This is a genomic window from Nocardia cyriacigeorgica, assembly GCF_010858045.1.
GTDB lineage: Bacteria > Actinomycetota > Actinomycetes > Mycobacteriales > Mycobacteriaceae > Nocardia > Nocardia cyriacigeorgica_E.
Genome location: NZ_JAAGVC010000005.1, coordinates 79,088 through 193,584, shown reverse-complemented (window position 1 = coordinate 193,584; position 114,497 = coordinate 79,088). Strand labels below are relative to the sequence as shown.

The 114,497-nt window shown below is 68.7% G+C and carries 112 protein-coding genes (1 of these 112 cut by a window edge); 40 read left to right on the top strand and 72 right to left on the bottom strand.

Annotated elements, in window-relative coordinates; translation table 11 throughout:
• The 8 genes from GV790_RS07330 to rimP all read right to left on the bottom strand — a co-directional run.
• Positions 1-1,318 carry the 5' portion of an MATE family efflux transporter gene (locus GV790_RS07330; protein ID WP_256673108.1) on the bottom strand. It extends 224 nt beyond the left edge of the window, so 1,318 of the gene's 1,542 nt are visible here — the first part of the coding sequence; it begins with the start codon at positions 1,316-1,318; its stop codon lies off the left edge, out of view.
• Positions 1,319-1,415: 97 nt separating this feature from the next.
• Complete coding sequence (locus GV790_RS07325; RefSeq protein WP_163811795.1) at positions 1,416-2,477, bottom strand: DHH family phosphoesterase; 1,062 nt, start codon at positions 2,475-2,477, stop codon at positions 1,416-1,418.
• Positions 2,478-2,546: 69 nt separating this feature from the next.
• Entirely contained in the window at positions 2,547-2,987 is a 441-nt protein-coding gene (rbfA, locus tag GV790_RS07320; protein WP_163811793.1) for a 30S ribosome-binding factor RbfA, read from the bottom strand.
• A gap of 28 nt (positions 2,988-3,015) precedes the next feature.
• Entirely contained in the window at positions 3,016-3,306 is a 291-nt protein-coding gene (locus GV790_RS07315; protein WP_014351998.1) for a DUF503 domain-containing protein, read from the bottom strand.
• Between the two features lie 78 nt (positions 3,307-3,384).
• A complete protein-coding gene (gene infB / locus GV790_RS07310; RefSeq protein ID WP_163811791.1) occupies positions 3,385-6,324 on the bottom strand; it encodes a translation initiation factor IF-2 in 2,940 nt (979 codons plus the stop codon).
• A 111-nt stretch (positions 6,325-6,435) separates the two neighbouring features.
• Positions 6,436-6,804, bottom strand: a complete 369-nt coding sequence (locus tag GV790_RS07305; RefSeq protein ID WP_375139377.1) for a YlxR family protein — start codon at positions 6,802-6,804, stop codon at positions 6,436-6,438.
• A gap of 101 nt (positions 6,805-6,905) precedes the next feature.
• On the bottom strand, positions 6,906-7,934 hold the full coding sequence (gene nusA / locus GV790_RS07300; protein ID WP_014352000.1) for a transcription termination factor NusA: 1,029 nt from the start codon (positions 7,932-7,934) through the stop codon (positions 6,906-6,908).
• Complete coding sequence (rimP, locus tag GV790_RS07295; RefSeq protein ID WP_163811787.1) at positions 7,931-8,611, bottom strand: ribosome maturation factor RimP; 681 nt, start codon at positions 8,609-8,611, stop codon at positions 7,931-7,933. The genes nusA and rimP overlap by 4 nt, the downstream gene beginning before the upstream one ends.
• 218 nt (positions 8,612-8,829) lie before the next feature.
• Here rimP and GV790_RS07290 point away from each other — a divergent pair, with 218 nt between their 5' ends.
• A complete protein-coding gene (locus GV790_RS07290) occupies positions 8,830-9,390 on the top strand; it encodes a hypothetical protein (RefSeq protein ID WP_309138983.1) in 561 nt (186 codons plus the stop codon).
• Between the two features lie 76 nt (positions 9,391-9,466).
• Positions 9,467-9,901: a ferritin-like domain-containing protein gene (locus tag GV790_RS07285; RefSeq protein ID WP_163811785.1), complete on the top strand. Its 435-nt coding sequence runs from the start codon at positions 9,467-9,469 to the stop codon at positions 9,899-9,901.
• Between the two features lie 187 nt (positions 9,902-10,088).
• Here the strand turns inward: GV790_RS07285 and GV790_RS07280 are convergent, their stop codons facing one another.
• The 3 genes from GV790_RS07280 to GV790_RS07270 all read right to left on the bottom strand — a co-directional run bounded on the left by GV790_RS07280 (position 10,089) and on the right by GV790_RS07270 (position 15,357).
• A complete protein-coding gene (locus tag GV790_RS07280; RefSeq protein WP_163811783.1) occupies positions 10,089-11,840 on the bottom strand; it encodes an acyl-CoA dehydrogenase family protein in 1,752 nt (583 codons plus the stop codon).
• A 56-nt stretch (positions 11,841-11,896) separates the two neighbouring features.
• The gene (locus GV790_RS07275) at positions 11,897-13,378 is read right to left on the bottom strand and encodes an FAD-dependent oxidoreductase (protein ID WP_163811781.1); all 1,482 of its coding nucleotides are present in this window, start codon (positions 13,376-13,378) and stop codon (positions 11,897-11,899) included.
• A 221-nt stretch (positions 13,379-13,599) separates the two neighbouring features.
• Complete coding sequence (locus GV790_RS07270) at positions 13,600-15,357, bottom strand: proline--tRNA ligase (protein ID WP_163811779.1); 1,758 nt, start codon at positions 15,355-15,357, stop codon at positions 13,600-13,602.
• A 345-nt stretch (positions 15,358-15,702) separates the two neighbouring features.
• On the opposite strand from GV790_RS07270, the gene ehuB reads away from it, so the two are divergent.
• From ehuB to GV790_RS07240, 6 genes are all read left to right on the top strand, one after another.
• The gene (gene ehuB / locus GV790_RS07265) at positions 15,703-16,569 is read left to right on the top strand and encodes an ectoine/hydroxyectoine ABC transporter substrate-binding protein EhuB (protein WP_163811777.1); all 867 of its coding nucleotides are present in this window, start codon (positions 15,703-15,705) and stop codon (positions 16,567-16,569) included.
• A gap of 16 nt (positions 16,570-16,585) precedes the next feature.
• Complete coding sequence (ehuC, locus tag GV790_RS07260; RefSeq protein WP_163811775.1) at positions 16,586-17,308, top strand: ectoine/hydroxyectoine ABC transporter permease subunit EhuC; 723 nt, start codon at positions 16,586-16,588, stop codon at positions 17,306-17,308.
• A complete protein-coding gene (gene ehuD, locus GV790_RS07255) occupies positions 17,305-17,952 on the top strand; it encodes an ectoine/hydroxyectoine ABC transporter permease subunit EhuD (protein ID WP_163811773.1) in 648 nt (215 codons plus the stop codon). The genes ehuC and ehuD overlap by 4 nt, the downstream gene beginning before the upstream one ends.
• Before the next feature lie 28 nt (positions 17,953-17,980).
• Positions 17,981-18,736: an ectoine/hydroxyectoine ABC transporter ATP-binding protein EhuA gene (ehuA, locus tag GV790_RS07250; protein ID WP_163812013.1), complete on the top strand. Its 756-nt coding sequence runs from the start codon at positions 17,981-17,983 to the stop codon at positions 18,734-18,736.
• Between the two features lie 146 nt (positions 18,737-18,882).
• On the top strand, positions 18,883-19,626 hold the full coding sequence (yaaA, locus tag GV790_RS07245; protein WP_163811771.1) for a peroxide stress protein YaaA: 744 nt from the start codon (positions 18,883-18,885) through the stop codon (positions 19,624-19,626).
• A 47-nt stretch (positions 19,627-19,673) separates the two neighbouring features.
• Positions 19,674-20,090 (top strand): PPOX class F420-dependent oxidoreductase, encoded by a 417-nt coding sequence (locus GV790_RS07240; protein WP_280212440.1) that lies wholly within the window; start codon positions 19,674-19,676, stop codon positions 20,088-20,090.
• 23 nt (positions 20,091-20,113) lie between these two features.
• On the opposite strand, the gene GV790_RS07235 is transcribed toward GV790_RS07240, so the two are convergent.
• The 4 genes from GV790_RS07235 to GV790_RS07220 all read right to left on the bottom strand — a co-directional run bounded on the left by GV790_RS07235 (position 20,114) and on the right by GV790_RS07220 (position 25,496).
• Positions 20,114-21,598 carry an MFS transporter gene (locus GV790_RS07235; protein WP_280212441.1) on the bottom strand — a complete coding sequence of 495 codons (1,485 nt, stop codon included), beginning with the start codon at positions 21,596-21,598 and terminating at the stop codon, positions 20,114-20,116.
• Positions 21,599-21,768: 170 nt separating this feature from the next.
• The gene (gene cobA, locus GV790_RS07230; protein WP_163811769.1) at positions 21,769-23,025 is read right to left on the bottom strand and encodes a uroporphyrinogen-III C-methyltransferase; all 1,257 of its coding nucleotides are present in this window, start codon (positions 23,023-23,025) and stop codon (positions 21,769-21,771) included.
• 204 nt (positions 23,026-23,229) lie between these two features.
• Complete coding sequence (locus tag GV790_RS07225) at positions 23,230-24,357, bottom strand: DUF7064 domain-containing protein (protein WP_256673089.1); 1,128 nt, start codon at positions 24,355-24,357, stop codon at positions 23,230-23,232.
• An 8-nt stretch (positions 24,358-24,365) separates the two neighbouring features.
• A complete protein-coding gene (locus GV790_RS07220; RefSeq protein WP_163811765.1) occupies positions 24,366-25,496 on the bottom strand; it encodes a phosphotransferase family protein in 1,131 nt (376 codons plus the stop codon).
• Between the two features lie 309 nt (positions 25,497-25,805).
• Between GV790_RS07220 and GV790_RS07215 the strand changes: the two genes are divergently transcribed.
• From GV790_RS07215 to GV790_RS07195, 5 genes are all read left to right on the top strand, one after another.
• The gene (locus GV790_RS07215) at positions 25,806-27,170 is read left to right on the top strand and encodes a DoxX family protein (protein ID WP_163811763.1); all 1,365 of its coding nucleotides are present in this window, start codon (positions 25,806-25,808) and stop codon (positions 27,168-27,170) included.
• A 122-nt stretch (positions 27,171-27,292) separates the two neighbouring features.
• Complete coding sequence (locus GV790_RS07210) at positions 27,293-28,672, top strand: DoxX family protein (RefSeq protein ID WP_163811761.1); 1,380 nt, start codon at positions 27,293-27,295, stop codon at positions 28,670-28,672.
• A gap of 150 nt (positions 28,673-28,822) precedes the next feature.
• Complete coding sequence (locus tag GV790_RS07205) at positions 28,823-29,368, top strand: hypothetical protein (RefSeq protein WP_163811759.1); 546 nt, start codon at positions 28,823-28,825, stop codon at positions 29,366-29,368.
• A gap of 366 nt (positions 29,369-29,734) precedes the next feature.
• The gene (locus GV790_RS07200; RefSeq protein ID WP_218586380.1) at positions 29,735-30,082 is read left to right on the top strand and encodes an effector-associated constant component EACC1; all 348 of its coding nucleotides are present in this window, start codon (positions 29,735-29,737) and stop codon (positions 30,080-30,082) included.
• A gap of 1 nt (position 30,083) precedes the next feature.
• Positions 30,084-31,685, top strand: a complete 1,602-nt coding sequence (locus GV790_RS07195; RefSeq protein ID WP_163811757.1) for a caspase, EACC1-associated type — start codon at positions 30,084-30,086, stop codon at positions 31,683-31,685.
• Positions 31,686-31,825: 140 nt separating this feature from the next.
• On the opposite strand, the gene GV790_RS07190 is transcribed toward GV790_RS07195, so the two are convergent.
• The 6 genes from GV790_RS07190 to mqo form a co-directional block, all read right to left on the bottom strand.
• A complete protein-coding gene (locus tag GV790_RS07190; RefSeq protein WP_163811754.1) occupies positions 31,826-32,224 on the bottom strand; it encodes a cobalamin biosynthesis protein in 399 nt (132 codons plus the stop codon).
• Positions 32,211-33,848, bottom strand: coding sequence for a cobyrinate a,c-diamide synthase (locus GV790_RS07185; RefSeq protein WP_163811752.1), 1,638 nt, complete (start codon positions 33,846-33,848; stop codon positions 32,211-32,213). Before GV790_RS07185 ends, GV790_RS07190 begins: the two co-directional genes overlap by 14 nt.
• A 100-nt stretch (positions 33,849-33,948) precedes the next feature.
• Positions 33,949-34,563, bottom strand: a complete 615-nt coding sequence (gene cobO, locus GV790_RS07180) for a cob(I)yrinic acid a,c-diamide adenosyltransferase (RefSeq protein WP_163811750.1) — start codon at positions 34,561-34,563, stop codon at positions 33,949-33,951.
• 265 nt (positions 34,564-34,828) lie between these two features.
• Entirely contained in the window at positions 34,829-36,865 is a 2,037-nt protein-coding gene (locus tag GV790_RS07175; RefSeq protein WP_163812004.1) for a magnesium chelatase subunit D family protein, read from the bottom strand.
• Positions 36,866-37,163: 298 nt separating this feature from the next.
• Complete coding sequence (locus tag GV790_RS07170; protein WP_138447240.1) at positions 37,164-37,613, bottom strand: GNAT family N-acetyltransferase; 450 nt, start codon at positions 37,611-37,613, stop codon at positions 37,164-37,166.
• 18 nt (positions 37,614-37,631) lie between these two features.
• On the bottom strand, positions 37,632-39,155 hold the full coding sequence (gene mqo, locus GV790_RS07165; protein WP_163811747.1) for a malate dehydrogenase (quinone): 1,524 nt from the start codon (positions 39,153-39,155) through the stop codon (positions 37,632-37,634).
• A gap of 286 nt (positions 39,156-39,441) precedes the next feature.
• Here mqo and GV790_RS07160 point away from each other — a divergent pair, with 286 nt between their 5' ends.
• On the top strand, positions 39,442-40,509 hold the full coding sequence (locus tag GV790_RS07160) for an alpha/beta hydrolase (RefSeq protein WP_375139376.1): 1,068 nt from the start codon (positions 39,442-39,444) through the stop codon (positions 40,507-40,509).
• On the opposite strand, the gene GV790_RS07155 is transcribed toward GV790_RS07160, so the two are convergent.
• The 7 genes from GV790_RS07155 to GV790_RS07125 form a co-directional block, all read right to left on the bottom strand.
• Complete coding sequence (locus tag GV790_RS07155) at positions 40,489-41,052, bottom strand: alpha/beta hydrolase (protein ID WP_163811743.1); 564 nt, start codon at positions 41,050-41,052, stop codon at positions 40,489-40,491. The two genes, GV790_RS07160 and GV790_RS07155, sit on opposite strands and share 21 nt — an antisense overlap.
• A gap of 191 nt (positions 41,053-41,243) precedes the next feature.
• A complete protein-coding gene (locus GV790_RS07150) occupies positions 41,244-42,962 on the bottom strand; it encodes a cobyric acid synthase (protein ID WP_163811741.1) in 1,719 nt (572 codons plus the stop codon).
• A gap of 100 nt (positions 42,963-43,062) precedes the next feature.
• Positions 43,063-43,926: a type I methionyl aminopeptidase gene (gene map / locus GV790_RS07145; protein ID WP_163811739.1), complete on the bottom strand. Its 864-nt coding sequence runs from the start codon at positions 43,924-43,926 to the stop codon at positions 43,063-43,065.
• A gap of 81 nt (positions 43,927-44,007) precedes the next feature.
• A complete protein-coding gene (locus GV790_RS07140) occupies positions 44,008-44,496 on the bottom strand; it encodes a hypothetical protein (RefSeq protein WP_163811737.1) in 489 nt (162 codons plus the stop codon).
• Between the two features lie 67 nt (positions 44,497-44,563).
• Positions 44,564-45,457, bottom strand: coding sequence for an alpha/beta hydrolase (locus GV790_RS07135; protein ID WP_163811735.1), 894 nt, complete (start codon positions 45,455-45,457; stop codon positions 44,564-44,566).
• Positions 45,458-45,536: 79 nt separating this feature from the next.
• Entirely contained in the window at positions 45,537-46,145 is a 609-nt protein-coding gene (locus GV790_RS07130) for a TetR/AcrR family transcriptional regulator (RefSeq protein WP_163811732.1), read from the bottom strand.
• 88 nt (positions 46,146-46,233) lie between these two features.
• Entirely contained in the window at positions 46,234-46,995 is a 762-nt protein-coding gene (locus tag GV790_RS07125) for a GntR family transcriptional regulator (protein WP_256673088.1), read from the bottom strand.
• 96 nt (positions 46,996-47,091) lie between these two features.
• Here GV790_RS07125 and GV790_RS07120 point away from each other — a divergent pair, with 96 nt between their 5' ends.
• Genes GV790_RS07120 through GV790_RS07095 form a run of 6 tightly spaced genes read left to right on the top strand, consistent with a single transcriptional unit; the run spans position 47,092 to position 52,969 of the window.
• Positions 47,092-48,219, top strand: coding sequence for a TIGR03364 family FAD-dependent oxidoreductase (locus tag GV790_RS07120; RefSeq protein ID WP_163811730.1), 1,128 nt, complete (start codon positions 47,092-47,094; stop codon positions 48,217-48,219).
• An 8-nt stretch (positions 48,220-48,227) separates the two neighbouring features.
• Positions 48,228-48,908 carry a phosphonatase-like hydrolase gene (locus GV790_RS07115; protein WP_163811728.1) on the top strand — a complete coding sequence of 227 codons (681 nt, stop codon included), beginning with the start codon at positions 48,228-48,230 and terminating at the stop codon, positions 48,906-48,908.
• 56 nt (positions 48,909-48,964) lie between these two features.
• On the top strand, positions 48,965-50,038 hold the full coding sequence (locus GV790_RS07110; RefSeq protein ID WP_163811726.1) for a 2-aminoethylphosphonate ABC transporter substrate-binding protein: 1,074 nt from the start codon (positions 48,965-48,967) through the stop codon (positions 50,036-50,038).
• Between the two features lie 28 nt (positions 50,039-50,066).
• On the top strand, positions 50,067-51,248 hold the full coding sequence (locus GV790_RS07105; protein WP_163811724.1) for an ABC transporter ATP-binding protein: 1,182 nt from the start codon (positions 50,067-50,069) through the stop codon (positions 51,246-51,248).
• Entirely contained in the window at positions 51,245-52,168 is a 924-nt protein-coding gene (locus tag GV790_RS07100; RefSeq protein WP_375139375.1) for a 2-aminoethylphosphonate ABC transporter permease subunit, read from the top strand. Before GV790_RS07105 ends, GV790_RS07100 begins: the two co-directional genes overlap by 4 nt.
• A gap of 3 nt (positions 52,169-52,171) precedes the next feature.
• A complete protein-coding gene (locus tag GV790_RS07095) occupies positions 52,172-52,969 on the top strand; it encodes an ABC transporter permease (protein ID WP_163811722.1) in 798 nt (265 codons plus the stop codon).
• Positions 52,970-53,054: 85 nt separating this feature from the next.
• Here GV790_RS07095 and GV790_RS07090 read toward each other — a convergent pair whose 3' ends face one another.
• Positions 53,055-53,414, bottom strand: coding sequence for a DUF4254 domain-containing protein (locus GV790_RS07090; protein WP_163811998.1), 360 nt, complete (start codon positions 53,412-53,414; stop codon positions 53,055-53,057).
• Between the two features lie 867 nt (positions 53,415-54,281).
• Here GV790_RS07090 and GV790_RS07085 point away from each other — a divergent pair.
• Positions 54,282-55,538, top strand: a complete 1,257-nt coding sequence (locus tag GV790_RS07085; RefSeq protein WP_280212451.1) for a cytochrome P450 — start codon at positions 54,282-54,284, stop codon at positions 55,536-55,538.
• Between the two features lie 74 nt (positions 55,539-55,612).
• Entirely contained in the window at positions 55,613-57,427 is a 1,815-nt protein-coding gene (locus tag GV790_RS07080) for a hypothetical protein (protein WP_163811720.1), read from the top strand.
• 120 nt (positions 57,428-57,547) lie between these two features.
• On the opposite strand, the gene GV790_RS07075 is transcribed toward GV790_RS07080, so the two are convergent.
• On the bottom strand, positions 57,548-58,168 hold the full coding sequence (locus tag GV790_RS07075) for a TIGR03085 family metal-binding protein (RefSeq protein ID WP_163811718.1): 621 nt from the start codon (positions 58,166-58,168) through the stop codon (positions 57,548-57,550).
• 175 nt (positions 58,169-58,343) lie between these two features.
• Here GV790_RS07075 and GV790_RS07070 point away from each other — a divergent pair, with 175 nt between their 5' ends.
• The 3 genes from GV790_RS07070 (at position 58,344) to GV790_RS07060 (ending at position 61,259) form a co-directional block, all read left to right on the top strand.
• Positions 58,344-59,483 carry an LLM class flavin-dependent oxidoreductase gene (locus GV790_RS07070; protein ID WP_163811716.1) on the top strand — a complete coding sequence of 380 codons (1,140 nt, stop codon included), beginning with the start codon at positions 58,344-58,346 and terminating at the stop codon, positions 59,481-59,483.
• A gap of 4 nt (positions 59,484-59,487) precedes the next feature.
• Entirely contained in the window at positions 59,488-60,189 is a 702-nt protein-coding gene (locus GV790_RS07065; protein ID WP_163811714.1) for an FMN reductase, read from the top strand.
• 209 nt (positions 60,190-60,398) lie between these two features.
• Positions 60,399-61,259, top strand: a complete 861-nt coding sequence (locus GV790_RS07060; protein WP_138447223.1) for a helix-turn-helix domain-containing protein — start codon at positions 60,399-60,401, stop codon at positions 61,257-61,259.
• On the opposite strand, the gene GV790_RS07055 is transcribed toward GV790_RS07060, so the two are convergent.
• Together GV790_RS07055 and GV790_RS07050 are read right to left on the bottom strand one after the other, a co-directional pair.
• On the bottom strand, positions 61,256-62,089 hold the full coding sequence (locus GV790_RS07055; RefSeq protein WP_163811712.1) for an ABC transporter permease: 834 nt from the start codon (positions 62,087-62,089) through the stop codon (positions 61,256-61,258). The genes GV790_RS07060 and GV790_RS07055 overlap by 4 nt on opposite strands.
• Positions 62,086-62,901, bottom strand: coding sequence for an ABC transporter permease (locus tag GV790_RS07050; RefSeq protein WP_163811709.1), 816 nt, complete (start codon positions 62,899-62,901; stop codon positions 62,086-62,088). The genes GV790_RS07055 and GV790_RS07050 overlap by 4 nt, the downstream gene beginning before the upstream one ends.
• A gap of 280 nt (positions 62,902-63,181) precedes the next feature.
• On the opposite strand from GV790_RS07050, the gene GV790_RS07045 reads away from it, so the two are divergent.
• Positions 63,182-63,679, top strand: coding sequence for a hypothetical protein (locus GV790_RS07045; protein ID WP_256673087.1), 498 nt, complete (start codon positions 63,182-63,184; stop codon positions 63,677-63,679).
• Positions 63,680-63,692: 13 nt separating this feature from the next.
• Here GV790_RS07045 and GV790_RS07040 read toward each other — a convergent pair whose 3' ends face one another.
• Both GV790_RS07040 and GV790_RS07035 read right to left on the bottom strand, forming a co-directional pair.
• Positions 63,693-64,118, bottom strand: a complete 426-nt coding sequence (locus GV790_RS07040; protein WP_163811707.1) for a DUF4254 domain-containing protein — start codon at positions 64,116-64,118, stop codon at positions 63,693-63,695.
• A 191-nt stretch (positions 64,119-64,309) separates the two neighbouring features.
• Entirely contained in the window at positions 64,310-65,083 is a 774-nt protein-coding gene (locus tag GV790_RS07035; RefSeq protein ID WP_163811705.1) for an SDR family oxidoreductase, read from the bottom strand.
• A 70-nt stretch (positions 65,084-65,153) separates the two neighbouring features.
• Between GV790_RS07035 and GV790_RS07030 the strand changes: the two genes are divergently transcribed.
• On the top strand, positions 65,154-65,507 hold the full coding sequence (locus GV790_RS07030) for a winged helix-turn-helix transcriptional regulator (protein ID WP_256673086.1): 354 nt from the start codon (positions 65,154-65,156) through the stop codon (positions 65,505-65,507).
• A 28-nt stretch (positions 65,508-65,535) separates the two neighbouring features.
• Here GV790_RS07030 and GV790_RS07025 read toward each other — a convergent pair whose 3' ends face one another.
• Positions 65,536-66,879, bottom strand: coding sequence for a TIGR03118 family protein (locus tag GV790_RS07025; protein WP_163811703.1), 1,344 nt, complete (start codon positions 66,877-66,879; stop codon positions 65,536-65,538).
• Between the two features lie 114 nt (positions 66,880-66,993).
• Between GV790_RS07025 and GV790_RS07020 the strand changes: the two genes are divergently transcribed.
• Positions 66,994-67,491, top strand: a complete 498-nt coding sequence (locus GV790_RS07020) for a peroxynitrite isomerase (protein WP_163811700.1) — start codon at positions 66,994-66,996, stop codon at positions 67,489-67,491.
• A gap of 233 nt (positions 67,492-67,724) precedes the next feature.
• Positions 67,725-68,036: a hypothetical protein gene (locus GV790_RS07015; RefSeq protein ID WP_163811698.1), complete on the top strand. Its 312-nt coding sequence runs from the start codon at positions 67,725-67,727 to the stop codon at positions 68,034-68,036.
• Here GV790_RS07015 and GV790_RS07010 read toward each other — a convergent pair.
• The 5 genes from GV790_RS07010 to dxr form a co-directional block, all read right to left on the bottom strand.
• On the bottom strand, positions 67,996-69,783 hold the full coding sequence (locus GV790_RS07010; protein ID WP_175585816.1) for a penicillin-binding transpeptidase domain-containing protein: 1,788 nt from the start codon (positions 69,781-69,783) through the stop codon (positions 67,996-67,998). The two genes, GV790_RS07015 and GV790_RS07010, sit on opposite strands and share 41 nt — an antisense overlap.
• Before the next feature lie 68 nt (positions 69,784-69,851).
• Positions 69,852-70,715 (bottom strand): GNAT family N-acetyltransferase, encoded by an 864-nt coding sequence (locus GV790_RS07005; protein WP_163811696.1) that lies wholly within the window; start codon positions 70,713-70,715, stop codon positions 69,852-69,854.
• Positions 70,716-70,785: 70 nt separating this feature from the next.
• Positions 70,786-71,943 carry a flavodoxin-dependent (E)-4-hydroxy-3-methylbut-2-enyl-diphosphate synthase gene (gene ispG / locus GV790_RS07000; protein ID WP_130917267.1) on the bottom strand — a complete coding sequence of 386 codons (1,158 nt, stop codon included), beginning with the start codon at positions 71,941-71,943 and terminating at the stop codon, positions 70,786-70,788.
• Positions 71,944-72,066: 123 nt separating this feature from the next.
• Positions 72,067-73,269 carry a M50 family metallopeptidase gene (locus GV790_RS06995; protein WP_163811694.1) on the bottom strand — a complete coding sequence of 401 codons (1,203 nt, stop codon included), beginning with the start codon at positions 73,267-73,269 and terminating at the stop codon, positions 72,067-72,069.
• A gap of 194 nt (positions 73,270-73,463) precedes the next feature.
• Positions 73,464-74,603 (bottom strand): 1-deoxy-D-xylulose-5-phosphate reductoisomerase, encoded by a 1,140-nt coding sequence (gene dxr, locus GV790_RS06990; RefSeq protein ID WP_163811692.1) that lies wholly within the window; start codon positions 74,601-74,603, stop codon positions 73,464-73,466.
• Between the two features lie 97 nt (positions 74,604-74,700).
• Between dxr and GV790_RS06985 the strand changes: the two genes are divergently transcribed.
• Positions 74,701-74,985, top strand: coding sequence for a DUF2631 domain-containing protein (locus GV790_RS06985; protein WP_163811690.1), 285 nt, complete (start codon positions 74,701-74,703; stop codon positions 74,983-74,985).
• Positions 74,986-75,078: 93 nt separating this feature from the next.
• On the opposite strand, the gene rlmN is transcribed toward GV790_RS06985, so the two are convergent.
• The gene (gene rlmN, locus GV790_RS06980; RefSeq protein ID WP_163811688.1) at positions 75,079-76,188 is read right to left on the bottom strand and encodes a 23S rRNA (adenine(2503)-C(2))-methyltransferase RlmN; all 1,110 of its coding nucleotides are present in this window, start codon (positions 76,186-76,188) and stop codon (positions 75,079-75,081) included.
• A gap of 133 nt (positions 76,189-76,321) precedes the next feature.
• Between rlmN and GV790_RS06975 the strand changes: the two genes are divergently transcribed.
• Positions 76,322-76,651, top strand: a complete 330-nt coding sequence (locus GV790_RS06975) for a LapA family protein (protein ID WP_163811686.1) — start codon at positions 76,322-76,324, stop codon at positions 76,649-76,651.
• Positions 76,652-76,681: 30 nt separating this feature from the next.
• Here GV790_RS06975 and GV790_RS06970 read toward each other — a convergent pair whose 3' ends face one another.
• The 5 genes from GV790_RS06970 to rpsB form a co-directional block, all read right to left on the bottom strand.
• Positions 76,682-77,578, bottom strand: coding sequence for a phosphatidate cytidylyltransferase (locus GV790_RS06970; protein ID WP_163811987.1), 897 nt, complete (start codon positions 77,576-77,578; stop codon positions 76,682-76,684).
• A 128-nt stretch (positions 77,579-77,706) separates the two neighbouring features.
• Positions 77,707-78,264, bottom strand: a complete 558-nt coding sequence (gene frr / locus GV790_RS06965; RefSeq protein WP_130917271.1) for a ribosome recycling factor — start codon at positions 78,262-78,264, stop codon at positions 77,707-77,709.
• 51 nt (positions 78,265-78,315) lie between these two features.
• Complete coding sequence (gene pyrH / locus GV790_RS06960; protein ID WP_036538330.1) at positions 78,316-79,044, bottom strand: UMP kinase; 729 nt, start codon at positions 79,042-79,044, stop codon at positions 78,316-78,318.
• 197 nt (positions 79,045-79,241) lie between these two features.
• Positions 79,242-80,066 carry a translation elongation factor Ts gene (gene tsf, locus GV790_RS06955; RefSeq protein WP_163811684.1) on the bottom strand — a complete coding sequence of 275 codons (825 nt, stop codon included), beginning with the start codon at positions 80,064-80,066 and terminating at the stop codon, positions 79,242-79,244.
• A gap of 99 nt (positions 80,067-80,165) precedes the next feature.
• Complete coding sequence (gene rpsB, locus GV790_RS06950) at positions 80,166-80,999, bottom strand: 30S ribosomal protein S2 (RefSeq protein WP_163811682.1); 834 nt, start codon at positions 80,997-80,999, stop codon at positions 80,166-80,168.
• A gap of 367 nt (positions 81,000-81,366) precedes the next feature.
• Here rpsB and GV790_RS06945 point away from each other — a divergent pair, with 367 nt between their 5' ends.
• From GV790_RS06945 to GV790_RS06935, 3 genes are all read left to right on the top strand, one after another.
• On the top strand, positions 81,367-82,086 hold the full coding sequence (locus tag GV790_RS06945; RefSeq protein WP_163811680.1) for a hypothetical protein: 720 nt from the start codon (positions 81,367-81,369) through the stop codon (positions 82,084-82,086).
• Positions 82,087-82,521: 435 nt separating this feature from the next.
• On the top strand, positions 82,522-83,040 hold the full coding sequence (locus GV790_RS06940; RefSeq protein WP_163811678.1) for a M23 family metallopeptidase: 519 nt from the start codon (positions 82,522-82,524) through the stop codon (positions 83,038-83,040).
• A 7-nt stretch (positions 83,041-83,047) separates the two neighbouring features.
• A complete protein-coding gene (locus GV790_RS06935; RefSeq protein ID WP_163811677.1) occupies positions 83,048-83,563 on the top strand; it encodes a DUF1990 family protein in 516 nt (171 codons plus the stop codon).
• Between the two features lie 37 nt (positions 83,564-83,600).
• On the opposite strand, the gene GV790_RS06930 is transcribed toward GV790_RS06935, so the two are convergent.
• From GV790_RS06930 to GV790_RS06920, 3 genes are read right to left on the bottom strand one after another with little or no spacing between them, the layout of a single operon-like run.
• The gene (locus tag GV790_RS06930) at positions 83,601-83,909 is read right to left on the bottom strand and encodes a DUF202 domain-containing protein (protein ID WP_163811675.1); all 309 of its coding nucleotides are present in this window, start codon (positions 83,907-83,909) and stop codon (positions 83,601-83,603) included.
• Positions 83,906-84,271: a YidH family protein gene (locus GV790_RS06925; RefSeq protein WP_163811673.1), complete on the bottom strand. Its 366-nt coding sequence runs from the start codon at positions 84,269-84,271 to the stop codon at positions 83,906-83,908. The genes GV790_RS06930 and GV790_RS06925 overlap by 4 nt, the downstream gene beginning before the upstream one ends.
• 10 nt (positions 84,272-84,281) lie before the next feature.
• Positions 84,282-85,205 carry a tyrosine recombinase XerC gene (locus tag GV790_RS06920; protein WP_175585815.1) on the bottom strand — a complete coding sequence of 308 codons (924 nt, stop codon included), beginning with the start codon at positions 85,203-85,205 and terminating at the stop codon, positions 84,282-84,284.
• Positions 85,206-85,395: 190 nt separating this feature from the next.
• On the opposite strand from GV790_RS06920, the gene GV790_RS06915 reads away from it, so the two are divergent.
• Positions 85,396-85,662, top strand: a complete 267-nt coding sequence (locus GV790_RS06915; RefSeq protein ID WP_163811671.1) for a hypothetical protein — start codon at positions 85,396-85,398, stop codon at positions 85,660-85,662.
• 115 nt (positions 85,663-85,777) lie between these two features.
• Here GV790_RS06915 and dprA read toward each other — a convergent pair whose 3' ends face one another.
• The 11 genes from dprA to GV790_RS06860 all read right to left on the bottom strand — a co-directional run bounded on the left by dprA (position 85,778) and on the right by GV790_RS06860 (position 96,376).
• Complete coding sequence (dprA, locus tag GV790_RS06910) at positions 85,778-86,905, bottom strand: DNA-processing protein DprA (RefSeq protein ID WP_163811983.1); 1,128 nt, start codon at positions 86,903-86,905, stop codon at positions 85,778-85,780.
• 98 nt (positions 86,906-87,003) lie between these two features.
• Positions 87,004-88,512 carry a YifB family Mg chelatase-like AAA ATPase gene (locus GV790_RS06905; RefSeq protein ID WP_163811669.1) on the bottom strand — a complete coding sequence of 503 codons (1,509 nt, stop codon included), beginning with the start codon at positions 88,510-88,512 and terminating at the stop codon, positions 87,004-87,006.
• Positions 88,512-88,868, bottom strand: a complete 357-nt coding sequence (locus tag GV790_RS06900) for a YraN family protein (protein ID WP_163811667.1) — start codon at positions 88,866-88,868, stop codon at positions 88,512-88,514. The genes GV790_RS06905 and GV790_RS06900 overlap by 1 nt, the downstream gene beginning before the upstream one ends.
• Positions 88,869-88,967: 99 nt before the next feature.
• Positions 88,968-89,273, bottom strand: a complete 306-nt coding sequence (locus tag GV790_RS06895) for a DUF2469 domain-containing protein (protein WP_011210678.1) — start codon at positions 89,271-89,273, stop codon at positions 88,968-88,970.
• 43 nt (positions 89,274-89,316) lie between these two features.
• A complete protein-coding gene (locus GV790_RS06890) occupies positions 89,317-90,114 on the bottom strand; it encodes a ribonuclease HII (protein WP_163811981.1) in 798 nt (265 codons plus the stop codon).
• A 76-nt stretch (positions 90,115-90,190) separates the two neighbouring features.
• Positions 90,191-90,988: a signal peptidase I gene (gene lepB, locus GV790_RS06885; protein WP_280212463.1), complete on the bottom strand. Its 798-nt coding sequence runs from the start codon at positions 90,986-90,988 to the stop codon at positions 90,191-90,193.
• Between the two features lie 114 nt (positions 90,989-91,102).
• A complete protein-coding gene (rplS, locus tag GV790_RS06880; RefSeq protein ID WP_163811665.1) occupies positions 91,103-91,444 on the bottom strand; it encodes a 50S ribosomal protein L19 in 342 nt (113 codons plus the stop codon).
• 186 nt (positions 91,445-91,630) lie between these two features.
• Complete coding sequence (locus GV790_RS06875) at positions 91,631-92,500, bottom strand: hypothetical protein (RefSeq protein WP_163811663.1); 870 nt, start codon at positions 92,498-92,500, stop codon at positions 91,631-91,633.
• Positions 92,501-92,527: 27 nt separating this feature from the next.
• Positions 92,528-94,924, bottom strand: coding sequence for a Tex family protein (locus tag GV790_RS06870; RefSeq protein WP_163811977.1), 2,397 nt, complete (start codon positions 94,922-94,924; stop codon positions 92,528-92,530).
• A 143-nt stretch (positions 94,925-95,067) separates the two neighbouring features.
• The gene (locus GV790_RS06865; protein WP_036538351.1) at positions 95,068-95,439 is read right to left on the bottom strand and encodes a VOC family protein; all 372 of its coding nucleotides are present in this window, start codon (positions 95,437-95,439) and stop codon (positions 95,068-95,070) included.
• Between the two features lie 79 nt (positions 95,440-95,518).
• Positions 95,519-96,376, bottom strand: coding sequence for a helix-turn-helix transcriptional regulator (locus GV790_RS06860; protein WP_163811659.1), 858 nt, complete (start codon positions 96,374-96,376; stop codon positions 95,519-95,521).
• Positions 96,377-96,473: 97 nt separating this feature from the next.
• On the opposite strand from GV790_RS06860, the gene GV790_RS06855 reads away from it, so the two are divergent.
• Complete coding sequence (locus GV790_RS06855; protein WP_163811657.1) at positions 96,474-98,096, top strand: AMP-binding protein; 1,623 nt, start codon at positions 96,474-96,476, stop codon at positions 98,094-98,096.
• On the top strand, positions 98,096-99,721 hold the full coding sequence (locus GV790_RS06850; RefSeq protein ID WP_163811655.1) for an AMP-binding protein: 1,626 nt from the start codon (positions 98,096-98,098) through the stop codon (positions 99,719-99,721). The genes GV790_RS06855 and GV790_RS06850 overlap by 1 nt, the downstream gene beginning before the upstream one ends.
• A gap of 423 nt (positions 99,722-100,144) precedes the next feature.
• On the opposite strand, the gene trmD is transcribed toward GV790_RS06850, so the two are convergent.
• From trmD to rpsP, 4 genes are all read right to left on the bottom strand, one after another.
• Positions 100,145-100,867: a tRNA (guanosine(37)-N1)-methyltransferase TrmD gene (gene trmD, locus GV790_RS06845; protein ID WP_163811653.1), complete on the bottom strand. Its 723-nt coding sequence runs from the start codon at positions 100,865-100,867 to the stop codon at positions 100,145-100,147.
• A 13-nt stretch (positions 100,868-100,880) separates the two neighbouring features.
• Positions 100,881-101,405: a ribosome maturation factor RimM gene (rimM, locus tag GV790_RS06840; RefSeq protein WP_163811651.1), complete on the bottom strand. Its 525-nt coding sequence runs from the start codon at positions 101,403-101,405 to the stop codon at positions 100,881-100,883.
• Positions 101,405-101,647: an RNA-binding protein gene (locus tag GV790_RS06835; RefSeq protein WP_014352088.1), complete on the bottom strand. Its 243-nt coding sequence runs from the start codon at positions 101,645-101,647 to the stop codon at positions 101,405-101,407. Before GV790_RS06835 ends, rimM begins: the two co-directional genes overlap by 1 nt.
• 82 nt (positions 101,648-101,729) lie before the next feature.
• Positions 101,730-102,167 carry a 30S ribosomal protein S16 gene (rpsP, locus tag GV790_RS06830; RefSeq protein ID WP_036538364.1) on the bottom strand — a complete coding sequence of 146 codons (438 nt, stop codon included), beginning with the start codon at positions 102,165-102,167 and terminating at the stop codon, positions 101,730-101,732.
• Between the two features lie 294 nt (positions 102,168-102,461).
• Here rpsP and GV790_RS06825 point away from each other — a divergent pair, with 294 nt between their 5' ends.
• Positions 102,462-103,109 carry a TetR/AcrR family transcriptional regulator gene (locus GV790_RS06825; RefSeq protein ID WP_163811649.1) on the top strand — a complete coding sequence of 216 codons (648 nt, stop codon included), beginning with the start codon at positions 102,462-102,464 and terminating at the stop codon, positions 103,107-103,109.
• Positions 103,106-103,969 (top strand): SDR family oxidoreductase, encoded by an 864-nt coding sequence (locus GV790_RS06820; protein ID WP_163811647.1) that lies wholly within the window; start codon positions 103,106-103,108, stop codon positions 103,967-103,969. The genes GV790_RS06825 and GV790_RS06820 overlap by 4 nt, the downstream gene beginning before the upstream one ends.
• A gap of 67 nt (positions 103,970-104,036) precedes the next feature.
• Here the strand turns inward: GV790_RS06820 and ffh are convergent, their stop codons facing one another.
• The 6 genes from ffh to ftsY all read right to left on the bottom strand — a co-directional run bounded on the left by ffh (position 104,037) and on the right by ftsY (position 112,271).
• Positions 104,037-105,593: a signal recognition particle protein gene (gene ffh / locus GV790_RS06815; protein WP_163811645.1), complete on the bottom strand. Its 1,557-nt coding sequence runs from the start codon at positions 105,591-105,593 to the stop codon at positions 104,037-104,039.
• A gap of 95 nt (positions 105,594-105,688) precedes the next feature.
• Positions 105,689-106,003, bottom strand: coding sequence for a hypothetical protein (locus tag GV790_RS06810; RefSeq protein WP_138455124.1), 315 nt, complete (start codon positions 106,001-106,003; stop codon positions 105,689-105,691).
• A 158-nt stretch (positions 106,004-106,161) separates the two neighbouring features.
• Positions 106,162-108,576 (bottom strand): [protein-PII] uridylyltransferase, encoded by a 2,415-nt coding sequence (locus tag GV790_RS06805; protein WP_163811975.1) that lies wholly within the window; start codon positions 108,574-108,576, stop codon positions 106,162-106,164.
• 145 nt (positions 108,577-108,721) lie between these two features.
• Positions 108,722-109,060, bottom strand: coding sequence for a P-II family nitrogen regulator (locus GV790_RS06800; RefSeq protein WP_014352094.1), 339 nt, complete (start codon positions 109,058-109,060; stop codon positions 108,722-108,724).
• A gap of 4 nt (positions 109,061-109,064) precedes the next feature.
• The gene (locus tag GV790_RS06795; protein WP_178127650.1) at positions 109,065-110,363 is read right to left on the bottom strand and encodes an ammonium transporter; all 1,299 of its coding nucleotides are present in this window, start codon (positions 110,361-110,363) and stop codon (positions 109,065-109,067) included.
• A 357-nt stretch (positions 110,364-110,720) separates the two neighbouring features.
• Positions 110,721-112,271, bottom strand: a complete 1,551-nt coding sequence (gene ftsY, locus GV790_RS06790) for a signal recognition particle-docking protein FtsY (RefSeq protein ID WP_163811641.1) — start codon at positions 112,269-112,271, stop codon at positions 110,721-110,723.
• Positions 112,272-112,401: 130 nt separating this feature from the next.
• Here ftsY and GV790_RS06785 point away from each other — a divergent pair, with 130 nt between their 5' ends.
• Positions 112,402-112,791, top strand: coding sequence for a DUF2237 family protein (locus GV790_RS06785; RefSeq protein ID WP_036538374.1), 390 nt, complete (start codon positions 112,402-112,404; stop codon positions 112,789-112,791).
• Between the two features lie 71 nt (positions 112,792-112,862).
• Here the strand turns inward: GV790_RS06785 and GV790_RS06780 are convergent, their stop codons facing one another.
• Together GV790_RS06780 and GV790_RS31010 are read right to left on the bottom strand one after the other, a co-directional pair.
• The gene (locus tag GV790_RS06780) at positions 112,863-113,105 is read right to left on the bottom strand and encodes a FitA-like ribbon-helix-helix domain-containing protein (protein ID WP_163811639.1); all 243 of its coding nucleotides are present in this window, start codon (positions 113,103-113,105) and stop codon (positions 112,863-112,865) included.
• Between the two features lie 78 nt (positions 113,106-113,183).
• On the bottom strand, positions 113,184-114,497 hold a 1,314-nt coding region (locus tag GV790_RS31010), incomplete at its 5' end, for an AAA family ATPase (protein WP_256673085.1).

The following is a 114,497-nucleotide window of genomic DNA, read 5'->3' as shown; positions in this document are numbered from 1 at the left end:
GCAGGACGCCGTCGAGCGCGAACACGATGCCCGCCACCGGGATCAACGCGACGAAGAACCACCACACCACGCCGGTGCGGTCGAGCACAGCGGGATCATCGGTGAACAGCGGTGGAATCACCGCGGCCCCCGCGGCGAAGATCGCGGCGAGTCCGAGCGCGAAGATTTCCGACCAGCCGGTGATCCGGCTGGCCAGGCTGCGGGCACCGGAGGCATTGCCCGCGCCGAGCGCCGCGCCGACCAGCGTTTGTGCCGCGATGGCCAGCGAATCCAAGGTCAATGCGAGGAAATTCCACAGCTGCAACACCAGCTGATGCGCGGCGACCGAAGCCGCACCGAACCGTGCCGCGACCGCCGCGGCCGAGACGAAGCAGGCCTGGAAGGCGAGGCTGCGGGCGATCAGATCCCGGCCGAGCACCAGCTGTGCCCGCATCACCGACGGATGCGGCCGCAGCTCGACCCGTTCCCGTATCAGCGCCCACACGAACAGGCCGGCGGTCACCGCCTGACCGGCCACGTTGGCCACCGCCGAACCGGGCAGTTCCATCCGTGGCGCACCCACCAGCCCGTGCACCAGCACCGGGCACAGCACCGCGGACAACGCCAGCCCGGCCACGACGTAGGTGAGCGGGCGCCGCGTCTGCTGCACCCCGCGCATCCACCCGTTGCCGGCCATCGACAGCAGGATCAACGGCACACCGAACAGCGCGATGCGTACCCAGTCCAGTGCCTCGTCCGCGATATCGCCGCCCCCGGAGATCGCCCCGACGATGGGCACGGCGAACAGCTGCACCACCGCGACGATCACCAGTCCGATGCCTGCCGCCAGCCAACTGGCCTGCACCCCTTCGGCCACCGCGCCGCGTTCGTCACCGGCACCGTGGCGTCGAGCCGCCCGCGCTGTCGTGCCGTAGGCGAGGAAGGTGAGCTGCGAACTCACCTGGGCCAGAATCAATCCGCCGACGGCGAGGCCCGCCAAGGCCAGCGCCCCGAGCCGGCCGACCACGGCGAGATCGAAGAGCAAGTAGATGGGCTCGGCGACCAGGACACCGAGCGTCGGCAGGGCCAGCGCGAGAATGCGCCGCGGACCCGCATCGGCAGGATCAGCCGTGGTTCTCTGCGGGCCGGTAGGGGATGGCGCCACGTCCACTGGATCCGAAGCCGTACCCGCGAGCGAGCCGGGCCGGGTGTCGTCGACTTCGGCCGCTACCCGGTGAGCGGCCGGATCGGCGTGCTCGCCTCCCCCGGCGCTCGCGCGCGAGGCATCCGGGCCGGTGCCCCTGGTGCGGCCATGCGGGTTCCGGGCGTCACCGGCCATGCTCACCACGCCATCCGTCGGTGGGTCTCCGGGGGCACCGAGCCGGTACGCCCATCGGTTGACCCAGACGCAGGTAAACGCACGGCCGTCGGCGCACTCATCCCAGACCCGCCAGCAGTTCGGCGACGATCTCCTCTGGTGTCCCGTGCGCGGTATACCCCGCGGCGTAACGGTGTCCGCCGCCGCCGAGCGCGGTGGCGACGGCGGAGACATCGAGTCCGTCGTGGCGGTCGGGGCCGCTGTCCTTGGAGCGCAGCGACACCGTCCAGCGCCCGGGCTCCGCCGATTCCTTGAACACGGCGGCCACCCCGGCCTCGGCGGTGGTGCGCACGATATCGACGACGCTTTCGGCTTCCTCCTGCGTCACACCGTCCAAGTCGGCGCGCCGCACGAACGCGTACACCAGACCGACGCCACCGCACACCTGCGGCGCCAAGCGGGCCGAGCCGAGCACCCGGGACAGCATCGGCAGCCAGCCGAAGGGATGGGTGTCGAGCAGCGTTTGCGCGATCTCGGCGCCATCGATGCCCGTGGCGAGCAGCCGTTCGGCCAGTTCATGGGTGCCGGGGCGGACCCACCGGAACGAACCGGTATCGGTCACCAGCCCCGCGTACAGACAGTGCGCGACGGGCCGGTCGATGGGCTCACCCCAGACGTCGAACAGCCGGGTGAGCACACTCGTGGTGGATTCGGCCGAGGGGTCGACGAGATTGATCGTGCCGAATCGGGTGTTGGACCGATGATGGTCGATGACCAGCGTGCTGCGGGCACCGGCGAGCCGGTCGGCCAGCCCGCCCAGCCGGGCGGCACTGCCGCAGTCGACGGCGACGAGCAGGTCCACCTGCTCGGGGACCTCGGCCGGTGGCACCAGATGCTCCGCGCCGGGTAGCGAACTCATCGACACCGGCAGCTGCGCGGGTTCGGCGAACGACACCCGAACGGCAACCCCGCGTCGATGCAGCACCTGCGCCAGGGCCAGCCCGCTGCCGATGGTGTCGGCGTCGGGCTGCACATGGCACAGGATGGTGACCGATGCGGCGGCCGCCAAGGCCCGCGCCGCCGTCGTGAAATCGGCGGTACCGGGCCGCGCGTCATCCGAGCCGTCCGCCGGTTCGGGAGCCGGGCCTGCCGCTCCCGCTCGCTGTCCAGTTGTCGTCATCGCCTACCGCGAGTCCCGGGTCATCCCCGCGGGCGCGCGAAGCGCTGACGACGGCCCGCCCGCGACGGCCTAGTCCTCATCGGAATCGACCTTGTACGGGTCGGGCTCACCGGCATGGGTGGCGTTGGCCGCGACCTTCGCCACCTCGTCGTCGGCGGCCCTGGCCTTGGCCAGCAGGTCCTCCATCTGCCGCGCCGCATCCGGCACGGTGTCGAGGACGAACGCCAGCGTCGGAGTGAATTTCACCCCGGTGCCCGCACCCACCTTCGAGCGCAGCACGCCCTTGGCCTTCTCCAGGCCGGCCGCCGCGGCGGCGTAATCCGGTTCGGCGTCGACGGTTTCGCCCATCACCGTGTAGTACACGGTGGCGTCGCGTAGATCGCCGGTCACCTTCGCATCGGTCACGGTCACGAACCGCAGCCGCGGATCCTTCACCTCGTATTCGATCGCGGTGGCCACGATCGCCGAGATCCGCTTGGCGAGTCGGCGTGCCCTGGCTTGATCCGCCATGGCCGCTCCTTCCTCACTGATTATGAGATCAATCTTCGGGTCCGAAGACCCGGCGGCGTACCGCCAGCAACTGTAACTCCGGACGCGCCGCGACGTGCCGCTCACACTTGTCGAGCACCTCGGTCAGGTGGTCCATTCCGGCACTGACCATGGCTACTCCGAGCAACGAGCGGCGGTAGCGATCATGTTCCCCGCCCTCGGCGGCACTCACCCCGAAGCGCTGCAGCTCGGCCAGAATGGGCCGGATCACCGAGCGCTTCTCTTTCAGCGAATGCACGTCTCCGAGCAGGATGTCGAACTCGAGTGCACCGAGGTACACACAACCTCCAGTTTCGAGCGACGCGACCGGGTGACCGGCGGATCATCGAATCCGCCGGTCACCCGATGTTCGTCACGATCAGTCGCGCGGCTTCTCGCGCAACTCGTAGGCCTCGATGACGTCGCCTTCCTTGATATCGGAGTAGGTGAGCGTCATACCGCATTCGAAGCCCTCGCGGACCTCGGTGGCGTCGTCCTTCTCCCGCTTGAGCGAGGAGATGGTGACGGTCTCGGCGATGACCACGTTGTCGCGCAGCAGGCGCGCCTTGGCATTGCGCTTGACCGAACCCGAGGTGACCATGCAGCCGGCGATGTTGCCGACCTTCGAGGACCGGAAGATCGCCCGGATCTCCGCGCGGCCCAGCTCGACCTCTTCGTAGATCGGCTTGAGCATGCCCTTGAGGGCCTTCTCGATCTCGTCGATGGCCTGGTAGATCACCGAGTAGTACCGGATGTCGACACCCTCGCGGTTGGCCAGCTCGGTGGCCTTGCCCTCGGCCCGGACGTTGAACCCGATGATGATCGCGTTCGACGCCGAGGCCAGGTTGACGTTGGTCTCGGTGACGCCACCGACACCGCGGTCGATGACCCGCAGGCGCACCTCGTCGTCGACCTCGATACCGAGCAGCGCCTCTTCGAGGGCCTCGACGGTACCGGAGTTGTCGCCCTTGAGGATCAGGTTCAGCTCCGAAGTCTCCTTCAGCGCGGCATCCAGATCTTCCAGGCTGATCCGCTTGCGGCTGCGTGCGGCGAGCGCGTTGCGCTTGCGTGCGTTGCGCCGGTCGGCGATCTGACGGGCGATGCGGTCCTCGTCGACGACGAGCAGGTTGTCACCGGCGCCGGGCACCGAGGTGAAACCGACGACCTGAACCGGCCGCGACGGCAGCGCCGCCTCGACGTCCTCGCCGTGCTCGTCGACCATGCGGCGCACGCGACCGTAGGCGTCGCCTGCCACGATCGAATCGCCGACGCGCAGCGTGCCGCGCTGGATCAGCACCGTGGCGACCGGGCCGCGGCCGCGGTCCAGATGCGCCTCGATGGCGACACCCTGGGCGTCCATATCCGGGTTGGCCCGCAGGTCCAGCGCCGCGTCCGCGGTGAGCAGCACCGCTTCCAGCAGAGCGTCGATATTGGTGCCCTGCTTGGCGGAGATGTCGACGAACATGGTGTCGCCGCCGTACTCCTCGGCCACCAGGTTGTACTCGGTCAGCTGCTGCCGGATCTTCTCCGGGTTCGCGCCTTCCTTGTCGATCTTGTTGACCGCGACCACGATCGGCACGTCGGCCGCCTGGGCGTGGTTGATCGCCTCCACCGTCTGCGGCATGACGCCGTCGTCGGCGGCGACCACAAGGATCGCGATGTCGGTGGCCTTGGCGCCACGGGCACGCATGGCGGTGAACGCCTCGTGGCCCGGGGTGTCGATGAAGGTGATCAGGCGATCGTCCTCACCGAGGTGGGTCATCACCTGGTAGGCGCCGATGTGCTGGGTGATACCGCCGGCCTCGCCCTCACGGACGTTGGCCTTACGGATGGTGTCCAGCAGTCGGGTCTTACCGTGGTCGACGTGACCCATGACGGTCACCACCGGCGGACGCTGCTCGAGGTCTTCTTCGCCGCCTTCGTCCTCGCCGTAGCTGAGGTCGAACGATTCCAGCAGCTCGCGGTCCTCGTCCTCGGGGCTGACCACGTGCACGACGTAGTTCATCTCGCTGCCGAGCAGCTCGAGGGTCTCGTCGTTCACCGACTGGGTCGCGGTGACCATCTCACCGAGGTTGAACAGGGCCTGCACCAGCGAGGCCGGGTTCGCGTCGATCTTCTCGGCGAAGTCCGACAGCGAGGCGCCACGGGCGAGCCGGATGATCTCGCCGTTGCCGCGCGGCAGCCGCACGCCGCCGACGGCGGGCGCCTGCATGTTCTCGTATTCGGCGCGCTTCGCCCGCTTCGACTTGCGGCCACGACGCGGAGCGCCACCGGGACGACCGAACGCACCGGCCGCACCACCGCGACCGCCGGGTCCACCCGGGCGACCGCCGCCGCCACCGGGACGACCACGGAAACCACCGGCCGCGGGAGCACCGGCACCGGCGCCGGGGGCACCGCCACCGCCACCGCGGTAGCCGCCACCGCCGCCGCCACCGGGACGACCGGCGCCGCCACCGGCACCGGGGCGACCGGGACGGCCGCCACCGGCCGGGCCGGGCCGCGCGGACCGCGCGGGCATGGCACCGGGGCTGGGACGCGGGGGCATCGAGCCGGGGCTCGGACGCGGACCGCCGGGACGCGGGCCACCGCCCTGCGCGGCGGCCGGGCGCGGACCACCCTGCGCCGGACCCGGACGAGGACCGCCCTGGGCCGGGCCGGGACGCGGTCCACCCTGACCGGGCACCGGACGTCCACCGGCCTGGCCGGGGCCGGGACGGGGAGCCGGACGCTCACGCTCGGGCGCGGACGAATACGGGTTGTTGCCCACACGCGGGGTCTTCGGACCGGGCTTGGGACCGGCCGGACGCGGCGCGGCCTGCGCGGGAGCGCCGGGACGCTGCTGCTGCTGGCCGGGGCGCGGCGCACCCGGCGTGGGCCGAGTACCGGGCTGGGCCTGCGGGGCGGCCTTGGCGGCCGGGGCCGGGCTGGGCGCCTGCGCTGCCGCTTCCTTGGCGGGAGCGGGCGCGGGGCCGGGCTTCACCGCCGGGCCGGGACGCGGAGCCGGGGTCGCGGGCGCCTCGGGAGCGGCGGCCTGCGCCGGAGCCGGGGTGCGCGGACCCGGACGCGGACCACCCGCGGCGGGCTTGGCGGCCGGACGGGCCGCGGTCGACGGACCGGGCTTCGCCCCGGCCTTGGCACCGTTCGCCGGTGCGGACTTGGATGCGAACGATTCACGCAGACGGCGCGCGACGGGTGCTTCCACCGTCGACGACGCCGACTTCACGAACTCGCCTTGCTCCTTGAGCGTTGCGAGTAGTTCCTTGCTCGTGACACCGAGTTCTTTGGCCAACTCGTGCACGCGGGCCTTGCCTGCCACTGCTCTCCTCACTGAGAGGTCGAGCAGCGCCACCGTTGTTCAGGGGACGGCGGCCCGCACGACCTCGGGTTATCTCCGATGGACGTTCATCGTTGGTACTTCACGGTGTGCTCATGAGTGCTCGTGCCTGTTCTCGAGGTAATGCTCCAGGGCTGAGATATCCAGATGTCCGGACACTCGTAGTGCTCTGCCGATCGCTCGGCGCCGAACCGCAAGGCTCAGACAAGCCGAAAGGGGGTGCAACCAGGCACCCCGTCCGGGAAGTCTGCGCCGCGGGTCGGGCACGATCTCGACAACGTCGCCGCTGCCGTTCCGGGCCACGATCCGCAACAGATCGGCGGCCAGCTCGCGCCTACGGCATCCGATACACGTTCGCACCGGAGCTGCCGGGCGCTGGGGCGCCTGGGGATGCTCGGTGGTGCGTTCGGGCGGGGAAACCGGCGGCTCGTGCTGAACCTTGGACCACTCTACCGCTGCCACGGTCCGATCACCGAACCCCGCCCCTGCCGAAGTTACCAACATGTCATCCCGGCCGGTTGTTCCCCGCGGCGCCGCGCCGGGCCGCGCACGTCGCGAGTGGGTCAACTGTGCTGGGCTTCCGTGCGCACGCCACCACCGGTGTCGGGGGCGGCGTCGCTGCGGATATCGATGCGCCAGCCGGTCAGCCGGGCGGCCAGGCGAGCGTTCTGGCCCTCTTTGCCGATGGCCAGCGAGAGCTGGAAATCCGGGACGACGACGCGCGCGGCCCGCGCATCCGGATCCACGATTGTGACCGACACCACTTTCGACGGCGAGAGTGCATTACCGACGAAGGTCGCCGGATCGTCGGCGTAATCGATGATGTCGATCTTCTCCCCGGCCAGTTCGCTCATCACATTGCGCACGCGCTGACCCATCGGGCCGATGCACGCGCCCTTGGCGTTGACCCCGGCGACGGTGGAGCGGACCGCGATCTTGGATCGGTGCCCCGCCTCCCTGGCGACGGCGACGATCTCCACCGACCCATCGGCGATCTCGGGCACCTCCAGCGCGAACAGCCGCCGCACCAGATTCGGGTGCGTCCGCGACAGCGTGATCTGCGGACCACGCGGCCCGCGCGAGACGCCGACGACGTAACACTTGATCCGGTCGCCGTGCTCGTAGCTCTCGCCCGGCACCTGCTCGGCAGGCGGGATCAGGCCCTCGGCGCCGTGCAGTTCGCTGCCGATGCGCACCACGACCGTGCCGCGGGCGTTCGCGCGGGCATCGCGCTGCACGACACCGCCGACGATATCGCCCTCATGGGTGGAGAATTCGCCGAAGGACTTCTCGTTCTCGGCGTCGCGCAGCCGCTGCAACACCACCTGGCGGGCGGTGGTTGCGGCGATGCGGCCGAATCCCTCCGGGGTGTCGTCCCATTCGGAGATGACGTTGCCGTCGGCGTCGAGTTCGCGCGCCATCACCCGGACCACGCCGGTCTTCTGGTTGATGTCGATGCGCGCGTTGGGCTGGTGGCCCTCGGTATGCCGGTAGGCGGTCAGCAGCGCGGACTCGATCGCGGAGATCACGGTCTCGATCGAGATCCCCTTGTCGGCGACGATCGCGCGCAAGGCTTCGATTTCGATGTTCATTCCACGGTCCCTTCGATCGAATCGGACGCTGCAACAGACTGGGGCGACGCCCCGCTGGTTCCTCTGGTGTCCGCGGCGTCCTCTCCCGCGGGAACAGTTGTGCCCGGCTCGCTGCCGGGGATCGGCCTGCCCGGCGCGACGCCGCCGGCGAGTTCGAGCTCGCGGGGGCTCGGCGGGGAGAACTCCACTTGGACGACGGCGCCGGCGATATCGGCCAGCGGGACGTTGACCCGGTGCGGCTTGGCCTTGCCGCCGAGCACGAGCGCGATGGTGTCGCCGGCGAGCTTGCCCACCCGGGCGTCGAAGGTCGCCTTGCCACCAGGATCGGGCGGTTCGGCGCCGGGGCGCAGCGTCACTCGCACCTTGCGGCCCTGGGCGCGCCGCCAATGCCGGTCGGTGCTCAGCGGGCGGTCGATGCCCGGAGTGGAGACTTCGAGCAGATAGGGCGATTCGCCGAAGTCGCCTGCGTCGTCGAGCTGGGCCGAGAGTTCGTTGCTGAGTTCGGCGATGGCGTCGAGGTCGGCCGGGTCGTCGCTGTCCACGATCACCCGAACCCGAGCCTGGGCATCGGCATGCCGTCCGGCCGTCGAGATCTCGACGCCCTCGAGATCGAATCCCCGGCGTTCGACGGGGCCAGCAACGAGCTGGCTCACCCTTTCCTCGGTCGGCATGGGCATGTGGGGCGGCTCCTGGTTCAGTTGTGGCGCGAGCGGAAATTTCTGTACCGAAGGTCTAGCGTAACGCGCCCGGAGAGTGTAAAGGACGATCGGCTACAAGCAAGTTTCCCCAGCACGTGACGTCCCCACCGGGGCACGCAGCGGCGGAAGGCATGACGGCGACGGACCGGGCTCCGTCCGTGCGCGGTCGCCGGCCGCGCGTCTGGCACGATAGTGCGGTGCCCAACCGCCTTCCCATCCGGTCCGAGGCCGGGTGTATTTCCGGCATACCGATCGATCGGCACGATTCCCGCTTCCGCCCGGTGAACCGGCGCACCGCGCTCCGGCTGGCCGGCGCCGGTGCGGCCGGTGCCCTCGCGCTCGCCGCGGCCACCGGGTGCACGCAGGAATCGGAGCTCGAACCCGATCCGCTTCTCACCCAAGAACTTCTGGCGCGCACCGACGCCGCGGCCGCCACCGCGGCCATCGCGCTCGATCCACAGCGTCACGGCGCGCTGACACTGGTGGCCGCCGAACGCACCGCGCACGCGGAGGCGCTGCGCACCGAGATCGACCGTCTCGTCGGCGTCTACGGCGACGGCACCACCCCGAGCCGGCGCCAACCCGAGGTGACCGTCGCCCCCGCGGCGCCGGTCGACGTCGCTACACTGCGCGATCAGCTCACAGGTTCCCAGCGTTCGGCCGCCGAGCTGGCCGCGACCCTCTCCGATTACCGGGCCGGGCTACTCGCCTCGATCAGCGCTGCCTGCGCGGTGCACGCCGGGGTGCTGCTGGCGTGAGTGAGCCGCACCCCTTCGCCTCGCCGGTGACCGCCGGGATGCCGGAACCCCTCGCACCTGCCCACAAGGACGCCGCATGACCGAGTCCGAGCGCCGCGCCCTGCTCGACGCACTGAGCGCCGAGCACGCGGCCGTGTACGCCTACGGCCTGATCGCCGCCTATGCCTCCCCCGAGCGCGACCGGCTGGTCGCCGAGCACACCGCCGCCCACCGGGCCCGCCGCGACACCACCGTCGACGCGGTCGAGGCCGCAGGCATCACCGTGCCGCCGCCGGACGCGGCCTACACCATGCCGTTCCCGGTGACCGACCCGGTCGCCGCGGCCAGGCTCGCCGCCACCGTCGAATCCGATACCGCGGTCGCCTGGCGCTCGGTGGTGGAGCAGGGCGAATCCGAGCCCACCCGCCGCATGGGTGTGGAGGCGCTCACCGAATGCGCGCTGCGCCTTGCGGTCTGGCAGTCGATCCTCGGCGTCGCGCCGCCGACGACACCCTTCCCCGGGCAGCCGTAGCCGACATCGCCACGCCGAGCCCGTGGACCGTGAACGGGCACCAGGACCTTCCGCCACGGACCGTATCCGTGGCCTCGGTCCCGCCGAGCGCACCCGGCGGGACCATCGGTCGAGCAGGACGGCTCCCCGGCCGTCGGATCCGATCCGGCCTCGTCGACAGTTTCGAACGAACGACCGGCTGCGCGAATCAGGCGGGCATCTCGTAGGCACCGTCGTAGGAGGCGACCTCGGCCCAGACCCGGTCGAAGCGGGCACGGTCGGCGGCGGGGGTGCGCAGCGCGTCCCTTGCCCACTGCTGCTGGGCCTCGGTAGCCGAGGGCTTGCCGTAGAGGGTGGTGGCGTAGGTGTTGAAGTCGCGGATCTGGAAGTCGAAGATCTGGGCGAGCAGGTCCGGGTTCAGGCCGGTGATGGCGGCCTGCTCCAGGATCAGCTGACCGTAGACCACCAGGGAGAACAGGTGGCCGATGGTGAGCATGAAGTCCAGGTCGCGCTGCTGGTCGGCATCCGGTGCGGCGGTGCCGAGCAGGGTGCGCAGCGCTTGGGCCTGCTCGTAGAAGCGGGCGACGTTGGGGATGTCGGTGTGCTTGTCGTAGACCTGGGTCCAGTCGGCGAACTGCACCTTGCCCGCACCGCGCGCGGGGCCCTGGTGCCAGAAGAATTCGTCGTCGGCGGCGTCGAGGCGGGTGCCGATCTCCGGGTATTCCTTCGGGTTGAACAGGTAGTTCGGCATGAACTTCAGGATCTGGCCGACGTTGACGTGCACCGTGCCCTCGAGCCGGGGCAGGGTGTTGATCAACCGGGCGACCTGCGCGAAGTAGGTGTTCTTCTCGAAACCCTTGGCCGCGAGCACATCCAGCAGCAGGGTCATCACGACCTCGCCCTCGGAGGTGACCTTCGACTTGGTCATCGGGTTGAACAGCAGGTAGCGGCGGTCGTCGAGGCTCGCGCTGCGGAAGTAGTCGACGGCGCGGTCGCTGAACAGCTTCATCGCCACGATCCGGGCGTAGGCGTCGACGAAGTTGGTGCGCACATGCGGGAAGTCGGTGACCGGGTTGCCGTAGAGGATGCGGTTGTTGGCGTGGGTGATGGCCTCGTAGAACGAATGCTCGACCATGCCGATGCCGCCGTGGCAGAGGTTGAACTTGCCGACGTTGACGGTGTTGAGCGCGGCGCTGAAGGCCTCGGGACCGGTGTGCAGGATGTCCTCGGCGCGCACCGGGTAGTTCTCCAGGCGGAAGGTGCTCACATACATCTGCTGGCGTACCACATTGCCGAGCAGGTGGTAGTTCTCGTGCCTGCTGTCGGCGGCGAACCAGACGTAGCCGTCGGCACCCTCGATGTCGGCGCGGCGGGAGAACACCGACACCATGCTCGCGACATTGCCGTTGCCGATGTAGTACTTCTCGCCGTTGGCGCGGAACAGAATGCCCGCCTCGGCGTCGGCGCTGCCCGGCTCGGTCGGGGTGAGCACCAGATCGGTGTTGTAGATGTCGGCGCCGTGCGCACGCTCGGACAGCCCGAACGCCATCACCTCACCGGCGTCCAGATCACGGGCCGCGCGCTGCTTGGCGGCCTCGTTGTCGCTCTGCCAGATCGGGCCGAGCCCGAGGATGGTGACCTGCTCGGCGTACCAGTAGGCCAGCCCATAGAAGCCGAAAATCTCCGACAGGGCCGCGTTGCGCGCCGCGTCCCAGCGGCGGTTCGGGTCGCCGTCGGCGTAGGCGGACGGGGTCAGGAAGGTCGCGAACAGCTTCTCCTGCTTGACGAACTCCAGGAAGTCGGCGGTGAACACCGCGTCATCGTCATCGGCGAGCAGCTGCTTCTTGCCGCGCTGCTCGAACCAGTCGATGGTCGCCCGCAACAGCCGCCGCGTCTCGGCATCGAAATGCTGCGGATCGTAGGTGGCCGGATTGAACAGCACCGCTTCAGAGCTCGTCATGGCCGTCAACCTACCAGTGGGTAGCCCCGTTTCATCGGCCTGACCAGCCCATTCCCCTACGTAACCGTAGGTTCACCGCTGAGTGCGAGCGGCGTCGACGCGCGCGGCGCGACCGCGCGATCGGCGGCCTCCCGGCCCGCGACCCGGCCGAAGGCCAGGGCATCCGCGATATGGAAACCGCCGTCCTTGGCCCAGCTGTAGGTCGAGCTCACCTCACCCGCGGCATACAGACCGTCGATCGCCGCGCCGGACACGTCGAGCACCCGGGAGCGGCCGTCACGGCGCGGTCCGCCATTGCTCCAGCCGAGCAGTGGCGCGACGTCCAGAACGTAGAAGGGCGGTTCGGATACGGGTGCGAGGGTCTTCGGGTCCCGGCCGAAGCTGTCGTCGCGGCCGTATTCGCAGGCCTTGTTGTAGCGGGCGACGGTGCGTTCCAGCGTTGCCGGGTCGACGCCGATGAGGCCGGCGAGCTCGGCGATGGAATCCGCGCGCCGGATCAGGCCGCGGTCGATCTCGACACTGTTGTCGACGCTCCAGCTGAAATCCTCCATCAGCAGTTTCCAGCCGACGGGCAGCACCTCGCGGCTCGGACTCAGCGGTCCCGCCTTCCGCATCCGCTCGTCGAAGATCAGGTGGAACGGGCGCAGCGGGAACAGTTCCAGCGCGCCGTTGCGGTAGATGTGGCCGTGCCGGTTCTCGGCGGTTTCGTCGACGAACCGCAGGCCGTCCGGGCCGACGAACAGATAGTGGTGGGCGGCCCACAGCGCGAGGAAGGCACCGGGCCCGTCATCGACGCGCACCCCGGTGATCGTCATCATGTTGCCCATATGCCACAGGTCCGCGCCCAAGCGCTGGACCATGCGATGGCCGTCGCCGGTGCAGTGCGGCGACCCCCAGATCGGTGCGTCGCTCAGGCGCAGATAGTCGCGGACCATGCCAGGGTTCGCGGCGAAACCGCCCGTGGCCAGGACGACCCCGCCGAGGGCACGGACCCGGCGGCCGTCGGCCGTTCGCACCCCCGCCACCGCCCCGGACTCGGTGAGCAGTTCCACGGCGGGAGTGGAGAACCGCACGTCGATATCGCGCTCGGTGAGCGCGCCGAGCAGGAAGTCGTAGAGCAGGAAGTTGCCCATCTGCGCGCCGACGGTGTCCATGCCCGCGTAGCAGTCACTGCCGTCGAGGGTGAGATATTCGGGCTCGGTGTGGTACTGCGCGCTCGCGCCGACCTCGGCGCCGAGCGCGCGCAACCACTCGGAATTGAGCGCGGTTTCCCGCGCCCAGGTGGCGATGACGTCCTCGGCGACCGGGTAGGGCCCGCACAGCGAACGGAGGAAGACCTCCGCGCGTCGCGGGTCGCGATTGATGAACCAGCCGGCCCCGGAGACCCTGGTGTTACCGCCCGCCGTCGCCGGATCCGCCTTCTCCAGCACCACGACCCGCGCGCCGGCCGCGTGCGCGCTCAGCGCCGCGGCGGCGCCGGCCGCCCCGACCCCGAGGACCACCACGTCGAATTCCTCGTCGAACCGCACGGCACCCATAGCGAAATCCTTTCCACAGCCGGTGGTCTCATCCCGGAGTCCACGGGCCATGGTGCTCGGCATCGCGGTTGTCCGCGCCCGGCGCATCCCTCTCAGCGGGAGCCGAGTCTTCGGGTACCGCACCACGAGGCGGCGGGCGCGGACCACCCGCCGACCGACGCCAGGAAACGCCTACGCCCCCGGTCCGATTCGGAGCCGGGGGCGTAGACCGTGCGTCACAGTCAGCCGCGGATCTTGGCGAGCACCGCGTCGACGGCGGAATCGGCGGCGATGTCTTCGGATTCGCCGGTGAACCGGTTGCGCAGTTCGACCTTGCCGTCGGCCCAACCACGGCCGATGACGAGCACCCACGGCATGCCGAGCAGTTCGGCGTCCTTGAACTTGACGCCGGGCGAGGCGGTGCGATCGTCGAAGAGGACATCAAGGCCCTGAGCGTCGAGTCCGGCGACCACGGCTTCGGCGCCTTCGCGGGCGGCGGCGTCCTTGTTGGCGATCACGACGTGGATGTCGAACGGAGCGGCCGACGCCGGCCAGCGCAGGCCCTTGTCGTCGTGCTGCTGTTCGGCGATCACCGCGACCATCCGGGAGACGCCGATGCCGTAGGAGCCCATGACCAGGCGGACCGGCTTGCCGTTCTCGCCGAGCACATCGACCTCGAAGGCGTCGGTGTACTTGTAGCCGAGCTGGAAGATGTGGCCGATCTCGATGCCGCGCGCCGAGACCAGGGTGCCGCGTCCGTCGGGCGAGGGGTCACCGTCGCGTACCTCGGCGGCTTCGATGGTGCCGTCGGGGGTGAAATCGCGACCGGCGACCAGGCCGACGACATGCTTGCCCGGTTCGTCGGCCCCGGTGATCCACGAGGACCCCGTCACCACGCGCGGATCGACGAGATAGCGGATACCGTTGGCCTGCAGCGCCTTCGGGCCGATGTAGCCCTTGACCAGGAAGGGGTTGGCGGCGAAGTCGGCGTCGGTGAGCAGCTCGACCTCGGCCGGTTCCACCGAGGCGCCGAGGCGCTTGTCGTCGACCTCACGATCGCCGGGGATGCCGACGCCGACGATCTCGGTCTTGCCGTCCGGGTGCCGCAGCTTGACCATGACGTTCTTCAGGGTGTCGGCCGCGGTGACCGCCCGTCCATAGCGTTCGGCGAGACCGGCGCCGTTGGCCCAGTCCACCAGGGTCGCGATGGTGGGGGTGCCCGGGGTGTCGTGGACGACGGCCGCGGGCTGTCCCTCGATCGGCAGCGGTTCGGGAGCGGGGGTGACCACGGCCTCCACATTGGCGGCGTATCCGGACTCGGGACAGCGCACGTAGGTGTCCTCACCGACGGGGCTGTCGGCGAGAAACTCCTCGGACGCGCTGCCGCCCATGGCGCCGGATGTCGCGGCGACGATGACGTACTTGACGCCGAGCCGGCCGAAGATGCGCTGGTAGGCCTCACGGTGGGCGTTGTAGCTTGCCTTCAGGCCGTCTTCGTCGAGGTCGAAGGAGTAGGAGTCCTTCATGACGAACTCGCGCCCACGCAGGATGCCCGCGCGCGGACGTTCCTCATCGCGGTACTTGTCCTGGATCTGGTAGAGCGTGACCGGCAGATCCTTGTAGGAGTTGTATTCCCCCTTGACGGTGAGCGCGAACAGCTCCTCGTGGGTGGGCCCGAGCAGATAGTCCGCGCCCTTGCGGTCTTTCAGCCGGAACAGCGCGTCGCCGTATTCGGTCCACCGGTTCGTGGTCTCGTAGGCATCGCGCGGCAGCAAGGCGGGCAGCGAGATCTCCTGGGCGCCGATGGCGTCCATCTCTTCGCGCACCACCTGCTCCACCTTGCGCAGCACCCGCAGGCCCAGCGGCAGCCACGAATAGATGCCGGGGGCGACGCGGCGCACGTATCCGGCGCGCACCAATAGCTTGTGGCTCGGCACCTCGGCGTCGGCGGGATCGTCTCGCAGGGTGCGCAGGAACAGGCGGGAGAGGCGGGTGATCACGGATGCACAGGGTAGTCGCCGGTCCACGGCCGATGACACCGGATTAGCGGTTCGCGACCGCGGGGCGCGCGCAGAGGGTCCGAAAACGATCATGACGCACGAACAGGAAAGTGAATTACCCATTAATGGAGGCCGCCAAACTTTGGATCACAAAAATATCACTTTCGCCATGTAAAGAATGCTAACCAAATACTGTTGGAGTGCCGAAATACCGGCGCACACAACCACATAAAGGGCCGCTGACCTGCGGGGGTGTCGATAATTCTGGTCGCCCGATCATCTCCGCGAAATGATGGCCAGCCACCCCTGTCGAAAGGTGAGGCAGTGGTCGACACACACCGGAGAATGGTTCGTTGGGCCGCGGCGTTGGCCGCGGCATCGCTATCGGCGGCCATGCTGGCCGGCTGCACCAAGACCGATACCGCCGCCGAGGGCGAACTGCTGCGAACGTTGCAGGACAGCGGCACCATCACCGTCGGGTTCGCCGGCGAGGCCCCGTACTCCTTCGAGCAGGACGGGCAGTTGACCGGCGCGACCGTCGCCCTGCACCGGGAGATCTTCAAGAATCTGGGCATCGACACCGTCGACGGCGTGCAGACCGAGTTCGGTGCGCTCATCCCCGGTTTACAGGCCCAGCGCTTCGACGCGGTGAGCGCAGGCATGTCGATCCTGCCCAAACGCTGTGAGCAGGCCGCGTTCAGCGAACCGGAATTCATGTACACGACCGCGCTGATGGTGAAGTCCGGCAATCCGCTGAACCTGACGGATATGCACTCGGTCAAGGACAGCGGCGCGCGCATGGCGGCCATGACCGGCGCCATCGAATCCGACTACGCCGCGGCCCTCGGCATCGACGCCATGCTGGTCGGCAGCCCGCAAGACGGCCTGGACGCGGTCACCTCCGGCCGCGCGGATGTGTTCGCGTTGACCGCGATCTCGCTGAACTGGTTGAAGAGCCATTCCCCCGGCGCCGAGGTCGAGGTGACGCCGTCGTTCGTGGCGGTCATCGACGGCAAACCGCAGATCGGGGCGGGCGGCACCGTCTTCCGCACCGGCGACAAGGACCTGCTGGACGCCTATAACGCCGAGTTGAAGAAGATCACCTCCGACAAAGAGCGCTACCTGGCCATCGTCGGTCCGTTCGGTTTCACCGAGCGGGAGCTGCCGGATCCGGGTCTGACCACTGAACAGCTGTGCAAGGGCGAAGTCTGATCGAGCGGTTCGCGCCATGAGCGATATGGACGCGTTGCGCGAGGCGCTTCCCGGGATCTGGGACGGCATTCTCGTCACGTTGCAACTCACGCTCGGCGGGGCCGCGCTGGCCTTTGTGATCGCCTTGCTGCTCGGGACCGTGGTGCGGGTGCGCAATCTCGCGCTGCGCGGAACCTCGCGGGTGTTGATCGAGTTCTTCCGCGGCACCTCACTGCTGGTGCAGATCTTCTGGCTGTTCTACGTGCTGCCGCTGTTCGGCTATCAGCTCGAGCCGGTGTTCTGCGGAATCCTGGCGCTCGGCCTCAATTACGGCGCCTACGGGGCCGAAGTGGTGCGCGGTGCGTTGAACGCGGTACCGCGCACGCAGTGGGAGGCGGCGGTCGCGCTGAATTTCAGCCCGTGGCAGCGGTTGCGCAAGGTGTTGTTCCCGCAGGCCTGGGCGCTGATGGTGCCGCCGCTGACGAACCTGCTGATCCACCTGCTCAAAGGCACCGCGGTGGCCTCCTACATCACGTTGCAGGACTTGACCTTCGAGATCGGGAAGCTGCGCCAATCCACCGGTGACACCCTGTTCGCCTTCGGTGTCGGTCTGCTGATCTATTTCGCGCTGGCCTATGTACTGACGGTGCTGATGAACCTGGTGGAAACCCGCGCCAAGGCGAAGCTCGGCCGTGGGCCGACCCTCAGGGAGATGCTTCGGCTCGCCCCGGACGAGCCGGTCGAGGCGGTGGCGCGGTGACCGTCGAATGGAGTTGGGAGCGCGCCAGGGAATCGCTGCCGGTGCTGTGGGACGGTTTCCAGATCACCTTGCTGGCCACCGTCGTCGGTTTCGCGATCGCGGCGGTGATCGGGCTGGCCATCGCGATCGTGCGCCGGTCGTTCCCGCGCTGGATCGCGGCCCCGGTGCATGCGGTGGCCGAGTTCGTCCGGCTCACGCCGCTGGTGGTGCAGTTGCTGTTCGCCTACAACCTGCTGCCGCAGTTCTCCGCATTGCAGATCGGCATCACCGTGCTCGGCATCCACTATTCGAGCTATCTGGCCGAGGTGTACCGGGCCGGGATCGAGTCGGTGCCGACCGGGCAGTGGGAGGCCGCGCGTGCGTTGTCGCTGCCGCCGTACCGCACCTGGCGGGCGGTGGTCTTGCCGCAGGCCATCCGCGCCAGCGTTCCCGCCCTCGGCACCAACGCGGTGTCGATGTTCAAGGACACGCCGTTCCTGTTCGCCATCTCGGTGGTCGAACTCGTCACCGCCGCCCAGCAGTTCGGGGCCCGCAACTTCCAATATCTGGAGCCGCTGACCCTGGCCGGCGTGTTCTTCCTCATCGCGAGCTACCCGACGTCTGTACTGATCAGAAGACTGGAGAAGCGTCTTGCCTACTACTGACGACACGGTCGGCCGCGACCAGGACGCGATGATCCGCTTCGACAAGGTGGGCAAGCGGTTCGGCAAGCTGGTGGTGCTCGACGACCTCGATTTCACCGTCGGCCGCGGCGAGAAGGTCACCCTGATCGGCCCCTCCGGATCGGGTAAGACCACGATCCTGCGGCTGCTGATGACGCTGGAGCAGGTCAGCGACGGCGTCATCTGGGTGGACGGACAACCACTCACGCACGAGCAGCGCGGTGCGAAGCTGGTGCCCGCCAAGGAGAAACACCTGCGTACGGTGCGCAAGAAGATCGGTATGGTGTTCCAGCAGTTCAACCTGTTCCCGAATATGACGGTGCTGGAGAACATCACCGAGGCGCCGGTGCATGTGCTCGGGCGGTCCAAGGGCCAGGCCCGCGCGCGGGCGACGGAGCTGCTGGAGATGATCGGGCTCGCCGAGAAGGCGCACGCCCATCCCGCGCAGCTGTCCGGCGGTCAGCAGCAGCGCGTCGCGATCGCGCGCTGCCTGGCAATGGACCCGAAGGTGATGCTGCTCGACGAGGTGACCTCGGCGCTGGATCCGGAACTTGTGGGCGATGTGCTCGACCTGCTGCGCGATATCGCCGAGAGCACCGATATCACCATGCTCATCGTCACCCATGAGATGCGCTTCGCCCGCGATGTGTCCGATCGGGTGATGATGTTCGACGGCGGCCGCGTGGTGGAGCAGGGCCCGCCGCGGCAGCTGTTCGAGGACCCGCACAACGAGCGGACCCGGGCCTTCCTACGCGCGGTGCGCTGACGACGGCCGCCCATCACGCCGCCGGCTCACACCATCCCCGCGGCACCGCTGGGCTGTGGCCAACGGTCGGTCGGCGCCGAAGTACCCGGGGCCGCGTCCCGGGGTGCTGCCGGCCGGCCGGCGGGCGCCGATTACCGTTGTCGCTCGTGCTGGTGCTGCTACCTCCTTCCGAAACCAAGTCCGACGGCGGAACCGGCGCGCCGCTGGAGCTCGGCGAGCTGGCGATGCCGCAGCTGACCGCGGTGCGGGAGAAATTGCTGGCGGAGGTGGTACGGCTGGCCGGCGATCCGGAGGCCTCGCGCGCCGCGCTCGGCCTCGGCAAGGGCGCGGAGACGGAGATCGCCCGCAACGCGGCGTTGCGCACCTCCCCCACCCGGCCCGCGCTCGAGCGCTACACCGGTGTGCTCTACGACGCGCTCGATGCCCGTTCGTTCACCAAGGTGCAGCGGGCCAAGGCCTACGCCCGTCTCGGGATCGGTTCGGCGCTGTTCGGCGCGGTGCGGGCCGGCGATCCGATCCCGGCGTATCGGCTCTCCGGCGGGTCGAAACTGCCCGGCCTGCCCACCTTGTCGGCGGTGTGGCGCGAACAGCTGCCCGATGCCCTGCGCGCCGAGGCCGGCGACGATCTGGTGATCGACCTGCGTTCGGGCACCTATCAGCAGCTCGGCCGCGTCCCCGGCGCCATCACCGCGAACGTGCTCACCGAGCATCCCGATGGTTCCCGCACCGTCGTCTCGCATTTCAACAAGCATCACAAGGGCCTGCTCGCCCGCGCGCTGGTGCTCACCCGCGCCGAGCCGGCCGATATCCGCGCCGTCGCCCGGATCGCCACCAAGGCCGGGCTGCGAACCGAGATCGCCTCCCCCACCGAACTTCTCATCATCACCTGAGATCCGCGGCTGGAATGCGCCGGGAGACCCGGGTGTTGGCGAGTGTTGTGAGCACTACTACAGCCGTACTGTCCGATGACCTGAAGAAGTATCTGGACGAAGAGCGCGTCTACGCCACAGTCGCCACCGTCGGCAAGGACGGGCATCCGCATCTGACCGTCGTCTGGCTCGAGCGCGACGGCGAGGATCTGATCTTCTCCACCACCGTCGGCCGGGTGCAGGGCCGCAATGTCATGCGCGATCCGCGGGTCACGGTGATGATCAACCCGCCCGACCGGCCCTTCGTCTACGCCGAGATCAAGGGCTCGGCCACCGTGACGCCCGACCCGGAGCGAGCGCTGCCGGACAAGCTGGCGCTGAAGTACACCGGCAAGACCTACCGGGAGTTCAATCCGGCCTCGGTGCACGACGCCGAGCGGATCATCGTGCGGGTCACACCGGACAAGGTCGTCGGCCGACTCTGAACCCGCTGCCGAGTCCGCCGGGTTCAGGCCTGCTGGGCCTCTTCCTGAGCGTGCTGGGCCTGCGCCACTTCCTGCGGGGTGTAGCGCAGGGTCAGCGCGAGCAGCCCGACCAGCAGCGCACCGATGGCCGCGACGAACAGCACCAACGTGTAGCCGCTGCCGAGCGCGACGAGTTCGGCCGCCGTCATATCCGCGGGCTTGCCGGTACGGCCGCCTTCGGACAGCGTGCGTGAGGCCGCCAGCGGTGTCAGCAGGCCGATCGCGATCGGGGTGCCGAGGCTCAGGAACATCTGGCCGATCGCCGACAGCGGGCCGATCTCGTCCTGCGGCACACCGACGAGCACGCACAGCGGGATGAGGACGATGGCCAGGCCCATACCGAAACCGATCACCAGGAACAGCCCGAGCAGGGTCGGCACATAGCTGACGTCACCGTCGAGCGTCGATCCGAAACCCAGCCCGGCCACCAGGACCAGGGCCGCACCGCTGAGCAGCCACCGCGGCGCGACCAGCATCGCCAGCTTCGACGACAGCGCGCCGCCGATACCGATGCCGACGGTGAACGGGATGAACGACAACCCGGCCACCAGCGGGCTGTAGCCGACCACGTTCTGCACGAACAGCCCGGCGAAGTAGGTGGTGGCGCCGAGCACGCCGCTGGCGAGCAGGATGATGACGAAGGTGGCGTTGCGGTCGCGGTGATCGAACAGCGACCACGGCAGCAGCGGGTTGGCCACCGCGCGTTCGGCGAGCACGAACACCACCAGCAGCACCACACCGCCGATCAGCGAACCGATGACGTAGGGGCTGTCCCAGCCGAACTCCGGCCCTTCGGTCGCGCCGAACACGATCAGCGCGCAGGCCAGGGTGCCGAGGATCGCGCCGCGCACGTCGAGGGTGAGCCGGTGATGCGTGGTGTCGCGCAGGGCGATCACGGCGCCGAGGATGATGAGCGCGCCGATGGGCACATTGATCAGGAAAATCCAGCGCCAGCTCACCTCGGTGAGCGCGCCGCCGATCACCAGTCCGCCGACCGAGCCGAGCGCCGCCATCGACCCGAAGATCGCGAAGGCCTGATTGCGCACCGGTCCCGGTGCGAATGTGCTGGCCACCAAGGCGAACGCGGTGGGGGCCGCGAGTGCGGCGCCGGTGCCCTGGAAAGCGCGGGCCGCGATCAGCATGCCTTCGTTCTGGGCCAGTCCACACAGCAGTGATGCCAGCGTGAACAGTGAGACACCGAGCAGGAACATCCGCCGCCGCCCGAAGGAATCGCCGATCCGGCCGCCGAGCAGCATCAGGCCGGCGAAGGGCAGGCCGTAGGCGGTCACCATCCAGGCGCTGCCGGAGCTGGACAGCCCCATTTCTTCCTGCAATCGCGGCAGCGCCAGGATCACCACGGTGCCGTCGAGCACCACCATGAGCTGGAGTCCGCTCAGGACGAGGATCGCGAGCCCGAAGGCCCGCCGCGTCACGGGGTACTGCGTCGTAGCAGCGGCTTTGTCGAGCACAGGGAGTCACTGTAATCGACGGTCACAAGCACACCGTTCGGTACGTCGGGCCGGGGTCGTTCGAGCAGCGCGACCGGAGGGCGACCTGGCCGCGCCCCACCGCGCTACCGAAGGGCGGCGGTACGTTGCTGTCGCGTGCGGGCTGTCACTTGTCGCTCGCCCGCTACGTCTCAGCCGCCCGGCGCGACGTCTGCCGAGAAGCCCGCCGTGGGGCCGATCACGACGATGGCGGGCGGGCGGATGCCTTCGGCACGCACTCGTTCGGCGATCGTCGCCAGGTCGGCGCGCAGCACCCGCTGGGTCCGCAGCGTGCCCTCTTGGATGACGGTGGCCGGGGTATCGGCGGGCCGCCCGCCGGCGAGCAGCACATCGGCGAACTGCTCGATCCGCTCGACGGCCATCATCAGCACCAGGGTGCCACGCAGCCGCGCCAGCGCGGGCCAGTCCACCAGCGAGTCCGGGTGATCCGGCGCCACATGCCCGCTGACCACCACGAACTCATGGGTCACCCCGCGATGGGTGACCGGAATGCCCGCGGCCGAGGGCACCGCGATCGGGCTGGTGATGCCGGGGACCACGGTGACCGGCACACCGGCGGCCACACACGCCTCGACCTCCTCGAAACCGCGGCCGAACACATACGGGTCGCCGCCCTTGAGCCGCACCACGAACTTGCCCGCCTTGGCGCCTTCCACCAGCGTGGTGTTGATCGCCTCCTGCGCCATGGCGCGTCCGTACGGGATCTTCGCGGCATCGACGACCTCGACCTCCGGGCCGAGTTCGGCCAGCAGTTCCGGCGGTGCGAGCCGGTCGGCGACGACGAGATCGGCGCGCGCGAGCAGCCTGCGGCCACGCACGGTGATCAGGTCCGGGTCGCCGGGTCCACCGCCGACCAGCGCGACGCCCGGCGCGACCGGGGTCGAATCATCGGTCACCACACCCGATTGCAGCGCTTCCAGCAGCGCGTTGCGCACCGCCGCCGAACGCTTGTGCCTGCCGCCGGCCAGCACGCCGAGGGTGAGGCCGTCGAAGCGGGCGGTGGCCGGGGTGACGGCGGTGCCGAGCCGGGCGTTGTCGGCGCGTACGCAGAAGATGCGGCGGCGTTCGGCCTCCGCGACCACGGCGGCATTGGTTTCGGGTTCGTCGGTGCAGGCGATCGCGTACCAGGCGCCGTCGAGATCGCCATCGGTGTAGGCGCGCAGCGTGAGCGTCAGCTGACCGGAGGTGGCCATGCCTTCGACCGCCGGGGTGGCCTCACGGCTGATGACGTGCACGTCCGCGCCCGAGGCGATGAGCAGCCCGAGCCTGCGCTGGGCGACGGAACCGCCGCCGACGACGACCACCCTTCGCCCGTTCAGATCGAGCCCGACCAGGTAGTTCGGGTCGCCCGCTGGCTGGTCCTCGGTATCGGCTGACGTGTTCGGCACAAGTGTCGAGATTACGGGGCGTGTCCGGCACCGGCCGCAGGCACCCGGGCGGTCATCACCCGAAGCGCCTCGCATCCCGGCCGCTCGGCGTACGTCAACCCGTTCGGACGGTCACACCACGGGCCGGGTGGTACGCGATGAGCGACGACGAGAGTATGCGCGCCGGCGATCGACCGGCAATCGACCTGGCCCCGCCCAGCGCCGCTAGGGCGCCACCGACAGGAAGTCGGCGAACCCGGTGGGGTCGTGCCGTCCGATGCTCGCGTGCTCGAACAGCCCCCAGCCTTCGGCCTCGCCGCAGCGGGCATGCGCGACATGGTCGATGACGCCGTACGGGATGCGCCCGGCGACGGCCGGATCGGTGAGGTCGTAGCGGTCGCTCGAGGTCCAGTCGCGGCCCTTCCACTGGCCGTGCTGCCAATCGGGATCGCCGCCGTAGCCGCAGCCCACGTGCAGCGGGATATCGGTCACCGTCCGGATTTCCACGTCGAGCGGTTTGCCGTCCGGTGTGGTCAGTTCGATGCGCGCGGCGGTGGGCAACCTGGTGCCGGAGCGGTAGTCGATCGAGATGCGCGGCCAGCCGAGTTGCTCGGCCCGCCCGTCCGGCCAGACCCGGGTGGCGTCGTTGAGGGTGCGCCTGCCGTCGGGTTCCTCCTGCACGATGACGACGATCGCGAAGTCGTCGAACCGCAACGGCATGTACAGCCACCAGAACCCGCCCGAGGGTTCCGCGGCCGCGCGCCCGGGCGGCTCGGTTTCGCCGACCGGCCGGATGCCCCAGGACCGGTCCCTGGTGCCGCCCCAGACCTCGGGATCGACGCTGATCTCCCGGCCGTCGACTCGCAGGGTGCCCGACCAGCTTCCGACCTGGGCGAACCGCGAGGCCTCGATGATCGGGCGGTTGCCGTTGAGGATCAGATGCGGCTGCTCCTGCACCGTGGGGAACGCGCCGGTCCAGGTCAGGTCGGCGGCGAGCTCATCGTGTTCGCACACCAGCCGCAGCCGCTGCAGTGGTTCGAGCACCTCGATCCGGTAGTCACCGACCCGCATATCCAGGCTCCGGTCGCCGAGCGCGTCGGAAAACCGCACCGTGCGCACGGTATCGCCCTCGCGCAGAGCCAGGTAGGCGTCGGTGACCCCCAGGTTCGGATAGACGCCGAACCCGGTCACCAGCATGGTGCCGCCCGCACGATTGTGCGCGTTGAAATAGCTGCGGTCGTAGAAGTTGCGGTCGCTGCTGGCCACCCGTGCCAGCGACAGCGGCGTCTGGTGGATCGGGAATTCGTCCAACGGTGCCGGTGCGGATCCGGGAAGACGGGAGGAATCAGACATAGTGTGGCTCAATCCCATTCGTAGGTTCCGTCGAGCAGGGCCTGCAAGCTCGCCCGGTGCATCACATAGTCGTCGCGGTCATCGGTGTCGGTGTCCTCGCCGAAGTGGATCATCCGGCGCTTGATCCTTGCCATCACGATGGCGTGCCGTAGTGCCGTGTAGACCAGGTAGAAGTCGAGATCACGCACGGTATGGCCGCTGGCCGCTTCGTATTTCGTTACCACCTCGCTGCGGCGCAGGAAGTTCGGCAGGCCGGGCTGGTCGAACCGAACGGCGAGGTCCTGGAAGAACCGGTGCAGGAAGATGATCCAGGCCACGTCGAGTTCCCGCGGGCCGATGGCCGCCATCTCCCAATCGAGCACCGCCGCCGGTTCGAAACCGCGGTAGATGATATTGCCGGGACGGGCATCACCCCAGGTCAGCACGTCGGGGCCGGGGTCGGCGGGCCAGTGGGCCGCCAGCCAATCGAAGCCGCGCTCGATGATCGGGATCCGGTAGCCGTCGTCGGCGAGGGCCCAGCGATACCAGGCGCGCTGGGCGTCGACGTGGCGGCGCAGCGCATCGCCGGGCCCGGCCAGCATCGGGAACCGCCGCACCGGGTCGGGGATGGCGTGCACCTTCGCGATGATCTCGACCGTGGCGTCGGTCAACCGCGCCCGCTCCTCGTCGGTGGCGTCGAAGAGCCAGCCCACGAAGACATAGGGCGGGTTGTCGGTGGGCACCCGGCCCTCCACCCGGTCCATCACGAAGAACGGCGTACCGAGTACACCGGGATCGTTTTCCAGCCAGCGCGCCCTCGGCACCGGGATATCGGTCGCCTCGGCGACACCGGCCATCACCTGGTATTGCGTTGCCAGATCATAGGTTTCGAACACCGGGAAGGCATCGTCCTCCGGCGCCATCCGCGCCACGAACGACCCGCCGCCGCGCTGCCCGCCCGCGAGCCATTCGGCGTCGAACAACACCGTCGAACTCGACATACCGCCCGCCTCCGGCCGGGACAGGCCGGTGATCGAGGGCGGTTCGTCGGCGCCGACGCGTTCGCCCAGCCAGCGGGACAGGTCGGCGGTGAACGAATCCAGATCGCGATCACTGGTGGTCAGCCGACGTCGTTCGGTGGGTGCGGGATCGTCGGCCATCATCGTCCTCCTGATGCCGTACAGCGGTGCGGCTCGGGCGAGGGCGTTGCTGCCGAGCCCGGCTCGGACCGCGGTGACTGCCGGGTCGTGGTGACTGTAACGCGTTTCAGTTTGGCTGTTCGGGAAAGCCGGAAATCGATCCGTGACACCTCTCCGGGAGCGCCGCATCGGCCGCAAGGATGATGCCGGATACGTCCTACGAATGATTCGAAAATAGGGGTTCCACTCCGGGTTTATCCGGTGGTGGGCGGCGCCGCTGGTGGATACGTTCGGCCCAGGCAATCGGATCGGCGCAGTGAGGGGCTGATAGTGGTCGGGGTCGAGGTTCTCCAACAGCAAGACGATGACGCTCCCGTCGAGGTGGCCGAGCCACGCCGGTGGCATCCGCTCACGCGCATCGCGTTCCGGTTCTGTTTCGTCTATTTCGGCCTGTTCTGTCTGCTGTTCGCCCAGATCACCTTCGCGTTCACCGGCATCGCCGGGCAATGGCTGCCCGAGCGGGCGGTCATGTGGCAGATGGAGCTGCTCTCGCCGGCCTACGAGTGGGTCGGGCGGACGGTTTTCGGGGTCGATGCCGTGTTGCACGAGGATTCGGGCAGCGGCGATCAGACCGTCATCTGGGTGATGATCTTCTGCGTCCTTGTCGTCGCCCTGGCGGCAACGCTGATCTGGTCGGTGCTCGACCGGCGCCGCACCGCCTACCCGCGGCTGAGCGCCTGGTTCTTCACCGTCATCCGACTGTGCCTGGCCGGTCAGATGCTGTTCTACGGCATCGCCAAGGCCATCCCGACGCAGATGCCGTCACCACCACTGAACGCACTGCTGCAGCCGTACGGCGAGTTCAGCATCACCTCGGTGCTCTGGTTGCAGGTGGGTTCCTCGCCCGCCTATCAGGTGCTGCTCGGCATCGCCGAGATGCTCGCGGGCCTGCTGCTGTTCTGGCCACGCACCGCGACCGTCGGCGCGATGCTGAGCGTGGTGAGCATGGCGCAGGTGTTCGTGCTGAACATGACCTTCGACGTGCCGGTCAAGATCCTGTCGTTCCATCTGCTGCTGCTGTCGCTACTGCTGCTGGCGCCGCAGGCGCAACGGCTGGCGAATGTGCTGGTACTGGAACGCCCGTCGGATCCGGCGACGCAACCGCGATTGTTCGACAGCGCCAAGGCCAATCGGATCGCCGCCCTGGTCCAGGTGCTGATCGGGGTGTGGATGCTGATCGGCGTGGTGGACACCGGCTGGCGCGCGTGGGACGAGTTCGGTGGCGGCCGCGAGAAATCGCCGCTGTACGGCATCTGGACAGTCAGCGAATTCACCGCGTCCGGGCAGCCGGTTCCTCCCGTGCTGACCGATGAGAACCGCTGGCAGCGCGCTGTTTTCGATGATCCGGGCGCGATGTTCATCCAGGGGATGGACGGTGCGCTGACGCCGTCCGCGGTCGCCATCGACACCGATGCCCGCACCCTCACCCTGACCGCCCCACCGCAATCACCCGATGCCACGCCGGTTCCGATCGCCTCCTTCACCTTCGAACGGCCCGAGCCCGAGCGATTGCGCCTCACGGGCGAGTTGAACGGAACACCCACAACCATCGTGCTCGACCAGATGGACCTCGACGCATTCCCCTTGCGCAGCGGCGGCTTCCGCTGGGTCCAGGATTACCCGGACTTCCGCTGACGCCCCCGGAACCGGTGCAGACAGCACTGGGGGCACAGGTTTTCCCAGCCGCGGCGCACCCCTGATCTGACATACCGTGCCAGAGCAAGGTCAGGTGTGCGGCGGATCGGGAAAGGTGAACAGTGGCAACCCTGGTGGAGTCGGAGGCGCCGGATCGGGAGCAGGGTGAGCCCGTACCTGTCGTGCTGTCACCGTCGTGGCATCCGGCCACGCGTGTGCTGTTCCGGTTCGTATTCGTCTACCTCGGTATCGGTACCGCGGCGCAATGGCTGCTCCTGCAACTGCTGCGGTCGGTCGGCGTCCCGGAGCCGGCGGTGCTCACCCTCGGCCGGTGGTGGGCACTGCCGCCGCTGACCGACTGGTTCGCCGCCCAGCTGTTCGGCATCGAGGAACCGCTCGGGTACGCACCCACCGGCAGCGGAGACACCGTCACCCTCTGGGTGGCGGCGTTCAGCTGGCTGGTGGTCGCGGCCGTGGCCACCGCGATCTGGACCGCTCTGGACCGGCGCCGCACCGACTACCGCGGCCTGGACCGCTGGTTCCGAGCATTGCTGCGCTTCGCGCTGGCCGGTGCGCTGATGCTCTACGGCATGGTCAAGGTGATGCCGTCGCAGATGACGTTCGCCCTGCACCGGCTGATCGAACCGTTCGGCGATATGACGCCGATGGGGGTGCTGTGGTCGCAGACGGCGGCGTCGAAGCCCTATGAGATCGCCCTGGGTTGCGCGGAGATCGGCGCCGGATTGCTGCTGATCCTGCCCGCCACCGTCACCGCGGGAGCAGCGCTGTCGACCGTGGCGATGGCGCAGGTCTTCCTGCTCAATATGACCTTCGACGTGCCGGTGAAGCTGTTCAGCTTCCATATGCTCGCCCTGTCCCTCGCACTGCTCGCCCCGCACGGCCGCCGCCTGGCAACGGTCCTGTTCTCCGGTAAGGCGGTGCCGGCGGCCGAGGGATCCGAACTCTTCACCACCGCACGGTCGAATCGGTTCGCGTTGCTCGGCCAGGTCCTGCTCGGCCTGTGGCTGCTGGCGACCACGGCGCTGGAGGGCTGGGACGCCTGGCACGCCTACGGCGCCGCCCGCCCGCGTTCCCCGCTGTACGGCATCTGGAATGTCGCCGAATACTCCGTCGCCGGCCACCAGGTCCCCCCGCTACTCACCGAGCCGAACCCGTTCACCGACCCGACCTCGGCCCGCCCCCGCCGCCTCGTCTTCGACACCGTCGACGGGATCCACGTGCAAGGCATGGACGACCGGCTGACCTGGATGCCCGCCACCGTAAACCCCGACCTCCACACCCTCACCCTGTTCCGCGATCCCGCCGCCCAATGGAAGCTCGGCAGCTTCACCTACACCCAGCCCACCCCCGACCGCCTGATCCTCGACGGCACCCTCGGCACCCGGCCGGTACACATGGTGCTGGAATCCATCCCGCTCGATCGGTTCGCACTGATCGAGCGTGGATTCCATTGGACCCAGCAGTCTCCGCACCTCGAGTAGGGCGGTGGTAGACAGACCTCGCGGCACGGGCTCAGGCGCTCCGAGGCCCACAACTCACTCGATGGGGTGGAATTGCGATTTCCTGTTCTCCGCGACCGGCCGGACCCTCACCTCGGAGCGAAGGCGTTCCGGCGAAAACGTGTTGTGTCGATGGTGTTCCTCGCCGGCCTCGCGGCGCTGTGCGTGGCGATCGCGGTTCAGATGGCGCGCAGCGACGACCATGTCGCGCACGTCGTCTCCAAGTATGTGGCCCTGTTCGGCGCCATCCTGATCGTGATCGTGGCTCTCGGCGCATACGGGGATGTCGGGCTGATACGACGGCTGCGCGCAGTCGAATTGACCGCCGACGACATCGTCCGTGAGGGCTGGAGTTCCCGAACCCGCCTGCCATGGGCCGGTGTTGCGGGTGTGATGGCCGCATTCGAGCAACAGCCGCTGATTGTCATCACCGGGTCGAATGGCGAGCAGTGGAACCATGAGGTCACGACACCGCATGTACCGCTCGGCCGCGCCCGCCGCCCGATCTGGATGCTGGACCGCCCCGCGCGGAGTGGCAGCATCTGCGTGGAATGCCCGCGACTGGCCGTCGACGAACACCGCGTACTTCGATTCCTTTCCTTCTACGCCGACAACCCCGCTTTCCGCAGCGAACTCGGTACCCAGCTGTCACTGGACCGGTGGACAGCTTTGCGCTGACCAAAGGGCGACCACCCCCGCACAGGCCTGAACACCTCGCATTGGCTATCGCGAGCCGTTTCGCCCATAACCTGTGCGAGGCTGTCACAACCTACGGGACGACGGGCCGGACATGCGGCGGTCACCACGGTGCCGACGACCTGACTGGGATCAGCAGGGACCCTGTCCCGGCCAGTAACGTTGCGGCTTCGGCTCCGCCCGGGATGACGGAGCGGCCCATCACTATCTCCGAACGCGAATGATGCTGCGCTCCAACCTTGTACAACTGACACCGCGCTGGCAACCGCGACGCAGATCGCATTGATGCGGTATGAAGGTCACGTATGGTTTCGTATTCAATTATTGTGGAATGCATGGGAGATGGGGGTGTCCGTGGTGCGGATTCGGCTGGTGGGAGAGCAGGCGCGGGCCGAGTTGGTGGATCTCGCGGCGTGGCTCTCGCGTGAGGACGAGCTGCGCGGCCGGGTGTCGGTCGACACGCCTGTCGTCGCGGAAGGAGAGATGGGGGCGCTCGCGGATGTTGTGAATGTAGCGATGGGCGCCCCTGGCTTGGGTGCCGCGCTGGTGACCTCACTGACGATGTGGATCAGACACCGCCGGCCGTCCGCTGATATCGAAGTGACCAATTCAGCAGGCCGCAGCGTGAAAGTCGTGGTCCGCGACGTGAAAGACGGCGATCTAGCCGAGATGTTACGACAGGCGCTGGACGACTGATATGCGGCTGCCGGACCCCGCTCGGTCCTGGGCGGTGCTGTTAGGCACCAGCACTTTCGACGACACTGCGCTACCGGACATACCCGCGGTGCGCAACAATCTCGCCGATCTGGCCGAAGTATTGACCAGCCCCTGGGCAACAGCGTTGCCCGGCGAGCACTGTGTGACGCTGGCCGACGAGTCCGATCGCGCGGTTATCGGCAGCGCTCTCAATACTGTCGCCGCACAGGCACAAGATCTTCTGTTGGTCTATTACGCCGGGCACGGATTGATCGGCCCGGACGGAAGCCTCTATCTGTCGTTGCCCAATACACGCAGCGACCGGAATATGGTCTCGTGGACCGCTTTGCCTTTCGAGCTGGTCCGTCGCACACTTGCCACGGCCTCAGCCGATAATCGGGTATTGATCCTCGATTGTTGCTTCTCCGGACTTGCAGTCGACTTGATGACCGAGGTCACCGCGGCGGTATCGGGCCAGATAACCGTGGCGGGAACGTGCACCCTGACCTCCTCACCGGCGAATCGCCCGTCAATCGCCCCGGTGAATGCCAGACACACCGCGTACACCGGCGAATTGCTCGCCCTGCTCCAGCGCGGCCCCACCGATCCCGGCACCGAGCTCCTCACCGTCACCGCGCTGCACCAACAGCTGGAGCAAGTATTGCCGGCCAAGGGCTTTCCTCGTCCGGAGCAGCGGAATACCCGAAGCATCGGGCAACTCGCGCTAGCGCGCCGACGAGCGGTGCCCGGCCCGGCATCAGCGCAGCACTCCCCCGTTCGACCGCAACACACCGCACTTCGCGTCGCTTCGGCAGACGCCTCGCCACGGCAGGGTCCGTCGATAAGACGACCGGCCAGACCTCCGGAATTCAATCGGCGAAGAGTGGTCGTCGCCGCAACAGCCTCCCTCGCCCTCGCAGTCGTACTGACGATGGTGGTCAGCGCAGTCCTCGTCCTGCCCGGCCTTGTCGATACCGCCAGAGATTCCGCCGCACAGCCAGAATCGCCGCAACCGACAACTCTCCCGCCCATACAGATCCCAGCTGGGTTCGTGGCCCCGCCTGTGCGTCCGACTCCGTTGCCGGATCCGGTCTATTGCCGGTACAAACCGGACGGCAAAGAACCAACGGTGAAACGTCCGGATGATGGCCCGGTCTCCTCTACGGGAATCGTCCGGGCGACGATCAACACCAGCGCCGGCGCGATCCCGCTACTGCTCGACCGATCACTGGCACCGTGCACGGTGCACAGTTTCCTCAGCCTGGTCGACCAGGGCGCGTTCGAGCAGGTCCGATGCGCCGGAGACGGATCCGATTGGATCACTTGCGGTCGCTCGGACAGCCCCGGTTATGGTCTCGAATCGGAGAGTTTCACCGAGCTGAAGTACCGACGCGGCTATCTGATGATGGAGGCGCTTCCGATCTTCGGCGCCACCTTCGACCTGCTCTTCGCCGACACACACCTGGTGCCGGAGTACACGGTTTTCGGCACCATCTCCTACGAGGGCCTCGAGGTGATCGACAGCCTCATTCCTCCGGACTACGACGGCCGAAGCGAGCAACTGAACAACCTGGTCTTCACCAGCATCGACATCGAGGAATAACCCAGCGAATCCACGCCCCGCCTCCCCGGCACCCAGCCGGCACCGGATCGCCGGAAAGCTGCTTCCCGCACAGGTTCTGAACACCTCGCATAGGCTGTCGGCAGCCTTTTCGCTCACTACCTGTGCGAGGTTGTCGCAGCCTATGGGGTGGCAGGGGCGGCGGCGATCACGACGGGGCCGGTGATCTGTTTGGGGAACAGGAGCGGGTGTGTTCCGGCCAGTAGTGCCGCGGCTTCGGCTACGCCCGGGATTCCGAGGGCGGTCGTCGTGTGGGTCGACGGATTCGGCACCTGGACGGCGGCGAGTTCACTGGTGGTGAAGGAACGCACCGGCACGCCTAGTTCGGCGGCGGCGGAGCGGAGTCCGGGTTCTTCGGCGCGCCGGTCGATGGTGGCGAGGCAGGCGATGGGGTGGGGGCCGAGGGTGGCGCGTACCACGGCGAGTATCTGCTCGGCCGAGGTGCCGGGACGGATGCCGACACCGACGGCCAGCGCGGGGAGGGTTTCGCCGCGGGCGGCGAACGAGTCACTCGGCGGCATCGGTGCAGGCGAAATCTGCGGCCGCAGCGACGAATCGGCGCACCGATTCGGGGTTGCCGGCCGGGTGGGTGTGCAAGTAGGAGGCGTGGACCTGGTGCACCACGGCGCCTTCGCGGAGCCGGGCATCGGCGGTATGCCAGCCCCAGGCCGGATTGTCGGTACCGGTGCCGGTCAGGCGGGTGCGGTGGAATTCGTGGCCGCGTACGCGTTCGCCTGCGCGCCACAGCGGTGAATCGGCCAGGGCGACGGCGTCGCGGTAACCGAGGGTCAGGCGGGGGCCGAATTCCGCTGTGGCGTCGAGGACTCCGGCCATCGCATGGCCGTCCAGTGATCGGGTGAGGTAGAGCAGGCCCGCGCACTCGGCGTGGATCGGCATCCCGCGCCGGGCTCCCGCTCCCACCGCGGCGAGCAGCCGCGTGTTGGCCGCGAGCTCGGCGGCGTGCTCCTCCGGAAACCCGCCGGGCAACACCAGCCCCGCTGTGCCAGAGGGAAGTTCGTCGTGCAGGGGGTCGAACACCACGACCTGCGCTCCTGCCGCGACGAGCAGCTCGCGATGCTCGGCGTATCCGAAGGTGAACGCCGCTCCCCCGGCCATCGCGATCACCGGGGCATCGCCCGGCGTCGTGTCCGCACCGCCGACCTGCCCCGGGTGCACGGCGGACATCCCTGATGGCGACTCGGCCGATACCTCGCGTCGATGGATCGTGTCCGTCACGTCGCCATCGTGCAGCGGGCCGGCGTGCATCGCGGTATCGCGGCTGCCTCCATGCCCGAGCCGGGGATCCGAGCCAGGACCTGCGACATCGGCCTCGGACTCAGCCCTGGCCCGCCCATCGGCTGCGCCCTGGACGGACCAAGCGCCGACCTCGGTCGCCCGACCGTAGAGCGCGCTTTCCGGGCTCCAGGCCGGGCCGGGCGTCGAGGAAGCGGCCAAAGCTGCGATGGCACCCAGATCGACGTGAGCCGCGACGAGATCGGTCATTGCGGCCACCGCGGCGGTGGCGGCCGCCCCGTGTTCGACGGCGGGGATCAACCCGAGGTGACGGGAGGGCACTTCGAGTTCGGCCATGCGTGGCAGCGAACCGAGCACGGGCAGGCCGACGCGGTCGCAGGCCGAGCGCAGCACCTGTTCGTGCCGTTCGCTACCGACCCGGTTGAGGATCACGCCGCCGAGCCGGATCGAGCTGTCGTAGGTGGCGAACCCGTGCAGCAGCGCAGCCAGGCTCTGGCTGTGGCCACGGGCGTCCACGACCAGCACCACTGGGGCGCCGAGCATCGCCGCGACCTGGGCCGTCGAACCCTCGGCGACCGGCCTGGCGTCGCCGGCGTCGATGCGGCCGTCGAACAGGCCCATCACGCCCTCGACCACCGCGAGATCACAGCCGGCCGACCCGTGCCGGTACAGCGGAACCACCCGTTCGGCGCCGCACAGCACCGGATCCAGATTGCGTCCCGGACGCCCGGCCGCCAGCCCGTGATACCCCGGGTCGATGTAATCGGGACCCACCTTGAACGGCGCCACCCGGTGCCCGGCGCGCCGCAACGCACCGACGAGCCCGGTCGCCACGGTCGTCTTCCCGCTACCCGAGGCAGGCGCGGCGATCACGACGGCAGGTGTGCTCATCGTGGGCTCCGGCCGGCTGCGGCTGCGGCGCCATACCGGCGCTCGGTCCGCATCGGCTCGGCCACAGCGGCCCTCGACGCGGCAGGTCTCCGCCCGGCGCTCACCATTCGATCCCGCGTTGGCCCTTGCGCCCGGCGTCCATCGGGTGCTTGATCTTGGTCATCTCGGTGACCAGGTCGGCGGCCTCGATGAGGGCGGTGGGGGCGTCGCGGCCGGTGATGACGACATGCTGGTTTCCGGGACGCTCGACCAGCGTGCGCACCACCTCGTCGACATCGACCCAGCCCCACTTCAGCGGATAGGTGAATTCGTCGAGCACGTAGAAGCGGTGCTGTTCGGCGGCGAGGCGGCGGGCGATCTCCTGCCATCCGGCCAGCGCGGCGGCGGCATGATCTTCCTCGGTGCCGTGCTTACGGGTCCAGGACCAGCCTTCGCCCATCTTGTGCCATTCCACGGCCCCGCCGGCGCCGGTTTCCTCGTGCAGACGGCCGAGGGTGCGGAAGGCGGCTTCTTCGCCGACCTTCCATTTGGCGCTCTTCACGAATTGGAACACGGCGACGTCGAAACCTTGGTTCCAGGCCCGCAGGGCCATCCCGAATGCTGCGGTGGACTTGCCCTTACCGGGTCCTGTGTGCACGGCGAGCACCGGCTGGTTGCGGCGCTGCCGCGTCGTCAGGCCGTCGTCCGGAACGGTTTCCGGCACACCCTTGGGCATCGAATCTCCTCGCTGATCACTGTGTTTCGTTATCGGACGCGGTCGACCGCACGGCATCCGGCCGGAGCCGGCCCCACCTTCCCGCACTCCGACTCGTCGGGTCGGATCGCAGACCCCACGGCGTATGAGCCGACTCGGCCGACAACGGGCCGAACGGTACTGCCACCGCTGCCGTCGCGGGACGTCTCCGTTGCGCCTGGGCTCCACAGGGGCCGGTCGCCTTTCCCGCCCGACCGGTGGCCGAACCGGGTGCAGCACCACACGTTCACGCTGCCCGGCCGGCCCCTGTACTCATCGCCCGCGCCGAGTCCCGTACCGCGCCCGCCACCGCATCACCGGTGAGCTCACCCAATCGCACACATTCACCACGCAATTCGCGAGCCAGTTCGGCGGCGAGGCCGAGCCGGATCATCCCTCGTTCGCAATCGACCACCATGGCCGTGACCGCATCCATGGCGAGCAGCCGAGCCGCGGCGCGGGCACGGATGACGGGGTCGGTGCCGCCGGTGGCGCGACCGTCGGTGAGCAGTACCAGCATCGGGCGGCGGCGCGGGTCACGGACTCGTTCGCGCGCCACGACCTCGCGCGCCTTCAGCAGGCCCGCGGCGAGCGGAGTCTTGCCCCCGGTACGCATGCCGGACAGCCGCCGCACCGCGATATCGACCGATGACGTCGGCGGCAGCACCAGTTCCGCCTCGGCGCCGCGCACGGTGATCACGGCGACCTTGTCCCGCCGCTGATAAGCATCGCGCAGCAGCGCGACCACCGCCCCGGTCACGGCCGAGAGCCGATCGCGCGCCGCCATGGACCCCGAGGCGTCCACCACGAAGACCACCAGATTGCCTTCGCGCCCTTCGCGATACGCGCCGCGCAGATCCTCGGTGGCCAATTTCAGCGGCCCCGCGGTCCGGCCGCGCGCGTGCTGATGCGGTGCGGCGGCGAAAACGGTACCGAGCAGGTGCAACCCACCTGTGGTGTCGGTGTCCGGTCGGACCATGCGGCCCTGCCTGGTCTGGGCGCGCGAGCGGCGGCCGGGAGCGCCTTCGCCGACGCCGGGCACCTCCCAGCGCGGCGGCTTCGCGGGAGCCGTAGTGGGGGTGGCGGTGCGACCTTCCTTCGACTGTCCGCCCTCGCGGCGCTTCGGCGAATCCTGGCCGCCGCCAGGGGGATCCGGCGGGCCATCGGGATCGTCGTCTGGTTCTTCGGGATCGTGCCCGGTATCTGCGGCACGGTCGTCCTCGACCGGCACTGCTTGCCCGCTCTCGGGCTCAGCGTCGGGCTGGGCTCCTGGCTCCGGTTCGGGCGCCCGCTCGGCTTCCTCGCCCGCCTCGCGCATCGCCTCGTCGAGCTGATCCTCGCTGATCCCCGGCTCGTCGAACGGGTCGCGCCGACGCCGATGCGGCAGCGCGAGTTCGGCGGCCACCCGCACATCGTCCTCGGTGACGGTATCGCTGCCCCGCCAGGCGGCATGCGCGGTCGCGGTGCGCGCGACCACCAGGTCCGCCCGCATCCCGTCGACATCGAAGGCGGCGCACAGGGCCGCGATCCGGCGCAGCTCCACATCGTCGAGGGCGACCTCGGACAGTCGGTCGCGGGCGGTGAGAATGCGCTCGGCGACCTCGCGGTCGGCGGCGGCGTAGCGGGCGGCGAATCCGTCGGGATCGGCCTCGTAGTCCAGGCGACGGCGCACTACCGCCATCCGCACGTCGACGTCGCGGGAGGCGGCCACGTCGACGGTCAGCCCGAAGCGGTCCAGCAGCTGCGGGCGCAGTTCGCCCTCTTCCGGATTCATGGTGCCGACCAGCACGAAGCGCGCGGGATGCGAATGCGAGACACCGTCGCGTTCGATGTGCACCCGGCCCATCGCGGCGGCGTCCAGCAGCACGTCCACCAGGTGGTCGTGCAGCAGGTTCACCTCGTCGACGTAGAGCACGCCGTGATGCGCGGCCGCCAGCAGTCCCGGCCGGAAGGCCTGCTCGCCGTCGCGCAGCACCCGTTCCAGATCGAGTGAGCCGACCACGCGGTCCTCGGTGGCGCCGACCGGCAGCTCCACCAGCCGGGCCGGACGCGCGCCGGTCTCGTCCACCACCGGCGGCAGCAGCTGGGCCAGCGCGCGCACCACCGTCGATTTGGCGGTGCCCTTCTCGCCGCGCACCAGCACGCCACCGATGCCGGGGTGCACCGCGCACAGGATCAGCGCCAGTTGCAGCCGTTCCTGTCCGACGACCGCGGAGAACGGGAACCCGGCTTCGTCACGGGCACCGGTCGGCGGGCGCCCCGCACCGTGAGCAGCGGACGACATTGCGGTTTCGGCATGCGACACGGACACACCCCGACTCTATGCGGCGCGGCCAACCCGTCCGACGTCGACCTACGGCAACCGAACGGGCGCGGTAGGCCGATCCGGGGGCGCTGCCAGCCGGCCCCCGCCGCCCACCGAAGCCGGACTGACGAGATCGCGACGCGGGCCATCGGTGGCGGCACCGGGACACACGGCGGCCGGCCCGCGTTCGCATCCGGTGCGCCGGTAGGGTCGCGGCCGTCCACCACGCGGACGATGCGGCCGTGTCAGAGGCGAGCACGTGCCCGGCGAACGTCACCTAACCCTTGCGCATGGGAACGTGCGGGACACCGTCGTCGACGAACTCTTCGCCGTCCACCTCGAACCCGTGCTTGCTGTACAGGTCGATCAGATAGGTCTGGGCGTTGATGCGCACGGTATCCGAACCCACTTCGGCCAGCGCGGCCTGCAACAGGCGGGTGGTGTAACCGTGCCCGCGGGCCGGGACCGCTGTGCACAGCCGCCCGATCCGGAAGGACTTCACGCCGTCGTGGTGCTCTTCGAGCAGCCGAAGCGTCGCGATGACCTCACCTTCGTCGTCGAGCCAGAAATGGCGCGTTTCCGGTAGCAGGTCGAGTCCGTCCAGCTCCGGGTACGCGCATTTCTGTTCTACGACAAAGACTTCGACGCGAAGTTTCAACAGCTGGTACAGGGTGGCGGTATCGAGATCCTGTGCCCATGACCGTTTGAGAGCAACCGTTGACATCATCGCGTCTTGCTATCACACCTACGCCGTCGGCGCGACCCCCACGGTCCTCGGCGTGGCGGCGGAATCGAGCTGGAGGGCCTTGGACGTCCAGTCCCACACCTCCTGGAACAGCGCCTGGTTCTCCGACAGCTTCACCCCGAGGGAGGGCACCATTTCCTTCAGCTTCGGCGTCCAGTCGGCGTACTCGCGCGGGAAGCAGCGCTGCAACACATCGAGCATCGCGGTGACACAGGTGGAGGCGCCCGGCGAGGCCCCGAGCAGACCGGCGATGGTGCCGTCCTGAGCCGCGATGACGGCGGTGCCCAGTTCGAGCACGCCGCCCACGCCCTTGCGGCGGATGATCTGCACACGCTGGCCGGCGGTGATGATCTCCCAGTCCTTGGCCTCGGCGCGGGGGATGAACTCCTCCATGGTGTAGACCTTGCCTGCCTGCGACTTGAGCAGTTCGGACACGAGGTACTTGACCAGGCCCAGTTCGGTGACGCCGACGCCGAGCATGGGCGCGATATTGCCCGGACGGATCGACTTGAACAGGTCGGTGTACTTACCGTCCTTGAGGAACATCGGGGTCCAGCCGGCATACGGGCCGAACAGCAGGCCGGGCTTGCCGTTGATGACGCGAGTGTCCAGATGCGGCACCGACATCGGCGGGGCGCCGACCGCGGCCTTGCCGTAGACCTTCGCGTCGTGGCGGGCGATCAGCTCGGGGTTGGTGCAGCGCAGGAACTGACCGCTGACCGGGAACCCGGCGAAGCCCTTGATCTCCTTGATGCCCGACTTCTGCAGCAGCGGCAGCGCGCCGCCGCCTGCGCCGACGAAGACGAACTTCGACACCACGGTGCGGGACTTGCCGGTACGCAGGTTGCGCACCTTGACCCGCCAGGTGCCGTCGGACTGCTTGCTCAGATCACGCACCTCGTGACCGAAGGCGATATCGGCGCCGGTGGAACCGATGTAGGCGAGCAGCTGCTTGGTCAACGAGCCGAAGTCGATATCGGTGCCGGCGTCGGTCCAGTTCAGCGCGATGGGCTCGGAGAAATCGCGGCCGCGCGCCATCAGCGGCAGGCGGCGGGAGAACTCGTCGGGGCTGTCGATGAACTCCATGCCCGCGAACAGCGGGTGCGGGGCCAGCGCCTCGTACCGCTTGCGCAGGTACTGCACATCGTCGGCACCGTGAGTGAAGCTGACGTGCGGGATCGGGTTGATGAACTGCGACGGATCGCCGAGCACACCGTTCTCCACGGCGTAGGCCCAGAACTGGCGCGAGACCTGGAACCGCTCGTTGATGTCGACGGCCTTGCTCACATCGACCGAGCCGTCCGGCTTCTGCGGGCTGTAGTTCAGCTCGCACAGCGCCGAGTGTCCGGTTCCCGCGTTGTTCCACGGGTCGCTGCTCTCGGCCGCGGCGGCGTCGAGGCGCTCGAACACCGAGATCGACCAGTCCGGCTGCAGCTGACGAAGCAGCGCACCCAGGGTGGCGCTCATGATGCCGGCACCGATGAGTACGACATCGGTCTTTTCAGTCAGGTCAGCGTTCGGCACGGGTAGATCGACTTCCTTGTCCTTGTGCGCGGACCCACCGGCTGAGGTGGCTCCGCCTGGGCACGGGCACTATGCGGTTGTAACGACATCCCGTGTCGTCACCGACACGGGCGTCGGCGGGATGTAGGTTACCCGCCGTTCACCTACCGCCAATTGTGCACCTCACCACCGCGCAGACCAGCAACGAACCCGGCGAATGTGACAAAGATTCCTCCCGGCGCGTCGTTGCGCCCGCTCGGCGGGGCGGCCGCTCGCCTGCGGCAGGGGTGTCGCTTAGATTGAGGTGGTGACGAACGAGACCTCGGTCGATTCCCGCGCCGGCACCCGCACCGCCGACTGGCAGCCCGATATCCTCGGCGCCGATTACGAGCAGCGCACCCTGGATTTCGGCGCCGATCCCGACGGTGAGGGGCAGGCGGTTGCCACCCTGGTGCGCCACGTCCCCGCCGGTGGCGAGGCCGCGGCGAGTACCGAGAGCGCGGTGCTCTACGTCCACGGGTTCACCGACTATTTCTTCCAGCGGCATCTGGCCGTGCATTTCGCCGACCGCGGGCACCAGTTCTACGCACTCGATCTGCGCAAGTGCGGCCGGTCACTGCGCGAGGGGCAGACGCCGCACTACGTCAGCGACCTGTCTCTCTACGACGCCGAACTCGACGAGGCGCTGCGCATCATCCGCGCCGAAACCGGCAAGGACGTGCTGCTGGTCGCCCACTCCACCGGCGGGCTGGTCGTGCCGCTGTGGCTGGACCGGTTGAACCGGGCCGAGGGCACCGCGGCGGCCGGGATCACCGGGCTGGTGCTGAACAGCCCCTGGTTCGATTTGCAGGGCCCGTCCTACTACCGCACGGTGGGCACCCCGATCATCCACGCGCTCGGCCGCTTCCGGTCCCGCGACGAACTGCCGCTCGCGAAGACCGATGCCTATGGCGCCAGCCTGCACCACACCGCCTCCGGCGAGTGGGATTACAACCTCGATTGGAAGCCGCTGCACGGTTTCCCGGTGCGCTTCGGCTGGTTGCGCGCCATCCGGCGCGGGCACGCGCAACTGCACGCCGGTCTCGATATCGGGGTGCCCTCACTGCTGCTGCGGTCCCGGTTGACGAAATTCGCCCGCAAGTACGGCCCGGCCGTCGACGTGGCCGACGCGGTGCTCGATGTCAGGCAGATCCAGCGCTGGGCCGGTTGCCTGGGTGATCGCACCTCGATCGTGCCGATCGACGGCGCCCGCCACGATGTGTTCTTGTCCTCGGCGCAGCCGCTGGCCAAGGCGTTCGAGGAATTGGATGCCTGGCTGGACTGGCTGACGAGCTACCGCCGCAGCCTGGCCGCCTCACCAGAGGCTGGTGCGTAGCACGATCTCGGTGGCCAGTTCGTGGTCGGCTTCGAGGGCGACATTGTCGACGTCGAGGGCGACCACCCGGTACTCCCCGTAGACGTAGCGGCCCGAGGTGTCGGCCACCGAACGCGGCAGCGATTTGGTGACCAGCACGGTGGTGGGCAGTTCCACCGCCCGGCAGTCCGGGTCGCGGACCGCACCGTCGGCGTCCGGTACGGCGGGATGTCCGCGGTCGGCGACGACCAGGCTGATGAACCGGCCGAAACCGGTGGCGCACACCTGCCAGGCGACGCTGGCGCCCTCGCCCCGCCCCGCGACGTTCACCCAGGGCACCCCGAGTTCGTCGAGGATGGCGTAGACGCCGGTGGTGTCGAGCCGATCGACCGTCTCCACCGCGATGGTGCGCAGATCGGAATTGTGCAGCCGCGCGCAGACCCGGTCGAAGACATCGGGCGGGTCCCCCGCGTCGGGCAACAGCAATACGCTGTGCTGAGTTTCCGGGCCGTCGACCCGTACCGTCCATTCCCGGTCGCCGACCGCAATCCGCCGAGGCTTCATGCCGAAGGACGCTACACCGCAGGCGTGAACCGTAGGGAGTTGTCAGCCGAAACCGCTGGTCCGTGCGGATTTCGGGGTGGCGAGGGCAACCGGCGGCAGTCCACCGCGGCGGGCCGCGATCGGGCACTGACCGGATCGGCGGGGCATATCTGTCCGGGAAGCGGTGTGTCGGGCCGCGCCCGCCCGCACGATCAGGGCGTGAGGCGGGCTGCGTCGTCTCTGGTAGCGGTGACGGCAGGCAGATCTCGCGGCGCGCCGCCGACGAGCAGGCGGTCGAACGCGTCCAGGTCGAGATGCTGCTCCACGAGGTCGGCGAGCAGATCGAGCTGGGCGAGGCGCACGGCCGCGACGGAGGTGCCGGACGCGACGCGGAATCCCGTGCGTCCGGCCTGCGCGGCGATCTCGGCGAGCCAGGCACGGCGGAACTCATCCGATTCCATCAACCCATGGACATGGGTGCCCCAGACAGTCCCGCGGACGCTGCCCTCGGGTACGCCAGGCGTGAGCGCATCGTTGCGGCCGGGCTCGCCGTCGGGGCCCGAACCTGCGGCGGTGGTCCCGGCGCCCAGTGCTGCCGATTCCCTCGGCACGGGATCGTTCCGGTGCCCGGGCAGCGGATGATCGTCGTATTCGGGCGACGTCCCGGCGGGGTCCCGACGCTCGTCCGGCGTGAGACGAAGCCAGTGGCGCTCACCGGTGCGCCGGACCCGGCCGTGATGAATTTCATATCCGTGCAGGGCGATCCCCGGCGCAGCCGCACCCACGCCGACCACCCGCCGCACGACCTTGGGCGCGCCGAATTCGACCTCGAGATCGAGCAGCCCGAGACCGTCGACCGTCCCCGCCCCCGACTCCACCTCGTCGATGATGCGGGAGCCCAGCATCTGATAGCCCCCGCAGATGCCGAAGATCGGCCCGCCCGCAGCAGCTCGGGCGAGCAGCGCATCGGCCAATCCGGTGCGGCGCAACCAGCGCAGATCGTCGACGGTGGCCTTGCTCCCCGGCAGCACCACCAGGTCGGCGCCGGACAATCGCGACGGTTCGGTCACCCACCGCACCGAGACCCCTGGCTCGCACGCCAAGGCCTCCACATCGGTGGAGTTCGAGATGCGGGGCAGCCGGACCGCCGCGACGGTCAGCCATTCGCTGCCGATCGGCGGGCGCGGGCGCCCGACCGGGGCGTCGGCTACGGTGCCGAGCGAATCCTCGGCGTCGATCCACAGTTCGTCGCTGTAGGGGATGACGCCGAGCGTCGGGCGGCCGGTGCGCGCGGTGAGCTGGTCGAGGCCGGGTCGCAGCAGCTCGACGTCGCCGCGGAACTTGTTGATCACGAACCCGGAAATCAGTTGCTGATCTTCGGGTTCCAGGATCGCCAGGGTGCCGAACAGATGCGCGAGCACCCCGCCGCGGTCGATATCGCCGACGATCAGCACCGGGAGATCGGCCGCTCGGGCCAGCCCCATATTCGCCAGATCGGTGGCGCGCAGGTTGATTTCGGCGGGCGAGCCCGCGCCCTCGCAGATCACCACATCGAACTCGGCGCGCAATGCCGCCAACTCGTCCGCGACGACCCCCCGAAGCCACTGCCGATGTCGGAAGTAGTCGCCGGCGCCGATGGTATCGACGGCCTTCCCCCGGACCACCAACTGCGAGCGTCGATCGCTGCCCGGTTTGAGCAGCACCGGATTGAAACGCACGCTGGGCTCGAGCCCACACGCTCGGGCCTGCAGCGCCTGCGCCCGGCCGATCTCCCCGCCGTCGAGGGTGACCACCGAGTTGTTCGACATGTTCTGCGCCTTGAACGGCGCCACCCGCACCCCGCGCCGGGCCAGCATCCGGCAGATGCCGGCGACCAGCACGCTCTTACCGGCATCCGAGGTGGTGCCTGCGACCAGCAGCGCGCCCTTCATCCCCGGCCCGCGCAGGCTCGCGGCCGCCGGTGAACGGGCGGCACCGCACCGACGTCCGAGCCGAATCCGCTCGCCGCCCGGTGGCCACCGACCACCGTGTTCACGGCAGGGTCAGGATTTCCGCGCCGGTATCGGTGACGACGAGGGTGTGCTCGAACTGCGCGGTCCACTTGCGGTCCTTGGTGACCACGGTCCAGCCGTCGTCCCAGATCTCGTAGTCGATGCCGCCGAGGTTGATCATCGGCTCGATGGTGAAGGTCATGCCCGGCTCGATCACCGAATCCACCGCGGGCTGATCGTAGTGCAGGATCACCAGGCCGCTGTGGAAGGTGGGGCCGACGCCGTGGCCGGTGAAGTCGCGGACCACGCCGTAGCCGAACCGGTTGGCGTAGGACTCGATGACGCGCCCGATGACGTTGAGCGCGCGCCCGGGGCGCACCGCCTTGATCGCGCGCATGGTGGCCTCTTCGGTGCGCTCGACCAGCAGGCGCACCTCCTCGTCGACATCGCCGGCCAGGTAGGTCTTGTTGGTGTCGCCGTGGACGCCGTCGATGTAGGCGGTGACGTCGATATTGACGATGTCGCCGTCCTCGATGACGGTGGAATCCGGAATGCCGTGGCAGATGACCTCGTTCAGCGAGGTGCAGCAGGATTTCGGGAAACCCTTGTAGCCGAGCGTCGACGGGTAGGCGCCGTGATCGCACAGGTATTCGTGCACGATCCGGTCCAGTTCGTCGGTGGTCACGCCGGGCGCGACGGCCTTACCGGCTTCCGCCAGCGCCCGTGCCGCGATCCGGCCGGCCACCCGCATCTTCTCGATCGTCTCCGGCGTCTGCACCCACGGCTCGTGGCCTTCGTTGACGGTCTTCTTCCAGGCGTATTCCGGGCGCTCGATGGCGCGCGGAACCTCCCGGATCGGCGATTGCGTACCGGGAACTAGCGGCTGACGGGTGCGCACGGACATGGCTCCACCCTAGCGGCCCGCACTGCGGGTAGACCGTCGCCCACCGCGCTCGACCTCCTCGCATGATGGGTCATGCCACCGCTACCGGTACTGCTCGCACGGACCGAGCGGCAGCGCGCGGCGGACGTCGTCCTGCTCCGGTGGCCAGCTGAGCAACGATCGTTCCTCGGCGATCGTTGCGAGTAGCTCGGCCCCGGCGAGCACCGTCTCCACCCCGTACGAGGCCTGCGACTGCTGCGCGGCGAGCGCCGCGCACAGCCCTTCGGTGCCCATGCGCACCACGGCCGCGGGAAACATCTTGCGCACCGCCGCGACCATCCCGAATCCGCCGCAACGGCCGGAGATTCCGGCCCACCCGACCGTGCCGGCGGGTCCGCCGATCCGCCCCGCGCACGCGATCCCGACCGCGGTGACCTCGTCGTCGCCGGCGACATCGAGCAGCAGTTCGCGGCAGGACCACCACGCCGGCGTCGCGGGCATGGGCTTGCGCCGGATGGCGTGGACGCCGCCGGCACGCACCCGGCCCGCCGCGAGAACGTCCGCGCCGATCGCCAGCGCCAGCACCGTCATGGCTCGACCTGCATGGCAGTGCGGCGCGCGGTGCTGGGGCGGCGGGCCTTCGGCGCTACCGGAGTGATCATCCGAGCAGGTGAGCGGTCAGAAAGGCGCGTGCCGCGCCGACGGCCCGGTCGAACTGTTCCCCGTAGACCGAGAAGTGACCGCCCGGAACGAGTTCCAGCTGTTTGGGTTCGAGCGCCTCCTGATAGCGGGCCAGCGCGATATCGGTCGGCGTGAGGGTGTCCTGATCGGCGACGATCATGAGCAGTGGAGTGGGCGACACTCGTCGGACGAACGCTTCCGGAGCGTAGGACTGGAACTTGTCGACGCTGGACAGCGTCACTTCATTGCGCCAGGTGGCGACTCGCGGGCCGTTGTCCATCAGCCACTGGTACACCTCGAGGCCCGGCATGGCGACCATCTCGGTGGGGTCATCGGAGGCCGCGTTGATCGTCTGATGCGGTTTACCCGCCGCGACGGCGAGGCGGTCCGCGGCGATGGCCTCGTGCAGCATCGGGATCATGGTCGGTGGCACGAGGCGGCTGAAGGTGGCCCAACCGTCGGTCAGCGGCACCTGGGAGACCACGGCACGCACCCGCCGGTCGGTGGCGGCGACGACCAGCACATGGGCCCCGGCGTAGCTGGTGCCCCACACCGCGATCCGATCCGGGTCGATGCCGTCGAGGGTCTGCGCATAGGTGATCGCATCGCGGTAACCGTCGATCTGGGCCTGCGGGTCCACTTCGTACCTGGGTGCGCCGTCCGAAGTCCCGAAGCCGGGATGGTCGTACACCAGGCACGCCAGGCCCGCGGCGGCCAGTACCTCGGCGAACGGCGCCACCCATTCCTTGACGCCGGCGAACCCGTGGGTCATGACCACCAGCGGTGCGCCGGTCGGCGGGCCGGCCTCCGGCCGATACAGCCACCCGCGCAGGGTGACGCCATTGCTGAGGAATTCGGTATCGACCCGCATCGTGCCTCCAAATAAATTACGTGCCGTAACGTAACTGAGAGTAGAGGCGCGGAAATGTGGCGTCAACCACATTCATGGATCAGCTGCGTGGCCCCCGGTAGCCGAGCGCATCCAACGCGGACCGGACGGTCAACCGCACCAGTTCGTCGTCGATCGGACCGAGCGAGGGCACCAGCGCCCGCATCAGCATCGGACCGGTGATCAGATCGCAGATCCATTCCGGATCCACACCCGGCTCGATCTCCCCCCGAGCGGCCGCGCGTTCCAGGATCGAGGCGGTGGAGACGCGGCGAGGCGTGAGGAACTCCTCCTGGAAACGACGCGCAGCCTCCGGGTTGCTCGCCAGATCGGCCAGCAACCCGGGCAGCGCCTTGCCCATCACCGGCTCGTTGAACAGGTCCCGCTGATGCTGCTGGATCGCCAGCATTTCCGCTTCGAGGCCGCCGAGATCCTGCCCGCCCGGCCGCAAGCCGAAACGATCGATCAGCACAGCCATGACGAGCTCGGCACGATCGGCATACCTGCGGTACAGGGCCGGTCGGCTCGTCTCGGCCTCGTCGGCCACCGCCTGCAGCGTCAGCGCGGCGTAGCCACGCTCCACGACCAGCCGCGCCGCGGCTTCGAGCAAGGCCGCATCCAAGTCGCGGTCGCGGGGGCGGCCTACTCGCGGCGAGGTCGTTCCTGACATAACTGCACCGTACCGAGTCGTCGGGCGAACCCTGCGCTCGATCAGCGCCCCGGACATCGCGATTCCCGGGCAGCACGGCGGCCGGAAGTCAGCGCCCCAGTCGCGCTTCGAAGGCGATGCGATCACCGCGATACAGCGAGCGCACCCGCTCGATGGGCAGACCCGCCGCATCGACGCTACGGCGGGTCAGCAGGATCAGCGGCAGCGCGGTGCTGCACTCCAGCAGGGCCGCCTCGCGTGGTGCGGCGAGCACGGTCTCGATTCGCTCTGTCGCCGCGGCGAATTCCACTCCGGCGGCCCGGATGGCGGCGTACAGCGAGGTGGCCGGATCGTAACTGCCGCGCAGCCCGGCGAAACGGCTCAATGGCAGGTAGGTGCTCTCCAGGCCGATGCGTTCACCATCGGCCAGCAGCACCCTTTCCAGATGCATCACCTCGGTGCCGGGCTCGACGCCGAGGTCACGCGCGGTATCGGCGTCGGCGGGCACGTCCTGCCAGCCGACCACCGAACGCCCCGGTACCCGCCCCAGGCTGAGCGCTGCCTCGGTGTAGGACTGCAAGGCCAACGGCTGCACCATCTTCGGTCGCGATACCACCGTGCCCCGGCCCCGCCGGCGAATCCGGCCCTCGACCAGCAGGTCGCGCAGGGCCTGGCGCACCGTTTCGCGCGCGACCTCGAACCGGGTGGCGAGTTCGCGCTCCGAGGGCACCGGATCGCCTTCGTTCAGCTCGTCGAGGATCCGCTCGATCTCGGTGCGCACCTGGTAGGCCTTGCCGACGACCTTGGGCGTCGTCGTCGGAAAAGCCTTGGGCCACCGGGTATCCGCCCCCGCCACATCCGTCGTGTCCATGCCCTCAGCGTACCCGCAATTGGTCTATACCAATTGTTAACCCAGCGTTCGCGCGGCCCACACCCATCGGTCTAGACCAATGTGCACGATGGGCGCATGCGATTGGTCATCATCGGCGGCGGCATCCTCGGCACCACGCACGCCCTGGCCGCGATCGGGCGCGGCCACGAGGTCCTCCAGCTGGAGCGCGAGCCCGAAGCCCGCGGCGCCACAGTACGCAACTTCGGCCTGGTCTGGGTCTCCGGGCGCTCGGCAACGGAACTCGAGCTGACGTTGCGGTCGCGGCAGCTCTGGGAGGAGATCGGTGGCCGGGTCCCGGGCGTCGGGTTCCGGCCGGCGGGCTCGCTGACCCTGGTGCGCACCCCCGCCGAACTGGCGGTGGCCGAGGCCGCGGCCGCGGGTCCGACCGCCGAGCAGCGCGGTTTCGAACTGCTCGAGCCCGAGCAGGTGCGCGCACTCAATCCGGCGCTGCGCGGCAAGTTCCTTGCCGGACTGCATTGCTCGGCCGACGCGGCGGTGGAATCCCGGCAGGCGCTGCCCGCGCTGCGCGCGTACATGGAGGCCTCGGGCCGCTACACCTTCCACGCGGACACCGAGGCCAGGACCGTCCTGGACACCGCAGGCGGCGCGACCGTGCGCGACGACCGGGGGCGCACGTTCGAGGCCGATCTGGTGCTCGTCTGCGCGGGCGCCGCGCACACCGGCCTGACCCGTGATCTCGCCGGTGAGCTGCCCGTGCGCCGGGTGCGGTTGCAGATGATGCAGACAGCGCCGCTGGGCGAGGCGCTCACCACCGCGATCGCCGACGGCGACAGTTTCCGCTACTACCCCGGGTTCGCCGGTCCGCAGGTCGAGGCGCTCGAACGCGAGCAGTCCCAGACCGCCACCGCGGCCGAGCACAAGATGCAGCTGCTGTGCGTGCAGCGCCTGCACGGCGGGCTGACCATCGGCGACACCCATGAGTACGCCGAACCGTTCCCGTTCGACGTCGACGAGGCGCCCTATGAGCACCTCACCTCCGTCACCGAGGAACTGCTCGGTCGCAGGCTGCCGCCGATCGTGCGCCGCTGGGCCGGGGTGTACAGCCAGAGCGTCGATCCGGACGCCATCGTCACCCGCGCCCGGGCCGACGAGCACATCTGGGTGGTGACCGGGCCCGGCGGGCGCGGCATGACCCTCGGACCCGCACTCGGCGAAGAGACCGCCGACCTGCTCAACCTGTGAGGATCACCATGCCGGACAACACCATTCAGCTCGCGGTCCTGGATATGGCGGGCACCACCGTCGCCGATGGCGGCCTGGTGCTGCGCGCCTTCGAGGAGGCCGCCACCGCCGCCGGGATCCCCACCGACGGCCCCGAGCGCGACCGCGCCCGCGGCTACGTGCTCGACACCATGGGGCAGTCGAAGATCGCGGTCTTTCGCGCCCTGCTCGGCGACGACGACCGGGCGCACCAGGCCAACCGCGCCTTCGAAGCCGCCTACGACGCACTGATCGAAGACTCCGATGTCGCACCGATCCCCGGCGCCGCCGAGGCCATCCGGGCACTGCGCTCGGCCGGAGTGAAGGTGGCGCTGACCACCGGGTTCAGCCGTGCCACCCAAGACCGGCTGCTCGACGCGCTCGGCTGGCACGACATCGCCGACCTGACCCTTGCGCCCTCGGACGCCGGTCGCGGCCGCCCCTACCCCGACCTGGTGCTCACCGCGCTGCTGCGTCTGGGCGCCGACGCCGTCGACCGGGTGGCGGTGCTCGGCGACACCACCAGCGATATCGCCACCGGCCTGGCCGCGGGCGCCCGGATCGTCGCCGGCACCCTCACCGGCGCCCATGACGCGGACGCGCTGCGCGAGGCCGGTGCCACCCACGTGGTGGCGTCGGTCAGCGAGTTCGCCGACCTGATCCTGCACTGAATCCGACCCGTCCCTTCGACTCCTCACTCGCTTCGAGAACGAAAGTTGCAGTCATCGTGCGTACTTCGAATACACCGGGCCGACGCCTGGCAGGCACCCTTTCCCGGACCGCACTGCTGGTCGCCACCGCCACCGCGGTGGCGTTCACGGCGGCCTGCGGAGGGACCGGGGCCGAGGCCACCGGCGGCAAATCCGTCACCGTCTACTCCGCCGACGGCCTGGCCGGTTGGTACGACAAGCGTTTCGCCGAGTTCACCGAACAGACCGGTATCGCGGTGAATCTGGTCGAAGCCGGCTCCGGCGAGGTCGTCAACCGGGTGACCATGGAGCAGAACAACCCGCAGGCCGACGTGCTGGTCACGCTGCCGCCGTTCATCCAGAAGGCGAAGAGTTCGGGCCTGCTCGCCGACAGCGGCATCGACACCGCTGCCGTGCCTGCCGCCGACAAGGATCCGGACGGCCAGTACGTCACCCTCGCCGAGAACTACCTGTGCTTCATCGCCAACCCCGCGGTCGACACCGCGCGACTGACCTGGGACGACCTCCTGAAGCCGGAATACAAGGGCAAACTGCAATATTCGACCCCCGGCCAGGCCGGTGACGGCACCGCCGTGCTGATCCTGTTGCAGCAGTTGCTCGGCAAGCAGGGCGCGCTGGACTATCTGGCGAAGTTGCAGGCCAACAATGTGGGTCCGTCGTCGTCGACCGGCAAACTGCAGGCCAAGGTCGACAAGGCCGAGCTGCTGATCGCCAACGGCGATATCCAGATGAACCTGGCGACCATCGCGGACAAGGGATCGAAGTTCTCGATCTTCTTCCCCGCCGGCGCCGACGGCAAGCGCTCCACGGTCGCGGTTCCGTATGTCATGGGGCTGAGCAAGACCGCACCGCACCAGGCCGAGGCCGAGCAGCTGATGGAGTTCCTGCTGTCGGCTCCCGCCCAGCAGACCCTGGCGCCGGAGGCGTTCGCCGTACCCGCGCGTGCCGAATTGCGCAACGCACCGACAGCTACCGAACCCTCGCCGAGCAGCCTGCTCGCCGGTGTCGAGGTGGTCCCGGTCGACTGGAACACCGTGCTGACCGAGCTGGACGGCGATATCGCCGCCTACCAGCGGGCCACCGGCAGCTGACATCCGCCGACGACGACAGGAGCCGACAATGCCCGCCGGTGACGCGCTCACGACCACAAACACCACGAAGGCCGCCGCACACGCGGCCGAACCCGCGATCGTCTTCGACCGGGTGGGTGTCAGTTACGGCCGCGGCCGCACCGCGACCGTCGCCCTGACCGACTTCTCGCTGCGGGTGGCGGCGGGTGAGACCGTCGCGCTGCTCGGGCCGAGCGGCTCCGGCAAGTCCACCGCGCTCAAGGCGCTGGCCGGTTTCGTCCGGCCGACCTCGGGCGCGGTGCGGCTGGCCGGGCGCGAGGTCACCGGCCTCTCGCCGGCCAAACGCGGTATCGGTGTCGTCGTCCAGTCCTACGCCCTGTTCCCGCATATGACGGTGCACGGCAACGTGGCCTTCGGATTGAAGGCCCATCGGGTTCCGCGCGGGGAGATCGACGCCAGGGTCGTCGAAGCCCTCGAGATGGTCGGCATGGCCGGCTACGCGAAGCGACTGCCGCGCGAACTCTCCGGTGGCCAGCAGCAGCGGGTGGCCATCGCCCGGGCGCTGGCCATCCGGCCGCCGGTGCTGCTGCTCGACGAACCGCTCGCCGCACTCGACGCACAGCTGCGCCAGTCCATGCTCGGTGAGCTGCAACAACTTCGGCAGGCGCTGCCGGACACCGCGATGTTGTATGTCACCCACGATCAGACCGAGGCGCTGGCCCTGGCCGATCGCATCGCGGTCATGCGCGATGCGCGCCTGGTCGATATCGACACCGCGGCCAACCTGTGGCAGCGTCCGCCGTCGGATTTCACCGCGGCCTTCCTCGGCGGCGCGAATCTGCTGCCGTGCACCGTCAACCGGGTCTCCGGCGGCAGTGCGCTGGTCACCGCGGGCACCTCGACCCTGCGGGCACAGGCACCCCAACCGGGCGTCGGCCGTCCGGCCTGGGCGCCGGATTCCGAGGCACTGCTGTGTATCCGGCCGCATACCGTGCGAATCGGCGCCACCGGCGACCGAGGAGCCCTGCGCGCGACGGTGCTGAGCGCGGTCTGGCGCGGCGCCTCCACCCGCGTGCGGATGAGCGTCGACGGGCTGTCCGGCGAGCTCACCGCCGATGTCGCCGGACACGTGGAGACCGAAACCGGCGCAGTGGTCGGCGTCATGCTCCCCGATCCGGCCGGAGTACTCATTCCGCCGCCTTTGGATGGCAGCAGTGGGAGCCCGTCATGACGACATCGACCGAACAACCACCAGCACCCGAGCTTCCGAGTCATATCCCGATGGCGCCGGGTAGCGCATCCCCGGCATCGCGGCGAAACCTCCGGCCGATCGCCTGGGCGCTGCCGCCGATGCTCGTGGTGCTGGTCATCGCGGTCTACCCGATCCTGCGGGTGCTCACCGAATCGACGATCACCCCGGACGGTCGCGGCACCGAAACCTGGTCGCAGGTCCTCGGATCGGCAGCCTTCCGGGACGCGCTGTGGCGCACGATCACCATCGCGGCCTGCTCGACGGCGGGCTGTCTGGTGCTCGGCACGTTCCTGGCGGTGGTGCTGGCGTTCGTCCCGTTTCCCGGCGCCACCGTGGTCGGCCGCCTCATCGACACGGTGCTGACGCTGCCGTCGTTCCTGATCACGCTCGCCTTCACCTTCCTCTACGGCACGGCCGGCGCGGTGAACGCGCTCATCTCCCGCCTCACCGGACGAGAAGGACCGGCCCTCGACTTTCTCACCACCCCGACCGGGGTGATCCTGGCCGAGATCACCTTCTTCACCCCGTTCGTGGTGCGTCCGCTACTGGCCGCGTTCGCTCAACTGCCGCGTGAGCAACTCGACGTCGCCGCGAGCCTGGGGGCGAGCCCGTGGCGGGTGCTGCGTCAGGTGGTGCTGCCCGAGGCGTGGCCCGCCCTCGCCGCGGGCGGCAGCCTGGTACTGCTGTTGACGCTCAACGAATTCGGCATCGTGCTGTTCACCGGCGCGAAAGGAGTGATCACCCTGCCCGCGCTGATCTACACCCGCGGCATCGTCACCTTCGATCTGCCCGGTGCGGCGGTGCTGGCCACCGTCCAGGTCGCGCTGTCGCTGACCCTGTATCTCGGGTACCGGCTGATCTTCGCCAGGGTCACCGGTCCGACCCGGAAGGAGCGCTGAACAATGCTGGTGTGGACCGGGCGCGGACGTGCGCTGGTGCTCGCGGTGTTCGCGGTGGTGGTGCTGGTGGTCTTCGCGGCCCCGATCGCGACGGTGTTCGCGGCCGCGCTGGCCGGCAGCTGGACCGGGCCGCTGCCGTCGGATCTCGGTATCGCCAACCTCGAACGAGCGCTCTCGGGTGAGCAATTGGCCAGCCTCTCGGTCAGCATGCAGACGGCGCTGCTGGCCGGCGCGGTGTCCCTGGTGCTCGGCACGTGGGCCGCACTGGCGGGGCGCGAGGCACCGCAGTGGTGGCGGCGGCTGACCGATGCGGTGTTCCACCTGCCGGTGGCGGTGCCGTCGGTGGCGATCGGGCTCGGCGTGCTGATCGCGTTCAACGAGCGGCCACTCGTGCTCGGCGGCACCAAATGGATTGTCATCGTGGCGCATTCGGTACTGGTGCTGGCGTATACGTTCAGCGCGGTGTCGGCGGCCCTCGACCGGCTCGACCCGGCGTACCGACAGGCGGCCGAATCACTCGGCGCCGGCCCGGTCCGGGTGCTGTGCCAGGTGACGCTGCCGCTGCTGCTGCCCGCTCTCGGCGCCGCCGCGGGCCTGGCCGTCGCCCTGTCCATGGGCGAGCTCGGCGCCACCATCATGGTGTATCCGGCCACCTGGAAAACGCTGCCGGTCAGCATTTTCGCGCTCACCGATCGCGGCGAGGTGTTCGACGCCGCAGCGGGCACCACGGTGCTCGTGCTGGTCACGCTGCTGGCGCTCATCCTGCTCGGCCGGATCAAGGGCCGCGCCGCACTGCGCTGAACAACGAGATCGGCCGGTGGTGGTCCGGGCGGACCTCCACCGGCCGACCGAGCGGCTGTCCAGTGGGATGGACGCGGCCGCGGCGTTACTGCTCCGGCAACCGCCGACGGCCGCCGGTCACCTCGGCGATCAAATCGGTGTAGCCGTCGACCAGTTCGGCCAGGTGGTACCAGTGCTTGTGCGTGTTGTCGCTGCGCGCACCATTGGTATCGATGGCCTGATTGGCGTTGACCCAGCTGCGCGCCATCCGGTCGATCACCGCCCCGAGGCTCTCGGTGTGCAGGGTGGCGCCGTTGCGATGCTGCGGCACCTCCTGGGTGATCCACTCGTTGATGTCGTCGACGAGTTCAACCCTGCGACAGTCGATTTCGGCCACCAACGCGGTATCACGCAGTTGGGCGCGACGCTCGTGCAGTTCGACCAGCGCATGCGCCGAGCGCAACATCTCGCGGTCCTGGAACCGCCGCCCCTGGAAGGCACACAGCAATTGCGGCGCCGTCGGCAGAACCCCCACCGTCGGCGCGCTCATCCCCACACCCCGAACTCACCCGACACCATCACACTTTGTACCAACATGATTGGCTCTCTGTTCGGTTATCCGGATCGGATCGCTTGTTCACAACAAGGATAGGCAGATTTTGCACTTACCGATGCAAGAACACAAGACCCCAGAACGCAATATTGCGAACTACTTTGTGCGTACCGGGCGGTTGGTCTGACGCCTCGTACACGACGACCAGGCCTGGCGACGACAGGATTGCCAGTCCTCCTCCAACTGCTCGGCATCATGCCCGGAACCCCCGCTGAGCAGCAGCTAAGTCCGCGCTATCCGTCCACAGCCGGGTCGGAACGGCTATGGCAACTCGACCGTCATCGCTCCAACGCCCTACGCAAGCCCCCTGGCAGCCACCTCGCTACCCGCGGGTAGGTAAACGCTTAGGCCTGCGGCCTCGAGTAGGTAACGAGTAGTATCCCCGGGGTGCCCAATTCGGTTCCCGCGATGCACATTTACTGACTCCCGCCGAGTCGGTGACCTCGCGGCAACCCAACCACGGCATGTGGTTGCACGTTTCATGCTGGTGTTGTGTTGACGTTTGACCGGAGGAACTGCTGTGAGCCCGCGACCCCGGTACCACACGTCAGCACTACGACACCTGCGCGCTGAAACCTACCCGTGCGCACAACCGGTGACCACCGATTCAGATCCGATCATCCGAACCCGGCCGGCACCAGGAAACGTGCGCGCCGCAGCTCAATCCATCACCCGCTCAGCCAAGGAGATCTCGGGGTGCAGTACCCAACGTCCGCAGCCGTGACGAACATCGACGATCTCGGCCCGCGAATCCCCATCTACACCCAAGCCTTCGCGGCCGACCCACACGGTCACTACCGACAGATGCGTGAGCGTTACGGCAGCGTTGTCCCGGTGGAGATCTGGCCAGACATCCCAGCGACCCTGGTGATCGGCTACCACACGGCCAGAAGCATCCTGGGCGACACAGCACACTTCTCCTCCGATCCGCGCCGATGGCAAGCAACCTTGACAGAGGTGCAGCGCCACGCACCGATCATGGGGATGCTGGAATGGCGACCGAACGCCCTTTTCAACGACGGCATGGACCACAGCCGCCACCGCGGCGCAGCCAACTACGCCTTGGCCGGAGTCGACCTCGAGGAGGTGCGCCAGACGGTCAAGGTCATCTCCAATCGGTTGATCAACCAGTTCATCGGCCGGGGGCGAGTCGATCTACTCAAGGAGTACGCGGAACCACTCGCATTCGAGGTGCTGACCTCGATCGTCGGCTGCCCGGCGCATCTGGGCGAAAGAGTGGCCGCCGCCTCGGCGATACTTTTCGAGGGCGTCGATCCCGACACTGCCCAAACAGTGAACCAGAGCTTTGCGGATACGTTTACCGAGCTTGCTCGCTTGAAAAGCACTCAAAGCGCCGACGATATCGCATCGCGGCTTCTCCAGCACCCGGCCGAACTCGATGACATCGAGTTCGTCAGCCATATGCTGACGTTCTTCTCGGCTGGGTCGGAGATTCCGAAGAACTGGATCGCAAATACGTTGTATCTGATGATGACCGATTCCCGGTATCTCACGACGATCGACAGCCCTCAGCTGAGTACGCTGACCGCGCTCGAAGAGACGCTGCACAACGAACCGCCGCTCGCCAACTACTGCGTCGTGTACCCCCGCGGTCCGCAGCTCATCGACTTCCCCAAAGACGGGGAAACGACAAGTGTCTGGCTGCCTGCAAACCAACCGGTCATCACCAGCATGGCGGCGTGCACCTCGAGCCCAGAAGTGAACACGGGCGACTTCACCGAGGCACGTCACAATCTCGCGTTCGGTTTGGGCCCGCACACATGCCCAGAAGCCGCACAGCGCGTGGCCCGATATACCGCGCATGAGGCGATCGATCAATTGTTCGACCACATACCCGACCTTTCTCCCGATTTCCCGTCCGGTCAGATGCTCTGGCGGCCCGGTCCGTTCCACCGCGCCCTCGAGGGGCTACCGGCCAAATTCTCACCGACGCAACCCGTTCCGTATGTCGGGTAGCAGATCGGTGGGTAAGTAGTAGAAACGAGGTTCGGCGCAGACAGTGGGCCGGGCAGAGGTAGTGGGTGAGTTGTATGACAATTTCAGATGCTCATGTTTTCGCGATCGATCCGTCGGCCGAGGAAAACACGACAGTAGATGAGGCACTGCAACGAGTGATATTCGGCGAACACCGGGATCTTCACCTTCGTATTCGCGACGCCCTCATCGAACTGGACGACCGGCCGAGGCCCGACCTCAGGCACTCCCAAGAAGCCGAACTCGCTCCAGGCCTGCTTCGCAAAGCTCTCCCGGCAATCGGCGCAACGGCCGTCGATCTCGCCTCCGACGCCCAGACTCGCGGTGCATTCTGCGACTGGGCCCAGGTGCTCGCACCGCGAATGTTTCTCATCCTGACCGGACACATCGACTTGTCCACCAATGCCATCCGCACGCTCGGCAACGGTTCCGCGTATCAGCGGCAATGCATGGCCGAGTTGAACACCGGAGCCACGGTCGGGGGCCTCGGCCTTACCGAACTCGATGGAACGAACGGCGCAGACCACCAAACGACTGCGACGTGGGATCCCGCCACGGACGGGTTTTGGCTGAACTCGCCGACGCCGGGGGCGTGCAAATACATGCCCAACGTCGGAGACCCTTCGACCCCGAAAACCTTTGTCATCACTGCTCGCCTCTTTGTCGACGGACACGACGAGGGTGTGCTGCCCTTCTTGACACGACTACGGACCGCTGACGGCCCAGCAGATGGCGTCCGGATATTCCGCTTGCCCGACAAGTCGTCAGGCCCGATGGATCATGCCCTGATCCGCTTTGCCCGCTTCTGGGTTCCCCGTGATGCGCTGCTGGGGGGATCCATGGCGCAGATGACGCCCGATGGTCGATTCGAGTGCCGCGTGTCGAAGCGCGAACGCTTCTCCAAGGTCATCGCGATCCTCAGCCAAGGCCGACTCGACCTCGCCACCGCCGCGATCACAAGCGCCCGCGCCGGCCTCGTGGGCGCGTATCACTACGCATCCCAGCGTATGTCGGGGACCGGGACGGTCATGATGGCACGCGACAACGTCGGTGCGGATCTGATGCCAGCGCTGGCGGCAACGTATGCCACCAGCGCTTTGGGTCGACGTATCCGCGATATGGTGTCCGCCGACCCCGCCGGGGCGCAGAACGTCGTTTTCGCCATGCTTGCCAAACCATTGCTGTCCTATACCGCCCACGACGTCTTGAAGGTCTGCCGATGGCGCACGGCCAGCCAGGGCATCTTGCGCAGCAACCGCATGGTCGATTGGATCGGCAACCTCGAGGCCATCATCACCGCGGAAGGCGAGAACCAAATCCTGCAGGTGGTCGCGGCCAGCGCCGGCAGCGACCTGGCCGGGTTGGAGCTACCGGGGACGCCGCGTGAAATGCCCTGGTATGTCGATGTGCTCGGCCGGCGAGCACGAGCAATCGCCGATGGACTGGCTACCGGCGACGCCACGGCTGCGGGCGCGGTCATGGGCCGAAATTCCGCGGCGATCCAACTGACGACCGCCACGGCCGAGCGCCTCGCGGTGACAGCCCTTGTCGCCTCGGCCGACGAAACCGACGATCGCAGCGCAAAAGAGCTCATACTGCTTCTCGCCGAGGCCTATGCACTCGACCGGATACGGCACAACGGCCTGTGGTACACCGCCCGAGGCATCCTCACGCAGGAGCGTGCCCGGGAAATAGAGATCAGGTTGGCTGAATGTTGGGCGGAACTCCAGGGCGAGTTCCCCACCCTCTTGAGCGCATTCCAGATTCCGGCCATCCCGGGCGCCCCGCTGTTCGCACCTGGACGCGACTACAAGCAGGCACTCGTGGACGCTGTGGCGGGCGCTGATCCTGGATACTTCAGCGCCGGCTGAGTCTCCCAGGCGCCCGCGTCACGCAATTCTCGTCGAGCTGGTGTGGCTCTCAACCCTGCGCTTGGGGGCCACACTCGTTCAGGAGAGCGAGATGCGGCGGCTCAGTGCGCCGTTGGCGCCTCACACACTCCGGTCACAGGTCAGCGCGGCCTCGACCGCCACGGTTTCGCCGGCGGCCTCGATCCGCACCCGGTCCCGCCCGAAGGCGTGCAGCAGCAGTTCGGCGGGTTCGCCGCACAGCACGACCTCGTCGGCACCGGCGCGGGCGGTGATCCGGCGGCCGTCGGGGGTTTCGAGCACGACCGCGACCGGGCAGTTGCGGTAGGACATGCGCGCGGTGCGGGTGAGCAGCTTCCAGAGCTGGTCCTGATCGGCGGCGGGCAGCTCGCGGGGGTCCCATTCGTCCGCGGCCCGGCGGACGTCCTCGTGGTGGATGAACATCTCGGAGAGGTTCACCAGGGCGTCGACGGGGCGCAGCGGCGACCACCACGGCGGGCCGGTGCGCACCTGCTCGATGAGGTCCGGGAACGGGCGCTGGGCGGCTTTCGCCTGGACGCGGTCGGTGTAGCCGGCCAGCCGGTCGATCAGGATGCCGGGCGCCGCGTCCGGGCGGCGTTCGCGAACGACCAGATGGGCGGCCAGATCGCGCACAGTCCATTCCCCGCACAGGGTGGGCGCCTCGGGTCCGGCGGCGATCATCGCCTCGGCCAGGGCCTGTCGTTCGCGGCGAGCCATGCTCATGTGTCGACCCTAACACCGGGCGTTCGGCCGGTCGGGGCCGTCGTCGGGGCGGTCGACGGATCGGGTTGCGGCCGGGAATCGCGGGGCGGGCAGCGCCCGGGAATAGCCCGGCGACCGGCCGCGTTCCCTTGGTTGCCATGTCCACCAACTCGGTGGACGAGAGGAGGAGGGCATCGTGCAGTTCGGAATCTTCACCGTCGGGGACGTCACCGTCGACCCCACGACCGGCCGCGCCCCGAGCGAGGCCGAACGGATCAAGGCCATGGTGGCGATCGCCCTGAAGGCCGAGGAGGTCGGGCTCGACGTCTTCGCCACCGGTGAACACCACAACCCGCCGTTCGTCCCGTCCTCGCCGACGACGATGCTCGGCTATATCGCCGCCCGCACCGAGAACCTGCGGCTGTCCACCGCGACCACTCTGATCACCACCAATGATCCGGTGAAGATCGCCGAGGATTACGCCATGCTGCAACACCTGGCCGACGGCCGGGTGGATCTGATGCTCGGCCGCGGCAACACCGGGCCGGTTTATCCGTGGTTCGGCAAGGACATCCGCGACGGCATCCCGCTGGCGGTGGAGAACTACCACCTGCTGCGCACGCTGTGGCGGGAACCGAAGGTCGACTGGCAGGGCAAGTTCCGCACACCGTTGCAGGGCTTCACTTCGACGCCGGCGCCGCTGGATCAGACCCCGCCGTTCGTCTGGCACGGCTCGATCCGCTCCCCGGAGATCGCCGAACAGGCCGCCTACTACGGTGACGGCTTCTTCCACAACAACATCTTCTGGAACAAGGAGCACACCGCGCAGATGGTGGCGCTGTACCGACAGCGCTTCGAGCATTACGGCCACGGCAGCGCCGATCAGGCCATCGTCGGTCTGGGCGGTCAGGTGTTCATGGCCGACACCGAGGCCGCGGCCAAGAAGTTCTTCCGCCCCTACTTCGACAACGCGCCGGTCTATGGGCACGGCCCGTCGCTGGAGGAGTTCACCGAGCTCACGCCGTTGACGGTGGGCACACCCGAGCAGGTGATCGAGCGGACCCTCGGCTTCGCCGACAATGTCGGCGACTATCAACGTCAGCTGTTCCTGCTCGACCATGCCGGACTGCCGCTCGAGGTGGTGCTCGAGCAGATCGAGATCCTTGGCCGCGAGGTAGTGCCCACGCTGCGCCGGGAGTTCGAGACGCGTCGTCCCGCGCATGTGCCCAGCGATCCGCCCACCCACGCGAGCCTGGTGGCGGCCGGTCCGCAGGCACCGCATCACCTGGTCGAGCCCGCGCGCGAACGCGTGCTCGCCGCAGCGAGCGAGGAGTGAAGCGATGACACGACGAGTAGTGGTCCTCACCGCCGGGCTGTCGCAGCCGTCGTCGAGCAGGTTGCTGGCCGATCAGCTGGCCGATGCCGTCTCGGCGGCGGTGACCGCGCGCGGTGAGGCCGTCGAGTTCGAGGTGGTCGAACTGCGCGAGCTGGCCACCGAATTGGCGACCACCACCATCACCGGTGGTCTGCCGACGGCAGCGATCGCCGAGGTCAGGGCGAAGGTGTCGGCCGCCGACGGCATAATCGCCGTCACGCCGGTATTCGCCGCGAGCTACAGCGGCCTGTTCAAGATGTTCATCGACGTCCTCGATCCGGAGGCGCTCAACGGCATGCCGGTGCTGATCGCGGCCACCGCGGGCACACCGCGGCATTCGCTGGTGCTCGACCATGCCATGCGTCCGCTGTTCACCTACCTGCGCGCCGTCGTCACGCCTACCGGGATCTTCGCGGCCACCGAGGATTTCGGATCGACCGGGCTCACTGAGCGGGTGCGCCGCGCGGCGGCGGAATTCGCGACGCTCGTCGTCGCCGAACAGAACGCCGTCGGCGGATTCGTGCAAGAGCAACCGCGCAGGCAACGCCATTCGGGAAATACCCTCGCCACACCGACGCCGTTCGCCGAGCTGCTGGCCGGCCATACCGGTCAGGTCGGGTCGCCGAAGACCCGGCACGACCGGCCCGGCCACGTACCGCACAGCTGACCCCGCCGGTGCCGCGGCATCGGGCCGACTCGCGGATCCGTCCGCCGTATCTGCCCATACGCTCGTAGAACCGCTTCCGACGTCGTAGATTCGAGACAACACGCGTCTGGGGCCGGCGGCGGAGCGGCTCGGCCCGGTGGGTGGCCGGACGCGCTACGAGCCGGGAACGATGACGCGACCCGATGCGGGTGCGCAGCGAAGGGGTTGTCATGGCGGGCAAGCGCACGATCCTCACCGCGGGCCTGCGGCGGCTGTCGGTGCTGCTGACCGAGATGCGTGAGCAGGCGAATCTCACCAAGGAAGAGGTCAGCGCGAAGACCGGGATCAATGTGACCACGCTGTACCGGATCGAGCGCGCGCAGGCGCGGCCGCAACGGCGCACCCTGTTGACGATGCTGGACCTGTACGGCGTCGACGAGGCCCGCCGCAAGGACGCGCTGGAATTGCTCAGCGACGCGCAGAAGCCCGGAATGTCGCGCCCGTACGAGGCCAGCCTCACCGAAGTGTATGCGGCATATATCAATTTCGAGTCCGTGGCCCTGTCGGCCCGGCACTACCAGACCTCCTACGTGCCAGGCCTGCTGCAGACCGAGCAGTACGCGTTGGCGGTGATCGACACGACCATGCCCAAGGTCGACGCCGCGGTGATGGAACGCCGGGCCCGCGCTCGGATGGACCGGGCCGCGGTGCTCACCAAAGACGATCCGCTGGAGTTGTGGGTGGTGCTGGACGAGGCCGCCATCCGGCGGGTGGTCGGCGGGCCGGAGATCATGCGCGGGCAGCTGCACCGGCTGCTGGAAGAGGTGTTGAAGAAGAACGTGATCCTGCAGATCCTGCCGTTCGACGCGGGCGCCCATCCGGGCATGGCAGGCGCGTTCACCCTGCTGGATTTCCATGATCCCGCCGATCCGGAACTGGTGTATGTCGAGGGCATCGCCGGCGACGCGCTGATCGAGGGGCACAACGAGATCCGGCGCTTCGGCGTCATCTTCGATCAGCTGCGCGCCATGGCGTTGAGTCCACGCGATTCGGCGGCCCTGATCTCCGAGGCCGCGAGCGCCCTGAGCTAACGCCGGCTGGCCCGGCGGTAGCCGATGGCCGCGGGTATCGCGAACACCAGGATCGCACCCACCGACCAGGCCAGCGTCGCCAGCAGCGGCTCGCGCACCGGCCCGCCCAGCGACAGTCCGCGCATGGCGTTGATGGCGTGGCTCATCGGCTGGTACTCCACGATCGGGCGCGCCCATCCGGGATAGGCGGCCAGCGGCACGAATCCGGTGCTGAAGAACATCATCATCGACGAGCCCAGTGAGATCGCCTCCACTACCGCCGTTCTCGCCCCGAACACCGCCACGGTGGTGACCACCGTGGCGAAGGCGAGCCCGAACAGCAGTGGCACCCCCAGCAGCGCCACCGCTGCCGCGAAACCCTGCTCGAACCGGAATCCCAGTACCACCCCGACCGCGAACAGCACCACCGTGCAGGCCAGGATGCGCACGCCCTCGGCGACGATCCGGGCCGCGAGCCCGGAGGCCCGGTGCACCGGGAGCACCCAGAATCGGGCCAGCAGCCCGGCGTCGCGTTCGCGGCCGAGGGTGATCGCACCGGCCAGCGACCCCGACATCACCCCGACCAGCGCCACCATCGGCACCGAGCCGTAGAGCGCGCTGGCGCCGGAGAACGCCGAGATCTGGCGACCGAGCACGGTCTGCAACATCACCAGCAGCAGGGCCGGGAACAGCAGCGACTGCATGAGCGTCAGCGGATCGCGCCACCAGCGCAGCAGCAGCCGCTGGGTCTGGATCAGGGTGTGCGGCACCAGCAGGCGAAGGGTTTCGGTGGTGCCGGTGACCACGGGCAGCCCGCGCACACCGATGGGGTCCGGCGTCTGGGTGGTCATCGCCTGCGCACCGATTCCGCGACGGCCAGGCCGCCGAATACCAGCATCAGCCCGCACACCCAGGCCAGGGCGGGTCCCATGATCGGCCAGTCCACCGCGCCGGCGTTGCCCGTCGAGTCGCCGGCCAGCGCGCGCAGGGCATCGATGAACCGGGATATCGGCTGGTAGGTGGCGAAACCCTGGATCCAGGACGGGAATTGCTCGGCCGGAGCGAACCCGGTCGATACCATGCCGAGGATCAGCTGCGGCAACACCAGGAACTGGGTGGTCGCCTCCGGATTGCGGGTGAGCCGCCCCAGCCAGTCCGCGCCGAGCGCGAACGCCGCCGCGATCAGCAAGGCGAGCACGACGAAACCGGCCGTGTGCCACCAGCTGCCGTAGAACCGGAACCCGATCACCGTGCCGCACACCACCGCCGCGGCCAGCGACACCGCGGTGCGGTACAGCGCGGCCGCCATCCGCGCGGCCAGCGGCACCCCCGCGGCGATGGGCATGGAACCGAACCTGGCGTCCAAACCGTCTCGGGCGTCCGTCGCCGCGCGTAACGCGGCCGAGCCGGCGCAGAAGGCCACCGACTGCATCACGATCATCGGCATCAGGAACTGCGCGTAGCTGCTGAGGCCGTGACCGTAGAAGCTCATCACCAGGTTCAGCGGCACATAGAAGCCGAGGGTGAACACCGTCGGCGCGAGCACCGCGGTCAGCAGTTCGCCGTTGCGCCACGACGGACGGATCAGCCGCCGGGTGAGCACCCACCACTGCCGGACGGCGCCGGCGCGCGCCGCCATCCGGATACCGGCCGGTGCGCTCACCGCCACGGTCCTGAGCTCGACACCCGCTCATCGTCCTCCGTTCGGGCGCTCGCGGCCATCACTTCGCGGTCACGGCGTGGTGGACGGATCCGTTCGGGGTGTGAATTCCCACTGCCCGCGCGCCCGCCACCGTCGGCACGCTGCCTCGGCGCAGCAGGCCTGTGACCCGAAAACACTTTCTACCCAGCGATTTCGAGGCCGAAGATGCGCTCAGGGACCGACGCTGCACTGCCTGCCACGAAGGTGACGAGACAAGGCCTGATCGGTAACGTGTTCGACGATGAACAGCATGGAAGCCCGGTTGGGTGAGGCGGCGCGGACGGTACCGCTACCGCACCCGTGGGACCTGAACGCCTACCTCGCTCAGGTGGCCGCGCACCGGAGCAGGCCGCTGTCGCTGCAGCCCGCCCATCGGTCGGCACTGGCCGATATCGGTTGCGGCGGCAACGGGTTGTGGATCGCACGCAAATACGACGACATCATCGTCTACGACGCCGCGGCAGCGGGCCGCAATGCCGAGCACATCGTGCTGCACGCCGTCGGCCATATGCTGCTCGGGCACGGCGATCTCGACGCGCCGGCCGCGGAGTTGTCCCCGACGCTGGCCTCGGTGGTGTCGTCGATGGCGCCGGGTGCCGTCGCGCATGTGCTCGGTCGCGACGATTTCGGCCCCGAACGCGAACGCGATGCGGGGGTGTTCGCGGAGATGACCATGGTGTACGCGACGCTGCCGCGGCGCAAGGAACGGTCGTTCCGCTTGTTCGGCCGCGGTCGATAGCGGCTGTCCCCGCTCACCACTCCCCCGCGGCGTCGGGCAGTCGGCGATTGCCGTCGAGCACTTCGACGATGAGGTCCTGATAGCTGTCGGCCACCTCGTGCAGCCGCACCCACGCGTCGTAGTACACGGTGTCGGGAGCGTGCGCCGAGGCCACGAACGCATGCACGGTCAGCTGTGCCATCCGGTCGACGATGCTGCCGACGGTTTCCGAATGCAGCCGGGCCGAACCGTGCGGGATCGGCGTCGCCAGCGTCACCCAGCGATCGATCGCCCGCACCAGCTGTCCGCGTCGGCGATCCAGCTTCGCCAGCGCGCTCACCGGGGTGCGCTCGCGCTGCTCGTGCAGCTGGGTGAGCTCGCCGGCGGCGTCGAGCATCGGATGATCGGCGTGCGGGAGGCCTCGGCAGGCCGCGAGCACGAGTTCCTTGCTCGGGATCACCGGCACCACCGCGCCCGCATCCGCCCGCGGCGCAGTAGCGAGCCAGGCTCCGGCTGTCGCCGCGGCCCCGGACTCACTGCACCGTTCACCCCGATAGCGTCCACTACTTCCCGGCGGCCGTCATCGTTTTCCGCAACTCTTGGTGTCACAGAACCGGCGAGCTATCCGATTCGCCGGATTTCGGCGGTGATTCAGGCCGGCACGGACGCGGATCGCCCCGTCAGATAGTCCGGGCCGCCGACGTAGGTGGTGGTCCCGGACTCCGCGGTACTCGATGCCGCCGCCGCGACCGCCTCGGCGAATTCGGCGATCGTCGGCAGCTCGGCCTGCTCACGGCGCGCCGAAACAGCCGCCGGGTCCCGCCGCTGCAACAACCGCACGATGATGGTGCCGTCGATCATGTCCCCGGACACGACGAGCAGCCGAATCCCCCGCTCGGCCAGTTCCGGGATCATCGCCCGCAACGCGTCCTCACCGGCCCGCTTGCTCGCCGCGATGGGCTCGTAGTCGGCCGGCACGGGCTTTCGGCCAGGGAAATGCGCCTGATGGCTGGTGACGAAGACGATCCGGGAACCGGCAGGCATATGCGGCAACGCCAAGCGCACCAGACGCACCTGCGCGTCTCTATTGATGGCCATCGGATACTCGGGTGCGGCACCGCGTTCCAGCCCGCCGGAGGCGTTGAGCACCAGCACATCCACCTGCCCGTGCCGCTGGGCGACCGCATCGACCATCGCCTGCGCGGAGGATTCGTCGCAGATATCGGCGCCGACGGTGGACGCGGCCCCGCCGGCGGCGATGATCTCGGCCGCCAGCGCGTCGGCCCGCTTGCGCTTCTCGCGGTAGTTGATGACGACGTGGTCGCCGCCGGCCGCCAGCACCCGGGCCGTCTCGGCGCCGATGCCACGGGACGCGCCTGTGATCACGACCGTGCGCCGTCCGGCCTTCGCCTCGGTTTCGCCCACTCGCCTACCTTCCGTCCACGCGACAACCCGACCCCGTGCTTCTGATTTAGAATCACTATGGTGGTTCTGAATGAGAAGCGCAAGTGAGCCGACGCCGTCCCGCGGCCGACACGATCCCACCGTCGCGCCGATGCTGGCCGCCATGGACCTACTCGGTCAGCGCTGGGTGCTGCGGGTGATCTGGGAGCTGGAACCGGGCAGGCTCGGGTTTCTCGAATTGCGCAGGCGGATGGGCAATTGCTCGTCGAGCATGCTGTCGACGCGGCTGCAGAGTTTGCAGAGCGCGGGGCTGGTGACCAAAAACGCGGACAAGTCCTATGAGCTGACCGAGGCTGGGGCCGAACTCGGTGAGGCGTTGGAGCCGCTGTGGCGCTGGGCCGAACGCAGGCAGCCCGCGGTGCCCGACTCGCCGAGTGGTTCCTGAGTTCCGTTCCACTCGGCGAGTCCACGGCTCACTTGAGGCGGATGCTGGAGAAGTGCGCGGTCTTCGGCGTCGGGGCGGCGGTCAGGTACAGCGCGTCGGAATCTCCGAGCGACGCGCCGTCACCGAACTCGAGCCCGCGCAAGCCGGGCACCGACAGCGGTGCGCCGCCGGTATCCCGGACGTAGTCGACGAACTCACCGGTGGTGTCGTCGTAGGCCAGGATGTGGCCAGCGCCCGCGGTATTGCCGATCAGCAATTTTCCGCTGAGCGGGCCGAAGGTGGACGGGGTGACGGTGACCGCCCACGGCGCGTTGAGCCTGCCGCCGTCATCGAGGATGCGCACCAGCGAACCGTCGGCGGCGAACTCGGCGACCTTGCCCTTACCCGGCTTGCCCGCGGCAGCGCTTTCACCGTCGGCGTCGGCCACCGCGCGCTCGCCCACCGCGAACTTCTCGGCGTCATCGGAATCGGGCCTGGTCACCGCGTACGAGACGAACACACGGTCACCGATGGTGGTGACATTGAACGGCGCCGGATCACCCGGAACCGCCTTGCGGCCGAGCTCCGGTTTCTCGGCGTCGACAGCCTCGCCGGTGGCGAACGGATTGGCGAACCCGGATGTCGGCACCAGCTGCCAGTTCTTGTCGAACGTGCGCACCTGCGGTTCGGCGCCGAAATCGGCGGCGAGCAGCTTGTCCCCCGAGGGGGCGAGGGCGATGCCGTAGAACGCCATCTTCTGCGCCGATCCGTCGAAAACCAGGTTGGCCGGACCGTCGTGCCGGATGACGGCACCGTCGGGCGCGATATCGGTCCAGGCGGCCAGCGTGCCCGCATCGGTCGCGATGATGTTGCGCGCCGAGCCGGTCAGCAGCAGCGGCGGCACCCCCTCGAACGGCACCGGCTGATCGCGCACCACGAACGCATCCGAGTTCGGCGGCGCCGGATTCGCCACCACACCGGTCACGGTGCCCGCGCTCTTGTCGGAGGTGTCGGCATCGACACCGGGCACGGTCATAGCCGTGAATCCGTCCTGGGACAACGTGTGCAGCTCCGGTTTCGCCGCCGAGCGCACATCGCCGAGGAAACCGAAGGCCTTGCCGCCCGCGCCGACGAGGAAATGGCCGCCGGGCCGATCGCTGAACCCCCACGCGTTGACCAGATCGGACACGGTGACCGCGGCGTGTGCGCCCTCGTCGCCGGACGCCAGCGCGGTCACGACATAACGGTTGCCGTCCAACCCGACCTCGCCCGTCCCGGTCGCGGAGTCCGAGCAGGCCGCGGCGAGCGCGACAGCGGTGGCGAGCGCCGACATCCGCAGCAGGGTCGTGCGCGAGCGCCAGTTACCGGAATCGGCCCGGTGTCCGTACAGCATTCTTGTCCCTTCCGACAACACAGCCCCTCACCCATCAGGCGTCGCTCACCTTAGCGTGTAAGAAACCGGGGAGCCGGGAAACATCATCTCGGCCATGGGTTTAAGCTGACCGCCGTGGTCGAACCCCAGCCGCCCATCGCGCCCCATCCCGATATCGCACCGCTGGCCCCACTGCTGGGCACCTGGCGCGGCACCGGACACGGCGAGTACCCGACGATCGAGCCGTTCGACTACCTCGAGGAAATCCACTTCGGTCATATCGGCCGGCCATTCCTCACCTATCGGCAACGCACCCGCGCCGCCGACGACAATCGCCCGCTACACGCCGAAACCGGGTACCTGCGCTGTCCGCGACCGGATCGCGTCGAGCTGATCCTGGCGCATCCGACGGGTATCACCGAAATCTGCGAAGGCGCCCTGACCGTCACCTCCGACGAGATTCGCGTCGAATTCGAGTCGACGAATATCGGGCTCAGCGGCACCGCGAAATCCGTGACCGCGCTCGGCCGCTCTATTCGGCAATCCGGCGACGTCATCGACTACACGCTGCGCATGGCGGCGGTCGGTGAACCGTTACAACATCATCTGGCAGCCACGTTGCGTCGCGCGTGAAGCTTTTCGCTACCTCGATCGCCGGATAACGAGGCGGTCACGAATCGGCCATGCCTCAGGTCACGATTTTCGGTCCGATATCCGCCTGCTCACATTTTTCTTGTCCGGAACAGTGCTGAGCGCTTAGGTTGGCCTCAACAGCAAACATTCAGTCATCATCTGGCGAATTCACTTGCCGCAACGAGGCTGCACCACGAGCTCTTCCCGCACACCCTGATTCGAGGGAGCCGGCCATGAAGCGTTCTACCCTTGTCCTCATCACCGCCGGAATGATTTTGGGCGGCGCCGGTGTCGTCGAAATCCTCGGCACGGACACCGCCGCTTCCGGGGGCGCCGTGCACCCGGCCGTCGTCCGTGACATTCAACCCGCCCGCGAATCTCCGCGAAGTTATCCGAACGCGACCGTCGACCCCGTCACCGCGACCCAACTGTTCTTCGCGGTGCACCAGCTCGCCGCCCAGCAGCCATCCGGCACCGCGGACGTGTCGCCCGCCGACGGCATGCTCAGTATCCCGGCGGAAGCGCCGCGAACATATCCCGGGTAACGGCGACCGCGTTATCGGAACTCCCGCCTTTGACCAGCAGCGTCGCGAACGCGAGGTCACCGCGGTAGCCGACGAACCACGAATGTGAGCCGCCGTCGACCTCGGCCTCACCGGTCTTGCCGTACACCTCGCCCTGATCGGCGATGCGGCCGGCGGTGCCGCCGGTGACCACCTTGCGCATCATCATCCGCAGGCCGTCGATCACCTCCGGGTCGATCGAGGGGCGATCGCCGTCCACGACGGTCTCGCGTCCGGCGATCAGGTACGGCACCGGCACCGAACCGTTGGCCACGGTCGCCGCGACCAGCGCCATCGCGAACGGGCTCACCACCACCCGGCCCTGCCCGATGCCGTCCTCGGCGCGCTGGACCTCGTCTTCGGCCGGTGGCACCGATCCAGAAGCTGTCGGCAAACCGGCCACCGTGTACGTCGGCCCGATCCCGAACGCCGCCGCCATATCGTGCAATGCCTCGGCGGACAACCCGCTGGCCAGTTTCGCGAACGTCGTATTGCAGGACCGCTCGTAGGCGGTCGCCATCGGCACACTGCCCACCGTGAAGAGGTTGTAATTGGGGATGGTGCGTTCACCGATCACGGTCTGGCTCGGGCACGGCAGCACGGTGTCGGGGGTGGCCAGGCCTTCGTCGATGGCGGCCGCCGCGGTGACGGTCTTGAACACCGATCCCGGCGGATACTGGCCGATGGTCGCGATCGGCCCGTCCCGGTCGGCGGCCTCGTTCTGCGCGACGGCCAGGATCGCACCGGTCGACGGCTGGATCACCACCATCATGGTCTGCTCGGTGCGCAGCGATACCGCGTGCTGGGCGGCATTCTGCACATTGCGGTCGACGCTGAGCGAGAACGACGGCGCCGGTTGGGCGGCGACTTCGGTCAACACCCCGATCTGCGCGCCGTTGGCGTTCTCGAGCACGACGCTCCAGCCCGCCTTGCCGTCGACCTCGTCGATCACGGTCTGGCGGACTTGCGTCATCAGGTCGGGGGCGAACTCGCGCCGGGTGGGCACCAGATCCCACTCCTGGGTCAGCGTCACCCCCGGCAGGCCGATGAGTTCGATGCTGACCTGGTCGAATTCGAATTCGCTCAGCTTGGCGACGGTGTAGGCGCCCTGGGCCCGCCGGGCCGCATCGAGGATCGCCGACGCGGTGAGGTCTTTGTCGAAGCGGATCAGGGCGGCCGAGAGCGCGCCCGCCACCGAGCCCGGATCACTCGCGTCGGCCGTGCGGAACACCACCCGCGACACCTTGCCGGGGACCAGCACATCGCTGCCGGATTGTTCGTTGACCCTGGCCCGCGGCGCCGGCTCGGCGCGCAGTTCCATCTTCTGGGTGTCACCGAGTTCGGGGTGGATACTCGACGAGGTCCAGCGCACCGTCCAGCGTCCGTCGGTGCGGGCCATCTGCAATGTCCCGGAGTAGGTCCACACCCGGTTCTTCGGCAGTACCCATTCGTAGGTGTAGTCGACGGTCGCGGTGTCACCGGTGACGCGGGCAGCACCGGTGCGTGCGCTCAACTGCTCGGCCTGCAAACCCTCCCACGCCGAAACCAATGCCTGCCGTGCCGATTCCGGCCGGCTGGTGTGCCCGGCGGCCGCATCGACATCATGGGCGGCAAAGGCGCTGACGAAGGCCTCGGCAGCCGCGGCAGGACCCTGCGGGCCCGCCGCGCAGCCGGTTGCGGCGACCGCGAGCGCGGCGACGGCAAGCACGAGGAACACGCGAATCGACATCGGCACCGATGGTAGCGGCCACTGGCGGGCAAACACCTGTGGCGCACCGCAGTTCGGCCCGGGCAACCTCAGTCGAGCAGCACGGTGGTGAAGGTGGCGATCTGCCGGAAACCCACCCGGCGGTAGGCCTTGCGCGCGATCTCGTTGTAATCGTTGACATACAGGCTGGCCGTGCGCCCGGAGGCGATCACCGCATTGGCGACGGCGGCGGTCCCCGCGGTGCCGAGGCCGTTGCCACGCCGATCGGGATGCACCCACACGCCCTGGATCTGGCCGGTGCGCCGCGACAGCGAACCCACCTCGGCCTTGTACACCACGCGCCCGTCCTCGAACCTGGCCCAGGCGCGGCCGGATTCGATCAAACCGGCGACTCGGCGACGGTAGCCGCGGCCGCCGTCACCGGCGCGCGGGTCGACGCCGACCTCCTCGATGAACATGGCGATGGCGGCCTGCAGATAGCGGTCGAGTTCCTCCGGCCGCACCCGGCGCACCAGCGGATCCGGTGTGGCCCCCGTCGGTTCCTCCAACGCGAGCAGCGGCTGGTCGGCCCGCAGTTCCCTGGCGGGGCCCCAATGCTCGGCCAGCATCTCCCACAGCGGCAGCGCCAGCTCTTGTCTGCCGACCACCGAGGAGCAGATGCGGGGCCAGCGGACCGCCCGTTCGGCGAAGGCGCGCAACGCGTCCTGATCGCCGAGCAACGGAACCAGGTTGACCCCGGAGAAGCACAGCGACTCGGCCGGACCGCCGCGGCTCCACAGTTCGCCCTGCCCACCGCTGCCATCGATACCGAATTCTTGCAACCGGGCCGCGACCATGCAGCAGGCCACGGGATCGGCATCCAGCACTCGCAGGACCTGCGCCAGGTCCCGCTTGGCGAGCTGACGCGCGGGAGGGTTCTTCGCGCGTCGCGTCGGCTCCAGCAGACTCCGCACGTCTCACAGCCTGCCATGAACCGGGGCCGCGTGCCCCGGGTATCTCGAAACCCCTGGTCCGGTGCGGCGTTCAGCCGACGGTGACGACCGGTTCCCCGGCGCCGACATCCTCGCCCATCTCTTCGGCGATGCGCATGGCCTCTTCGATCAGGGTCTCCACGATCTGCGCTTCCGGCACGGTCTTGATGACCTCGCCCTTGACGAAGATCTGCCCCTTGCCGTTGCCGGAGGCGACGCCGAGATCGGCTTCGCGGGCCTCACCCGGTCCGTTGACGACGCAGCCCATCACCGCCACCCGCAGCGGAACCTCCATGCCCTCCAGTCCGGCGGTCACCTCGTTGGCCAGGGTGTACACGTCGACCTGGGCGCGCCCACAGGACGGGCACGAGACGATCTCGAGCTTGCGCGGACGCAGGTTCAGCGATTGCAGGATCTGCCCGCCGACCTTGATCTCCTCCGCCGGCGGCGCCGACAGCGACACCCGGATGGTGTCGCCGATGCCCTCGCTGAGCAGTGCGCCGAAGGCCACCGCGGATTTGATCGTGCCCTGGAATGCCGGACCGGCCTCGGTGACGCCGAGGTGCAGCGGGTAATCGCACTGCGCGGCCAGCTGGCGGTAGGCCTCGACCATGATCACCGGGTCGTTGTGCTTGACCGAGATCTTGATATCGCCGAAGCCGTGCTCCTCGAACAGGCTCGCCTCCCACAGCGCCGATTCCACCAGCGCCTCGGGAGTGGCCTTGCCGTACTTCTCCAGCATCCGCTTGTCCAGCGAACCGGCGTTCACGCCGATGCGGATCGGGATTCCGGCGTCGCCTGCGGCCTTGGCGACCTCCTTGACCCGGCCGTCGAACTCCTTGATGTTGCCTGGGTTCACTCGCACCGCGGCGCATCCGGCGTCGATCGCGGCGAAGATGTAGCGCGGCTGGAAATGGATGTCGGCGATCACCGGGATCTGCGACTTCTTGGCGATGGTGGCGAGCGCGTCGGCGTCCTCCTGGCGCGGACAGGCCACCCGCACGATGTCGCAGCCGGACGCGGTCAGCTCCGCGATCTGCTGCAACGTCGCGTTGACGTCATGGGTCTTGGTGGTCGTCATCGACTGCACCGAGATCGGGTGATCGCTACCCACACCGACGTTGCCCACCATCAGCTGACGGGTCTTGCGGCGGGGAGCCAGCACGGCCGCGGGCGCGGTCGGCATCCCCAATCCGATTGTGCTGGTCACCTTCGGCTGCCTGCTTTCGTCTGGTTCGGGCCTACTCGCCTGCGAGTCTAGTCGCGCGCGTGACGTTCTCGTGTGACCACCGTGACAGCGCGAGGGCCGTCACTCGAACATCGGGTGCGCTGGTCAGGGGAACAGCTCGATCGGGTTGACGATGTCGGCGACCAACGTCAGCACCATGTACGCACCACCGATCACCACCGCCACATAGGTCACCGGCAGCAACTTCAGGTAGTCGACCGGCGCGCCCGGCGCCAGCCCCTTCCAGCCGCGGACGGTGTTGCGCAGTTTCTCGTAGATCACCACCGCGATATGCCCGCCGTCCAGCGGCAGCAGCGGCAGCAGGTTGAACGCGCCGAGGAAGAAGTTCAGGCTGGCCAGGACCAGGATGAACAGTCCCCAGAGCCCGCGCTCGGCGGTCTCGCCCCCGATCTTCGAGGCGCCGTACACGCTCACCGGGGTTTCCGGATCGCGCTCGCCGCCGGTCACCGCGGTCCACAGGTCGGCCACCTTGGCCGGCATCTGGGCCAGCGATTCGAAGGTGCGCACGAACATGTCGCCGGTGAACGCCCCGGCCGCGGGGATGGCGGCCAGCACGTTGTACTTGACCGGCCCGTAGTAGTCGGAACCGACGCCGACCGCGCTCACCTCGCGACCGGGTCCACCGTCGGACGGATAGCGGATCACGCGCTCGGGGGTGACCGGAATCGTCAGGATCTCACCGTCACGCTCGATGGTGTAGGTGAACGGCCCGGTCTGGTTCTGGGTCTCGGTCTGGAACTCCCGCCAGGTCTCGACCTCGACCCCGTTGACGGCTTTCACCACGTCACCGCGCTGCAGCCCGGCCCGCTGAGCGGGGCCGGTGCCGGTGCACTCGGCCAGCGTGCCGTCCGGGTTCTGGGTGGCGACGCAGCTCATCTCACCGAGGGCGGTGGCCGGCGGCTGGTTGAAGTTCGGCAGCCCCCAGCCGACGGCGAGCACCACCACCAGCAGGAAGCCGAGCAGGAAGTTCATCGCGATGCCGCCGAACATGACGACCAGACGCTTCCAGGTGGCCTGGCGATACATCGCCCGGTCCAGTTCCTCGGGCTCGAGCTCGTCGAGCGCGGTCATGCCCGCGATATCGCAGAACCCGCCGAGAGGCAGCGCCTTCAGGCCGTACTCGGTCTCACCACGCCGGAACGAGAAGATGCGCGGCCCGAAGCCGATGAAGTAGCGGCGCACCTTCATCCCGGTCGCCTGTGCGGCCCACATATGCCCGCACTCGTGTAGTGCGATCGAGATCGTGATGCCGAGGGCGAACAGCGCGAAACCGAACGCGAACACCATTTGCTCTACAGCCCTCCTGCGTTGCGCAGCTCGTCAGTTCCCGGCACGCACGCGTCCTGGGTCGGCCGCGAGCACGCGTCCACAGTACCGGCAGCGTTCGGCGGTGACCGGATGCGTCTACCCGGCAGCGCGCGGTCCGGCGCTGTGAGCCGGGCAGTGGGCCGCGATGGTCTCCGCCGGACCGCGCGTGCCGACTAGGTGAGCACCAGTTTCCGTGCGTACTCCCGCGCCCAGGCATCGGCCGCGAGCACTTCCTCCAGGCTGGTCGGTTCGGCGCGCCAATCGTCGGCGGCGGCGACCGCGAGACCGACGGTGCGCACGATCTCGGGGAACCGGATCGCGCCGTCCAGGAAGGCCTGCACCGCGACCTCGTTGGCCGCGTTGTACACCGCGGTCACGCAGCCGCCCGCGGTACCGGCCTGCCTGGCCAGCTCCACCGCGGGAAAGACCTCGTTGTCCACCGGCTCGAACTCCCAGGTCGTCGCGGTGGAGAAATCGCAGGCCGCCGCAGCACCAGGCACCCGGTCGGGCCAGCCGAGTGCCAGCGCGATCGGCAGCTTCATATCGGGCGGGCTGGCCTGAGCCAGCGTCGAGCCATCGGTGAAGGTGACCATCGAGTGCACGATCGACTGCGGATGCACGGTGACGTCGATGCGGTCGTACGGAATGCCGAACAGCAGATGCGTTTCGATCAGCTCGAGGCCCTTATTGACCAGCGAGGCCGAGTTGAGCGTGTTCATCGGGCCCATCGACCAGGTGGGATGGGTTTTCGCCTCGGCGGGGTTGACCGCTTCCAGCATCTCGGTGGTCCAGCCGCGGAACGGTCCGCCGGACGCGGTGAGAATGAGCCGGTCCACTTCCTCGGCGCGCCCGCCGCGCAGGCATTGCGCCAGCGCGGAATGCTCCGAATCCACCGGCACGATCTGTCCTGGCGCGGCGGCGCGAGTCACCAGCGAGCCACCCGCGACGAGAGATTCCTTGTTCGCCAACGCAAGTCGCGCGCCGGAGTGCAGGGTGGCCAGCGTCGGTTCCAGTCCGAGCGAACCGACCAGCGCGTTCAACACCACATCGGCTTCGGTGCGGCGCACCAGCTCGGTCACCGCGCCGGCCCCGCCGAGCTCGACGCCGAGCCGCTGGGCCGCGGCCGGATCGGCCACCGCCACATTGGCGGTACCGGTGGCCGCCATCTGCGCGGCGAGCAGATCGGCGTTACCGCCGCGCGCGGCCAGGCCGACCACCTCGAACTTGCCCGGGTTGGCGGCGATCACCTCCAGCGCCTGGGTTCCGATGGAACCGGTGCTGCCGAGCAGGAGAACTCTTACGACGTCGGACACCCGCACATTCTGACCGACACCGCACCCTGCTGGCTACGACGACCGGTCGTATGCCACGATATCGGGCAGTATCCGATTCTCGAGCTGAGGAGCGATCGTGGCCGCCACGGAACTCGAAACCACCACCAGTGACCGCGCCGTCACCACTGTGGATCCTGCTGAGGTTCCGTCGGCCGCATGGGGCTGGAGCGGCGAGTCCAGGCGCGCCTTCCGGATCGCGGGCTGGATCGTCGTGCTCGCGCTGCTGGCGATGCTGTTCGAGGGCCCGCAGGGCGCCTCTTCCGGCACCGGCAACGTCGGCTACATCTTCCTCGTCGCCTCCGCGATCGGCCTTGCCGTCATCCTCATCCGCGACAGCATCCTGCGCCGCAAACCGCGCTAGTCCCGGCGCGCTCGCACTCGATCACCAGCGCCCCGGCGGCTCGATCCGCGGATCAGCGGCCGGGGCGGCGTTCTGCTCGCCCGCAGGTGCGGCTCAGCCTTCGGCGGCCAGCTGCCCGCAGGCCGCCGCGATCTCCTGACCACGGGTATCGCGCACCGTGCAGGGCACGCCCTTGGCGTTGACCCGCCGCACGAATTCCTGTTCCACCGGCTTCGGGCTGGCATCCCACTTGCTGCCCGGCGTCGGATTCAGCGGGATCACGTTGACGTGCACGCGCGAGCCGAGTGCCTTGTGCAGCTTCTCCCCCAGCATGTCCGCCCGCCACGGCTGATCGTTGATATCGCGAATCAGCGCGTACTCCACCGATACTCGGCGACCGGTCTTGTCGGCGTAGTAGCGTGCGGCGTCGAGCACCTCGGCCACCGGCCAGCGGTTGTTCACCGGTACGAGGGTGTCACGCAGCTCGTCGTCGGGGGTGTGTAGCGAGACCGCCAACGTCACCGACAAGCCCTCGTCGGCCAGCTTGCGGATCGCGGGGGCGAGGCCGACGGTGGAGACCACGACGTTGCGCTGGGAGATGCCGAGACCGTCCGGCGCCGGTGCGGTGATGCGCCGCACCGCGTTCAGCACCCGCTTGTAATTGGCGAGCGGCTCACCCATGCCCATGAAGACGATGTTCGACAGCCGGCCGGGACCGCCGTGTACCTCGCCGTCACGCAGTGCGGCGGCCGCGGCCCGCACCTGGTCGACGATCTCGGCGGTCGACAGGTTCCGGTTCAGCCCGCCCTGACCGGTCGCGCAGAACGGGCAGGCCATACCGCAGCCGGCCTGGCTGGAGATACACAGCGTGGCCCGGTCCGGGTAGCGCATGAGCACGCTCTCCAGCAGGGTGCCGTCACCGGCCCGCCACAGCGTCTTGCGGGTATCGCCGCCGTCGCACGCGACATGCTTGACCGGGGTCAGCAACGGCGGGAACAGCGCCTCGCCGACCTTCGCGCGCACCGGGGCCGGCAGGTCGGTCATCTGCTCCGGGTCGGCCTGCAGCCGCCCGTAGTACTGGCGGGCGATCTGGTCGGCCCGGAAGGCGGGCAGCCCGAGTTCGGCCATCGCGGCGCGGCGGCCGTCGGCGTCCAGATCGGCCAGGTGGCGCGGCGGCATCCCACGGCGCGGGGCATCGAAAACCAGGGGCAGGGAGACGGTCATAGTTTCTCCAGTGTCCCATCCCCCGGGGCGTCGACCACATCACATCCCCTCGACGGCTCCGCTGCGGCCGCGGGAGCGCGCCGTGGCACGGGAAATCCGTGCGGGAGCGATAGCTGTCGGGAATGATCGATATATGTCTACCCATGCCGCTGACCAGGTGCCCGAACCGGAGCCGATCCCGCAGACCGAACCGGCCGTCACTCCGCGCACCCGCCGTACGCTGGAGAAGTCGAAGGCGGGATACACCTGGGTCGGCCTCGTCGTGGCCGCGCTGCTGGGTGTCGTGCTGCTGATCTTCATCCTGCAGAACCTGGAGCGGGTGGAGGTCGACCTCCTGTTCTGGACCTTCGGCCTGCCGCTCGGAGTATCGGTGCTGCTGTCGGTGATCGCCGGTGCGCTGGTGATGGCGCTGGTCGGCGGCGTGCGCATCATGCAGTTGCGCCGCGCCGCCAAACGCCCCTGACCGCGGATGGGCCGCGGCGCCGCGCAGATCTCAGAGCAGGGTGCTGAGCACCAGCCACGACACGAACGCCGACGGCAGCATCGAGTCGAGCCGGTCCATGATGCCGCCGTGGCCCGGCAGCAACGTGCCCATGTCCTTGATGCCGAGCTCGCGTTTGATCTGCGATTCGATGAGATCACCGATGGTCGCCACCAGCACGAGGCCGATGCCGAGCACCACACCGATCATCGAGTTGGCGTCCAGCAGCAGCGTCACCGTCAGGAGACCGCCGATCACGCTGAACACCAGCGAGCCGCAGAAGCCCTCCCAGGATTTCTTCGGACTGATCGAGGGCACCATCGGATGCCTGCCGAACAGCACCCCGGCGACGTAGCCGCCGACGTCGGAGCAGACCACCAGGATCATGAACGTCAGCACCCGCAGGTTGCCGTCCGGCTCGAGCAGCAGCAGAACCGCGAACGCGGCGAGCAACGGAATCCAGGCGAGGGTGAAGATCGCGATCGAGGTGTCGCGCAGGAAGTTACGCGGGGCGGTGGTCAGGCCGTGGTCGAACAAACGCCACACCATGCACACCAGCGCCGTGGCCGCGAACGCTCCGGCGACCCCTTCCGGGCCGAACGGCCAGCCCAGCCAGAACACCGCTTGACCACCGGCGATCAACGGGATCCGGGGAACGAGCACGTCGGCCTCACGCAGCCGTTTGGCGACCTCCCAGGTAGCCACCGCGATCGCGGCGCCCGCCACCCCGATGAACACCTTCGGCACGAACAGCAGGATCGCGATCAGCGAGAGCCCGAGGCCGAAGCCGACGATCAAGGCCGCCGGTAGATTGCGACCGGCCCGCGACTTGGGCGCGGCCGGTTCCGGCGCGGGCGATTCGCGCACGCTCGGCGTCGCGTCCGCCGCACCGGCGGTAGCGGCGTCAATGGGGCCGTCGTCCGGTGCCTGTTGTCCCGCCGCACCGGCCGCAGCGGTGTTCTCGGCCACGATTGTCCCGTCGCTCAACTCGTCGTTTCCGTTTCGTCCCCCGCCCGGGCGGGCCCGCCAGATCTGGGTCAGACCTCGAGCAGTTCGGCTTCCTTGTGCTTGACCAGCTCATCGACCTGGCCGACATATTTGGCGGTGGTCTTGTCGAGTTCCTTCTCGGCCCGCCCGACCTCGTCCTCGCCCGCCTCGCCATCCTTCTGGATGCGCCCGAGTTCTTCCATCGCCTTGCGGCGCACGTTGCGGATCGCGACCTTGGCGTCCTCCCCCTTGGACTTGGCCTGCTTGACCATCTCGCGCCGGCGCTCCTCGGTGAGCTGCGGAATCGAGATCCGCAGGATGTCACCGTTGTTGGTCGGGTTCACGCCGAGATCGGAGTTGCGGATCGCGGTCTCGATCGCACCCAGCTGCGCCTGCTCGTAGGGCTTGATCACCACCATCCGGGGTTCCGGCACGGTGATACTCGACATCTGGGTGACCGGGGTAGGCGATCCGTAGTAGTCGACCAGCACCCGGGAGAACATGCCCGGATTCGCCCGACCGGTGCGGATGGTGCCGAGATCGTCCTTCGCCACCGAGACGGCCTTCTCCATCTTCTCCTCGGCGTCGAAGAGCGCTTCTTCAATCACGACCGTTTCCTCCACAGCGTCGTCATCGTCATGATCCGCGGGCTCGCGGAGTCAGGAACGAACCAATGTGCCGATCTTCTCACCGGCGACAGCCCGGGCGATATTGCCCTTGGTCAGCAAATTGAACACCAGGATCGGCATCTGGTTGTCCATGCACAGGCTGAACGCCGTGGCGTCGGCGACCTTCAGGTCGCGTTCGATCGCCTCTTTATGGGTGATCTCGGTGTACATCGTGGCCGCCGGATCGACCCGGGGGTCGGCGGTGAACACACCGTCGACGGCCTTGGCCATGAGCACCACGTCGGCGCCGATCTCGAGTGCGCGCTGTGCCGCGGTGGTGTCGGTGGAGAAGTACGGCATGCCCATACCGGCGCCGAAGATCACCACGCGGCCCTTCTCCAGGTGCCGTTTGGCGCGCAACGGCAGATAGGGCTCGGCGACCTGGCCCATGGTGATCGCGGTCTGCACTCGGGTGTCGATGCCCTGCTTCTGCAGGAAGTCCTGCAGCGCAAGGCTGTTCATGACGGTGCCGAGCATGCCCATGTAATCCGAGCGCGCCCGCTCCATGCCGCGCTCTTCCAGTTCGGCACCGCGGAAGAAGTTGCCACCACCGATCACCACGGCCACCTGCACGCCGGTCGCGACGATCTCGGCGATCTGCTCGGCCACTGTCTGGACGACGTCAGGATCGAGCCCCACCTTGCCGCCGCCGAACATCTCACCGCCGAGTTTCAGCAGTACCCGGCGATATCCTGGGCGGTCGGTCCCCGGGTCGGTCATCGGTCTGGGTCTCCTTCGGCGATCGGCATGTTCTCGGCTGGCGCCGGCCCGAGATCCGGGCACGGCGGCATCAGACAGTCGGCAACGCAGAGCGTCCCTATCCTGCCTTATTCGGTTGGAGCGGCAGCAGAAGGCCCCCCGTCGACCGGATGATCGGTGCGACGAGGGGCCTTCTCGCTCGTGTGGCGCGAGGGCTCTCAGCTCGCGCCGACCTCGAACCGGGCGAAGCGGGTCACGGTGACACCGGCCTCGTCCAGCAGGGCCTTGACGGTCTTCTTCGAATCGGTGACCGACGCCTGCTCGAGCAGGACGACATCCTTGAAGAAGCCGTTGACGCGGCCCTCGGTGATCTTCGGCAGCGCGGCCTCGGGCTTGCCTTCCTCGCGAGCGGTCTGCTCGGCGATGCGGCGCTCGTTCTCCACGATGTCGGCCGGAACCTCGTCGCGGGTCACGTACTTGGCCTTGAGGGCGGCGACCTGCATGGCGGCGGCGCGCGCGGCCTCGGCGGCGGCGTCACCGGAACCGGTGTACTCGACCAGCACGCCGACGGCAGGCGGCAGGTCAGAGGCACGCTTGTGCAGGTAGGTGGCGACCGGGCCGTCGAGGGAGACCACGCGGCGCAGCTCCAGCTTCTCGCCGATCTTGGCGGCCAGTTCCTGCACCGCGGCATCGACGGTCTTGCCGCCGAGGTCCAGCGCCTTCAGCGCCTCCAGGTCGGCCGGCTTGGCGGCCGCGGCGGCGGTGACGATCTGGTCGGCCAGGCCCTGGAACTCGGCGTTCTTGGCGACGAAGTCGGTCTCGGAGTTGATCTCGACCATGACGCCGTCCTTGGCGACGACCAGGCCCTCGGCGGTGGTGCGCTCGGCGCGCTTGCCGACGTCCTTGGCGCCCTTGATGCGCAGCAGCTCGACGGCCTTGTCGAAATCGCCGTCGGTCTCGGCCAGGGCGTTCTTGCAGTCCATCATCCCGGAGCCGGTCAGCTCCCGGAGCCGCTTCACGTCAGCGGCGGTGTAGTTCGCCATCGGGGGCGAGCCTCCTTCGAAAAGGTTAGGTACCGGGCAGTGGTGGCCACGATGGCAGTGCCAGGTGGCCACCACTGGAACAGCGGATGACGCCGAAACTCAGGCCTCGGCCGGGGTCTCGGTCTGAGCGGCCTCGGCAGCGGGAGCCTCGGCGGCGGGGGCGGCCTGCGCCAGCAGCTCCTGCTCCCACTCGGCCAGCGGCTCGCCCGCGCCCGCTTCGGGCTTGTCGTCACCGGAGGCGCGGCCGGCACGGGCCTGCACGCCCTCGGCGACGGCGGAGGCGACCACCTTGGTCAGCAGCGCGGCCGACCGGATCGCGTCGTCGTTACCCGGGATCGGGTAGTCGACCAGGTCGGGATCGCAGTTGGTGTCCAGGATCGCGATGACCGGGATGTTCAGCTTGCGGGCCTCGCCGACGGCGATGTGCTCCTTGTTGGTGTCGACGACCCAGATGGCCGAGGGCACCTTCTGCATGTCGCGGATACCGCCGAGGGTGCGGTCCAGCTTGTTCATCTCACGCGTGAGCATGAGGATTTCCTTCTTGGTGCGACCCTCGAAGCCACCGGTCTGCTCCATGGCCTCGAGCTCCTTGAGGCGCTGCAGGCGCTTGTGCACGGTGGAGAAGTTGGTCAGCATGCCGCCCAGCCAGCGCTGGTTGACGTAGGGCATCCCGACGCGAGTGGCCTCGGCCGCGATCGACTCCTGGGCCTGCTTCTTGGTGCCGACGAAGAGCACGGTGCCGCCGTGGGCGACGGTCTCCTTGACGAACTCGTAGGCCTTGTCGATGTAGGTCAGCGTCTGCTGCAGGTCGATGATGTAGATGCCGTTGCGGTCGGTGAAGATGAACCGCTTCATCTTCGGGTTCCAGCGGCGGGTCTGGTGCCCGAAGTGTGCGCCGCTGTCGAGCAGCTGCTTCATGGTTACGACAGCCATAGCTCCCGTATCTCTCTTTCGTTGCCGGTTGACGCAGCACGCCGGCGGCCTGCTGCCCTGGCGCCCCGAACCGCCGGACCCGATCTCGTGATCGGGACCAGCCGACGATTCCCCGTCCATTGCTGCGCTGGCGCGACCGGGCACACTTCTGGTGAAGTGGCACCGGATCGATCAGCGCCATACGAACGAGCACGGTGGCGCGCGAAGTCGGTCCATGGGAAACACAGACCGCGCGATCAGTCTACGGCGTCGATCACCACCATTGAAATCGCCCTGGTGGAAGAGTGTTTATCCACATCAACCGGGGTTGTCCACAAGGGGCGGCTCTGGGCTGTCCGGCGCGCCCTGCGCACGCCACTGTTGAGCCATGACACCGCCCTGTGATTCCTCGCCCACCCGATCGCTGCGGGCCTCCGAGCCGCGCCCCGCGGCGGCCCTGCCAGCCGGCGGCACTGCCCGACCGCCCCGGGACGCCACCCCGCCTATCAGCGGCACCGCCCTGCCCACCGGCCACGCTCCCGCGCCACCCCACGACGCCACCCTGCCAACCAGCGGCGCCACCCTGCCAACCGGCCGCGCCACCCTGCCGCCCCGTGATTGCTCGCCCCTCCGATCGATGCGCGACTCCCGGCCGCGTGCCGCGGCCGCTTTGCCAACCAGCGGCAACGCCCGACCGCCCCGCGACGCCACTCTGCCGACCGGCGGTACCACTCTGCCCGCCGACCGCGCTGCCCTGCCGCCCCGCAACGGCACCCTGCCAGCCGGCGACTCCGCCCAGGCCGCCGACAACGCTGCCGTGGTCGCGGGCCGCGCAGGGCCCGGCAGCAGTGTGACCGCGACCGGCTCGCGCGGCGCCAGTGGCATCCGAACGGTGCGCCGGCTGCTGTCGGGCCTGCTGCCGTTGGGGCTGTTGGTCGGGCTGTTCGTCGCGACAGCTCCCGACGGCGAGGTGGCCGCCGCGCCACGGCAGCGCCAACCCGAAGCGTGTGCGGTGCTCAGCAGCGGATCGGCCTGTGCGCTCGGGCCGTTGCTGCGCGGTTTGGCCCGCAACGCACCGCTGCCGCGCACGCCGTCCGGGTCGCGATGAGCGCAGATGACGCACAGGCAGGTGGACCGGAAACCACACGCGTCGGTGATGAATCGGCCGCCGCCTTCGCGGGTACCAGCCGTGCGGACCCCGGTTCCTGGCACACGGCCGAACCCCCCGGTTCCGGCCGCGCGGCTGAGAGCCCCGATTACGACCACGCACCATGGCGCGCAGCCGATCGCCCGGCCGAGCATCCAGGTTCCAGCCGCGCGGCGACGCAGCACCCTCTATCCAGCCGCGCGACCCAGCGCCGCGGATCCGACCACGTGGCCGAGCACCTCCGATCCAGCCGGGCAGCCGAGCACTCCCGATCCAGCCGGGCGCCCCACCCCGGTGCCGGCCCCGTGGCCGAGCACCTTGGTTCCGGCCGCGCACCGGGGCACGCAGTCGGTCGAGCGAGGACGGACCCCGACGGTCGTCGGGAGGCTGGCTGCCTTGGTGCTGGTCGGGATATTGCTCGGTGCGGGTGGGCACGTTGCCGGGGCGGCGCCGGCCACCCGATTCGATTGGCCGTTGCGGCCGCGGCCGGCGGTGGAACGGCGATTCGAGAAGCCGCCGCAGAACTGGTTGCCCGGGCATCGCGGAGTAGATCTGGCGGGGTCGCCTGGGCAGGCGGTGCTCGCGGCGGGGGACGGGATCGTCGTCTTCGCGGGATCGGTGGCGGGGAAACCGGTGGTGTCGATCGATCATGCGGGCGGGCTGCGCACCACCTACGAACCGGTGACGGCCGAGGTGCCGGTCGGCCGCCGGGTGGGGCTGGGCAGTCGGATCGGGGTGCTGCAGGCCGGGCATGAAGGCTGCTCGGCCGCGGCTTGTCTGCACTGGGGGTTGCGTCGCGAGTCGAGCGGCCGGGGAGGGCGCGAATACCTGGATCCGCTCGGACTGTTGCACCTGGGTCCACTGCGGTTGAAGCCGGTGCGTGACGCTTCCTCCCCGACGGTCGACCGGCCATGATCGAGGCATGCAGAACCCGGAGGATCCGCCGTTCACCTACGCCGAGGTCGGTGCCACGCACGGCACGCTTCCAGCCGGCTATCACCAGTTCTCGCTCCGCAGGCCCATCGGCCACGGCAGGGAGCTGTTCGAACGCGCAGGCGAGGCGATCAACGCCTATCGCATGCAGCGCGGAACCGGCATCTTCCACGCCGCGAGCACCCCGACCGCCGAACCGGGGACCCTGCTCACGGTGCGCCTGGGGATCGGCCCGCTGGCCATCACCGCCCCCTGCCGCGTGGTCTACGTGCTGGACGAGCCCGACCGCCGCGGCTTCGCCTACGGCACCCTCCCCGGCCACCCCGAGTCCGGGGAAGAACTGTTCGCCGTCGAATACGATCCCTCGGACGACAGCGTCTACGGCGTCGTCACGGCCTTCTCTCGCGGCGCCACCTGGTACACCCGCCTCGGTGGCCCCGTGGCCCGCCTCGCCCAACGCGTCATCGCCGGTAAGTACATCGACGCACTGCCGCGCTCCGGGTAGCTGGGCCACAGCAGCGGGCGCGAGCCCTCGGCACTCGTCAGCGGATCGGGTGCGTCACGCCGATCAGCACCGTGACCAGCGCTGTGACAGCGGTCGAGAGCATCGCCAGCCGGACCGCGAGGGTGCCGTGCCGGTTGCGGCCGTGGCGCAGATCGTGGCTGCGCAGGGCACCCACCACGGCCAGCACGGCCATGGTGAGTGCGCCGGCGAGCGGGGCGATCGAGGTGGCGCGCCAGCCGTCGGCGATGGCGGCGTTCAGCAACAGCATCGTCACCGCCGTGGCGCCCAGTGCGCTGCGGCGCCACGCCAATGCGGTTCGCTCCGCGGCCAGGCCGGGTGGTGTCATCGCAGTAGCACCGCGACACTGGCGAGCAGCGCGATGGCGGTGATGCCGGCGGACAAAATCGGCACCAGAACCGTGCCGGGCAGTGGGCCACCCCTGCGCATCGCCTCACCGACGCGCCGCCAATGGCCGTAGGCGCCGACCGCGAGCACGAGTGCCAGAGCAAGGCAGCACAGCACAATCGCACGCCGGAATCCCGCCACATGGAACGGCTGCACCAGGGTGTGCACGGCGACGCCGCCCGCGAGCAGGCCGAGCGAGGTGCGCATCCAGGCCAGGAAGGTTCGTTCGTTGGCGAGGGTGAATCGGTAGTCGATCTGCTCCTCGTCATCGTCGGATTCGGCATCCGGGTTCGGCAGGGTCATGGCGGCCCTCTCACGCGCGGGGATGTGCCTGGTCGTGCACCTTTTTCAACCGTTCGACGGAGACATGGGTGTAGAGCTGAGTGGTGGCCATGCTGGCGTGGCCGAGTAGTTCCTGGACCACGCGCAGATCCGCGCCGCCTTCGAGCAGGTGGGTGGCGGCGGTGTGCCGCAGGCCGTGCGGCGCCATGTCCGGTGCGCCGGGAATGGCCGAAATCACCTCGTGTACTGCGGTTCTGGCCTGGCGGGGGTCGAGGCGGCGGCCGCGCCGGCCCAGTAAGAGGGCGCGGCCGGATTCGGCGGTGGCGAGATCGGGGCGGCCGAAACGCAGCCAGTTGCCGATCGCATCGTCGGCCGGGGCGCCGAAGGGGGCCGAGCGTTCTTTGTTGCCCTTGCCCAGGACTCGCACGAGCCGGCGTTCCCGATCCACATCATCGATATCGAGCCCGCAGAGCTCACTGACCCGTATTCCGGTGGAATACAGCAACTCGACGATGAGCCGGTCCCGCAGGGCCATCGGATCACGCTGTACCGCACCCGATTCCGCTGCGTCCATCACTGCGGCGGCCTGCTGTTTGCCCAGTACGGCCGGAAGGACGCGATGTGCCTTTGGGGAACCGAGCCGCAATCCGGGGTCGACACCCAACCGTCCGGTCCTGGTGAGCCAGGCCGTGAAGGTGCGAGCCGATGACGAGCGGCGAGCCATCGTGGTCCTGGCGGCACCCGCGGCGGACTGTGCTGCCAGCCACGAGCGCAACAACGCCAGATCCAGTTCCCGCACCGACGAATCCGACGAGCGCGCCACCAGATGCGTCAGCAAGGACCGCGCGTCGGCGACATAGGCGCGCACGGTGTGTGGCGAACGATTGCTCCCCAGCCGGAGATTGCGCCCGTATTCGGCCAGCAATTCCTCCAGGTCCTCGGGCAGCGCGTCCATCGCTCCACCGTCACCCGCGACACCGGTGTTGGCAAGTCGGCGCGCCGCCGCCCCGCTCACAACCCGTTTTGCCTGTTCGAGGTATCGGCCTACCACGCTTCGGGTGTCCGGACTGCGAAGATTGCCCGGTTCGATCAGTCGATTCACCGATGCTCACAGAAAGGGACACCCCGTGCGTCATATCGCAACTGTGTGTGCTGTCGCAGGAACACTGATCCTCACCGCCGCCGGAACCGCCTCCGGTGCCGAGGGAGTCCTCGTCATCAACGGCACCGAGCATGAAAATCCCACCGGCTGCGTCGAGGTACACGAGCAGCCCGCCCGGTTCCACATGATCAACGACACCGACTCCCTGGCGGTCGTCTATGTCGATGCCGGCTGCAACGGCGAGATCACCGCTGAGGTGGATCCCGCCACGGACGCCGGCGTCTACGGCTCCTCGGTCCGGATGGAATGAGGCCGGCTCGCCGGTGTCGTACCGGCGAGCACATGGTGGCGGTGTTCCCGGTCGTCCCGGGCCCGGAACACCGCCACATCCGGCGCGCCGGGTGTATCCGGCCGAGCACCTGAGCTCACCTGATTCCCGGCGGCTGCTCGAAGCCGACCCGGTACCACCCCTCTCCCCCGACTCCGACCAACCCGGACAGCTCCAGCTCGGCCAGCACCGCCCGTACCGTGGCCACCGGCAGCGCGGTGCTGGTGGCCAGCTCGTGCGGTACGCGTGAACCGGCGGCCGGTAGCGCGGCGTACACCAGTTGCTGGTCGCCGGCTAGTTCGTCACCGGCATCGACGGCGGCCGTGATCGGTAACGACAGGCGCAGGGGCCCTGCCTCATCGATGACGTCTTCGGGCCCCGTGACCAGCACGGCCTCGCCCTCGCGGATCATCCGGTGACAGCCCACCGAGGACGCCGAGGTGATCGGCCCGGGAACCGCCAGCGCTGGACGCCCCAGGCGCCGAGCCCATTTGACGGTATTGCGGGCGCCGCTGCGCAGCCCGGCTTCGACCACCAGCACACCGTCGGCCAGCGACGCCACCAGCCGGTTACGCGCCAGGAACTGGTGCTTGCGTGCGACGGTGCCGGGCGGATATTCGCTGATCACCAACCCGGTTTCGGCGATCTGAGTGATGAGGCGTGAATGCTGAACCGGGTACGCGCGGTCGATCCCGCAGGCCAATACCGCGATGGTGGATCCGCCGGCCGCCAGCGCGGCCCGATGGGCCATCGCGTCGATGCCGAACGCCGCACCGGACACGATCGTCCACCCTCGGCAGGCGAGCTCGCCTGCGATCTCCGCGGTGGCGCGATCACCGTAGCCGGTACTGCATCGGGCTCCGACCACCGCGAGCGCCTGTTCGCTGGCGCCGAGAAGCGAAAGCGGGCCGCGCACCCACAGCGCCAGCGGCACCGCACCATCGACGTCCCTTCCCGGTTCGAGCTGTTGTAGCCCCAGCAGCCGCCACGCGGGCCATTCCGGATCCTCTGGAGTGACCACGCGACCGCCGAGCGCCCGGATGCGTTCGAGATCTTCGGCGGCCCGATCGACCCCACGTCGAGCCGCTGTCGCCGCACGCAGCACCTGCGGTAACCGGCATTCCCGCACCGCCCGCGCCGCTTCCACCACACCCACCGAATCGATCAGCGCCGTCAACGGCGCGCACGGTCCCTGGACCACCCGCGACAGGTAGATCCATGCCAGCAGCCGTTGCTCGGACTCATCGCGGCCGTCCTGCCCGAGCACGGCAGCCCGGGCTGCCACCGCGATCTCGTCGCCGGGCCGGCCGGAGCGTGCCACGGTCACTGCGCACCACGCTGCCGGAAGTTCAGGGCCTGCATGACGTCTTGCGCATTCGGTACGTCGCCACCACGTAGATCGCAGATCGTCCACGCCACCCGGATGGCCCGGTCTGCGCCACGCGCGGACAGTCGCCCCAACCGCAACCCCGCCTCCACCGGTGCCGTGACCTCGGACGGTAGCCGAAACCGTTGCCGCAGTACATGTCCGGGCACCTCGGCGTTGGTGAGCCACCCGAATTCCCGCCAGCGGTGCGCGGCGGCCCGGCGCGCGACCGTCACCCGTTCGCGGACCGTCGCGCTGCTCTCGGATTCCTCCGCGCCGAAGGTGCCACCGGCCATCCCGTACATCTGCACCCAGATATCGATTCGATCCATCAACGGCCCGGACAGTTTGCCCAGGTAGCGACGCCGGGCCAGGGGCGCGCAGATGCAGTCGACGTCACGCGCCGGCGCACACGGACACGGGTTCGCCGCCAGCATCAGCTGAAACCGGGCCGGATACCGTGCGACACCGTCGCGGCGGGCGATGCGCACCTCGCCCTCCTCCAGCGGAGTCCGCATCGCTTCGAGCACCTTCGTGCCGATCTCGGCGCATTCGTCGAGGAACAGCACCCCGCGATGGGCTCGGCTCACCGCACCGGGCCTGGCCGAACCCGATCCGCCGCCGACCATCGCCGTCGCGGAGGTGGAGTGGTGCGGAGCGACGAACGGCGGCATGGTGATCAGCGGATGGTCGCCGGACAGTGTGCCAGCGACGGAGTGGATCGCGGTCACCTCGAGGGCTTCGGCCTCCGATAGCGGCGGCAGCAATCCGGGCAGCCGCTGCGCGAGCATCGTTTTGCCGATGCCCGGCGGCCCGGTCAACAGGATGTGATGCCCGCCCGCAGCGGCCACCTCCAACGCCCAGCGTGCCTCGTGCTGGCCGACGACCTCGCTGAGATCGCCGATGGCCCGCGGCTGCTCGGGCAGATCGCGGTCGGGCTCGGTCAGGACGGCTTCGCCACGCAGCCAGGCCAGTGCGCATCGCAGCGTCGCAGCTCCGAGCACCTCGATGCCGTCGACCAGACCGGCTTCCGGCAGGGCGGCCTCCGGCACCACCACCGTCGCCCATCCCGCTTTCCTGGCGGCGAGCACCGCGGGCAGGATGCCGCGCACCCGCCGGATGCGCCCGTCCAGGGCCAGTTCGCCCAGCAGCACGGTGTGGTCGAGCTTCTTGGACGGGATGGCATCGGAGGCGTCCATGACGGCCGCGGCCAAGGCCAGGTCGTACACCGAGCCGACCTTCGGCAGCGTCGCGGGCGACAGCGCGAGGATCACCCGCCCGTCGGGCCATTTCTCACCGGAGTTGGCGACCGCCGCTCGCACCCTGTCGCGCGATTCCTGCAGCGAGGTGTCGGGCAATCCGACCAGGTGTACCGACGGCAACCCCTGACCGATGTCGGCCTCGATCTCCACCAGCTGGCCGTCCACGCCGCTCACCGCGACCGAACAGGCCCGCCCGAGCGCCATCAGAACACCGCTTTCAGGTGGTCGATCACCGGTGCGCGCTCATGGGAGACCAGGACCGAGACCACGTCGAAGCGGATGCGTTGCCAGGGACCGTCCTGTTCGGACAGCCACAGCAGCGCCAGCCTGCGGATGCGTTGCCGTTTGGTGAAGGTCACCGCCTCGGCGGGTGTGCCGAAGCCGAGCCCGGCTCTGGTTTTCACCTCGATGAACGCCGTGATGTCGCCTTCGCGGGCGATCACGTCCAGTTCGCCGTAGCGGCAACGCCAGTTCCGGCAGATGATGTCCATGCCCGCGGCTTCCAGGAATCGTGCCGCCAGGTCTTCCCCGTGTGCGCCGAGCGCCAAGTTGTGTGCCACCCGGTCAGCATGCGGTGCCGGCCGTCCCGCGCCGGACCGCTCACCTGGGGAAACAGAAACCCTGGGGATAACCCGGGCTTGTGGATAACTACGGCAGCGCTACTCCGGCAACCGCAGATCCGGCTTCTCCAGCTCCTCGATATTGACGTCCTTGAAGGTGATCACCCGGACGTGCTTGACGAAGCGGGCGGGCCGGTACATGTCCCAGACCCAGGCATCGCTCATCCTGACCTCGAAATACACCTCGCCATCGGCGTTCTGCGGTCGCAATTCCACGGAATTGGCCAGGTAGAAGCGACGCTCCGTCTCCACCACGTACGAGAACTGCCCGACGATGTCCTTGTACTCGCGGTACAGGGACAGCTCCATCTCGGTTTCGTACTTCTCGAGGTCCTCGGCGCTCATCGGGTGGGACGTCCTCCTTCTCGCGGCACTGCGTGTCCTGACATCATCGCGTATGTAACGCTTCGGTAGCCAGTCGGTCGGACGTGACCTGATCCACGATGACCGAACCGGAGGACACCACCACCTCGTGCCGCACCGGCCTCCCGCCCGCCCCCGCGGGCTCGTGCTCGCGCACATTGCGCCATGATCGCCGGTGTTCGGCACACGGCCCGAGCTGCCGCAACGCGGCATTGTGCTCGGGCGTGTTGTAGCCCTTGTGGGCGGCGAAACCGTAGCCAGGCAGCCGCTGATCCAGCTCGACCATCATCCGGTCGCGCGTGACCTTGGCGAGCACGCTGGCAGCTGCGATGCAGGCCGCGGTGGCGTCACCACCCACCACCGGCAGCGACGGCACCGGGATGCCGGGCACCCGGAATCCGTCGGTGAGCACATAGCCGGGGGTGCGGCCGAGTCCGGCGACCGCGCGGCGCATGCCCTCGAGGTTGGCGACGTGGATGCCGATCGCGTCGATCTCCCAGGCCGGGATGACCACCACATGCCAGGCCAGCGCCAGCCGGGTGATCACCGGGTACAGCTCCTCGCGGGCCGCCTCGGTGAGTTTCTTCGAATCATCGAGACCGGCCAGCGCGTCATGGGCCTTGGGGGACAACATGCACGCCGCGACCACCAGCGGCCCGGCGCTCGGACCGCGTCCGGCCTCGTCGACGCCGGCGACCGGCCCGAGACCGCTGCGGTTCAGGGCCGCCTCGAGGGTGCGCAGCCCACCGGCCTTACGCATGACCACCCGCGGCGGCCAGCTCACACGCTCCACACTCGGCAGGCGACGCTCGGATCGGGCCATCGGCGTCACCGCCGCCCAGTCGTGCAGGTCGAACCGGTCCACACAGCCCACAGACCGATTATCGCGCGAACAGCCATCAGTTGGTTTGCGGATCCTGTGCCCGGACCGGGCCGATACGCCCGGGCGGCCAGATCTTGAACACTGCCTTGCCGCGGACGTTGTCCACCGGCACGGTGCCCTGGAGTTCGTCGCCGACGTGCGCGCGTGAATCGGCGGATTCGTTGCGGTTGTCGCCCATCACCCACAGGTGCCCCTCGGGCACGGTGACCGGGCCGAACACCCGCCCCACCGGGTAGGAGGCGTTCTTCTCGCCCTGGACCCACGGGAAATCGTCCTCGACGTAGGGCTCGTCGAGCGGTTTACCGTCGACCATCACCCGGCCTTGCGGATCGCAGCATTCGACCGTCTGGCCGCCGACCGCGATCACCCGCTTGACCAGGTCGTTCTCATCGGGCGGGACGAGGCCGAAGAAGGAGAAGAAGTTCTGCACGCCGCGCATCACCGGATTGTCCGAGCGGATGGAGCGGTAGTGGGTGTTCCAGGAGTCGGGGCCGACGAACACGACGACGTCGCCGGGCTCGGGCTCGCCCCAGTAGTAGCTGAGTTTCTGCACGTAGATGCGGTCACCGGTACAGCCGGTGCAGCCGTGCAGGGTGGGTTCCATCGACTGCGACGGGATGACGTACGGGCGTCCGACGAACGTCACCATCAGTGCGGCGATAACAGCGGCGATGACCAGCAGGATCGGCAGTTCCTGCCAGAAGGGCCGCTGTTTCTTGTCCTTGCGTCCGCGTCGGTCACGCCGTGCGCGACGCCCCTGCGGTTGCCCGTCGTCTGCACCGGGCACGGTCACCGGCCCACTCTCGTCTGCCACGCCGAACAGATTAGCCCGGCACCGCGAGAATGCGTGCGGTGCCGGGCTATCCGGGTATTTCTGTGCGCTACCACCGCTCCGGGCGGGACCGGGATAGCGGCGCGGAGCAGCAGCTCAGCGCTTTTCCTTGATCTTGGCGGCCTTGCCACGCAGGTCGCGCAGGTAGTACAGCTTGGCGCGGCGGACATCACCACGGGTCACCACGTCGATGTGGTCGATGTTGGGGCTGTGCACCGGGAAGGTGCGCTCCACGCCGACACCGAACGACACCTTGCGGACGGTGAAGGTCTCGCGGATACCGCCACCCTGGCGCCGGATGACGACGCCCTTGAAGACCTGGATGCGCTCCTTCGAGCCTTCGATGACCTTCACGTGCACATTGAGGGTGTCACCGGGCCGGAACTCGGGGACATCGGTGCGCAGCGACTTCTCGTCGACGAAGTCAAGGGTGTTCATGTTCATCCTTCTGGAGTTCGCGCGAACAGAGGAACCTGGCGGCACGTGCTCTACCGGTTCATGCTCCGAATAAGGGGTGCGCCGGGGCAGATATCGCCCAGGGCAACCTGTGCATTGTGCCAGATGAGCGCGGCGGGCCGGAAATCGGCCGTGCTCCCCGGCTGCACCACACCCTACCCGCCCCGTTCAGCGCGGCGTGTCGTGCTCATGTGACCACAGCGCGTGATGACGATGCGGCGCCGGTGGTGCGGGAACGACGGTGCGCTGCAGTTCCGCCTCGGCGGCCGAGCGCACATGTTCGACGTCGGGTTTGCCCGCCACCAGATCCTGAACGAAGATCTTGGCCCGGATCACCGGACGCCGGTAACGCCGTTCCCGCACGATGGCCCGGTACATGAGCCTGCGCCGGTCGCCGTAGCGCCACCGTGCCCAGGGCGCGCCCGGCCGGCTCAACCGCAGCGCACCCACGACCAGCAACGGCAGGAAGAACATGCCGAACAGCCCGGTCCAGATCTTGCCCTTGGCGATCACGATGGCGGCCAGGATCAGGTTGACCACCGCGAACACCACCACCAGCGCCCGCGCCGCGACGCTGGGGTCGTGGCGGAAATCGTTGATGTCGAGCAGCCACAGCGGGTGGAAACCGAGCAGCAGCAGTCCGGTGACGGCCAGCGCGACGAACACCGCGTCGACCGAGGTGCGGCCCTGCTCTTCCCAGTACACATCGCGCAAGTAGTAGATCAACGCGAATTCGTCGAGCACCAGCGCCGCGCCCACCCCGAAGAGGGCCGCCAGCAACGCGCCGGTCGCGCTGCTGCCGTCGTCGAAGGTGCTGATCATCCCGATACCCGAGGTCAGCACCAGGATGACGCCGAACACCATGTGATGGATGTGGGTGTCGCCCGCCCGCAGATTGCCCGGCCACCAGCGCACCTGGGCCCGGATCAGCCGCACGCTGACCCGGATCACCAGGAAGCCGAGGATGAAACCGAGCAGGAAGCACAGCAGCGGGAGCCTGCCCTGTGCGATCACATCGTCGTCGAGCCATCGCCGCATGCCTGCCCCCGCTCCCGTCTTAGGCCGCTACTTTCCGAAACCGGCCCGGCGCAGCGCGTCGGCCATGGCGCCGTTGGCCGGTGCGGCCTCGCGGCGCTGCCCCTGACGCCCCTGGCCCTGCCCCTGCCCTTGACGCCCCTTGCCTTGACCTCGGTTGTGCCCCTGACGGTTCTGGCCTTGGCCGCGGTTACCGCCCTGGCCACGCCCCTGCGCGGACTGCCCATCGGCGCCACCGCGACCACGTTCGCCCGGACCGCGACCGCATTCGGGCTTACCCGCACCGGGCTCGTCATCCAGCCGCAGCGAGAGCCCGATGCGCTGACGGGCGACATCGACCTCGAGCACCTTCACCTTGACCACGTCCCCCGATTTCACGACCTCGCGCGGATCTTTCACGAAATTGTGCGACATGGCCGAAACGTGCACCAGACCATCTTGATGCACGCCGACGTCGACGAACGCGCCGAAGGCCGCGACATTGGTGACCACGCCCTCGAGCACCATGCCCGGCTCCAGATCGGCGACCTTCTCCACGCCCGCGGCGAATTCGGCGGTCTTGAACTCCGGGCGCGGGTCGCGGCCGGGCTTCTCCAGCTCGCTGATGATGTCGGTGACGGTGGGAACACCGAAGCGCTCATCGGTGAACTCGGCCGGGCGCAGCGCGCGCAGCGTGCTGGTGTTGCCGATGATCTCGGTGATGGGGCGGCCGGTGCTGGTGAGGATCCGCCGCACCACCGGATAGGCCTCCGGGTGTACGGCGGAGTTGTCGAGCGGGTCGTCGCCGTCGCGGATGCGCAGGAAGCCCGCGCACTGCTCGAACGCCTTCGGCCCCAGGCGCGCCACGTCCAGCAGCGCGCTGCGGCTGCGGAAGGGGCCGTGCTGATCGCGGTGCGCCACAATGCTCTCGGCCAGTGATCCGGCGATGCCGGAGACCCGTGACAGCAGCGGCACCGAGGCGGTGTTCACGTCGACGCCGACGGCGTTCACGGCGTCTTCGACGACGGCGCCGAGCGAGCGGGCCAGCAACGTCTCGGAGACGTCGTGCTGGTACTGGCCGACGCCGATCGACTTCGGGTCGATCTTCACCAGTTCGGCCAGCGGATCCTGCAGCCTGCGCGCGATCGACACCGCACCGCGCAGCGACACATCCAGGTCCGGCAGCTCCTGGGAGGCGTAGGCCGAGGCCGAGTACACCGAGGCGCCCGCCTCCGAGACCACGATCTTGGTCGGCTTGTTCTCCGGGATACGGGAGATGAGTTCGGCGGCGAGGGCGTCGGTTTCTCTGGAGGCGGTGCCGTTGCCGATGGCGATCAGTTCCACTCCGAACCGCGCGACCAGCGCGGCGAGCACCGCCAGCGACTTCTCGGTCTGGCCTTGCGGTTTGTGCGGGTAGATGACCTCGGTGGCGACCACCTTGCCGGTGCCGTCGACCACGGCCACCTTCACACCGGTGCGGTAGCCGGGGTCGAGGCCCATCGTGGTGCGGGTGCCCGCGGGCGCGGCGAGCAGCAGATCGCGCAGGTTGGCGGCGAAGACCTCGACGGCGTCCTTCTCGGCCGACTGCCGCAGCCGCATCCTGGTGTCGATGCCGAGGCTGACCTGGAGCTTGGTGCGCCAGGCCCAGCGCACGGTGTCCAGCAGCCAGCTGTCGGCGGGGCGGCCCTGATCGGCGATGCCGAAGCGCACCGCGATGCGGCCCTCGTAGATGGTGCGCTCGCCCGGCTGCGGCTCCTCGGTGTCGGGTTCGAGGTGCAGGGTGAGCACCTCTTCCTTCTCACCGCGCAGCAGCGCGAGGATGCGGTGTGAGGGCAGCTTGCCGAACGGCTCGCTGAACTCGAAGTAGTCGGCGAATTTGGCGCCAGCTTCCTCTTTGCCGGCTCGTACGGTGGAGCGGATCTGGCCGCGCTGCCACATGAGTTCGCGCAGCTCACCGACCAGATCGGCATCTTCGGCGAAGCGTTCGACCAGGATGGCGCGCGCACCGTCGAGCTGTTCGGCGGTGTACTGGGCCGGGTCTGTGGTCGGGTCGCCGATCAGCGCGTCGGCGACGGGTTCGTGACCGGCTTCGCGGGCGATCTGGGCCTTGGTGCGCCGCTTGGGCTTGTAGGGCAGGTAGATGTCCTCGAGGCGGGCCTTGGTTTCGGCCAGCATGATCTGGCGGTGCAGTTCGTCGTCGAGTTTGCCCTGCGCGCGAATCGATTCCACGATCGCGGCCCGGCGCTCGTCGAGTTCGCGCAGGTAGTGCAGCCGCTCCTCGAGCGTGCGCAGCTGGGCGTCGTCCAGCCCGCCGGTGACTTCCTTGCGGTAGCGGGCGATGAACGGGACGGTCGAGCCGGCGTCGAGCAGTTCGACGGCGGCACGGACCTGATTCTCGCGCACCGCCAGCTCGTCGGCGATCCGACGGCTGACGGTAGCGGACACCACCGGGCCTGCCCCGGTGGCTGTGGTCTGGTCGGTGCGGGTCGTCGTCTCGGGACTCGAGGTCTCAGGCGCTGTCGTCACGACCCGCACACTACCGTCGCCGGGCGACAGGTGACCGGCGCCGGGGCCGTCGTACCGCACTCGGCCTATTCGGGCGGCGTCACCGTGGTGATGCAGAACGGGTGGCCCGAGGGATCGAGCAGCACCCGCCACCGGTCGCCCGGCTGCATGGGCGCCACGCTGGCACCCAATTCCACAGCGCGATCGACACATTCGTCGAGATCGCGCTCATCGTCGGCGGCCAGGTCCAGGTGCACGATCGAGGAGCCGGGCCAGGCCGGGCGCTGATGGTCGGGGACGCGGTGCGCGATGAGCGCGAGCCCTGACGAGATCCGCACCCCCACACTGCTTTCCTTGCGCCACAGCGTCTTTCCGCCGAGCAGATCCAGGTAGAACTGGGCAAGGGTTTCGGGGTCGGCACTGTCGAGGGACAGTCCGACTACTCGCAACGGCGGCACGGCGGTGAGTATAGAGGCGAGGCGGGCAGTGTCCCGCATGTGGGCCGCGCGGTGCGGAGAACGCGAATTCCGCGGCGGCTCAGGGGATCAGACCGAGGCGGCGGGCGGTCACGACGGCCTCGTGCCTGGAGTGGGCGTCGAGCTTGTTCATGGCGCTGCGCAGATAGCTCTTGACGGTCTCCGGGCCGACGGAAATGCGCTGGGCCACCTCCTGGTTGGAGCAGCCGAGCGCGACCTGGATCAGCACGTCGAGTTCGCGGCGCGACAGTTTCGGCGCGTCCGGAGCGGGCCCGCCGGACAGCGCCCTTGTCAACCGGGCGCCCACGGCATGCAGCCGGTCGCGCAGTTTCTGGTCGGCGGTCGAATGCGCGATATCACGCAGTTCGGCGTGGATATCGCGCAACTCTTCGACGACGACGCCGGTGCCGGCCTGCGCTGGGGCCGAGGCGGCCGCCAGCAGTCGCAGCCGCCGGTCCACCTCATCGCGGATGGTGATCTCGGTGGCGAGCCTGCGTCCGGCCTGCAACAGCACGTCCGCGGTGCGGTCGCCGAGAGCGCCGTTGCCGCGGGTGGCCGCGTACAGCACCGCGCGCGGGTTGTCGTCGACCACCACGGGGACGGCGACGACCGAACGGATGCCTTCGCTCATCACCGGCCCGTCGTAGTGATGGGTGATGGTCGGCGCGTTGCGGTAGTCGGCGACCAGTCCCGGCCGCCCCGAGTCCATCACCTGCCCGCCGAGCCCGGAGGTCCGCAGCACCGACAGCCCGCGCAGGCCGTTGGTGCGAACACCGAAGAATTCGCTCAGCAGCAGCGTGTCGGCGTGCACCTCGCCGCCGAACAGCACCGGAACCCCGGTCACGCTCGCGACCCGCCGGATCTCGGCGCGCAGTGCGTCGCCGTCGCGCGGGCGCAGCAGCGGTGACGGGTCGGTCATGGTGGTCACCCCTTTTCGGGGGTAGTGCGGGATCAGGTGTGACCTACATCCTATGGCAACAGCCCGGTGAGCTGGATCACGACCGAGGAGATGCGAGATGGGTATCGACCCGAACGCGCGGGTGCGCGAGCTGCTGGAGTGTTACGACCGCGCCGATGCGAGCGCGGCCTGGCTGCTGTGCGACCGGCACCCGGCCGACGCCGTCGCCTTCACGATCATCGACAGCGACCTGTCGTCGACGGACCTGACCTACGGCCAGTTGCGCGCGAAGTCCGAGCGGTTCGCGGCGGCGCTGGCGCGGCTCGGGGTCGAGCCGGGTGACCGGGTCGCCACGTTGATGGCCAAGTCCGAAGACCTGGTGGTGGCGCTGCTGGGGATCTGGCGGCGCGGAGCGGTGCATGTGCCGTTGTTCACCGCGTTCGCGCCGCCGGCGATCGCGTTCCGGTTGTCGGCCAGTGGCGCCTCGATCGTGATCGTCGATCCGGATCAGGCGGGCAAACTCGCCCCCGGCGACGACATCCCGGTCGATCCGCCGTGGCGCACCATCGTCACCGGCGACGAGCCGGCCGCTGCCGGGCTGCGCATGCGCGATCTGATGGCCGACGACGCGGACGTCGAGCCCGCGGTCGCGGTCGGCGGCGACGGCCTGCTGGTCCAGCTGTTCACCAGCGGTACCACGGGCACGCCGAAGGGGGTGCCGATTCCGGTGCGCGCGCTCGCGTCCTTCCACGCCTATCAGGAGTTCGCGCTCGACGTCCGCCCGGACGACGTGTTCTGGAATGCCGCGGACCCGGGCTGGGCCTACGGCCTCTACTACGCGATCCTCGGCCCGCTGGCCAGTGGCACCCGCAGCCTGCTGCTGCACGCGGGCTTCTCCCCCGCGCTGACCTGGCAGGTGATGGAGAAATTCGGGGTCACCAACTTCGCGGCCGCGCCGACGGTCTACCGGGCCCTGCGCGCCGACAGCGCCGAGGCGCCGAAGGTGCGGTTGCGCCGGGCCTCCTCGGCTGGTGAGCCGCTCACCCCCGAGGTGGTGGCCTGGTCCGCCGACACCCTCGGCGTGGCCGTGCGCGATCACTACGGTCAGACCGAGCACGGCATGGTGATCTGCAATGCCTGGCACGACGAGCTGAACACCGAGGCCCCCGCGGGCTCGATGGGCCGTTCGCTGCCGGGCTGGGCCTGCGCGGTGCTCGCCGACGATGCCGATACCGAGGCGCCGACCGGGCAGCTCGGCCGCATCGCCATCGATACCGAACGCAGCCCTCTCCTGTGGTTCCTCGGCTACCTCGACGCGCCCGAACGCACCGCGCAGCGCTACACCCCGGACGGCCGCTGGTATCTCACCGGTGACGCCGGTTCCCAGGACGCCGACGGGTTCTTCCATTTCTCCGCCCGCGACGACGACGTCATCATCATGGCCGGCTACCGGATCGGCCCTTTCGAGGTGGAAAGCGTGCTGGTGCTGCACGAGGACGTCGCCGAAGCAGCCGTCGTCGGCATGCCCGACGAACTGCGCGGTGAGGTGCTCGAGGCGTTCGTCGTGGTGCGCGAGGGCGTCGAGGGCAGCGCTGAACTGGAGGCCGAACTCCAGACGCTGGTGAAGAAGAAGTTCGCCGCGCATGCCTACCCACGCCGGGTGCATTTCGTCCCGAGCCTGCCCAAGACGCCCAGCGGGAAGGTGCAGCGGTTCCTGCTGCGTCAGCAGGAGGTGCGGTGATGACGACTCCGCTGCCCAGTTACACCTCGGGGATCTCCGAGACACCACTGCTCGGCGACACCATCGGCGCGAACCTCGACCGCACCGCGGCCGCGTTCGGCGACCGGGAAGCCTTGGTCGACTGCCCCTCCGGGCGCCGCTGGACCTACCGTGAGTTGCGTTCGGCGGTCGACTCGCTGGCCACCGGGCTGGCCGCGCGTGGCATCGCCGCCGGCGACCGGGTGGGCATCTGGGCGCCGAACTGCCCGGAGTGGTTTCTCATCCAGTACGCGACCGCGAAGATCGGCGCCATTCTGGTGAACATCAATCCCGCCTACCGCACCAGCGAGTTGCAGTACGTGCTCGAGCAGGCCGGCGTACGGATGCTGGTGTCGGCGCCGGAGTTCAAGACCTCGAACTACATGGCGATGATCGAGCAGGTTCGCCCGAAATGCCCTGGCCTGGAACAGGTGCTGATACTGGGCACGCCCGAATGGGACACGCTCATGCGCACCACCGCGGACCAGGACCTGCTGGCGGCGCGGGCGGCGCAGCTGTCCATGGACGACCCGATCAATATCCAGTACACCTCCGGCACAACCGGTTTCCCCAAGGGCGCGACCCTCAGCCATCACAACATCCTCAACAACGGCTATTTCGTCGGGGAGTTGTGCGGCTACACCGAGCAGGACCGGATCTGCGTTCCGGTGCCGTTCTATCACTGCTTCGGCATGGTGATGGGCAATCTGGCGGCCACCAGTCACGGTGCGGCGATCGTGATTCCGGCGCCCTCGTTCGCACCCGGTGCCACCCTCGCGGCGGTCGCCGCCGAACGCTGCACCTCGCTCTACGGTGTGCCGACCATGTTCATCGACATGCTGGCGCAGCTCGACGAGCAGGACACCGATCTGTCCACGTTGCGCACCGGCATCATGGCGGGCTCACCCTGCCCGGTCGAGGTGATGAAACGCGTCATCGATCGGATGGGCATGCGCGAGGTGTGTATCTGCTACGGGATGACCGAGACCTCACCGGTGTCCACCCAGACCCGCCGTGACGACAGCCTCGACCGCCGCACCGCGACCGTCGGCAGGGTCGGCCCGCACCTCGAGATCAAGATCGTCGATCCGGCGACCGGCCACACCGTCCCGCGCGGTGCACCCGGCGAGCTGTGCACCCGCGGCTATTCGGTCATGCTCGGGTACTGGAACGATCCCGAGCGCACCGCCGAAGCCATCGACGCCGCCCGTTGGATGCACACCGGCGATATCGGGGTGATGGACGAGGACGGGTATGTCGCCGTCACCGGCCGGATCAAGGACATGGTCATCCGCGGTGGGGAGAACATCTATCCCCGCGAAATCGAGGAGTTCCTCTACACCCACCCCGATATCCTCGACGCCCAGGTGATCGGTGTCCCCGACCCGAAATACGGTGAGGAACTGATGGCGTGGGTCCGGCTGCGCGAGGGCGCGGCCCCGCTCGACGCCGACGCGCTCAGGGTGTTCTGCGCGGGCAAACTCGCCCATTTCAAGGTGCCGCGTTATGTGCACGTCGTGGACGAGTTCCCGATGACCGTCACCGGGAAGGTGCGTAAAGCCGAAATGCGGGAAATGGCGCGGTCGCTGCTCGGCCTCCCCGGCTGAGATCTGCCGCCGTCAGGGCTGCTCCAGTGTCGTGAACGGGATCGTCACCTCGACCGGTTCATCGAGGAGCAGTACCCGCCGGTGGACCGCATGGGCGCGGTAACGGCGGCCCGACCAGTCGAGCCGGTATTCCTCGACCGCCTCGATCCGCTCTTCCTTCTGGTCGAGCCGGACGATCAGGTAACGGGGAATCCCGGCTGCGGCGTACTGAATTCGTCAGACGCAGCTCCTGCTGCGTGTCCGGACCGCTCATACGTCACATCATTGCAGCAGCGGTCGCAAGGAACCACCGACCGAGACGCGCACGGCTCGTCGACACACTTCACCGCACCGTGCGGGCGTGCACGTACCTCGCGTCACGTGCGGTCGGGGCATAATGAGCAGCTCGACCGCGCCGAGCCGAATGAGCCAGGATCGGCGGGGCTACTCCGAACCCGGCTCGTCGGTGTCGGGCAGCAGATCCGGGCGACGCTCGCGGGTCCGGATCAGTGACTGCTCACGCCGCCACGCGGCCACCTTCGCGTGGTCACCCGACAGCAGCACCGGCGGCACATCCAGGCCGCGCCAACTCACCGGACGGGTGTAGCTCGGCCCTTCCAGCAGCCCGAGACCCTCGGATTCCGGCGTGACCGAAAACGAATCCTCTTGGTGGGATTGCTGATTGCCGAGCACACCCGGAATCAGCCGCACCACGGCCTCGGTCATCACCAGGACCGCGGCCTCGCCGCCGATCAGCACGTAATCGCCGATGCTGACTTCCTCGACGCGGACCCGGCGCGCGGCGTCGTCGAAGACGCGCTGGTCGATGCCTTCGTAGCGGCCGCAGGCGAAGACCAGGTGCTTCTCGTCCGCCCAGCGGTGGGCGGTGGCCTGGGTGAAGGGGACGCCCGCCGGGGTGGGGACGACGAGCAGGGCGTCGTCGGGGCAGACCTCGTCGAGGGCATCGCCCCACACGGTGGGCTTCATGACCATGCCGGGGCCGCCGCCGTAGGGCGAATCATCGACGGATTTGTGCACGTCATGGGTCCAGCGACGCAGGTCGTGCACGTCGACGGAGATCAGGCCCTTATCGATGGCCTTGCCGAGCAGCGCTGTGCGCAGCGGCTCCAGATACTCCGGAAAGATGGTGACCACGTCGATCTTCATGGCCTCGGCCGCCTCATTCGGGATCCAGCAGGCCCTCGGGCGGATCGATCACGACCAGTCCGTCGGCCACCGAGACGGTGGGCACTATGGCCATCACGAACGGGATCAGGATCTCGCGACCGTCATCGGCGGCCCGCACCGACAGCAATTCCCCTGCCGCCGAATGCAATACCTCGGTGACGGTGCCGACCGCGGTGCCGTCGGCGAGCTCGACGCGCAGCCCTTCGAGCTCGTGGTCGTAGTACTCATCGGGGTCCTCGGAGGGCCCGAGATCCGCGCTGTCGACGAAGAACAACGTGCCGCGCAGGGCGTCGGCGGCGGTGCGGTCGTCGACGCCGCTCAGCTGCACGAGGAGTCGGCCCGAGTGTTCCCGGGCCGACTCGACCGTGAATTCACGAACTTCTTTCGATCGCGCCAACCGGCCGCGCAGCGTCGAACCGGGCGCGAATCGCGCCTCGGGTTCGTCGGTGCGGACCTCCACGACCAACTCACCGCGCACGCCGTGCGACTTGGCGACACGACCTACGACGAGTTCCATCAGGCGTCGGTGTCCACCACGTCGACCCGGATGCCCCGGCCGCCGATACCGGCGACGAGGGTGCGCAGGGCGGTCGCGGTACGTCCACCGCGGCCGATCACCTTGCCCAGGTCATCGGGGTGGACGTGCACCTCGACCGTGCGTCCGCGGCGGCCGGTGATCAGCTCGACACGCACGTCATCGGGGTTGGCGACGATGCCGCGAACAAGATGTTCGACGGCATCGGCGACGACAGCACTCACGACTCCACCTCGCTAGCGCTCGGCTCCGTCGTGAGCGCAGGGCGCGCTGTGACTTCGGTTCGCTCGCTGCGCTCGCTCACGATTACTCGGCAGCCTCGGCCGACTCGGCGCCCTCAGCGGCCTCGTCCTTCTTGGCGGCCTTCTTCTTGGGGGTGACGGCCTCGGCGACGGGCTCGTTGTCGGCGGCGGCGAGCGCGGCGTTGAACAGGTCCAGCTTGGACGGCTTGGCTTCCTTGACCTTCAGGGTGCCCTCGGCGCCCGGCAGACCCTTGAACTTCTGCCAGTCACCGGTGATCTCCAGCAGTCGCTGCACCGGCTCGGTCGGCTGCGCGCCGACGCCCAGCCAGTACTGCACGCGCTCGGAGTCGATCTCGATCAGCGAGGGCTCTTCCTTGGGGTGGTACTTGCCGATGGACTCGATGGCCCGGCCGTCACGACGGGTGCGGGCGTCCGCGACGACGACGCGGTACTGCGGGTTGCGGATCTTGCCCATGCGGGTGAGCTTGATGCGAACAGCCATGTGCTGATCTACCTTTCGGGGTTGGTCACGGCGCAATTCGGCGACTCACATGGTCTGCGAGCCCGGTTTTGCGGTTGAAGTGTGTGACCGCCGCGCGGTGCGTAACCGGAGACGGGCTGACACTGTCCATACGGACGATCGACCATTCTGCCAGACCGCCCACCCGCGCCAGAAATCGGCACCGCTCGCCGCCGGGATGGGCCGACATCGTGCCGGTGCGCCGAATCCTGCCAGCCCGAGATCTGCACCCGGAATCCTCTTGACGATGTTACTTGCCCGAGTAACAATTTACTCATGCAAGTAACACCTCCGCCGCTCTCGCCCACGGCCGCCGAGCGGCGCAGGCAGATCGTGGCCGCGACAGTGCAGGTACTGGCCGAGGCCGGCTACGCAAAGACCTCCTTCGCCAAGATCGCCGAGCACGCGGGCCTCAGCAGCACCCGGCTGATCTCGTACCACTTCAGCGGCAAGGACGAGCTGATGCGTGAAGCACTGGTGGCGGCCAAGGACGCGGCGGTGGCATTCATCGGACCGCGCATCACGGCCACATCCGGTCACCGGGCCTGGCTGGCCGCCTACATCACCGCGAACATGGAATTCATGCGTGAGCGCACCGCTGTGCTGCGGGCGCTGATCGAACTCAACAGCGCTGCCCGAGCCGCGCTCGGAGATCAATTCGTCGCCGACGCCGCCGTGGGCTCGCCACTCGACGCGCTCGAACAGGCCTTGCGCGAAGGCCAGCGTACCGGCGAATTCCGCCGCTTCGACGCCCACGTGATGGCGGTGGCGGTGCGCGCCGCCATCGACACCATCGCGATCGGCTACGCCACAGACCCGTCCGGCGATGTCGACGCCATCGCCGCCGAACTGGTCACGTTGTTCGATCGCGCGACCGCAGCCGAGAACACCGACGAGAGCGTCACATCGAGAGGAACACAATGAAATTGGAATCCGGACAGGTCGCCGTGGTGACCGGCGCCGCCAACGGCATCGGACGAGCGGTAGCCGAGGCCCTGCACGAACGTGGGTTGCGCGTGGTGTTGGCCGATATCGACGCCGACGCGCTCGCGGCGACCGCCGAGGCGATCGGCCGCGACACCCCCGCGGTGCCCACCGATGTGGCCGATCCCGACCAACTGCACCGGTTGGCCGAGACCACCCTGCGGCTGTACGGCCGCGTCGACCTGGTGTTCAACAACGCGGCGATGGGTGCCGGCGGGCCGATCTGGGAGGTGGAACCCACTGACTGGCAACGGGTCTGGGCCGTCAACGTGCAGGGTGTCGTCAACGGGATGCATGCGTTCGTACCGCATCTGATCGCCGCCGGTCGCGGCCATGTGATCAACACCGCGTCCCTGGCGGGTGTGACCACCGGGCTGTTCAACGCGCCCTACACCGCGAGCAAGCATGCGGTCGTCTCGCTGACCGAATCGCTACATGGCGAACTGACCATCCTCGCCCCCGGCGTCGGCGCCACCGTGGTCTGCCCGGGACCGGTGGACACCCAGATGCTGCGTGGGGTCACCGACGGCATCGGCGCGCTGCTGGGCGACGGCGCCCCCACCCAGCCCACCGAGGGCTGGCTGAGCACGCTGACCGCCGAGCAGTGGGAGCGACTCGCGCCCGGCCTCGGCGCACTGACCCAACTGGCCGACGAGATGATGCCGGCTGCCGAGGCCGCCGAGATCATCCTGGCGGCCGTCGAAGCCGATCGCCTCTACGTCACCACCCATCCACACTGGGCGACGCAGGCCAGTGATCGGGTGGCGACCATCGTCACGCAGATGCAGGCCTCCGCGTAGCGGGTGCGCAACGACGACCGGCTCGGCCCCACGCAGCGGTGGAGCCGAGCCGGTCGGGCGTCGGGGGCTACTTGTTCGGGAACTTCAGCTTCGACAGATCGAAGCCCTCCAGGCCCGGCGGGAGCTGGTCGAGGCCGGCGGGCATACCGGACAGGTCGGGCATGCCGGCGGGCATACCGGGCATGCCGCCGGGGAATCCGCCGCGCACCTTCGGCGGGGTGGGGCCGCGGCCACCCTTCTTGCCCTTCTTGCCCTTCTTGTTGCTGCGCCGGTTCGCCCCTGGCATGCCCATCTGGCGGCCCATCGCGGCCATCATCTTCTTGGCCTCGAAGAAGCGGTCGACCAGCTGGTTGACCTCGGAGACCTGCACACCCGAGCCGTTGGCGATGCGCAGTCTGCGAGAGGCATTGATGATCTTGGGGTTCTCCCGTTCGGCGGGGGTCATACCGCGAATGATGGCCTGCACGCGGTCGAGCTGCTTGTCATCGACCTGGGCCAGCACGTCCTTCATCTGACCGGCGCCGGGCAGCATGCCGAGCAGGTTGCCGATCGGGCCCATCTTGCGAATGGCGAGCATCTGGTCGAGGAAATCCTCGAGGGTGAGTTCGCCGCTGCCGATCTTGCGCGCGGCTTCCTCGGCCTGCTGCTGGTCGTAGACCTGTTCGGCCTGCTCGATCAGAGTGAGCACATCGCCCATGCCGAGGATGCGGCTGGCCATGCGGTCGGGGTGGAAGACGTCGAAATCCTCGAGCTTCTCACCGGTGGAGGCGAACATGATCGGCGCGCCGGTCACGTTGCGGACGCTGAGCGCGGCACCACCGCGGGCGTCACCGTCGAGCTTGGTGAGCACCACACCGGTGAAGCCGACGCCGTCGCGGAACGCCTCGGCGGTGGTGACGGCGTCCTGACCGATCATGGCGTCGAGCACGAACAGCGTCTCGTCCGGCTGCACCGCGTCGCGGATACCGGCGGCCTGAGCCATCAGCTCCGCGTCGATACCGAGGCGACCGGCCGTGTCGACGATCACCACGTCGTACTGCTTCTGCTTCGCCTCGGCCACACCGGCCTCGGCCACGGCGACCGGATCGGCCGCCGTGACACCGAGAGCGTTGTCACCGCCGCCGATGGACGTGCCGGGATGCGGCGCGAACACCGGCACGCCCGCGCGCTCGCCGACCACCTGGAGCTGGGTGACGGCGCCGGGGCGTTGCAGGTCACAGGCCACCAGCAACGGCTGATGTCCTTGCCCCTTGAGCCATTTGGCGAGCTTGCCCGCGAGGGTGGTCTTACCCGCACCCTGCAGACCGGCGAGCATGATCACCGTGGGCGGGGTCTTGGCCAGGGTGATCCTGCGGGTCTCGCCGCCGAGGATGCCGACGAGTTCCTCGTTGACGATCTTGACGACCTGCTGGGCCGGATTCAGCGCAGCGGAGACCTCGGCGCCCTTGGCCCGCTCCTTGATCTTGGCGATGAATGCGCGCACCACCGGCAGCGCGACATCGGCTTCCAGCAGCGCGAGGCGGATCTCACGGCAGGTGGCGTCGATGTCAGCCGGCGACAGACGTCCCTTACCGCGTAGGTCCTTGAGGGCACCGGTAAGCCGGTCGGACAGGGATTCGAACACCGATCGCGCTCCTGATCTCGAGTGACGTCACTGCATCCCAGCGTAATGGGATCACCGGACTGCGCACGCAGCCGGTGGGTGCCGGGTGGGCGAGGTTACTCCGGAGTGCGGCGGCGCGGGGTGCGGATGCGCCGATAGTCGTGGTTTTCCCTGGCCACCATGAACGCGGCCTCACGGCCGGTCAACCCGAGTTCGAGCGCGAGACCGTCCAACGCGGTCCAATCGCCCTCCACCGGCAGACCGGAGGTGGCGACGGTGGCCGCGATGGTCATCGCGGTGACGGCTTGGCGACCGGTCAGGGTGCGGCCAGGCAACCAGGACACCACCCACAGATCCCCGCCGACGCAGCGGGCCACGTGCGGGGTCACATCACTGGTCATGATCGACGAGGCGACGACTTCGATTGCCACCGACCTGCTCCCCTCGTATGCGAGCCCGACTCACCGATCCTAAGGGCCACCGACCATGCCGTAGGGATTTCCAGCAAATCATGTGCAAAGGACTGGTTTTCGGATAACGGCGAGGTCACAGGGTAGTTCGCCGCGCTGGGCACGAAAACCTCGGCGGCTCAGGAACCTTCGTGCGTACCGTTGTCGTCGGCGGGCTTCTTCGGTGCGGGCCGCGGCACGACCGCCAGGATCGCCTCGTCGATCCTGGCGCGGCGGGCCGGTCCCGAATCGGCGCCCAGATCCAGGCAGAAGGCGTCGACCACGGCGGTGCCCATCGTCACGACCTTGGCCCAGCGCACGTCCACCCCACAACCGGCCAGCGCACCGGCGAGCCTGCTCAGCAACCCGATCCGGTCTTCGGCGCGCAACTGCACGATCACCTGACCGGGGGTATCGGTGTCGGTCCACAGCAGCCGCGGCTGTGCCTTGGCGTAGGGGCTCAGCTGTGCGCCGACGGCCTCGCGTTCGCGTGTGGCGAGTTGACCGCGCAGGTCCAGCTCGCCGGCGATGGCGCGGATCAACTCTTGCCGCAGCAGGCCCGGGTCGGGCGGATCACCGAATTTCGGCGATACGACGAAGGTGTTGATCGCCGACTCGCCCGCGCTGCCCAGCGCCGCCGACAGCACGCGCAGCGAATGCAGCGCCAGCACTCCCGCGGCCTCGGACAGCAGCCCGGGCGTGTCGGGCGCGATGACGGTGACGATGTGAGTGTGTTTGCCTTCGCCGGGCGCGAGCGTCACATGCACTCCCCCGGCGGCCGCCTTCTCCAGCAGTTCCGGCGCGATGGGTTCGGGCCGGGGCAGTTCGTCACCGGCCATGACCATCCGGCAGCGCCGCACCAGCTCACCGATCAGCGACGCCTTCCACTCGCCCCAGACTCCGGGCCCGGTGGCCAGCGAATCGGCTTCGGCGAGGGTGTGCAGTAGTTCCAGCAGCTGGGCGTCGCCGTCGAGCGCGTCGACCACCAGTTGCACGGTGGCCGGATCGTCGAGATCGCGCCGGGTGGCGGTGTCGGGCAGCAGCAGATGGTGGCGCACGATCGCGCTGAGCGTGCGCACATCCGAGGGCCACAGCCCGAGCCTGCGCCCGATATGGGTGGCCAGTTCCGCGCCGACCACGCTGTGATCGCCGGCGCGGCCCTTGCCGATGTCGTGCAGCAGGGCACCCAGCGCGAGCAGGTCCGGCCGGGCCACCCGGGTGCTCAGCGCGCTCGCGTAGGCCACCGTTTCCATCAGGTGCCGGTCGACGGTCCAGGTGTGCAGGACGTCGCGCGGCGGCAGATCGCGCACCGCGCCCCACTCTGGCAGCAACCGGCCCCACAGTCCGGTGCGGTCCAGCGCCTCGATCGCGTCGATGGTGCCCCGGCCCGCGCCGAGCAGCACCAGCAGATCGTTCAGCGCGTCCTTGGGCCAGGGTTCGCGCAGTTCCGGCGCGTCCTCCGAGAGCCGGTTGAGCGTATTCGCCGACATCGGCAGCCCGGTCTGCGCCGAGGCCGCGGCCACCCGCAGGATCAGGCCGGGATCGCGTTGCGGCCGCGCGTCCCGTGCCAGCACCACCTCGCCGGCGTGCTCGACCACCCCCTCATCGAGTGGTCGGCGCACCGGCATCCGGCGCAGCCGGGCCAGGCCGCGCCGCGGCAGCGCGTTGGCGGCGGTGCGCAACCCGACGTCCACCGAGTAACTGACCGTGCGCGCGGCGTCGCTGAGCGTACGGGCCAGGTCGAAACGGTCGCCGATGCGCAGCGCCGCACCGATCTCGTCGGCGTCCTGTGCCATCAGCTGATCGCGCGAGCGTCCGGCCACCCGGTGCAGTTCGGTGCGCACATCCAGCAGCCGACGATGTGCGTGGCGGACACCGCCGCCGGGCACATCCGGACCGAGCCCCGGCATGGCATCGGTCAGCTGGGCGATGGCGAGTGCGTCCAGCAGCTGGATGTCGCGCAGTCCGCCGCGCCCGTTCTTCAGATCCGGTTCGGCGCGGTGGGCGATCTCGCCGCTGCGCTCCCACCGGGCCTTGGCCTGGGCGATCAGATCGTCGAAGCGGGCTCGGATCCCGGTCCGCCATTCCCGGCGCACCCCGCCGATGAGCAGGTTGCTCAGTTCGGCGTCGCCGACGATATGCCTGGCCTCGAGCATCCCGAGCGCGGCGATCATGTCGTCGTTGGCCACTCGCAGGGCTTGTGGCACCGTGCGCACGCTGTGGTCGAGCTTGATGTGGGCGTCCCAGAGCGGATACCAGAGCTGGTCGGCGACCTCGGCCACCCGCGCGGGGTCGACGTCGTCGTGCAGCAGCACCAGGTCCAGATCGGAGTAGGGCAGCATCTCCTTGCGTCCGAGCCCACCCACCGCGACGACCGCGAGCCCGCTGTCGGCGGTGATCCCGAGTTCGGCACCCTTGCTGGTCAGCCACAGTTCGTACAGGTCGACCAGCGCCGAGCGCAGCGATTCGGCATCCAGGCGCGGATTGCGCGGCTGCCCGCCCTCGAGCAACCGGCGCCTGGCCTTGACCAGATCGGCCGCGCCGTTGGACACCACCGTGTTCTCGACCGCCGCCGACTCGGCGCCATCGCTGTGTTCTCGCCGACTGCTACCCACTGCCCACACCACCCATTCACGCGGGCGGCCCCGCCCCGGCCGGAGACCCGGCGGGAGCGGGGCCGCCGCTCGATTCGACTTCCCGCTACAGCGCGTCGGTGCCGCGCTCGCCGGTACGGACCCGGATGATCGTCTCGACCGGGGTCACCCAGACCTTGCCGTCGCCGATCTTGCCGGTGCGCGACGCCTCGACGATCACCTCGACGACCTTGTCCACCGAGGCGTCATCCACGACGACCTCGACCCGAACCTTCGGCACGAAATCCACCGAGTACTCCGCACCGCGGTAGACCTCGGTGTGCCCCTTCTGCCGGCCGTAACCCTGCACCTCGCTCACGGTCATGCCCAGCACGCCCGCCTGCTCGAGACCGGTCTTCACGTCCTCCAGCGTGAACGGTTTCACGATTGCGGTGATCAGTTTCATGTCGTCATGCCTCCTTGACGGCCGAACGTGCCGTGCCACCCACAGCAGCGAAATCGTATGCGGTTTCCGCGTGCTCGGACTCGTCCATGCCGACGAACTCGCCCTCGTCGTCGGCACGCAGGCCGATCGTGAACTTGATCAGGTAGGCGATGACGGCCGTGGCGACCAGCGAGTAGGCCAGCACCGTGAACGCACCGACGGCCTGCAGCTTCAACTGCTCGATGCCACCACCGTAGAACAGACCCTTCACCGCCGCGGGCGCTTCCGGCGCCGCGACCAGGCCGACCATCAGGGTGCCGAGCAGACCACCGACCAGGTGCACGCCCACCACGTCGAGCGAATCGTCGAAGCCGAAGCGGAACTTCAGCCCGACGGCCAGGGCGCACAACGCGCCGGCAACGATGCCGATGGCGAGGGCACCGACGACGTTGACCGAATGGCAGGCCGGGGTGATGGCGACCAGACCGGCCACGATGCCCGAGGCCGCACCCAGCGAGGTGGGCTTGCCGTCACGGATCTTCTCCACCACCAGCCAGGCCAGCAGCGCCGCACCGGTGGCGACGACGGTGGTCAGGAAGGCGGCACCGGCGATGCCGTTGGAGCCCACCGCGGAACCGGCGTTGAAGCCGAACCAGCCGAACCACAGCAGACCGGCGCCGAGCATGACGAAGGGCAGGTTGTGCGGACGGAACGGGGTCTTGGGCCAGCCCTTGCGCTTGCCGAGCACGATCGCGAGCACCAGGCCCGCCGCGCCGGCGTTGATGTGCACGGCGGTACCGCCGGCGAAGTCGATCGCCTTCAGGTTGTTGGCGATCCAGCCACCGGCCTCGGCGGTGACGCCGTCGAAGGCGAAGACCCAGTGCGCGACCGGGAAGTAGACGACGGTGGCCCAGATGCCGGCGAAGATCAGCCAGGCACTGAACTTCATGCGGTCGGCGACCGCACCCGAGATGAGGGCGACGGTGATGATCGCGAACATGGCCTGGAAGGCGACGAACACCGTCAGCGGGATGGTGCCCGCCAGCGGGATCGCGGCCTCGGCGCCGGACTCGGCGTCGGCCAGGTACGCACCACCGAAGATCTGCTTCAGCCCGAAGTACTGACCGGGATCACCGATGAGGTTGGCCTTGTCGTCACCGAAGGTGACCGAGAAGCCGTAGAGCGCCCATAGGACGGCGACCAGGCCCATGGCGCTGATGCTCATCATGATCATGTTCAGCACGTTCTTGGAGCGGACCATGCCGCCGTAGAAGAACGCGAGTCCGGGTGTCATCAGCAGCACGAGTGCTGAACTTGCCAGCATCCATGCGGTGTCACCGGCGTCCGGCGCGCCGATTACGGGAAATGCCACCTTAATGTCCTCCTCATCTCGGGCCCCGCCGATTCCGGCGAAATGGACCTGCACAGAAGGTTGCTCATTCGGTGTTTCATCCGTGCCGCCCCCGTGTTTCACCTACGTGAACGGATGGCGCCCCCGTGTTGCTACCACGTTTCCAACTGTGCACAGGAGGTTTCCCCGAGGCTGTGAGCGGCGTGTCGAAGCAGCGAATCCGCAGCTAACAGGGGGTATCGGAGCGAGAAGGCAGGATCGGCGCGGCTGTCGGCGCGCCGCCCCGGTCCGGATCGGGCGGCGCTCGATCCGGACCGCGGGGTAGCGGAGTCAGCCGAGCAGCGCGTCGACGAATGCTCCGGGCTCGAACGGCGCCAGATCATCGGCCCCTTCACCGAGACCGACGAGCTTGACCGGCACGCCGAGCTCGTGCTGCACCTGGAAGACGATGCCGCCCTTGGCGGTGCCGTCGAGCTTGGTGAGCACCACGCCGGTGATGTCGACGACCTCGGCGAACACCCTGGCCTGCATGAGTCCGTTCTGGCCGACGGTGGCGTCGAGGACCAGCAGCACCTCGTCGACCGCGGCCTTCTTCTCCACGACTCGCTTGACCTTGCCGAGCTCGTCCATCAGGCCGGTCTTGGTGTGCAGGCGCCCGGCGGTGTCGATGAGCACCGCGTCCACGCCGCGTTCGATGCCTGCGGCGACGGCGTCGAAGGCGACCGCGGCCGGGTCGGCTCCTTCTTTACCGCGCACGGTGTCGGCGCCGACCCGTTCGCCCCAGGTCTGCAGCTGGTCGGCGGCGGCCGCGCGGAAGGTGTCGGCGGCGCCGAGCAGCACCCGGCGCCCGTCGGCCACCAGCACGCGGGCCAGTTTGCCGGTGGTGGTGGTCTTTCCGGTGCCGTTCACACCGACGACCAGCAGGATCGACGGATGATCCGGATGCGGCAGCGCCCGCACCGAACGGTCGAGCTCCGGACGCAGCGCCTCCACCAGCACGTCACGCAACACCGCGCGCGCCTGATCGGTGGTGCGCACGCTGCGCGCGGCCATCTCCTCGCGCAGCCGCTGCACCACGGCGGCCGTGCTGGCGGTGCCGAGGTCGGCCAGCACCAGGGTGTCTTCGACCTCCTCCCAGGAATCCTCGTCCAGGTCGCCGCCGCCGAGCAGGCCGAGCAGGCTCTTGCCCACCGCGTTCTGCGACCGCGACAGGCGGCCACGCAGCCGGACCAGGCGGCCCGCGGTGGGTTCGATCTCCTCGAGGGCGGGCGCTGGTTCGGCCTCGGCGACGGTGTCGGGGACGGCCGGGGCCTCCGGTGCCGCGTCGGCGGGAGGGGCGGTGTCGGCGGCGGCGGTGTCGGTCGGCGCGGCGTCGGTCGGCGCGGCGTCGGGGGCCGTCTCCGGGACGACGATCTCCGGCGCGGCCTGTTCGGCGGGCGCAGCCGTCACGTCGGTGGTGTCGGCCGTCTCGGCCGATTCCGCTTCCGGCGCCACCGTCTCGGGCGCCTCGGCGGTGGTCGCGTCGCCCGCGGGCGCTTCGGCCAGGTCGGTCGGTTCGGGCAGCGGCACATTGGTGATCCCGCGCCGCGGCGCGTCGCGCGGAATCGCCGCGTCGTCGCCGATGTGTGGCTGGCCCTCGGTGTCGGTGCGTTCGGCGGGCAGCGGCTCGGGCCGGGTGGCGGTGGCGGTGGCGGTGCCGCCCTGGCTGAAACTGAAGCCCCCTGAGGCCTTATAGCCGCCGGACTTGTCGGTCAGCTCCTTGTCTTCGGTCGGCGCCGTCAGCGATACCCGCCCGCTGCGATACCGGACGAATCCGACAACGAGCGCGACGAGTACGACGGCGGCGATAGCCGCGATCAGAATCCAGGCTTCGGAACTCACGCCGACCATCCTTGCAGAACGAGTTCTCGCCGGTCATCGACCCGCCCGGAGCAGGTCAGTCGTCCAGACACAGCCCGTGAGATTTCTTGTCCTGCGGAACTTCTCGCGGCGTGCCAATAGGATCGGCGACGTGACCGATCGAAACGTGCTTGGGGGTCCGCTCGAAGAGTGCGGCACCGATCCTCTGACCGGCTTCTACCGTGACGGCTGCTGCAGCACCGGCCCGGAGGATCTGGGCAGTCATACTGTGTGCACGGTCGTCACGACCGAGTTTCTGGAACACCAGGCTTCGATCGGCAACGACCTGAGCACCCCGCGCCCGGAGAACAATTTTCCCGGCCTGCAGCCAGGGGACCGGTGGTGTGTGGTGGCGGTGCGGTGGCTGCACGCGCACGAGGACGGTGTCGCCGCACCGGTGGTGCTCGCGGCCACCCATGAGAACGCCCTGGAAGTGATCTCGATGGACATCTTGCGCAAATACGCCGTCGATGTCCCCGACGACGTCAGCGACCTGCTGTGAGCGAGTGAACACTGATCCGGCGACCCGCCGCACGCGGGCCGCCGGTGTGGTCGATGGTTCGTACCGAAGTGCTAGCAGTCCTCGAATTCGCGCCGCAGATCCTCCACGACCCGGTCCGGGTCCTCACCGGGCAGCGGGTTGGCGGCCAGCGCCTTGCGGATGTCTTCCAGCGCTTCGACGCGGTACTGCCTGCGTGCCGAGGCGATCAGCTGCTCGCGGATGTGTTCTTCCAGTGACAGCCCGGCGGCCGCCGCCCGCTGTCGGAGTACCTCGGCATCGTCGTCGGGAATGTCGCGCACTTCGATGGTGACCATGCCGACGACGATAGTGGCGCGGACTCACTCGCGCCGATCGTGTTCACGCCTCCCGACCGGCACTCGAAGCACCGCGTCTCAGCTCGCCGACGCACCCACCGGGGCCAGGTTCTGCCCGCGCATCCGCTGCGAGATCACCTGGGTGATGCCGTCACCGCGCATGCTGACGCCGTAGAGCGCATCGGCGATCTCCATGGTGGGCTTCTGGTGGGTGATGACGATCAGCTGGCTCTTCTCCCGTAGTTGTTCGAACAGCCCGATCAGCCGGCGCAGGTTGGTGTCGTCGAGGGCGGCCTCCACCTCGTCCATCACATAGAACGGCGAGGGACGCGCCCGGAAAATCGACACCAGCAACGCGACCGCCGTCAGTGACTTCTCTCCACCGGAGAGCAGCGACAGCCGTTTGACCTTCTTGCCCGGCGGACGGGCCTCCACCTCGATGCCGGTGGTCAGCATGTCCGAGGGGTCGGTGAGCAGCAGCCTGCCCTCGCCGCCGGGGAAGAGCTTGGCGAACACCTGCACGAACTCACGCTCCACATCGGCGTAGGCGTCGGTGAAGACCTGCAGGATGCGGGCATCGACCTCCGCGACCACATCCAGCAGGTCCTTGCGCGCGCTCTTGACGTCCTCGAGCTGGGTGGCCAGGAAGTTGTAGCGCTCCTCGAGCGCCGCGAACTCTTCCAGCGCAAGCGGATTCACCTTGCCGAGGGTAGCCAGATCCTTTTCCGCGCGTTTGGCCCTGCGCTCCTGGCTCGCGCGATCGAACGGCATCGGTGCGGGCGGTGTCACGTCCTCGCCGCGTTCCTTGGCCTGTTCGTACTCCTGCCATTCCAGCGCCGACGGCGGCAGCGGGACGTCGGGGCCGTACTCGGCGATGAGATCGCCGAGGGCGATGCCGAACTGTTCGGCGATGGTGGCCTCGAGCTGTTCGATCCGCAGCGCGGCCTGTGCCTTGGCCACTTCGTCGCGGTGCACGGCGTCGGTGAGCTGGGCCAGCTGTGCGGTCAGGGCACGCACCCGCTCTTTGATCTGATCCACCTGGGCGGCGCATTCGGTGCGCCGACGCACCAGCTCGTCACGGCGGGCCGCGGCTTGGGCGACCACACCCTCCAGCTCCGCGGCCACCTTCGCGCCCGATTCGGCGACCGCGGCGGCCACCGCGGCGGCCTGTTTGCGGGCGGCTTGGGCTCGTTCGGCGCGGGCGCGGGTCTCCCGTTCGGCGCGGGCCGCCCGGCGCAGGCCGTCGGCTTTACCGCGCACCGATTCGGCGCGCTCCTCGGCGGTGCGCACGGCCAGGCGGGCCTCCACCTCCATCGAACGGGCCTCGGCGAGCGCCGCGGCGGCCTCCTCGCGGGCCCGGCCGGGGGCCTCGGTGCTCGCGGCACCGAGGCC

Bases quoted from the DNA above. Each gene is read 5' to 3' on its own strand.
- GV790_RS07325 (WP_163811795.1), bottom strand. From the start codon at position 2,477: ATGACGACAACTGGACAGCGAGCGGGAGCGGCAGGCCCGGCTCCCGAA.
- rbfA (WP_163811793.1), bottom strand. From the start codon at position 2,987: ATGGCGGATCAAGCCAGGGCACGCCGACTCGCCAAGCGGATCTCGGCG.
- nusA (WP_014352000.1), bottom strand. From the start codon at position 7,934: ATGAACATCGAAATCGAAGCCTTGCGCGCGATCGTCGCCGACAAGGGG.
- rimP (WP_163811787.1), bottom strand. From the start codon at position 8,611: ATGCCCATGCCGACCGAGGAAAGGGTGAGCCAGCTCGTTGCTGGCCCC.
- GV790_RS07285 (WP_163811785.1), top strand. From the start codon at position 9,467: ATGACCGAGTCCGAGCGCCGCGCCCTGCTCGACGCACTGAGCGCCGAG.
- GV790_RS07280 (WP_163811783.1), bottom strand. From the start codon at position 11,840: ATGACGAGCTCTGAAGCGGTGCTGTTCAATCCGGCCACCTACGATCCG.
- GV790_RS07275 (WP_163811781.1), bottom strand. From the start codon at position 13,378: ATGGGTGCCGTGCGGTTCGACGAGGAATTCGACGTGGTGGTCCTCGGG.
- ehuB (WP_163811777.1), top strand. From the start codon at position 15,703: ATGGTTCGTTGGGCCGCGGCGTTGGCCGCGGCATCGCTATCGGCGGCC.
- ehuC (WP_163811775.1), top strand. From the start codon at position 16,586: ATGAGCGATATGGACGCGTTGCGCGAGGCGCTTCCCGGGATCTGGGAC.
- ehuA (WP_163812013.1), top strand. From the start codon at position 17,981: ATGATCCGCTTCGACAAGGTGGGCAAGCGGTTCGGCAAGCTGGTGGTG.
- GV790_RS07225 (WP_256673089.1), bottom strand. From the start codon at position 24,357: ATGTCTGATTCCTCCCGTCTTCCCGGATCCGCACCGGCACCGTTGGAC.
- GV790_RS07220 (WP_163811765.1), bottom strand. From the start codon at position 25,496: ATGGCCGACGATCCCGCACCCACCGAACGACGTCGGCTGACCACCAGT.
- GV790_RS07205 (WP_163811759.1), top strand. From the start codon at position 28,823: ATGGTGTTCCTCGCCGGCCTCGCGGCGCTGTGCGTGGCGATCGCGGTT.
- GV790_RS07195 (WP_163811757.1), top strand. From the start codon at position 30,084: ATGCGGCTGCCGGACCCCGCTCGGTCCTGGGCGGTGCTGTTAGGCACC.
- GV790_RS07190 (WP_163811754.1), bottom strand. From the start codon at position 32,224: ATGCCGCCGAGTGACTCGTTCGCCGCCCGCGGCGAAACCCTCCCCGCG.
- GV790_RS07185 (WP_163811752.1), bottom strand. From the start codon at position 33,848: ATGAGCACACCTGCCGTCGTGATCGCCGCGCCTGCCTCGGGTAGCGGG.
- cobO (WP_163811750.1), bottom strand. From the start codon at position 34,563: ATGCCCAAGGGTGTGCCGGAAACCGTTCCGGACGACGGCCTGACGACG.
- GV790_RS07175 (WP_163812004.1), bottom strand. From the start codon at position 36,865: ATGTCGTCCGCTGCTCACGGTGCGGGGCGCCCGCCGACCGGTGCCCGT.
- GV790_RS07170 (WP_138447240.1), bottom strand. From the start codon at position 37,613: ATGATGTCAACGGTTGCTCTCAAACGGTCATGGGCACAGGATCTCGAT.
- GV790_RS07155 (WP_163811743.1), bottom strand. From the start codon at position 41,052: ATGAAGCCTCGGCGGATTGCGGTCGGCGACCGGGAATGGACGGTACGG.
- GV790_RS07150 (WP_163811741.1), bottom strand. From the start codon at position 42,962: ATGAAGGGCGCGCTGCTGGTCGCAGGCACCACCTCGGATGCCGGTAAG.
- map (WP_163811739.1), bottom strand. From the start codon at position 43,926: ATGTCCGTGCGCACCCGTCAGCCGCTAGTTCCCGGTACGCAATCGCCG.
- GV790_RS07140 (WP_163811737.1), bottom strand. From the start codon at position 44,496: ATGACGGTGCTGGCGCTGGCGATCGGCGCGGACGTTCTCGCGGCGGGC.
- GV790_RS07135 (WP_163811735.1), bottom strand. From the start codon at position 45,457: ATGCGGGTCGATACCGAATTCCTCAGCAATGGCGTCACCCTGCGCGGG.
- GV790_RS07130 (WP_163811732.1), bottom strand. From the start codon at position 46,145: ATGTCAGGAACGACCTCGCCGCGAGTAGGCCGCCCCCGCGACCGCGAC.
- GV790_RS07125 (WP_256673088.1), bottom strand. From the start codon at position 46,995: ATGGACACGACGGATGTGGCGGGGGCGGATACCCGGTGGCCCAAGGCT.
- GV790_RS07120 (WP_163811730.1), top strand. From the start codon at position 47,092: ATGCGATTGGTCATCATCGGCGGCGGCATCCTCGGCACCACGCACGCC.
- GV790_RS07115 (WP_163811728.1), top strand. From the start codon at position 48,228: ATGCCGGACAACACCATTCAGCTCGCGGTCCTGGATATGGCGGGCACC.
- GV790_RS07105 (WP_163811724.1), top strand. From the start codon at position 50,067: ATGCCCGCCGGTGACGCGCTCACGACCACAAACACCACGAAGGCCGCC.
- GV790_RS07100 (WP_375139375.1), top strand. From the start codon at position 51,245: ATGACGACATCGACCGAACAACCACCAGCACCCGAGCTTCCGAGTCAT.
- GV790_RS07095 (WP_163811722.1), top strand. From the start codon at position 52,172: ATGCTGGTGTGGACCGGGCGCGGACGTGCGCTGGTGCTCGCGGTGTTC.
- GV790_RS07090 (WP_163811998.1), bottom strand. From the start codon at position 53,414: ATGTTGCGCTCGGCGCATGCGCTGGTCGAACTGCACGAGCGTCGCGCC.
- GV790_RS07080 (WP_163811720.1), top strand. From the start codon at position 55,613: ATGACAATTTCAGATGCTCATGTTTTCGCGATCGATCCGTCGGCCGAG.
- GV790_RS07075 (WP_163811718.1), bottom strand. From the start codon at position 58,168: ATGAGCATGGCTCGCCGCGAACGACAGGCCCTGGCCGAGGCGATGATC.
- GV790_RS07065 (WP_163811714.1), top strand. From the start codon at position 59,488: ATGACACGACGAGTAGTGGTCCTCACCGCCGGGCTGTCGCAGCCGTCG.
- GV790_RS07060 (WP_138447223.1), top strand. From the start codon at position 60,399: ATGGCGGGCAAGCGCACGATCCTCACCGCGGGCCTGCGGCGGCTGTCG.
- GV790_RS07055 (WP_163811712.1), bottom strand. From the start codon at position 62,089: ATGACCACCCAGACGCCGGACCCCATCGGTGTGCGCGGGCTGCCCGTG.
- GV790_RS07045 (WP_256673087.1), top strand. From the start codon at position 63,182: ATGAACAGCATGGAAGCCCGGTTGGGTGAGGCGGCGCGGACGGTACCG.
- GV790_RS07030 (WP_256673086.1), top strand. From the start codon at position 65,154: ATGAGAAGCGCAAGTGAGCCGACGCCGTCCCGCGGCCGACACGATCCC.
- GV790_RS07025 (WP_163811703.1), bottom strand. From the start codon at position 66,879: ATGCTGTACGGACACCGGGCCGATTCCGGTAACTGGCGCTCGCGCACG.
- GV790_RS07015 (WP_163811698.1), top strand. From the start codon at position 67,725: ATGAAGCGTTCTACCCTTGTCCTCATCACCGCCGGAATGATTTTGGGC.
- GV790_RS07010 (WP_175585816.1), bottom strand. From the start codon at position 69,783: ATGTCGATTCGCGTGTTCCTCGTGCTTGCCGTCGCCGCGCTCGCGGTC.
- GV790_RS06995 (WP_163811694.1), bottom strand. From the start codon at position 73,269: ATGGTGTTCGCGTTCGGTTTCGCGCTGTTCGCCCTCGGCATCACGATC.
- rlmN (WP_163811688.1), bottom strand. From the start codon at position 76,188: ATGACCGTCTCCCTGCCCCTGGTTTTCGATGCCCCGCGCCGTGGGATG.
- GV790_RS06975 (WP_163811686.1), top strand. From the start codon at position 76,322: ATGTCTACCCATGCCGCTGACCAGGTGCCCGAACCGGAGCCGATCCCG.
- pyrH (WP_036538330.1), bottom strand. From the start codon at position 79,044: ATGACCGACCCGGGGACCGACCGCCCAGGATATCGCCGGGTACTGCTG.
- tsf (WP_163811684.1), bottom strand. From the start codon at position 80,066: ATGGCGAACTACACCGCCGCTGACGTGAAGCGGCTCCGGGAGCTGACC.
- rpsB (WP_163811682.1), bottom strand. From the start codon at position 80,999: ATGGCTGTCGTAACCATGAAGCAGCTGCTCGACAGCGGCGCACACTTC.
- GV790_RS06945 (WP_163811680.1), top strand. From the start codon at position 81,367: ATGACACCGCCCTGTGATTCCTCGCCCACCCGATCGCTGCGGGCCTCC.
- GV790_RS06935 (WP_163811677.1), top strand. From the start codon at position 83,048: ATGCAGAACCCGGAGGATCCGCCGTTCACCTACGCCGAGGTCGGTGCC.
- GV790_RS06930 (WP_163811675.1), bottom strand. From the start codon at position 83,909: ATGACACCACCCGGCCTGGCCGCGGAGCGAACCGCATTGGCGTGGCGC.
- GV790_RS06925 (WP_163811673.1), bottom strand. From the start codon at position 84,271: ATGACCCTGCCGAACCCGGATGCCGAATCCGACGATGACGAGGAGCAG.
- GV790_RS06920 (WP_175585815.1), bottom strand. From the start codon at position 85,205: ATGGACGCGCTGCCCGAGGACCTGGAGGAATTGCTGGCCGAATACGGG.
- GV790_RS06905 (WP_163811669.1), bottom strand. From the start codon at position 88,512: ATGGCGCTCGGGCGGGCCTGTTCGGTCGCGGTGAGCGGCGTGGACGGC.
- GV790_RS06895 (WP_011210678.1), bottom strand. From the start codon at position 89,273: ATGAGCGCCGAGGACCTCGAGAAGTACGAAACCGAGATGGAGCTGTCC.
- GV790_RS06890 (WP_163811981.1), bottom strand. From the start codon at position 90,114: ATGGCCCGATCCGAGCGTCGCCTGCCGAGTGTGGAGCGTGTGAGCTGG.
- rplS (WP_163811665.1), bottom strand. From the start codon at position 91,444: ATGAACACCCTTGACTTCGTCGACGAGAAGTCGCTGCGCACCGATGTC.
- GV790_RS06875 (WP_163811663.1), bottom strand. From the start codon at position 92,500: ATGCGGCGATGGCTCGACGACGATGTGATCGCACAGGGCAGGCTCCCG.
- GV790_RS06860 (WP_163811659.1), bottom strand. From the start codon at position 96,376: ATGACCGACCCGTCACCGCTGCTGCGCCCGCGCGACGGCGACGCACTG.
- GV790_RS06855 (WP_163811657.1), top strand. From the start codon at position 96,474: ATGGGTATCGACCCGAACGCGCGGGTGCGCGAGCTGCTGGAGTGTTAC.
- GV790_RS06850 (WP_163811655.1), top strand. From the start codon at position 98,096: ATGACGACTCCGCTGCCCAGTTACACCTCGGGGATCTCCGAGACACCA.
- trmD (WP_163811653.1), bottom strand. From the start codon at position 100,867: ATGAAGATCGACGTGGTCACCATCTTTCCGGAGTATCTGGAGCCGCTG.
- rimM (WP_163811651.1), bottom strand. From the start codon at position 101,405: ATGGAACTCGTCGTAGGTCGTGTCGCCAAGTCGCACGGCGTGCGCGGT.
- rpsP (WP_036538364.1), bottom strand. From the start codon at position 102,167: ATGGCTGTTCGCATCAAGCTCACCCGCATGGGCAAGATCCGCAACCCG.
- GV790_RS06825 (WP_163811649.1), top strand. From the start codon at position 102,462: ATGCAAGTAACACCTCCGCCGCTCTCGCCCACGGCCGCCGAGCGGCGC.
- GV790_RS06820 (WP_163811647.1), top strand. From the start codon at position 103,106: ATGAAATTGGAATCCGGACAGGTCGCCGTGGTGACCGGCGCCGCCAAC.
- GV790_RS06800 (WP_014352094.1), bottom strand. From the start codon at position 109,060: ATGAAACTGATCACCGCAATCGTGAAACCGTTCACGCTGGAGGACGTG.
- GV790_RS06795 (WP_178127650.1), bottom strand. From the start codon at position 110,363: ATGCTGGCAAGTTCAGCACTCGTGCTGCTGATGACACCCGGACTCGCG.
- GV790_RS06780 (WP_163811639.1), bottom strand. From the start codon at position 113,105: ATGGTCACCATCGAAGTGCGCGACATTCCCGACGACGATGCCGAGGTA.